This window comes from Arthrobacter globiformis, from assembly GCF_046536215.2.
Taxonomy (GTDB): Bacteria; Actinomycetota; Actinomycetes; order Actinomycetales; family Micrococcaceae; genus Arthrobacter; species Arthrobacter globiformis_E.
In genome coordinates this window covers 3,255,570-3,370,912 of record NZ_CM143421.1, presented here as the reverse complement: position 1 = coordinate 3,370,912, position 115,343 = coordinate 3,255,570, and the positions used below count along the sequence as shown (strand labels likewise).

92 protein-coding genes and 8 rRNA genes (2 of these 100 cut by a window edge) are annotated in these 115,343 nt (G+C 66.2%); 45 read left to right on the top strand and 55 right to left on the bottom strand.

Features of this window, described 5'->3' with window-relative positions; all coding sequences use genetic code 11:
• The 11 genes from R5O87_RS15160 to rpmB form a co-directional block, all read right to left on the bottom strand.
• Nucleotides 1-699, bottom strand: a 23S ribosomal RNA gene (locus R5O87_RS15160) (it extends 2,423 nt beyond the left edge of the window).
• A 524-nt stretch (nt 700-1,223) separates the two neighbouring features.
• Nucleotides 1,224-2,749: ribosomal RNA gene (locus R5O87_RS15155) — 16S ribosomal RNA — on the bottom strand.
• Between the two features lie 1,133 nt (nt 2,750-3,882).
• Nucleotides 3,883-3,999: ribosomal RNA gene (gene rrf / locus R5O87_RS15150) — 5S ribosomal RNA — on the bottom strand.
• A 160-nt stretch (nt 4,000-4,159) separates the two neighbouring features.
• Nucleotides 4,160-7,285 (bottom strand): 23S ribosomal RNA (locus R5O87_RS15145).
• Between the two features lie 524 nt (nt 7,286-7,809).
• Nucleotides 7,810-9,334: ribosomal RNA gene (locus tag R5O87_RS15140) — 16S ribosomal RNA — on the bottom strand.
• Between the two features lie 1,133 nt (nt 9,335-10,467).
• Nucleotides 10,468-10,584, bottom strand: a 5S ribosomal RNA gene (rrf, locus tag R5O87_RS15135).
• Between the two features lie 161 nt (nt 10,585-10,745).
• Nucleotides 10,746-13,871 (bottom strand): 23S ribosomal RNA (locus R5O87_RS15130).
• Between the two features lie 525 nt (nt 13,872-14,396).
• Nucleotides 14,397-15,921, bottom strand: a 16S ribosomal RNA gene (locus tag R5O87_RS15125).
• Together the 16S, 23S and 5S rRNA genes form the textbook arrangement of a ribosomal RNA operon.
• Before the next feature lie 659 nt (nt 15,922-16,580).
• Nucleotides 16,581-16,886 carry a 30S ribosomal protein S14 gene (gene rpsN / locus R5O87_RS15120; protein WP_003798555.1) on the bottom strand — a complete coding sequence of 102 codons (306 nt, stop codon included), beginning with the start codon at nt 16,884-16,886 and terminating at the stop codon, nt 16,581-16,583.
• Between the two features lie 4 nt (nt 16,887-16,890).
• Nucleotides 16,891-17,058, bottom strand: coding sequence for a 50S ribosomal protein L33 (gene rpmG / locus R5O87_RS15115; RefSeq protein WP_003798558.1), 168 nt, complete (start codon nt 17,056-17,058; stop codon nt 16,891-16,893).
• A complete protein-coding gene (rpmB, locus tag R5O87_RS15110; RefSeq protein WP_003798559.1) occupies nt 17,058-17,294 on the bottom strand; it encodes a 50S ribosomal protein L28 in 237 nt (78 codons plus the stop codon). The genes rpmG and rpmB overlap by 1 nt, the downstream gene beginning before the upstream one ends.
• A gap of 465 nt (nt 17,295-17,759) precedes the next feature.
• On the opposite strand from rpmB, the gene R5O87_RS15105 reads away from it, so the two are divergent.
• Genes R5O87_RS15105 through R5O87_RS15095 form a run of 3 tightly spaced genes read left to right on the top strand, consistent with a single transcriptional unit; the run spans nt 17,760 to nt 20,621 of the window.
• Complete coding sequence (locus R5O87_RS15105; protein ID WP_410558008.1) at nt 17,760-19,226, top strand: ferredoxin reductase family protein; 1,467 nt, start codon at nt 17,760-17,762, stop codon at nt 19,224-19,226.
• Nucleotides 19,223-19,774 (top strand): FMN-binding protein, encoded by a 552-nt coding sequence (locus R5O87_RS15100; protein ID WP_410558007.1) that lies wholly within the window; start codon nt 19,223-19,225, stop codon nt 19,772-19,774. The genes R5O87_RS15105 and R5O87_RS15100 overlap by 4 nt, the downstream gene beginning before the upstream one ends.
• Nucleotides 19,758-20,621 carry an FAD:protein FMN transferase gene (locus R5O87_RS15095; protein WP_410558006.1) on the top strand — a complete coding sequence of 288 codons (864 nt, stop codon included), beginning with the start codon at nt 19,758-19,760 and terminating at the stop codon, nt 20,619-20,621. The genes R5O87_RS15100 and R5O87_RS15095 overlap by 17 nt, the downstream gene beginning before the upstream one ends.
• On the opposite strand, the gene R5O87_RS15090 is transcribed toward R5O87_RS15095, so the two are convergent.
• Complete coding sequence (locus R5O87_RS15090) at nt 20,618-21,379, bottom strand: SGNH/GDSL hydrolase family protein (RefSeq protein ID WP_387104954.1); 762 nt, start codon at nt 21,377-21,379, stop codon at nt 20,618-20,620. The genes R5O87_RS15095 and R5O87_RS15090 overlap by 4 nt on opposite strands.
• Before the next feature lie 47 nt (nt 21,380-21,426).
• Entirely contained in the window at nt 21,427-21,912 is a 486-nt protein-coding gene (locus R5O87_RS15085) for a MarR family winged helix-turn-helix transcriptional regulator (RefSeq protein WP_003798564.1), read from the bottom strand.
• Nucleotides 21,913-22,009: 97 nt separating this feature from the next.
• Between R5O87_RS15085 and R5O87_RS15080 the strand changes: the two genes are divergently transcribed.
• A complete protein-coding gene (locus tag R5O87_RS15080; RefSeq protein WP_410558005.1) occupies nt 22,010-22,294 on the top strand; it encodes a YciI family protein in 285 nt (94 codons plus the stop codon).
• Here the strand turns inward: R5O87_RS15080 and R5O87_RS15075 are convergent.
• From R5O87_RS15075 to R5O87_RS15050, 6 genes are all read right to left on the bottom strand, one after another.
• Nucleotides 22,291-23,022: an SGNH/GDSL hydrolase family protein gene (locus tag R5O87_RS15075; RefSeq protein ID WP_462836442.1), complete on the bottom strand. Its 732-nt coding sequence runs from the start codon at nt 23,020-23,022 to the stop codon at nt 22,291-22,293. The genes R5O87_RS15080 and R5O87_RS15075 overlap by 4 nt on opposite strands.
• A 312-nt stretch (nt 23,023-23,334) precedes the next feature.
• Entirely contained in the window at nt 23,335-24,339 is a 1,005-nt protein-coding gene (locus R5O87_RS15070; RefSeq protein ID WP_410558012.1) for a siderophore-interacting protein, read from the bottom strand.
• Between the two features lie 77 nt (nt 24,340-24,416).
• The gene (locus tag R5O87_RS15065; protein ID WP_410558003.1) at nt 24,417-25,259 is read right to left on the bottom strand and encodes an ABC transporter ATP-binding protein; all 843 of its coding nucleotides are present in this window, start codon (nt 25,257-25,259) and stop codon (nt 24,417-24,419) included.
• Nucleotides 25,259-26,317 (bottom strand): FecCD family ABC transporter permease, encoded by a 1,059-nt coding sequence (locus R5O87_RS15060; RefSeq protein WP_410558011.1) that lies wholly within the window; start codon nt 26,315-26,317, stop codon nt 25,259-25,261. Before R5O87_RS15060 ends, R5O87_RS15065 begins: the two co-directional genes overlap by 1 nt.
• A gap of 83 nt (nt 26,318-26,400) precedes the next feature.
• Nucleotides 26,401-27,507, bottom strand: a complete 1,107-nt coding sequence (locus tag R5O87_RS15055) for a FecCD family ABC transporter permease (RefSeq protein ID WP_410558002.1) — start codon at nt 27,505-27,507, stop codon at nt 26,401-26,403.
• 9 nt (nt 27,508-27,516) lie between these two features.
• Nucleotides 27,517-28,641 (bottom strand): iron-siderophore ABC transporter substrate-binding protein, encoded by a 1,125-nt coding sequence (locus R5O87_RS15050; RefSeq protein ID WP_410558001.1) that lies wholly within the window; start codon nt 28,639-28,641, stop codon nt 27,517-27,519.
• 211 nt (nt 28,642-28,852) lie between these two features.
• Here R5O87_RS15050 and R5O87_RS15045 point away from each other — a divergent pair, with 211 nt between their 5' ends.
• Nucleotides 28,853-30,814, top strand: coding sequence for an MFS transporter (locus R5O87_RS15045; RefSeq protein ID WP_410558000.1), 1,962 nt, complete (start codon nt 28,853-28,855; stop codon nt 30,812-30,814).
• The gene (locus R5O87_RS15040) at nt 30,811-31,359 is read left to right on the top strand and encodes a TetR/AcrR family transcriptional regulator (protein WP_410557999.1); all 549 of its coding nucleotides are present in this window, start codon (nt 30,811-30,813) and stop codon (nt 31,357-31,359) included. The genes R5O87_RS15045 and R5O87_RS15040 overlap by 4 nt, the downstream gene beginning before the upstream one ends.
• Nucleotides 31,360-31,473: 114 nt before the next feature.
• Here the strand turns inward: R5O87_RS15040 and R5O87_RS15035 are convergent, their stop codons facing one another.
• The 4 genes from R5O87_RS15035 to R5O87_RS15020 form a co-directional block, all read right to left on the bottom strand.
• Nucleotides 31,474-32,244: a hypothetical protein gene (locus R5O87_RS15035; RefSeq protein WP_410557998.1), complete on the bottom strand. Its 771-nt coding sequence runs from the start codon at nt 32,242-32,244 to the stop codon at nt 31,474-31,476.
• 179 nt (nt 32,245-32,423) lie between these two features.
• A complete protein-coding gene (locus R5O87_RS15030) occupies nt 32,424-35,876 on the bottom strand; it encodes an ATP-binding protein (protein ID WP_410557997.1) in 3,453 nt (1,150 codons plus the stop codon).
• Nucleotides 35,873-36,865: a DUF4194 domain-containing protein gene (locus R5O87_RS15025; RefSeq protein WP_410557996.1), complete on the bottom strand. Its 993-nt coding sequence runs from the start codon at nt 36,863-36,865 to the stop codon at nt 35,873-35,875. Before R5O87_RS15025 ends, R5O87_RS15030 begins: the two co-directional genes overlap by 4 nt.
• Nucleotides 36,866-36,867: 2 nt before the next feature.
• Nucleotides 36,868-38,316 carry a DUF3375 family protein gene (locus tag R5O87_RS15020; protein WP_410557995.1) on the bottom strand — a complete coding sequence of 483 codons (1,449 nt, stop codon included), beginning with the start codon at nt 38,314-38,316 and terminating at the stop codon, nt 36,868-36,870.
• Between the two features lie 329 nt (nt 38,317-38,645).
• Here R5O87_RS15020 and R5O87_RS15015 point away from each other — a divergent pair, with 329 nt between their 5' ends.
• From R5O87_RS15015 to R5O87_RS15005, 3 genes are all read left to right on the top strand, one after another.
• Entirely contained in the window at nt 38,646-38,948 is a 303-nt protein-coding gene (locus R5O87_RS15015; protein ID WP_410557994.1) for a hypothetical protein, read from the top strand.
• 178 nt (nt 38,949-39,126) lie between these two features.
• A complete protein-coding gene (locus R5O87_RS15010) occupies nt 39,127-41,100 on the top strand; it encodes an acyl-CoA dehydrogenase family protein (RefSeq protein ID WP_410558010.1) in 1,974 nt (657 codons plus the stop codon).
• 241 nt (nt 41,101-41,341) lie between these two features.
• The gene (locus R5O87_RS15005) at nt 41,342-42,226 is read left to right on the top strand and encodes a YrzE family protein (protein ID WP_410557993.1); all 885 of its coding nucleotides are present in this window, start codon (nt 41,342-41,344) and stop codon (nt 42,224-42,226) included.
• A 15-nt stretch (nt 42,227-42,241) separates the two neighbouring features.
• Here the strand turns inward: R5O87_RS15005 and R5O87_RS15000 are convergent, their stop codons facing one another.
• Nucleotides 42,242-42,646 carry a YchJ family protein gene (locus R5O87_RS15000; protein ID WP_410557991.1) on the bottom strand — a complete coding sequence of 135 codons (405 nt, stop codon included), beginning with the start codon at nt 42,644-42,646 and terminating at the stop codon, nt 42,242-42,244.
• A 218-nt stretch (nt 42,647-42,864) separates the two neighbouring features.
• On the opposite strand from R5O87_RS15000, the gene R5O87_RS14995 reads away from it, so the two are divergent.
• From R5O87_RS14995 to R5O87_RS14980, 4 genes are all read left to right on the top strand, one after another.
• Nucleotides 42,865-43,662 (top strand): hypothetical protein, encoded by a 798-nt coding sequence (locus R5O87_RS14995; RefSeq protein ID WP_410557989.1) that lies wholly within the window; start codon nt 42,865-42,867, stop codon nt 43,660-43,662.
• Nucleotides 43,663-43,754: 92 nt separating this feature from the next.
• On the top strand, nt 43,755-44,759 hold the full coding sequence (locus tag R5O87_RS14990; protein WP_410557987.1) for an aldo/keto reductase family protein: 1,005 nt from the start codon (nt 43,755-43,757) through the stop codon (nt 44,757-44,759).
• An 8-nt stretch (nt 44,760-44,767) separates the two neighbouring features.
• Nucleotides 44,768-45,619 carry an SDR family oxidoreductase gene (locus tag R5O87_RS14985; protein WP_410557986.1) on the top strand — a complete coding sequence of 284 codons (852 nt, stop codon included), beginning with the start codon at nt 44,768-44,770 and terminating at the stop codon, nt 45,617-45,619.
• 116 nt (nt 45,620-45,735) lie between these two features.
• Nucleotides 45,736-46,860: a sulfite oxidase gene (locus tag R5O87_RS14980; protein WP_410557984.1), complete on the top strand. Its 1,125-nt coding sequence runs from the start codon at nt 45,736-45,738 to the stop codon at nt 46,858-46,860.
• Between the two features lie 14 nt (nt 46,861-46,874).
• Here R5O87_RS14980 and R5O87_RS14975 read toward each other — a convergent pair whose 3' ends face one another.
• The 4 genes from R5O87_RS14975 to R5O87_RS14960 all read right to left on the bottom strand — a co-directional run bounded on the left by R5O87_RS14975 (nt 46,875) and on the right by R5O87_RS14960 (nt 50,815).
• A complete protein-coding gene (locus R5O87_RS14975; protein WP_410557983.1) occupies nt 46,875-47,369 on the bottom strand; it encodes a ribose-5-phosphate isomerase in 495 nt (164 codons plus the stop codon).
• Nucleotides 47,366-49,117, bottom strand: coding sequence for a dihydroxyacetone kinase family protein (locus R5O87_RS14970; protein ID WP_410557982.1), 1,752 nt, complete (start codon nt 49,115-49,117; stop codon nt 47,366-47,368). The genes R5O87_RS14975 and R5O87_RS14970 overlap by 4 nt, the downstream gene beginning before the upstream one ends.
• Before the next feature lie 67 nt (nt 49,118-49,184).
• Nucleotides 49,185-49,958 (bottom strand): SDR family NAD(P)-dependent oxidoreductase, encoded by a 774-nt coding sequence (locus R5O87_RS14965; protein ID WP_410557981.1) that lies wholly within the window; start codon nt 49,956-49,958, stop codon nt 49,185-49,187.
• 32 nt (nt 49,959-49,990) lie between these two features.
• Complete coding sequence (locus tag R5O87_RS14960) at nt 49,991-50,815, bottom strand: sugar phosphate isomerase/epimerase family protein (protein ID WP_410557979.1); 825 nt, start codon at nt 50,813-50,815, stop codon at nt 49,991-49,993.
• A 190-nt stretch (nt 50,816-51,005) separates the two neighbouring features.
• Between R5O87_RS14960 and R5O87_RS14955 the strand changes: the two genes are divergently transcribed.
• From R5O87_RS14955 to R5O87_RS14935, 5 genes are all read left to right on the top strand, one after another.
• A complete protein-coding gene (locus tag R5O87_RS14955) occupies nt 51,006-52,343 on the top strand; it encodes an MFS transporter (protein ID WP_410557978.1) in 1,338 nt (445 codons plus the stop codon).
• Between the two features lie 65 nt (nt 52,344-52,408).
• A complete protein-coding gene (locus tag R5O87_RS14950; RefSeq protein WP_410557977.1) occupies nt 52,409-53,275 on the top strand; it encodes a transketolase in 867 nt (288 codons plus the stop codon).
• Entirely contained in the window at nt 53,272-54,282 is a 1,011-nt protein-coding gene (locus R5O87_RS14945; RefSeq protein WP_410557975.1) for a transketolase family protein, read from the top strand. The genes R5O87_RS14950 and R5O87_RS14945 overlap by 4 nt, the downstream gene beginning before the upstream one ends.
• A 134-nt stretch (nt 54,283-54,416) precedes the next feature.
• Entirely contained in the window at nt 54,417-55,070 is a 654-nt protein-coding gene (locus R5O87_RS14940) for a GntR family transcriptional regulator (RefSeq protein WP_410557974.1), read from the top strand.
• Between the two features lie 132 nt (nt 55,071-55,202).
• Nucleotides 55,203-55,586 (top strand): RNA-binding S4 domain-containing protein, encoded by a 384-nt coding sequence (locus R5O87_RS14935; protein WP_410557973.1) that lies wholly within the window; start codon nt 55,203-55,205, stop codon nt 55,584-55,586.
• Between the two features lie 26 nt (nt 55,587-55,612).
• On the opposite strand, the gene R5O87_RS14930 is transcribed toward R5O87_RS14935, so the two are convergent.
• From R5O87_RS14930 to R5O87_RS14920, 3 genes are read right to left on the bottom strand one after another with little or no spacing between them, the layout of a single operon-like run.
• Nucleotides 55,613-56,263: a dihydrofolate reductase family protein gene (locus tag R5O87_RS14930; protein WP_410557972.1), complete on the bottom strand. Its 651-nt coding sequence runs from the start codon at nt 56,261-56,263 to the stop codon at nt 55,613-55,615.
• Complete coding sequence (locus R5O87_RS14925; RefSeq protein WP_410557971.1) at nt 56,260-58,071, bottom strand: DUF4389 domain-containing protein; 1,812 nt, start codon at nt 58,069-58,071, stop codon at nt 56,260-56,262. Before R5O87_RS14925 ends, R5O87_RS14930 begins: the two co-directional genes overlap by 4 nt.
• Complete coding sequence (locus R5O87_RS14920; RefSeq protein ID WP_410557970.1) at nt 58,068-58,787, bottom strand: hypothetical protein; 720 nt, start codon at nt 58,785-58,787, stop codon at nt 58,068-58,070. The genes R5O87_RS14925 and R5O87_RS14920 overlap by 4 nt, the downstream gene beginning before the upstream one ends.
• A gap of 194 nt (nt 58,788-58,981) precedes the next feature.
• Here R5O87_RS14920 and R5O87_RS14915 point away from each other — a divergent pair, with 194 nt between their 5' ends.
• The 3 genes from R5O87_RS14915 to R5O87_RS14905 all read left to right on the top strand — a co-directional run bounded on the left by R5O87_RS14915 (nt 58,982) and on the right by R5O87_RS14905 (nt 62,288).
• A complete protein-coding gene (locus tag R5O87_RS14915; protein ID WP_410557969.1) occupies nt 58,982-60,526 on the top strand; it encodes an amidohydrolase in 1,545 nt (514 codons plus the stop codon).
• A gap of 107 nt (nt 60,527-60,633) precedes the next feature.
• On the top strand, nt 60,634-61,251 hold the full coding sequence (locus tag R5O87_RS14910; protein ID WP_377991438.1) for a uracil-DNA glycosylase family protein: 618 nt from the start codon (nt 60,634-60,636) through the stop codon (nt 61,249-61,251).
• A 26-nt stretch (nt 61,252-61,277) separates the two neighbouring features.
• Nucleotides 61,278-62,288 (top strand): hypothetical protein, encoded by a 1,011-nt coding sequence (locus R5O87_RS14905; protein WP_410557968.1) that lies wholly within the window; start codon nt 61,278-61,280, stop codon nt 62,286-62,288.
• On the opposite strand, the gene R5O87_RS14900 is transcribed toward R5O87_RS14905, so the two are convergent.
• The 7 genes from R5O87_RS14900 to R5O87_RS14870 form a co-directional block, all read right to left on the bottom strand.
• A complete protein-coding gene (locus R5O87_RS14900; RefSeq protein ID WP_410557967.1) occupies nt 62,248-63,576 on the bottom strand; it encodes a type II toxin-antitoxin system HipA family toxin in 1,329 nt (442 codons plus the stop codon). The two genes, R5O87_RS14905 and R5O87_RS14900, sit on opposite strands and share 41 nt — an antisense overlap.
• Nucleotides 63,573-63,845: a type II toxin-antitoxin system Y4mF family antitoxin gene (locus R5O87_RS14895; protein WP_410557966.1), complete on the bottom strand. Its 273-nt coding sequence runs from the start codon at nt 63,843-63,845 to the stop codon at nt 63,573-63,575. The genes R5O87_RS14900 and R5O87_RS14895 overlap by 4 nt, the downstream gene beginning before the upstream one ends.
• 142 nt (nt 63,846-63,987) lie before the next feature.
• A complete protein-coding gene (locus R5O87_RS14890; RefSeq protein ID WP_410557965.1) occupies nt 63,988-65,631 on the bottom strand; it encodes a metallophosphoesterase family protein in 1,644 nt (547 codons plus the stop codon).
• A complete protein-coding gene (locus tag R5O87_RS14885; protein WP_410557964.1) occupies nt 65,628-66,911 on the bottom strand; it encodes a lipopolysaccharide biosynthesis protein in 1,284 nt (427 codons plus the stop codon). Before R5O87_RS14885 ends, R5O87_RS14890 begins: the two co-directional genes overlap by 4 nt.
• On the bottom strand, nt 66,908-67,720 hold the full coding sequence (locus R5O87_RS14880; protein WP_410557963.1) for a glycosyltransferase family 2 protein: 813 nt from the start codon (nt 67,718-67,720) through the stop codon (nt 66,908-66,910). The genes R5O87_RS14885 and R5O87_RS14880 overlap by 4 nt, the downstream gene beginning before the upstream one ends.
• Before the next feature lie 10 nt (nt 67,721-67,730).
• A complete protein-coding gene (locus R5O87_RS14875; protein ID WP_410557962.1) occupies nt 67,731-68,822 on the bottom strand; it encodes a hypothetical protein in 1,092 nt (363 codons plus the stop codon).
• A 71-nt stretch (nt 68,823-68,893) separates the two neighbouring features.
• Nucleotides 68,894-71,053, bottom strand: a complete 2,160-nt coding sequence (locus R5O87_RS14870; RefSeq protein ID WP_410557961.1) for an Ig-like domain-containing protein — start codon at nt 71,051-71,053, stop codon at nt 68,894-68,896.
• Nucleotides 71,054-71,339: 286 nt separating this feature from the next.
• Between R5O87_RS14870 and R5O87_RS14865 the strand changes: the two genes are divergently transcribed.
• The 10 genes from R5O87_RS14865 (at nt 71,340) to R5O87_RS14820 (ending at nt 82,412) form a co-directional block, all read left to right on the top strand.
• The gene (locus R5O87_RS14865; protein WP_410557960.1) at nt 71,340-72,083 is read left to right on the top strand and encodes a FadR/GntR family transcriptional regulator; all 744 of its coding nucleotides are present in this window, start codon (nt 71,340-71,342) and stop codon (nt 72,081-72,083) included.
• Between the two features lie 110 nt (nt 72,084-72,193).
• Nucleotides 72,194-73,252 (top strand): asparaginase, encoded by a 1,059-nt coding sequence (locus R5O87_RS14860; RefSeq protein ID WP_410557958.1) that lies wholly within the window; start codon nt 72,194-72,196, stop codon nt 73,250-73,252.
• 12 nt (nt 73,253-73,264) lie between these two features.
• Nucleotides 73,265-74,695: an aspartate ammonia-lyase gene (locus R5O87_RS14855; RefSeq protein ID WP_410557957.1), complete on the top strand. Its 1,431-nt coding sequence runs from the start codon at nt 73,265-73,267 to the stop codon at nt 74,693-74,695.
• Nucleotides 74,696-74,788: 93 nt separating this feature from the next.
• Entirely contained in the window at nt 74,789-76,306 is a 1,518-nt protein-coding gene (locus R5O87_RS14850; protein ID WP_462836312.1) for an amino acid permease, read from the top strand.
• A gap of 239 nt (nt 76,307-76,545) precedes the next feature.
• A complete protein-coding gene (locus R5O87_RS14845) occupies nt 76,546-76,794 on the top strand; it encodes an SCO4226 family nickel-binding protein (protein ID WP_410555414.1) in 249 nt (82 codons plus the stop codon).
• A gap of 232 nt (nt 76,795-77,026) precedes the next feature.
• Nucleotides 77,027-78,409 carry an MBL fold metallo-hydrolase gene (locus R5O87_RS14840; RefSeq protein ID WP_410555413.1) on the top strand — a complete coding sequence of 461 codons (1,383 nt, stop codon included), beginning with the start codon at nt 77,027-77,029 and terminating at the stop codon, nt 78,407-78,409.
• Nucleotides 78,410-78,460: 51 nt separating this feature from the next.
• Entirely contained in the window at nt 78,461-78,973 is a 513-nt protein-coding gene (locus R5O87_RS14835; protein ID WP_410555412.1) for a universal stress protein, read from the top strand.
• 129 nt (nt 78,974-79,102) lie between these two features.
• Nucleotides 79,103-80,419, top strand: coding sequence for an ATP-binding protein (locus R5O87_RS14830; protein WP_410555411.1), 1,317 nt, complete (start codon nt 79,103-79,105; stop codon nt 80,417-80,419).
• A 121-nt stretch (nt 80,420-80,540) separates the two neighbouring features.
• A complete protein-coding gene (locus tag R5O87_RS14825) occupies nt 80,541-81,158 on the top strand; it encodes a transmembrane-type terpene cyclase (RefSeq protein ID WP_410555410.1) in 618 nt (205 codons plus the stop codon).
• A gap of 3 nt (nt 81,159-81,161) precedes the next feature.
• Entirely contained in the window at nt 81,162-82,412 is a 1,251-nt protein-coding gene (locus tag R5O87_RS14820; protein ID WP_410555408.1) for a low temperature requirement protein A, read from the top strand.
• An 8-nt stretch (nt 82,413-82,420) separates the two neighbouring features.
• Here R5O87_RS14820 and gluQRS read toward each other — a convergent pair whose 3' ends face one another.
• Nucleotides 82,421-83,302: a tRNA glutamyl-Q(34) synthetase GluQRS gene (gene gluQRS, locus R5O87_RS14815; RefSeq protein WP_410555407.1), complete on the bottom strand. Its 882-nt coding sequence runs from the start codon at nt 83,300-83,302 to the stop codon at nt 82,421-82,423.
• Nucleotides 83,303-83,675: 373 nt separating this feature from the next.
• Here gluQRS and R5O87_RS14810 point away from each other — a divergent pair, with 373 nt between their 5' ends.
• Both R5O87_RS14810 and R5O87_RS14805 read left to right on the top strand, forming a co-directional pair.
• Nucleotides 83,676-84,134 (top strand): Lrp/AsnC family transcriptional regulator, encoded by a 459-nt coding sequence (locus R5O87_RS14810; protein ID WP_410555424.1) that lies wholly within the window; start codon nt 83,676-83,678, stop codon nt 84,132-84,134.
• 186 nt (nt 84,135-84,320) lie between these two features.
• The gene (locus R5O87_RS14805) at nt 84,321-87,035 is read left to right on the top strand and encodes an FG-GAP repeat domain-containing protein (RefSeq protein ID WP_410555406.1); all 2,715 of its coding nucleotides are present in this window, start codon (nt 84,321-84,323) and stop codon (nt 87,033-87,035) included.
• Nucleotides 87,036-87,154: 119 nt separating this feature from the next.
• Here the strand turns inward: R5O87_RS14805 and R5O87_RS14800 are convergent, their stop codons facing one another.
• Nucleotides 87,155-87,610, bottom strand: coding sequence for an Lrp/AsnC family transcriptional regulator (locus tag R5O87_RS14800; protein ID WP_410555405.1), 456 nt, complete (start codon nt 87,608-87,610; stop codon nt 87,155-87,157).
• Nucleotides 87,611-87,714: 104 nt separating this feature from the next.
• Here R5O87_RS14800 and R5O87_RS14795 point away from each other — a divergent pair, with 104 nt between their 5' ends.
• On the top strand, nt 87,715-88,362 hold the full coding sequence (locus tag R5O87_RS14795; protein ID WP_410555404.1) for a LysE family translocator: 648 nt from the start codon (nt 87,715-87,717) through the stop codon (nt 88,360-88,362).
• Between the two features lie 27 nt (nt 88,363-88,389).
• On the opposite strand, the gene R5O87_RS14790 is transcribed toward R5O87_RS14795, so the two are convergent.
• From R5O87_RS14790 to R5O87_RS14770, 5 genes are all read right to left on the bottom strand, one after another.
• Entirely contained in the window at nt 88,390-88,749 is a 360-nt protein-coding gene (locus R5O87_RS14790; RefSeq protein ID WP_410555403.1) for a nuclear transport factor 2 family protein, read from the bottom strand.
• A 103-nt stretch (nt 88,750-88,852) separates the two neighbouring features.
• Nucleotides 88,853-89,815 (bottom strand): tetratricopeptide repeat protein, encoded by a 963-nt coding sequence (locus R5O87_RS14785; protein WP_410555402.1) that lies wholly within the window; start codon nt 89,813-89,815, stop codon nt 88,853-88,855.
• A gap of 26 nt (nt 89,816-89,841) precedes the next feature.
• The gene (locus R5O87_RS14780) at nt 89,842-90,345 is read right to left on the bottom strand and encodes a DUF456 domain-containing protein (protein WP_410555401.1); all 504 of its coding nucleotides are present in this window, start codon (nt 90,343-90,345) and stop codon (nt 89,842-89,844) included.
• 90 nt (nt 90,346-90,435) lie between these two features.
• Nucleotides 90,436-91,641, bottom strand: a complete 1,206-nt coding sequence (locus R5O87_RS14775) for an NAD(P)-dependent malic enzyme (RefSeq protein WP_410555400.1) — start codon at nt 91,639-91,641, stop codon at nt 90,436-90,438.
• A 288-nt stretch (nt 91,642-91,929) separates the two neighbouring features.
• The gene (locus tag R5O87_RS14770; protein ID WP_410555399.1) at nt 91,930-92,511 is read right to left on the bottom strand and encodes a TetR/AcrR family transcriptional regulator; all 582 of its coding nucleotides are present in this window, start codon (nt 92,509-92,511) and stop codon (nt 91,930-91,932) included.
• A 362-nt stretch (nt 92,512-92,873) separates the two neighbouring features.
• On the opposite strand from R5O87_RS14770, the gene R5O87_RS14765 reads away from it, so the two are divergent.
• Nucleotides 92,874-95,126: an FG-GAP-like repeat-containing protein gene (locus R5O87_RS14765; protein WP_410555398.1), complete on the top strand. Its 2,253-nt coding sequence runs from the start codon at nt 92,874-92,876 to the stop codon at nt 95,124-95,126.
• 35 nt (nt 95,127-95,161) lie between these two features.
• Here R5O87_RS14765 and R5O87_RS14760 read toward each other — a convergent pair whose 3' ends face one another.
• Entirely contained in the window at nt 95,162-96,463 is a 1,302-nt protein-coding gene (locus tag R5O87_RS14760) for an MFS transporter (RefSeq protein ID WP_410555397.1), read from the bottom strand.
• 158 nt (nt 96,464-96,621) lie between these two features.
• Between R5O87_RS14760 and rraA the strand changes: the two genes are divergently transcribed.
• From rraA to R5O87_RS14745, 3 genes are all read left to right on the top strand, one after another.
• The gene (gene rraA, locus R5O87_RS14755) at nt 96,622-97,110 is read left to right on the top strand and encodes a ribonuclease E activity regulator RraA (protein WP_410555396.1); all 489 of its coding nucleotides are present in this window, start codon (nt 96,622-96,624) and stop codon (nt 97,108-97,110) included.
• A gap of 176 nt (nt 97,111-97,286) precedes the next feature.
• The gene (locus R5O87_RS14750) at nt 97,287-98,939 is read left to right on the top strand and encodes an MDR family MFS transporter (protein ID WP_410555395.1); all 1,653 of its coding nucleotides are present in this window, start codon (nt 97,287-97,289) and stop codon (nt 98,937-98,939) included.
• A 328-nt stretch (nt 98,940-99,267) separates the two neighbouring features.
• Nucleotides 99,268-100,704, top strand: a complete 1,437-nt coding sequence (locus R5O87_RS14745; protein ID WP_410555394.1) for a sugar porter family MFS transporter — start codon at nt 99,268-99,270, stop codon at nt 100,702-100,704.
• A gap of 130 nt (nt 100,705-100,834) precedes the next feature.
• On the opposite strand, the gene R5O87_RS14740 is transcribed toward R5O87_RS14745, so the two are convergent.
• The 3 genes from R5O87_RS14740 to R5O87_RS14730 all read right to left on the bottom strand — a co-directional run bounded on the left by R5O87_RS14740 (nt 100,835) and on the right by R5O87_RS14730 (nt 103,066).
• Nucleotides 100,835-102,061: an MFS transporter gene (locus R5O87_RS14740; RefSeq protein WP_410555393.1), complete on the bottom strand. Its 1,227-nt coding sequence runs from the start codon at nt 102,059-102,061 to the stop codon at nt 100,835-100,837.
• A gap of 60 nt (nt 102,062-102,121) precedes the next feature.
• Complete coding sequence (locus R5O87_RS14735; protein WP_410555392.1) at nt 102,122-102,565, bottom strand: MarR family winged helix-turn-helix transcriptional regulator; 444 nt, start codon at nt 102,563-102,565, stop codon at nt 102,122-102,124.
• A 120-nt stretch (nt 102,566-102,685) separates the two neighbouring features.
• The gene (locus R5O87_RS14730; protein WP_410555391.1) at nt 102,686-103,066 is read right to left on the bottom strand and encodes a winged helix-turn-helix transcriptional regulator; all 381 of its coding nucleotides are present in this window, start codon (nt 103,064-103,066) and stop codon (nt 102,686-102,688) included.
• Nucleotides 103,067-103,164: 98 nt separating this feature from the next.
• Between R5O87_RS14730 and R5O87_RS14725 the strand changes: the two genes are divergently transcribed.
• Nucleotides 103,165-104,037, top strand: coding sequence for an SDR family oxidoreductase (locus tag R5O87_RS14725; RefSeq protein WP_410555390.1), 873 nt, complete (start codon nt 103,165-103,167; stop codon nt 104,035-104,037).
• Between the two features lie 45 nt (nt 104,038-104,082).
• On the opposite strand, the gene R5O87_RS14720 is transcribed toward R5O87_RS14725, so the two are convergent.
• From R5O87_RS14720 to R5O87_RS14705, 4 genes are all read right to left on the bottom strand, one after another.
• Nucleotides 104,083-104,286 (bottom strand): hypothetical protein, encoded by a 204-nt coding sequence (locus tag R5O87_RS14720; protein ID WP_410555389.1) that lies wholly within the window; start codon nt 104,284-104,286, stop codon nt 104,083-104,085.
• Between the two features lie 99 nt (nt 104,287-104,385).
• On the bottom strand, nt 104,386-105,549 hold the full coding sequence (locus R5O87_RS14715) for a mannitol-1-phosphate 5-dehydrogenase (protein ID WP_410555388.1): 1,164 nt from the start codon (nt 105,547-105,549) through the stop codon (nt 104,386-104,388).
• Nucleotides 105,549-107,576, bottom strand: coding sequence for a PTS mannitol transporter subunit IICBA (locus R5O87_RS14710; protein WP_410555387.1), 2,028 nt, complete (start codon nt 107,574-107,576; stop codon nt 105,549-105,551). Before R5O87_RS14710 ends, R5O87_RS14715 begins: the two co-directional genes overlap by 1 nt.
• A 53-nt stretch (nt 107,577-107,629) precedes the next feature.
• Entirely contained in the window at nt 107,630-108,358 is a 729-nt protein-coding gene (locus R5O87_RS14705) for a TetR/AcrR family transcriptional regulator (RefSeq protein WP_410555386.1), read from the bottom strand.
• 162 nt (nt 108,359-108,520) lie between these two features.
• Here R5O87_RS14705 and ptsP point away from each other — a divergent pair, with 162 nt between their 5' ends.
• On the top strand, nt 108,521-110,206 hold the full coding sequence (gene ptsP / locus R5O87_RS14700; protein ID WP_410555385.1) for a phosphoenolpyruvate--protein phosphotransferase: 1,686 nt from the start codon (nt 108,521-108,523) through the stop codon (nt 110,204-110,206).
• 81 nt (nt 110,207-110,287) lie between these two features.
• Here the strand turns inward: ptsP and R5O87_RS14695 are convergent, their stop codons facing one another.
• Complete coding sequence (locus R5O87_RS14695; protein ID WP_410555384.1) at nt 110,288-111,082, bottom strand: alpha/beta fold hydrolase; 795 nt, start codon at nt 111,080-111,082, stop codon at nt 110,288-110,290.
• 58 nt (nt 111,083-111,140) lie between these two features.
• On the opposite strand from R5O87_RS14695, the gene R5O87_RS14690 reads away from it, so the two are divergent.
• From R5O87_RS14690 to R5O87_RS14675, 4 genes are all read left to right on the top strand, one after another.
• The gene (locus R5O87_RS14690) at nt 111,141-111,572 is read left to right on the top strand and encodes a helix-turn-helix domain-containing protein (protein ID WP_410555383.1); all 432 of its coding nucleotides are present in this window, start codon (nt 111,141-111,143) and stop codon (nt 111,570-111,572) included.
• Nucleotides 111,573-111,715: 143 nt separating this feature from the next.
• The gene (locus R5O87_RS14685; protein ID WP_410555382.1) at nt 111,716-112,492 is read left to right on the top strand and encodes a FadR/GntR family transcriptional regulator; all 777 of its coding nucleotides are present in this window, start codon (nt 111,716-111,718) and stop codon (nt 112,490-112,492) included.
• A gap of 1 nt (nt 112,493) precedes the next feature.
• Nucleotides 112,494-113,213 (top strand): cache domain-containing protein, encoded by a 720-nt coding sequence (locus R5O87_RS14680; protein WP_410555381.1) that lies wholly within the window; start codon nt 112,494-112,496, stop codon nt 113,211-113,213.
• 91 nt (nt 113,214-113,304) lie between these two features.
• Nucleotides 113,305-113,640: a hypothetical protein gene (locus R5O87_RS14675; RefSeq protein WP_410555380.1), complete on the top strand. Its 336-nt coding sequence runs from the start codon at nt 113,305-113,307 to the stop codon at nt 113,638-113,640.
• A 7-nt stretch (nt 113,641-113,647) separates the two neighbouring features.
• Here the strand turns inward: R5O87_RS14675 and R5O87_RS14670 are convergent, their stop codons facing one another.
• Complete coding sequence (locus tag R5O87_RS14670; protein WP_410555379.1) at nt 113,648-114,865, bottom strand: PucR family transcriptional regulator; 1,218 nt, start codon at nt 114,863-114,865, stop codon at nt 113,648-113,650.
• A 233-nt stretch (nt 114,866-115,098) separates the two neighbouring features.
• On the opposite strand from R5O87_RS14670, the gene ald reads away from it, so the two are divergent.
• On the top strand, nt 115,099-115,343 hold the 5' portion of the coding sequence (gene ald / locus R5O87_RS14665; protein WP_410555378.1) for an alanine dehydrogenase. 874 nt of this gene lie beyond the right edge of the window; only the first 245 of its 1,119 coding nucleotides appear in the window; the start codon lies at nt 115,099-115,101; the stop codon falls past the right edge of the window.

Genomic DNA, 115,343 nt, shown 5'->3' with positions numbered 1-115,343 from the left:
AACCTCGCGACGTAACACTAACTCGCAGGCTCATTCTTCAAAAGGCACGCCGTCACAACTACAAGGCTGCTCCGACGGATTGTAAGCACACGGTTTCAGGTACTGTTTCACTCCCCTCCCGGGGTACTTTTCACCTTTCCCTCACGGTACTGGTCCGCTATCGGTCATTAGGGAGTATTTAGGCTTATCAGGTGGTCCTGACAGATTCACACGGGATTTCTCGGGCCCCGTGCTACTTGGGATACTCATCAAAGGCGGCGCACAGCATTACGGTTACGGGGCTCACACCCTCTACGGCCGGCCTTTCAAGACCGTTCACCTATACCAGCACTCACACCTCCCCGGTCCGGCAGAACCAGGACAACAAGTCCCACAACCCCGCCCATGCAACGCCCGCCGGCTATCACACATGGAAACGGTTTAGCCTGATCCGCGTTCGCTCGCCACTACTAACGGAATCACTGTTGTTTTCTCTTCCTGCGGGTACTGAGATGTTTCACTTCCCCGCGTTCCCTCCACGCACCCTATGTGTTCAGATGCGGGTCACCAGATCACTCGCGCGTCTGGCGGGGTTTCCCCATTCGGACACCCTGGGATCACAGTCCGGTTATCGACTCCCCCAGGCTTATCGCAGATTCCTACGTCCTTCTTCGGCTCCTAATGCCAAGGCATCCACCGTGTGCTCTTAAAACTTGACCACAAAAGATCAAAAACATTTTCTCGAGAGAACCACAGAAACCAACCACACCAACAACACCCCAAAGGGCACCACCAGCGCAGCCAGATCCAGGTTCAAATATCTTGGAAATTGCTTCTTATAAAAGATGCTCGCGTCCACTATGTAGTTCTCAAACAACAACCCCGTACCACACACCCCACACACCCCGCGCCAACAGCGCAGACAACCGTGTGATCGGTGCAGCCAGGAAACCAGAAACAAACGTCCCGGAAAAGAGTTACCCTCCCCGGTCCTGTTGCCTCAGGACCCAACAGTGTGCCAAACACTAAACCACGCAACCCCCGCCCCCGCCGTTCCAGGACAGACCCCCCAAAGGGAACCCGACCGTACTGAACCAGGACAAAAACCACGCAGCCGCTATCCGTTGATATTCCACCCATGAGCACCCGCCACAAAACATCCGTTTGTGCTGCGGGCCTTTACTCCTGACAACACCCACCCCCGGCACATACGTCCAGGAAACAGTGTTGTAGGTGCTCCTTAGAAAGGAGGTGATCCAGCCGCACCTTCCGGTACGGCTACCTTGTTACGACTTAGTCCCAATCGCCAGTCCCACCTTCGACGGCTCCCTCCCACAAGGGGTTAGGCCACCGGCTTCGGGTGTTACCAACTTTCGTGACTTGACGGGCGGTGTGTACAAGGCCCGGGAACGTATTCACCGCAGCGTTGCTGATCTGCGATTACTAGCGACTCCGACTTCATGGGGTCGAGTTGCAGACCCCAATCCGAACTGAGACCGGCTTTTTGGGATTAGCTCCACCTCACAGTATCGCAACCCTTTGTACCGGCCATTGTAGCATGCGTGAAGCCCAAGACATAAGGGGCATGATGATTTGACGTCGTCCCCACCTTCCTCCGAGTTGACCCCGGCAGTCTCCCATGAGTCCCCACCACTACGTGCTGGCAACATGGAACGAGGGTTGCGCTCGTTGCGGGACTTAACCCAACATCTCACGACACGAGCTGACGACAACCATGCACCACCTGTGAACCGGCCCCAAAAGGAGAAACCACATTTCTGCGGCGGTCCGGTCCATGTCAAGCCTTGGTAAGGTTCTTCGCGTTGCATCGAATTAATCCGCATGCTCCGCCGCTTGTGCGGGCCCCCGTCAATTCCTTTGAGTTTTAGCCTTGCGGCCGTACTCCCCAGGCGGGGCACTTAATGCGTTAGCTACGGCGCGGAAAACGTGGAATGTCCCCCACACCTAGTGCCCAACGTTTACGGCATGGACTACCAGGGTATCTAATCCTGTTCGCTCCCCATGCTTTCGCTCCTCAGCGTCAGTTAATGCCCAGAGACCTGCCTTCGCCATCGGTGTTCCTCCTGATATCTGCGCATTTCACCGCTACACCAGGAATTCCAGTCTCCCCTACATCACTCTAGTCTGCCCGTACCCACCGCAGATCCGGAGTTGAGCCCCGGACTTTCACGGCAGACGCGACAAACCGCCTACGAGCTCTTTACGCCCAATAATTCCGGATAACGCTTGCGCCCTACGTATTACCGCGGCTGCTGGCACGTAGTTAGCCGGCGCTTCTTCTGCAGGTACCGTCACTTTCGCTTCTTCCCTACTGAAAGAGGTTTACAACCCGAAGGCCGTCATCCCTCACGCGGCGTCGCTGCATCAGGCTTCCGCCCATTGTGCAATATTCCCCACTGCTGCCTCCCGTAGGAGTCTGGGCCGTGTCTCAGTCCCAGTGTGGCCGGTCACCCTCTCAGGCCGGCTACCCGTCGTCGCCTTGGTGAGCCATTACCTCACCAACAAGCTGATAGGCCGCGAGTCCATCCAAAACCACAAAAGCTTTCCACCCCCCACCATGCGATGAGGAGTCATATCCGGTATTAGACCCAGTTTCCCAGGCTTATCCCAGAGTCAAGGGCAGGTTACTCACGTGTTACTCACCCGTTCGCCACTAATCCCCGGCGCAAGCACCGGATCATCGTTCGACTTGCATGTGTTAAGCACGCCGCCAGCGTTCATCCTGAGCCAGGATCAAACTCTCCGTTGAAAACAAACAGACACAACCAGGCCCCACGGAAATAACGCGGAACCAGGCTGCACAAAATTTGAAACCAGCCAAAAACACCAGACCACACCACGGGGGTGACATGGCCCGGCAATTCAACCAATTCATAAAAAATCGGTATCAACAAACTTTGGCACACTATTGAGTTCTCAAACAACAGACACACCCGGCACCACCCAAACCAAACATTCAGGATCGCTCCGGAGCAACTTTTCAAAGTTACCCGGTTTCCCTTCCCGACGCAAATCCGTGTTTCAGGATTCTCATCGGCAGGAAAACCAGCCCCACCACGCTCAAGCGACCGAAAGAGTCGCTGGATTTTGGTCTTGATTTTGGGGGTTTGGCCGCCCGCGGTTACCAGCTCTTCGCTGTCTCCCTCGCGGCGACTTGGAAAACATTACACCCACCCCGCCCCTACCGCAACCCGGCCAAAAACGCGCAGAACGCGCGGCGTAGCCCTTGAATTGCCGGGGTTTTTGGGACGTACACGGCGGTCAACGGCGCCGCCCAGGGCCCGGATCAGTTTTATGGACCGCGTCACAGTCGGGCCGGCCCGCGCGGACCGGCCCCTGTCCGCCCCCACGCACCGGGAGTCCCCCGGTGCAACCGCACCTCCCGGCTGCCGGCCCGATGCCGGCGGCCGGCACCATGTCCCCGCAAAACCCAGCCTCCACAAACCACACCCACAAACCACAGGCGCGATACGTCCGGGAAGCTGCTGTGGTGAAGTTCCTCACCGAAACACCCGGGACCGGCGCGGGACCAAAACACCTGGGGTCACGGGCAGGAACAGCCGCCGCCACCCGGCCCGGCCTGGAGTGCGGCGCAGGACATGGGGGACGAAGGATCTGCAGAACGGGATCCGCGGTACCACCGGCCCAGCTGCCGGCACGGCCGGTTGCTGGCGCCACAGCCGCTTATTCGCGCCGCGGCCGGAAGTGGCGCCCCGGCGGGCAGTTACCTGCCCGAGCCGGAAACGTCCGGCGGGCACGGCCCTTAAACGGGCTCGGGCCCCGACGCGGATGTCGGGGCCCGAGGCCGGTGAAGGAGGGTTTAAATGCGGGAGAGCCCCGACCGTGTGGTTGGGGCTCTCGACCGTTTTTTCTCTAATGGTTGTCCGGCGGTGACCTACTCTCCCACACCCTCCCGGGTGCAGTACCATCGGCGCTGTGGGTCTTAGCTTCCGGGTTCGGAATGGGACCGGGCGTTTCCCCCACGCTATGACCGCCGTAACCCTTGCTCCCGGCACCGTGGGGCGATGGGCCCTGGTGTGGGAAATCTGTGGTGTTACAACTGTGGTGTTGTATTCAGTTATCTTGGTTCCCGTGAAACCCGTGGGCGGGTTTGTTGGTTGGGAACCACATAGTGGACGCAAGCATGCATTGATTCTTGTGTGGTGTAAGTTGTTGGCCTATTAGTACCGGTCAGCTTCACGAGTCGTTAGTCCTCGCTTCCACATCCGGCCTATCAACCCAGTGGTCTGGCTGGGGGCCTCTCACACACAAGGTGTATGGAAATCTCATCTCGAAGCGAGCTTCCCGCTTAGATGCTTTCAGCGGTTATCCCATCCGAACGTAGCTAATCAGCGGTGCACTTGGCAGTACAACTGACACACCAGAGGTTCGTCCGTCCCGGTCCTCTCGTACTAAGGACAGCCCTTCTCAAATTTCCTGCGCGCGCAGCGGATAGGGACCGAACTGTCTCACGACGTTCTAAACCCAGCTCGCGTACCGCTTTAATGGGCGAACAGCCCAACCCTTGGGACCTACTCCAGCCCCAGGATGCGACGAGCCGACATCGAGGTGCCAAACCATGCCGTCGATATGGACTCTTGGGCAAGATCAGCCTGTTATCCCCGAGGTACCTTTTATCCGTTGAGCGACGGCCATTCCACAATGTACCGCCGGATCACTAGTCCCGACTTTCGTCCCTGCTCGAGATGTCTCTCTCACAGTCAAGCTCCCTTGTGCACTTACACTCGACACCTGATTGCCAACCAGGCTGAGGGAACCTTTGGGCGCCTCCGTTACTTTTTAGGAGGCAACCGCCCCAGTTAAACTACCCATCAGGCACTGTCCCTGACCCGGATTACGGGCCGAAGTTAGATGTCCAAAGTGACCAGAGTGGTATTTCAACGATGACTCCACCCGAACTGGCGTCCGGGCTTCAACGTCTCCCACCTATCCTACACAAGCCACTCCGAACACCAATACCAAACTATAGTAAAGGTCTCGGGTCTTTCCGTCCTGCTGCGCGTAACGAGCATCTTTACTCGTACTGCAATTTCGCCGAGTTTATGGTTGAGACAGCGGGGAAGTCGTTACTCCATTCGTGCAGGTCGGAACTTACCCGACAAGGAATTTCGCTACCTTAGGATGGTTATAGTTACCACCGCCGTTTACTGGGGCTTGAAATTCTCAGCTTCGCCGTGAGGCTAACCGGTCCTGTTAACCTTCCAGCACCGGGCAGGAGTCAGTCCGTATACATCGTCTTGCGACTTCGCACGGACCTGTGTTTTTAGTAAACAGTCGCTTCCCCTGGTCTCTGCGGCCCCGATCCCCTCCCACCAGCAAGTGGTGTTCAAGGTTGGGGCCCCCCTTCTCCCGAAGTTACGGGGGCATTTTGCCGAGTTCCTTAACCATAATTCTCTCGATCGCCTTAGTATTCTCTACCTGATCACCTGTGTCGGTTTGGGGTACGGGCGGCTAAAACCTCGCGCCGATGCTTTTCTAGGCAGCATAGGATCACCGAATCCCCCCTTTACGGGAGTCCCGTCAGATCTCAGGCACATGAACAGCGGATTTGCCTACCGTTCGCCCTACATCCTTGGACCGGGACAACCATCGCCCGGCTCGGCTACCTTCCTGCGTCACACCTGTTAATACGCTTGCCTCCCAGGATCAGGTCCCGCGCTCCACCAAAACCCTTCACCCACAAGGGGCGTCGGGCAGGTTTCGGGCGGTTAGTATCCCCTGTTCAACATGGGCGGTTTTTCGCCGGTACGGGAATATCAACCCGTTGTCCATCGACTACGCCTGTCGGCCTCGCCTTAGGTCCCGACTTACCCAGGGCAGATTAGCTTGACCCTGGAACCCTTGATCATCCGGCGGACGGGTTTCTCACCCGTCTTTCGCTACTCATGCCTGCATTCTCACTCGTGTAGGCTCCACCGCTGGTTTACACCGCGACTTCACCGCCCACACGACGCTCCCCTACCCATCCACACTCCTGAACCACAAAGGCTTGGAAAATATGTGAATGCCACAACTTCGGCGGTGTACTTGAGCCCCGCTACATTGTCGGCGCGGAATCACTTGACCAGTGAGCTATTACGCACTCTTTTAAGGATGGCTGCTTCTAAGCCAACCTCCTGGTTGTCTTCGCAACTCCACATCCTTTCCCACTTAGCACACGCTTAGGGGCCTTAGTTGGTGGTCTGGGCTGTTTCCCTCTCGACTATGAAGCTTATCCCCCACAGTCTCACTGCTGCGCTCTCACTTACCGGCATTCGGAGTTTGGCTGACGTCAGTAACCTTGTAGGCCCATTAGCCATCCAGTAGCTCTACCTCCGGAAAGAAACACGCAACGCTGCACCTAAATGCATTTCGGGGAGAACCAGCTATCACGAAGTTTGATTGGCCTTTCACCCCTACCCACAGCTCATCCCCTCCATTTTCAACTGAAGTGGGTTCGGTCCTCCACGACGTCTTACCGTCGCTTCAACCTGGCCATGGGTAGATCACTTCGCTTCGGGTCTAGATCACGCCACTGCAACGCCCTGTTCAGACTCGCTTTCGCTACGGCTTCCCCACACGGGTTAACCTCGCGACGTAACACTAACTCGCAGGCTCATTCTTCAAAAGGCACGCCGTCACAACTACAAGGCTGCTCCGACGGATTGTAAGCACACGGTTTCAGGTACTGTTTCACTCCCCTCCCGGGGTACTTTTCACCTTTCCCTCACGGTACTGGTCCGCTATCGGTCATTAGGGAGTATTTAGGCTTATCAGGTGGTCCTGACAGATTCACACGGGATTTCTCGGGCCCCGTGCTACTTGGGATACTCATCAAAGGCGGCGCACAGCATTACGGTTACGGGGCTCACACCCTCTACGGCCGGCCTTTCAAGACCGTTCACCTATACCAGCACTCACACCTCCCCGGTCCGGCAGAACCAGGACAACAAGTCCCACAACCCCGCCCATGCAACGCCCGCCGGCTATCACACATGGAAACGGTTTAGCCTGATCCGCGTTCGCTCGCCACTACTAACGGAATCACTGTTGTTTTCTCTTCCTGCGGGTACTGAGATGTTTCACTTCCCCGCGTTCCCTCCACGCACCCTATGTGTTCAGATGCGGGTCACCAGATCACTCGCGCGTCTGGCGGGGTTTCCCCATTCGGACACCCTGGGATCACAGTCCGGTTATCGACTCCCCCAGGCTTATCGCAGATTCCTACGTCCTTCTTCGGCTCCTAATGCCAAGGCATCCACCGTGTGCTCTTAAAACTTGACCACAAAAGATCAAAAACATTTTCTCGAGAGAACCACAGAAACCAACCACACCAACAACACCCCAAAGGGCACCACCAGCGCAGCCAGATCCAGGTTCAAATATCTTGGAAATTGCTTCTTATAAAAGATGCTCGCGTCCACTATGTAGTTCTCAAACAACAACCCCGTACCACACACCCCACACACCCCGCGCCAACAGCGCAGACAACCGTGTGATCGGTGCAGCCAGGAAACCAGAAACAAACGTCCCGGAAAAGAGTTACCCTCCCCGGTCCTGTTGCCTCAGGACCCAACAGTGTGCCAAACACTAAACCACGCAACCCCCGCCCCCGCCGTTCCAGGACAGACCCCCCAAAGGGAACCCGACCGTACTGAACCAGGACAAAAACCACGCAGCCGCTATCCGTTGATATTCCACCCATGAGCACCCGCCACAAAACATCCGTTTGTGCTGCGGGCCTTTACTCCTGACAACACCCACCCCCGGCACATACGTCCAGGAAACAGTGTTGTAGGTGCTCCTTAGAAAGGAGGTGATCCAGCCGCACCTTCCGGTACGGCTACCTTGTTACGACTTAGTCCCAATCGCCAGTCCCACCTTCGACGGCTCCCTCCCACAAGGGGTTAGGCCACCGGCTTCGGGTGTTACCAACTTTCGTGACTTGACGGGCGGTGTGTACAAGGCCCGGGAACGTATTCACCGCAGCGTTGCTGATCTGCGATTACTAGCGACTCCGACTTCATGGGGTCGAGTTGCAGACCCCAATCCGAACTGAGACCGGCTTTTTGGGATTAGCTCCACCTCACAGTATCGCAACCCTTTGTACCGGCCATTGTAGCATGCGTGAAGCCCAAGACATAAGGGGCATGATGATTTGACGTCGTCCCCACCTTCCTCCGAGTTGACCCCGGCAGTCTCCCATGAGTCCCCACCACTACGTGCTGGCAACATGGAACGAGGGTTGCGCTCGTTGCGGGACTTAACCCAACATCTCACGACACGAGCTGACGACAACCATGCACCACCTGTGAACCGGCCCCGAAAGGAGAAACCACATTTCTGCGGCGGTCCGGTCCATGTCAAGCCTTGGTAAGGTTCTTCGCGTTGCATCGAATTAATCCGCATGCTCCGCCGCTTGTGCGGGCCCCCGTCAATTCCTTTGAGTTTTAGCCTTGCGGCCGTACTCCCCAGGCGGGGCACTTAATGCGTTAGCTACGGCGCGGAAAACGTGGAATGTCCCCCACACCTAGTGCCCAACGTTTACGGCATGGACTACCAGGGTATCTAATCCTGTTCGCTCCCCATGCTTTCGCTCCTCAGCGTCAGTTAATGCCCAGAGACCTGCCTTCGCCATCGGTGTTCCTCCTGATATCTGCGCATTTCACCGCTACACCAGGAATTCCAGTCTCCCCTACATCACTCTAGTCTGCCCGTACCCACCGCAGATCCGGAGTTGAGCCCCGGACTTTCACGGCAGACGCGACAAACCGCCTACGAGCTCTTTACGCCCAATAATTCCGGATAACGCTTGCGCCCTACGTATTACCGCGGCTGCTGGCACGTAGTTAGCCGGCGCTTCTTCTGCAGGTACCGTCACTTTCGCTTCTTCCCTACTGAAAGAGGTTTACAACCCGAAGGCCGTCATCCCTCACGCGGCGTCGCTGCATCAGGCTTCCGCCCATTGTGCAATATTCCCCACTGCTGCCTCCCGTAGGAGTCTGGGCCGTGTCTCAGTCCCAGTGTGGCCGGTCACCCTCTCAGGCCGGCTACCCGTCGTCGCCTTGGTGAGCCATTACCTCACCAACAAGCTGATAGGCCGCGAGTCCATCCAAAACCACAAAAGCTTTCCACCCCCACCATGCGATGAGGAGTCATATCCGGTATTAGACCCAGTTTCCCAGGCTTATCCCAGAGTCAAGGGCAGGTTACTCACGTGTTACTCACCCGTTCGCCACTAATCCCCGGCGCAAGCACCGGATCATCGTTCGACTTGCATGTGTTAAGCACGCCGCCAGCGTTCATCCTGAGCCAGGATCAAACTCTCCGTTGAAAACAAACAGACACAACCAGGCCCCACGGAAATAACGCGGAACCAGGCTGCACAAAATTTGAAACCAGCCAAAAACACCAGACCACACCACGGGGGTGACATGGCCCGGCAATTCAACCAATTCATAAAAAATCGGTATCAACAAACTTTGGCACACTATTGAGTTCTCAAACAACAGACACACCCGGCACCACCCAAACCAAACATTCAGGATCGCTCCGGAGCAACTTTTCAAAGTTACCCGGTTTCCCTTCCCGACGCAAATCCGTGTTTCAGGATTCTCATCGGCAGGAAAACCAGCCCCACCACGCTCAAGCGACCGAAAGAGTCGCTGGATTTTGGTCTTGATTTTGGGGGTTTGGCCGCCCGCGGTTACCAGCTCTTCGCTGTCTCCCTCGCGGCGACTTGGAAAACATTACACCCACCCCGCCCCTACCGCAACCCGGCCAAAAACGCGCAGAACGCGCGGCGTAGCCCTTGAATTGCCGGGGTTTTTGGGACGTACACGGCGGTCAACGGCGCCGCCCAGGGCCCGGATCAGTTTTATGGACCGCGTCACAGTCGGGCCGGCCCGCGCGGACCGGCCCCTGTCCGCCCCCACGCACCGGGAGTCCCCCGGTGCAACCGCACCTCCCGGCTGCCGGCCCGATGCCGGCGGCCGGCACCATGTCCCCGCAAAACCCAGCCTCCACAAACCACACCCACAAACCACAGGCGCGATACGTCCGGGAAGCTGCTGTGGTGAAGTTCCTCACCGAAACACCCGGGACCGGCGCGGGACCAAAACACCTGGGGTCACGGGCAGGAACAGCCGCCGCCACCCGGCCCGGCCTGGAGTGCGGCGCAGGACATGGGGGACGAAGGATCTGCAGAACGGGATCCGCGGTACCACCGGCCCAGCTGCCGGCACGGCCGGTTGCTGGCGCCACAGCCGCTTATTCGCGCCGCGGCCGGAAGTGGCGCCCCGGCGGGCAGTTACCTGCCCGAGCCGGAAACGTCCGGCGGGCACGGCCCTTAAACGGGCTCGGGCCCCGACGCGGATGTCGGGGCCCGAGGCCGGTGAAGGAGGGTTTAAATGCGGGAGAGCCCCGACCGTGTGGTTGGGGCTCTCGACCGTTTTTTCTCTAATGGTTGTCCGGCGGTGACCTACTCTCCCACACCCTCCCGGGTGCAGTACCATCGGCGCTGTGGGTCTTAGCTTCCGGGTTCGGAATGGGACCGGGCGTTTCCCCCACGCTATGACCGCCGTAACCCTTGCTCCCGGCACCGTGGGGCGATGGGCCCTGGTGTGGGAAATCTGTGGTGTTACAACTGTGGTGTTGTATTCAGTTATCTTGGTTCCCGTGAAACCCGTGGGCGGGTTTGTTGGTTGGGAACCACATAGTGGACGCAAGCATGCATTGATTCTTGTGTGGTGTAAGTTGTTGGCCTATTAGTACCGGTCAGCTTCACGAGTCGTTAGTCCTCGCTTCCACATCCGGCCTATCAACCCAGTGGTCTGGCTGGGGGCCTCTCACACACAAGGTGTATGGAAATCTCATCTCGAAGCGAGCTTCCCGCTTAGATGCTTTCAGCGGTTATCCCATCCGAACGTAGCTAATCAGCGGTGCACTTGGCAGTACAACTGACACACCAGAGGTTCGTCCGTCCCGGTCCTCTCGTACTAAGGACAGCCCTTCTCAAATTTCCTGCGCGCGCAGCGGATAGGGACCGAACTGTCTCACGACGTTCTAAACCCAGCTCGCGTACCGCTTTAATGGGCGAACAGCCCAACCCTTGGGACCTACTCCAGCCCCAGGATGCGACGAGCCGACATCGAGGTGCCAAACCATGCCGTCGATATGGACTCTTGGGCAAGATCAGCCTGTTATCCCCGAGGTACCTTTTATCCGTTGAGCGACGGCCATTCCACAATGTACCGCCGGATCACTAGTCCCGACTTTCGTCCCTGCTCGAGATGTCTCTCTCACAGTCAAGCTCCCTTGTGCACTTACACTCGACACCTGATTGCCAACCAGGCTGAGGGAACCTTTGGGCGCCTCCGTTACTTTTTAGGAGGCAACCGCCCCAGTTAAACTACCCATCAGGCACTGTCCCTGACCCGGATTACGGGCCGAAGTTAGATGTCCAAAGTGACCAGAGTGGTATTTCAACGATGACTCCACCCGAACTGGCGTCCGGGCTTCAACGTCTCCCACCTATCCTACACAAGCCACTCCGAACACCAATACCAAACTATAGTAAAGGTCTCGGGGTCTTTCCGTCCTGCTGCGCGTAACGAGCATCTTTACTCGTACTGCAATTTCGCCGAGTTTATGGTTGAGACAGCGGGGAAGTCGTTACTCCATTCGTGCAGGTCGGAACTTACCCGACAAGGAATTTCGCTACCTTAGGATGGTTATAGTTACCACCGCCGTTTACTGGGGCTTAAATTCTCAGCTTCGCCGTGAGGCTAACCGGTCCTCTTAACCTTCCAGCACCGGGCAGGAGTCAGTCCGTATACATCGTCTTGCGACTTCGCACGGACCTGTGTTTTTAGTAAACAGTCGCTTCCCCTGGTCTCTGCGGCCCCGATCCCCTCCCACCAGCAAGTGGTGTTCAAGGTTGGGGCCCCCCTTCTCCCGAAGTTACGGGGGCATTTTGCCGAGTTCCTTAACCATAATTCTCTCGATCGCCTTAGTATTCTCTACCTGATCACCTGTGTCGGTTTGGGGTACGGGCGGCTAAAACCTCGCGCCGATGCTTTTCTAGGCAGCATCAGGATCACCGAATCCCCCCTTTACGGGAGTCCCGTCAGATCTCAGGCACATGAACAGCGGATTTGCCTACCGTTCGCCCTACATCCTTGGACCGGGACAACCATCGCCCGGCTCGGCTACCTTCCTGCGTCACACCTGTTAATACGCTTGCCTCCCAGGATCAGGTCCCGCGCTCCACCAAAACCCTTCACCCACAAGGGGCGTCGGGCAGGTTTCGGGCGGTTAGTATCCCCTGTTCAACATGGGCGGTTTTTCGCCGGTACGGGAATATCAACCCGTTGTCCATCGACTACGCCTGTCGGCCTCGCCTTAGGTCCCGACTTACCCAGGGCAGATTAGCTTGACCCTGGAACCCTTGATCATCCGGCGGACGGGTTTCTCACCCGTCTTTCGCTACTCATGCCTGCATTCTCACTCGTGTAGGCTCCACCGCTGGTTTACACCGCGACTTCACCGCCCACACGACGCTCCCCTACCCATCCACACTCCTGAACCACAAAGGCTTGGAAAATATGTGAATGCCACAACTTCGGCGGTGTACTTGAGCCCCGCTACATTGTCGGCGCGGAATCACTTGACCAGTGAGCTATTACGCACTCTTTTAAGGATGGCTGCTTCTAAGCCAACCTCCTGGTTGTCTTCGCAACTCCACATCCTTTCCCACTTAGCACACGCTTAGGGGCCTTAGTTGGTGGTCTGGGCTGTTTCCCTCTCGACTATGAAGCTTATCCCCCACAGTCTCACTGCTGCGCTCTCACTTACCGGCATTCGGAGTTTGGCTGACGTCAGTAACCTTGTAGGGCCCATTAGCCATCCAGTAGCTCTACCTCCGGAAAGAAACACGCAACGCTGCACCTAAATGCATTTCGGGGAGAACCAGCTATCACGAAGTTTGATTGGCCTTTCACCCCTACCCACAGCTCATCCCCTCCATTTTCAACTGAAGTGGGTTCGGTCCTCCACGACGTCTTACCGTCGCTTCAACCTGGCCATGGGTAGATCACTTCGCTTCGGGTCTAGATCACGCCACTGCAACGCCCTGTTCAGACTCGCTTTCGCTACGGCTTCCCCACACGGGTTAACCTCGCGACGTAACACTAACTCGCAGGCTCATTCTTCAAAAGGCACGCCGTCACAACTACAAGGCTGCTCCGACGGATTGTAAGCACACGGTTTCAGGTACTGTTTCACTCCCCTCCCGGGTACTTTTCACCTTTCCCTCACGGTACTGGTCCGCTATCGGTCATTAGGGAGTATTTAGGCTTATCAGGTGGTCCTGACAGATTCACACGGGATTTCTCGGGCCCCGTGCTACTTGGGATACTCATCAAAGGCGGCGCACAGCATTACGGTTACGGGGCTCACACCCTCTACGGCCGGCCTTTCAAGACCGTTCACCTATACCAGCACTCACACCTCCCCGGTCCGGCAGAACCAGGACAACAAGTCCCACAACCCCGCCCATGCAACGCCCGCCGGCTATCACACATGGAAACGGTTTAGCCTGATCCGCGTTCGCTCGCCACTACTAACGGAATCACTGTTGTTTTCTCTTCCTGCGGGTACTGAGATGTTTCACTTCCCCGCGTTCCCTCCACGCACCCTATGTGTTCAGATGCGGGTCACCAGATCACTCGCGCGTCTGGCGGGGTTTCCCCATTCGGACACCCTGGGATCACAGTCCGGTTATCGACTCCCCCAGGCTTATCGCAGATTCCTACGTCCTTCTTCGGCTCCTAATGCCAAGGCATCCACCGTGTGCTCTTAAAAACTTGACCACAAAAGATCAAAAACATTTTCTCGAGAGAACCACAGAAACCAACCACACCAACAACACCCCAAAGGGCACCACCAGCGCAGCCAGATCCAGGTTCAAATATCTTGGAAATTGCTTCTTATAAAAGATGCTCGCGTCCACTATGTAGTTCTCAAACAACAACCCCGTACCACACACCCCACACACCCCGCGCCAACAGCGCAGACAACCGTGTGATCGGTGCAGCCAGGAAACCAGAAACAAACGTCCCGGAAAAGAGTTACCCTCCCCGGTCCTGTTGCCTCAGGACCCAACAGTGTGCCAAACACTAAACCACGCAACCCCCGCCCCCGCCGTTCCAGGACAGACCCCCCAAAGGGAACCCGACCGTACTGAACCAGGACAAAAACCACGCAGCCGCTATCCGTTGATATTCCACCCATGAGCACCCGCCACAAAACATCCGTTTGTGCTGCGGGCCTTTACTCCTGACAACACCCACCCCCGGCACATACGTCCAGGAAACAGTGTTGTAGGTGCTCCTTAGAAAGGAGGTGATCCAGCCGCACCTTCCGGTACGGCTACCTTGTTACGACTTAGTCCCAATCGCCAGTCCCACCTTCGACGGCTCCCTCCCACAAGGGGTTAGGCCACCGGCTTCGGGTGTTACCAACTTTCGTGACTTGACGGGCGGTGTGTACAAGGCCCGGGAACGTATTCACCGCAGCGTTGCTGATCTGCGATTACTAGCGACTCCGACTTCATGGGGTCGAGTTGCAGACCCCAATCCGAACTGAGACCGGCTTTTTGGGATTAGCTCCACCTCACAGTATCGCAACCCTTTGTACCGGCCATTGTAGCATGCGTGAAGCCCAAGACATAAGGGGCATGATGATTTGACGTCGTCCCCACCTTCCTCCGAGTTGACCCCGGCAGTCTCCCATGAGTCCCCACCACTACGTGCTGGCAACATGGAACGAGGGTTGCGCTCGTTGCGGGACTTAACCCAACATCTCACGACACGAGCTGACGACAACCATGCACCACCTGTGAACCGGCCCCAAAAGGAGAAACCACATTTCTGCGGCGGTCCGGTCCATGTCAAGCCTTGGTAAGGTTCTTCGCGTTGCATCGAATTAATCCGCATGCTCCGCCGCTTGTGCGGGCCCCCGTCAATTCCTTTGAGTTTTAGCCTTGCGGCCGTACTCCCCAGGCGGGGCACTTAATGCGTTAGCTACGGCGCGGAAAACGTGGAATGTCCCCCACACCTAGTGCCCAACGTTTACGGCATGGACTACCAGGGTATCTAATCCTGTTCGCTCCCCATGCTTTCGCTCCTCAGCGTCAGTTAATGCCCAGAGACCTGCCTTCGCCATCGGTGTTCCTCCTGATATCTGCGCATTTCACCGCTACACCAGGAATTCCAGTCTCCCCTACATCACTCTAGTCTGCCCGTACCCACCGCAGATCCGGAGTTGAGCCCCGGACTTTCACGGCAGACGCGACAAACCGCCTACGAGCTCTTTACGCCCAATAATTCCGGATAACGCTTGCGCCCTACGTATTACCGCGGCTGCTGGCACGTAGTTAGCCGGCGCTTCTTCTGCAGGTACCGTCACTTTCGCTTCTTCCCTACTGAAAGAGGTTTACAACCCGAAGGCCGTCATCCCTCACGCGGCGTCGCTGCATCAGGCTTCCGCCCATTGTGCAATATTCCCCACTGCTGCCTCCCGTAGGAGTCTGGGCCGTGTCTCAGTCCCAGTGTGGCCGGTCACCCTCTCAGGCCGGCTACCCGTCGTCGCCTTGGTGAGCCATTACCTCACCAACAAGCTGATAGGCCGCGAGTCCATCCAAAACCACAAAAGCTTTCCACCCCCACCATGCGATGAGGAGTCATATCCGGTATTAGACCCAGTTTCCCAGGCTTATCCCAGAGTCAAGGGCAGGTTACTCACGTGTTACTCACCCGTTCGCCACTAATCCCCGGCGCAAGCACCGGATCATCGTTCGACTTGCATGTGTTAAGCACGCCGCCAGCGTTCATCCTGAGCCAGGATCAAACTCTCCGTTGAAAACAAACAGACACAACCAGGCCCCACGGAAATAACGCGGAACCAGGCTGCACAAAATTTGAAACCAGCCAAAAACACCAGACCACACCACGGGGGTGACATGGCCCGGCAATTCAACCAATTCATAAAAAAATCGGTATCAACAAACTTGGCACACTATTGAGTTCTCAAACAACAGACACACCCGGCACCACCCAAACCAAACATTCAGGATCGCTCCGGAGCAACTTTTCAAACTTACCTGACCCGGCGAAGCTTTGCAAATCAGCGTTACCGCGGATTTCCGCTTGCAGGAAGGTCCCCAACCCGTCCACAGCACACCGCTAAGCGCACCATTTTCCAGGCCATTTGAAAGGGGGTCGGTCGCTATCTTTCCGCTTCAGCGGCGGCGACTCGAAGAACATTACACGGCCCCGAACCCAACCGCAAATCGGCCGGACACTGCACTAAAACCGCGATAATTCGCGGCGAACGAGGCGCGGGCACCGAAAAGGCGCCGTCCGCCGTCGTAATTCCGCTCTATGCGGTGCGTCACCCCGTCAACCGGGAGCCAACAAAGAAGCCGATGAAAGCAAGGCAGGCGTGTTTAACGCAAAGGAGGGCCGGCAACCAATGTGGTTGCCGGCCCTCCTCAAGCAGCTGGAATCAGCGGTGCTGGATTACCAGGAAGACTTGGTGATGCCCGGGAGCTCTCCGCGGTGAGCCATGTCGCGGAAGCGAACACGGGAGATACCGAACTTCTGGAAGGTACCGCGCGGACGGCCGTCGATGATGTCGCGGTTACGCAGACGGATCGGGGAGGCGTTGCGGGGCAGCTTCTGCAGGCCGAGGCGTGCAGCTTCGCGTGCTTCGTCAGTCGCGTTCGGGTCAACCAGGGTCTTCTTCAGCTCGAGGCGCTTTGCAGCGTAACGCTCAACGATGACCTTGCGCTGCTCGTTGCGAGCAATCTTGGACTTCTTAGCCATGTGTTTAGCGCTCCTCTCGGAATTCGACGTGCTGGCGGATCTTGGGGTCGTACTTCTTCAGGACCAAGCGGTCCGGATCGTTACGACGGTTCTTACGGGTTACGTAGGTGTAACCCGTGCCCGCGGTCGACTTGAGCTTGATGATCGGACGTACGTCCTTGTCCTTTGCCACTAGAGCTTCACTCCTCGTGCCAGGATGTCGGCGACGACAACGTCGATGCCGCGTACGTCGATGGTCTTGATGCCCTTTGCAGAGACCTGCAGAGTGACATTACGGCGCAGGGACGGAACCCAGTAGCGCTTCTTCTGGATGTTCGGGTCGAACCGGCGCTTGTTGCGGCGGTGCGAGTGCGAAATGCTGTGTCCAAAGCCCGGCTCGGCTCCGGTCACCTGGCAGTGTGCTGCCATGACGACTCTCCTCTAAAAAAATGAATGAAACGGCTGGCAGAGTTCTGCTTCACCGTGCGGCAGGCGGCGTCCGGATCCAGCCTCACGTGTCCGCGCGCGTCAACACCGGCGAACCGGGCTTACTGCGGCGGAATACGATGAGCCACGAACACCAGGCAATGGAAGCCACTGCGAAGTGCCGGGATACTGGGCGAATACAGGAATGCACGCAACTTGAGCCCCTAACTACCGGCCCGAAGAGACTGTGAATACTGCCTACAGCCACCGCAAACCGGAGCAATTGCACACGCTCCGCGCCACCTAGCGCCAATCAAGTCTACGAGACACGCGAATTAAAGACCAATCCGGTGGGAAACGGTGCTATAGAGCAGCCCAGTCAAACGTCGGCGGGGCTTTCTTTCAAGACATATCCGGGAAGAAGGCTCTTCACAGCAAAGTCAAAGGCTCGAGGCGGAATCTTGAGCCATGAACACACAGCTCTTGCCCTCCCCCGGGACCGGCACACCGACACGTCCGGACCACCGGCCTGCTCCGGTTCGGGAGACCGGCCGCTTCGCCGGCCAGCACCGGCGCAGGCTCCTCCGTGCCGATGCCCTGACAGTGGCGGCATGGTCCTCGCTGGCCGCCGCAGTTGCACTCTGGCTTGCCGACGGCGGCCTGGCGACGGCGGCCTCGCCGGCCGGCGTGGTCACAGCACTGGGCATTGTTGCCGGCCTTGCCGGCATGGACCTCGTGCTGCTCATGCTGGTGCTGGCGGCCAGGATCCCGTTCATCGACGGCGCGGTGGGGCACGACCGGGCCCTGGAGTTTCACCGGAAGCTGGGGAAGCCCTCGCTGTATCTGTTGCTGGCGCACGGCCTCCTCATCGCCGTGGGTTACGGCATGGCAGAGGGGCTCGACCCGGTCAGCGAAGCTGTGGCGCTGTGGGTGCTGGTGCCGGACATGTGGCTCGCGTTCATCTCCCTGGCCCTCTTCATCGCGGTTGTTGTCACGTCCCTAGTGGCGGTCCGGCGGCGGTTCCCGTACGAATTCTGGTACGCCGTGCACCTGCTCACCTATGCAGCCGTGCTCACGTCGCTGCCGCACCAGTTCAGCGTGGGCGGCCTCTTCGCCGTCGGCACCTGGCAGCGCTGGTACTGGCTAGCGATCTGCATCGTCACCGGGGCCGCCCTGCTGTACTACCGGATCCTCCAGCCTATGCGCGCGACTTTCAGGCATCAGCTCACAGTTGAGCGCGTCACCGCTGTGGCTCCCGGGGTGGTCAACATCGAAATGGGCGGCCTGCAGCTCGGTTTGCTGGCCGGCAACGGCGGCCGGTTCTTCATCTGGCGCTTCCTCGCCCCGGGCCTGTGGTGGCACCCGCATCCGTTCAGCCTGTCTGCGGAGCCGGTGCGGACCGGACCTGACGGGCACGGACGGCTCAGGATCACGGTTCGTGATCTCGGCCGTGGCTCGGCGCAACTGCTGAGGCTGCGCCGCGGAACGAAGGTAGCCGTCGAAGGGCCCTACGGACTCTTCAGCTCCGCCGCACGGAGCCAGGATCGCGTGGTCATGATCGGGGCCGGCATCGGCATTACTCCGCTGCGGGCCCTTCTGGAGACCACGCCTTTCGCCCCCGGCCAGGCGACGGTCCTGCTCCGCGGGCACAGCAACCAGGAGCTCTACCTGGGCGCGGAAATCCTCGAACTCTGTCGGCAACGCGGCGCCACCCTGTTCCACCTCACCGGCGGACGGGACCCCGGCTCACCTGACAGCTGGCTTCCGGCCGTCGAACACCGCGCCGGGTACGCGCTGGCGGACTACGTTCCGGAAATCGCCTCCGCCGACATCTATGTGTGCGGCCCCTCGCGGTGGGCGGGCAACGTCCTGGACGCCGCCCGCGCCGCCGGCGTCAACGAAGATCAGCTCCATCACGAAAGGTTCGACTGGTGAGAATCAGAGCAGCAGTTTCAGCCGCCTTGGCTTCGGCCGGCATCCTCCTGGTCGGCTGGCAATCAGGTGTCCATGTGGCCGATACCCGCAGCGCGGTCGCGGCCGCAGCTACGGGAAACCAGGCGTCGGGGACAGGAACGACGGACAGCAGCGGGGCCGGATCGTCAGGTTCCTCGGCATCCTCCGGAACGACAGACAGTTCCGGGACGGGCAGTTCGGACTCCACAGGCACCTCCGCCGCAGCGGGCGCCGCGGGTGCGGCGGCCAAGGCCGGCGGAACGTACGACGGCGAGGTGGTCCAAACCCGCTTCGGTACCGTGCAGGTCCAGATCACCGTGAAGTCCGGGCAGATCACCGATGTCACGGCCCTGAAGCTCACCGACGCCGAGGGCCGGTCCGTGCAGATCAGCAACTACGCCGCACCGATTCTTCGGGACGAGGTAATCCAGGCACAGTCCGCCAATGTGCAGACCGTGGGTGGTGCCACCGTGACCAGCGATGCCTATCTCACCTCCCTCCAGGCGGCCCTCGATGCAGCAAACCTCTGAGACGACACACCGTCTCCGGGCCCGGACCTTCACCTGCATGGGGACTGTCATCAGCCTGACCGTCCCCACGGACGCGCACAAACCACCCCAGGCTGCGGCGGATGAGCTGGAAGCGGCCACCGCCGTCGTCGAACGCCTTTTCACGGAACTGGACAGCATCTTCAGCCTCTACCGCCCCGATTCGGAGGCGAGCCGGCTGGCCCGCGGCGAACTCCCGCTGCCGGCGGCGTCGGCGGAAATGCGCGCGCGGTACGAGGAGACGGCCGAATGGAGGCTCCTCACCGAGGGTGCGTTCACGCCGGAACGTCCGGACGGGGCACTGGATCTCAGCGGAATCGTCAAGGGGCACGCCATCAGGGAAGCCGGCACGTCGCTGCTGGCGCTCGGCATGGCCAGCTGGTGCCTGAACGCCGGCGGTGACGTGCTGGTCAGCGGCTCCCCCAACCCCGGCACGGATGCGCCCTGGCGCGCGGGGATCGTTGACCCGGCGGACCGGAGGACCCTGCTGGCCGGATTTCCGCTGGGCGGCGGTTTGGTGGCTTCGCCTCCGCTGGGTTCGCCTCCGCTGGGTGGAAAGACGGCCGACGGCGGGACCCGGGTGGCGCTGGCCACCTCCGGTTCCGCTGAGCGGGGGGACCACATCTGGAGCGCCACCCCCGGCGCCGTGGAATTCCTCCAGGTTTCCGTCGCGGCGGCAGACGTGGTCACGGCCGATGTGCTGGCAACCGCGATCATGGCCGGCGGGGTCCAGATGTTGAACCGGGCCACCGCCATGTGGGACATCGAGGCGCTGGCCGTCCGGGCAAATGGCGATCTGCTGGCGACGCGCGGGTTCCGGCGGAGCTAGAGCCGGGTGAGTTGGGCGTACCTGGGCTGGAGGTTGTCACCGGAGGACTTGCCCGTGACCCGGCGGACCACCCACGGCGCGGCGAATTCCCGGACCCAGCGCGCGTTGGCCCGCAGCGCCTCCGCCTTGCTGAGCTCCGGGACGGGGGTCATGGGCGGAACCTCGATGGAGTGCTCGTGTTCGAGGACCGTCAGGACGCGCTTGGCCATGTTGGCGTGGCCGGCGGCGGACATGTGCATCCGGTCCTTCGCCCACATGCCCCAGTCGTAGTACTCGTTGAAGCGCCAGTAATCCACCAGCAGAGCACCGTGGTCCCCGGCGATTCCCCGCACGAGTTCGTTGTAGATGGCTGTACGCCCCCGCATGGTGCCGAAAACCTTCGAGCCCCGCGCGTCGAAGCCCGTAAACAGGACCACGGTGGCGCCGGTGGCAGCGAGCTTTCCGACGGCTTTTTCGTAGTCCACGAGCAGGTCGTCGATGTCGATTTTGGGCCGGAGAATGTCGTTGGCGCCGGCGTAGAGGGTCACCAGGGTGGGCCTGAGCGCAATGGCGGCGTCCACCTGCTCGGCGAGGATCTGCCGCAGCTTGCGGCCGCGGATGGCGAGGTTGGCGTAGCCAAAGCCGGGGTCAGCCAGGGCCAGCTGCTCCGCCACCCGGTCAGCCCAGCCGCGGACCCCGTTGGGCCGCGTGGGGTCGTCGTCGCCAACGCCCTCCGTGAAGGAATCTCCGAGGGCTACGTAGCGGGCCGTGAAATCCATGGGAGCAAGTCTGCCACCCGTTGCCGGGAGCAACCAAGAGCGCTCCGCTACTGCTGCCGCTCGCGGAGGATCCAGTGATTGCTGTCCAGGCGGGCCACAATCTTTTCACCGATGCGGGCAAGGTCCGCCACGTCACGCTCAGTCAGGGCGTCGAGGAACAGCGAGCGCACGGATTCCACGTGGCCGGGGGCCAGTTCCACGATGGTGGACATGCCCTCTTCGGTGAGGTGTGCGGTGGTGACGCGGGCGTCGCCGGGATGCGGCCGGCGTTCCACCCAGCCGCGGTTCTGGAGCTTCGTGACCACATGGGACAGCCGGGAGAGGGAGGCGCTGGTCCGGGCCGCCAGCTCGCTCATGGGCAGGAAGCGCCCCTCGGCCTCGGAGAGCATCGCAAGCACGTTGTAGTCGAACAGCGATACCTTGCCTGCGGCATGCAGCTGGGTATCGAGCGACGCGGGCAGCATGGTGTTGATGCTCAGCAGGGCAAGCCATGCCCGGCGTTCATTGGCGTTGAGCCAGCGCGGTTCGGTCATTACTCCATCCTAGGAGAACTGACGCTTGACGGTTCAAGGCCGGTTGCGGCGGCGGCGAGTCGCCGGGGGCCGAGGCGCTGGCGGTAGGCTGGCGGTCATGTACGTAGTTTCCCTGACCTACAAAGTTGCCCAAGAGATCGTGGACCAGCACCTGGACGCCCACGTTGACTGGCTGAAGGATGCCTTTGACGAGGGCGTCTTCATCGCCGCCGGCCGCAAGGTTCCGCGGACGGGCGGCGTGCTGCTCTCCAGGGCCGACCGCCCGACGCTCGATGAGTCCTTGGCCAAGGACCCGTTCAACGTGCACGGCGTTGCCGACTTCGATGTCATGGAATTCGCCGCCAACCGCACGGCGCCGGGGTTCGAGAACCTGCTGGACTAACCGCGCGGCTCCATCAGCTTTTTCAGGCCGCCTTTCCGCGGGACCTTCACCGGCTGCGGCCAGCGGGGGCTAAGGTTGTCGCCCAGTGTGACGCCGCGGAGCTTCCGGCCAAACAGCGGCAGCACCCAGTCATTCACCCAGCGCCGCTGCCTCCGTTCCCAGTCGCGCAATGTCATCCGGGCCGGCGGTTCCCATTCCTTGAGGCTGATCTTGTGCGGCACACCCAGGTGGTCCAGGACCTGGGCGGCGAGGTATTTGTGCCCGGCTTTGGACATGTGCAGCCGGTCTGTGTCCCACATCCTGCGGTCATGGAAAGCCTCGAAACACCAGTAGTCCACGAGCACGGCCCCGTACTTAACCGCGATCTCACGGACCCGGCGGTTGTACAGGGTGTTCCGCTTCTTGAGAGGTTCGAGCACCGCGGACACCTTGACGTCGAACCCGGTGAACAGCACCAGGGTGGCACCGGTGGCCGCCAGCCGGGCCACCAGCTCCTCGTATTGGGCCAGGAGCTGGTCCATGTCGGTGCCGAAGTCCAGGATGTCGTTGCCGCCGGCATAGAGGGTGATGAGCGTGGGCTCCATGGCCAGGGCCTGCTCCAGCTGCTCATCCACGATGTGGCGCAGCCGCTTGCTCCTGATGGCCAGGTTGGCGTAGTGCCAGCCGGGTTCCGCCTTGGCCAGCTTCTCCGCCACGCGGTCCGCCCAGCCGCGCACGCCGTTCGGCATCCGGGAACTCCGGTCGCCCACGCCTTCGGTGAAGGAATCCCCGAGGGCAACGAAAACCCGCCGCCTGCCCCGGTCCGGAAGCAATGGAGAGACACCCACCCGGACAAAGTACACACGCGGAGCAACACGCAGGGAAACCGAAGATGAACACCGACGCTCTCTCACTTCCTGCGGGAATTCACCAAACCCTCTCTCACCGTTCGCTTTCCGGTGAGAGGGCGTCGGGGAAAAACCAGCAACAAGTGAGCGAGCGTCCGTGCGTGCGCGGCAGGACGTGATAGAGCGTAGGGCAGGCCGGCCGGCTGGCAAGGGTCAGAGTTCGGCTTTGCCCTGACGCCAGTACCCCATGAACGCCACCTGCTTGCGGTCGATGCCGACGTCGCGGACCAGGTAGCGCCGCATGTCCTTGATGACCCCGGCTTCCCCGGCGATCCACGCGTAGAACGGCAGGGCGCCCGCGGGCTTGTCGGGGTTCTTCGTGGCGCTGACGGCGGCGGCATCTAGGCGGGCCGGGGTTTCCCACAGGATTTCCTGGTCCACGTTCACGTCGTCAGGCTCCGGCCCGGCAGCATCGGCGGACTTGATGCCCACCCAGCCCGGCACGGGAACCGCCGCCCGCACCGCTTCCTGCAGAAGGTCGCCGTGCGGCCGGGACCTGCCGATCGAGGCACCGCGCGCCAGCCACGTGATTTCGACGTCGGCCGCCGTCTCCAGGTCCAGGAAGTCGCCGGCCTCCGGAACTTCCAGGAAGGCATGCCCGGTCATGTAGTCGGGCAGGCTTTCGAGGATGGCGCTGATCGCGGGGACGGCAGTCTCGTCGCCTGCCAGGAGCACCCGCCCGGCCAGGCCCGGCCGCCATTCGATGCCGGAGTACGTTTCCGCGGTGACGCAGTGGGCGGCGCGGTTGTTCGGCCCGATCAGGGTGATGGCGTCTCCCGGCGTGGCCGTCAGCGCCCAGTTCGCCGCGGGACCGCCGTTGCCGTCGGCGTCGAAGTGCATCACGAAATCGACGTCGATCTCAGGGTAGACGGCGTCCAGCCGGGCCTGCCGGACGGTGTAGGTCCGCATGGAGCCGCGGGTGGCCGGATCCATGGCCAGCCACTCCTGGTACCAGCCGCTCTCCTCCATCCGGAACGTCGGCAGCGGAAGCCGGCCGCCGTCCGGCGCCAGGGACGGGATCATGAGTTTGATTCGCAGGTCCAGGCTGTCGCCGTGCACGCCGAAGTCGCGCAGCGAGTAGCCGCCGAACGTCACGCGCCGGAAGTTCGGGCTGAGCTCCTGCACGGCCGAGACGGTGACATCAAACGCCAGCGTCATCGGCTCGGTGGCGAGGCCGGGACGGTCCGCGGCAGAGGCGCGGGAGGAGGTGCGGGAGGAAGTGTTCTGTACTGCGCTCATGAGGCCATCTCCAGGGTCGTCGTCGGAAGGGTCGTGGTGGGAACTTTTGGGTCGGCGTGGTGCCTGCCGAGCGGAATGATCAGCGGCGTGCCGGACACCGGATCCGGCACCACCCGGGATTCCAGTCCGAAAACGTGACGGACCAGCTCTTCGGTTATCACGCTGGACGATGCGCCCTCGGCCACGATCTGCCCGGCCTTGAGGGCGATGACATGGTCCGCGTACCGGGCGGCGAGGTTGAGATCGTGCAGCACGATCGCCACCGTGGTGCCGCGCTGCCGGTTCAGGTCGGTGACCAGATCCAGCACCTCGACCTGGTGCGCCAGGTCCAGGTAGGTGGTGGGCTCGTCGAGCAGCAGGACGTCCGTCTCCTGGGCGAGTGCCATGGCGATCCACACCCGCTGGCGCTGCCCGCCGGAGAGTTCGTCGACGTTCCGCCCGGCAAGCTCCAGCGTCTCGGTGGCTTCCAGCGCACGCTGCACCGCGGCGTCGTCCTTCTCCGACCAGCTGCGGAAGAAGCCCTGGTGCGGGTACCGTCCGCGGCCCACCAGGTCACGGACGGTGATGCCGTCAGGCGCCGTCGGGTGCTGCGGCAGCAGGCCGAGGGTGCGGGCCAGCTCCCGCGCCGGGCGTGAGTGGATGTCCTTGCCGTCGAGGGTGACCGTGCCGCCGGCGGGTTTCAGGAGCCGGGACAGGCCGCGCAGCAGCGTGGATTTTCCGCAGGCGTTGGCACCCACGATCATGGTCACCCTGCCCTCGGGGATTTCCGCCGTGAGGTTTTCCACGATCCGGCGCTGGTCGTACTGCAGCGTGAGGTCCCGGGCTTGCAGAACAGCCATCAGGCATCCTTTCGGTTGGACGTGACCAGGAGCCACAGCAGGAACGGGGCCCCGAGGGCGCCGGTGACGACGCCGACCGGCAGGACGGTGCCGTCCAGCAGCAGCGGGGCGATATTGGCGGCGACGTAGTCGGCCGCCAGGACAATCAGGGCGCCCACCAGGGCCGACGCCGGGAGGCTGGCTTTGCCGGTGAAGCGGCGGGCGATGGGGCCGGCCAGGAAGGCGACGAACGCTACCGGCCCGGCAGCCGCCGTCGCCACCGCGGCCAGCGCGACGGCGGTGAGGACCAGGCCCAGCCGGGTGGCACCCACCCGGATGCCGAGTCCGGCGGCGGCGTCGTCCCCCAGTTCGAGGATGCGCAGCGGCCCGGCCAGCAGGGCGGCCACCGGAACGAGGATTATCAGCGTCAGGGCCAGGACGCCCGCACGGTCCCAGCTGGCGGAGTTGAGTGAGCCGTTGATCCAGATCAGCGCCTCCGCGGCGGTGCGGATATCGGCCCGGGTCATGAGGAAGCTGACCAAGGCGTGCAGCGCGGCGGCGATGCCGACGCCGGCCAGGATGAGGCGGCTGCCGGCGGCGTTCCCGCGGCTGGCGCCGGCCAGGGATCCGCTGCGGGAGATGCCGTAGATCACCGCGGCCACCGCCATCGCACCGCCGAGGGCAGCGCCGGACACCGCGGCACCGGAGGCGCCGAACACCACGATGGCCAGGACAGCTGCCGCGCTGGCACCGTAGCTGATGCCGATCACGTCCGGGCTGGCGAGCGGGTTGCGGAGCATGGTCTGGAACAGTGCGCCCGAAAGCCCGAAGGCGAGGCCGATCAGCGTGCCGATGACCGCCCGCGGCAGCTTGGCCTCCATCACGATGAAGCTGGCACCGGGGATCTTCTCGCCGCCGGTGAAGTGCGCGGCGAGGATCTTGAAGAAGTCGGGGATGGTGACGGTGTAGCTGCCCAGCAGGATGCTGGCGGCCAGGAGAACCACGACGCCGGCGGCCAGTACCGCTGTCCGGTTCAGCAGGCGCCGGTTCAGCAGGCGGTTCGAAGCGCGAACGGGCAGATAATGCCCTTTTTCCGGGGTTTTGAGGGCATTATCTGCACGTTCGCGCTCGTCTGTGGTGGCGGTGGTGGCGGGGTCCAGAGTCACAGGCCTGCCCCCTTGCCGCGGCGGACCAGCCAGACGAAGACCGGCCCGCCGACCAGGGCGGTCATGATGCCGGCCGGGACCTCGCCGGGAAGCAGGACGACACGGCCCACCACGTCGGACACCAGCAGCAGCGCGGGCGCGAGCACGGCGGAGAACGGCAGGATCCAGCGGTAGTCGGGGCCGGTCAGGAAGCGGACTGCGTGCGGGACAACGAGGCCCACAAACCCGATGGGGCCGGCGAGCGCCGTCGCCGACCCGCACAGCAGGACGATGCCCAGCGCGGTGACCGCCCGGGCCAGGCCAACGTTCTGGCCCAGGCCGCGGGCCACGTCGTCGCCGAGCGCCAGGCTGTTGAGGACCCGTCCGGCCAGGAGCACGACCAGTGCCCCCGCAGCGAGGAACGGCAGGCCGGGCAGCAACACGGACCAGTCGCGCCCCGCAATGCCGCCCACCTGCCAGAAACGGAAGCGGTCCAGGGTGTCCTGGCTGGAGACCAGGATGACGTTCATCAGGGAGAACAGCCCTGCGCTCAGGGCGGCGCCCGCCAGGGCGAGCTTGACCGGCGTCGCGCCGTCCCGGCCCATGGAGGCAATGAGGTAGACGACGACGGCGGCAGCCGCCGCGCCGATAAACGCGAACCAGATGTAGCCGGTCAGCGAGGAGATGCCGAAGACGTAGATTCCGGTGACCACGGCCAGGGCGGCGCCGGCGTTGACGCCGATGATGCCCGGGTCCGCCAGCGGGTTGCGCGCCACGCCCTGCATGGCGGCACCGGCCAGGCCCAGCGCAGCACCGGCGAGCAGGCCCAAAACGGTCCGCGGGATCCGGGCGTGCACCACGGCGTGGTCGCCGTTGGCCGGGTTGAACTGGGTCAGGGCCTGCCACACGGTTTCCAGGGACAGGCCCCGGGCGCCCACGGCAAGTGAGGCGCAGCAGACAACAGCGAGCACGACGACGGCGGCCAGCAGCCAGGCGGGGCGCGGCCCGGGAGCCGTCCCCTTCCGGGGAGCGCGAACTGGCAGGTAATGCCCCATAACGCCGGGTTTGGCGTCATTAGCTGCCAGTTCGCGCTGGGAGGAGGCCGTCGTCGTGCTTGGTGTCATGGCCGGTAATTACTTGGCGGCTGCGTCAGCGCCGGCTGCGAGCTGCGGCAGGAACTTGTCCAGGGCCCACGGCAGGCTCAGCGGGGACGACGCGGAGATCGCCAGTGTCAGGGAGTTGTCCGAGTCGGCAACCAGGGCGCCCTTCTTGACTGCCGGGATCTGGCTTAGCAGAGGATCCTTGACGATCTGGTCCTTGGTCTTGGCATCCGGAACCCAGGTCACGAAGACGTCGGAGTCCAGCTCGTTGGCCTTCTCGGCGGACCATGCGGTGAAGAACTCCTTCGAGCCCTTGGACTTCTCCTCCACAATGGCGGCCGGCTTCATGCCGATCTCGGTCAGGAAGCGCGGGCGGTTGTCGGCGGCGAGGTAGACGTTCACGCCGTCGCCCTTGGCCGGCTCCAGGTTGCCGTAGATGAAGCTCTTGCCCGTGATCTGCGGGTACTTGGCGGCCTCGGCCTTGATGGTGGCCTCGGTGTCGGTAACGAGCTTCTCCGCTTCGGCGGTCTTGCCGAGGGCCTTGCCGATCAGGGTGGTGGCTTCCTGCCACGGAGTGCCGTACGCGAGCTCAGGCTGGGCCACGACGGGGGCGATTTCGTTGAGCTTCTTGTAGTCGGCGGCTTCGAGGCCGGAGTAGGCGGCCAGGATGACGTCCGGGTTGAGCTTGGCGATCTCGGTGAAGTTGATGCCGTCGGCCTCGGAGAACTGGACCGGGGCCTTGTCGCTGCCGAAGGAGGCACCCAGCTTCTCGAGGGCTGCGTCCTTCCACGGGGTGGAGCCCTTGTCGTTGTTGCCCCACTCGTTCTTCGGGACGCCGACGGGAACCACTCCGAGCGCGAGGGCAATGTCGTCATTGACCCACGAGATGGTGACAACGCGCTTGGGCTGTTCCTTGATGGTGGTTTCGCCGAAGACGTTCTTGATGGTCACAGGGAACTGGGCGCTGGCGGAAGCAGAGGATCCGGTGTCTGCAGACGTAGCGGCCGGACCGGTGGAGCAGGCGGTCAGGGAAAGCGCGGCGGCGGCGAGGACGGCGGTGGCCTTGCCTGCGGTTTTGAGCAGCGAGCGGCGCGTGGTGCCGGCGGCAGCGGAACCGCGGGGAGCGGCCAGCGGGCCGCGGAAGAGGGGGGAAGTCACGGAACTCCTTAGGTGAATGAAGCGAACCTAAGTAAGGCTAGCCTATCCTTCTGCAGATTACGAAAGGTTTGCGTCACGTAATTCCACCGAGTGGCCAGACTAACGCCCCGGCCCCTTGCGAGCCAAGGGTGAACAATGGTTCACTCGAAGGAGTAAACGTGCGTTCACCCTGACGCCGCGCAACAACTCCCCCACAAAAGGCCTGCCGCACATGACAGCACCCCCTGCCCCGAAGCCGACCCGCAGCCCCTCCGCCATCACCACGGTCCTGGCGCTCAGCGGCACGCTTGTGGCGCTCATGCAGACTCTCGTGGTGCCGCTGCTGCCCGATTTTCCGCGGATCCTCTCGGTCACTCCCGACGACGCGTCCTGGCTGGTGACAGCCACGCTCCTCGCCAGCGCCGTCGCCACCCCGATCGTCTCCCGGAGTGCCGACATGTACGGCAAGCAGAAGATGATGGTCATTTGCCTGGCCATCATGGTGGCCGGTTCGGTCATGGCCGCGCTGGGCGGGACCTTCCTGTGGCTGATCATCGGGCGGGCGCTCCAGGGGTTCTCCGCGTCGCTGATCCCGGTGGGGATCAGCATCATGCGCGATGAGCTGCCCAAGGACAAGATGGGCTCCGCGGTGGCACTCATGAGCGCCACCCTGGGCATCGGCAGCGCCATGGGCCTTCCGCTCGCTGGCCTGCTGTATGAAAGCCTGGGCTGGACGTCCATCTTCTGGGTTTCCGCGGCTGCCGGCACGCTGCTGCTGCTCGCCGTCGTGCTTGTGGTTCCGGAGTCCAAGGTGCGCACTCCCGGCCGCTTCGACTATGCGGGCGCCCTGGTGCTCTCGGCCGCGCTGGGCTCGCTGCTCCTGGCCATTTCCAAGGGCGGCGCCTGGGGCTGGGGCTCGGAGCCCGTGCTCCTGCTGTTCCTCGCGGCGGCGCTGCTGCTGGCCGCTTGGATTCCCTACGAGCTCAGGGTGGGCCAGCCCATGGTGGATCTTCGCACCACGGCGCGGCGGCCTGTCCTGATGACCAACCTCGCGTCGCTGCTGATCGGGTTCGCGATGTTCGCCAACATGCTCCTCACCACCCAACAGCTTCAGCTCCCCGGCGCCACCGGCTATGGCTTTGAACTGAACGTGATCACGGCCGGCCTCTGCATGGTGCCGTCCGGGCTGGCCATGGTGGTGTTCGCCCCCGTGTCCGGCGGCATCATCCGGCGCTTCGGCGGCAGGTCCGCCCTGATGGCCGGCGCGGGCGTGATGATCGTCGGGTACGTGGGGCGGGTGTTCTTCTACGACTCCATCATCTGGGTGATCATTGGCTCCACGGTGGTCAGCGTGGGCACGGCCATTGCCTACGCCGCCATGCCAACGCTCATCATGGGAGCCGTCCCGATCACGGAAACCGCCTCCGCCAATGGCCTCAACAGCCTGGTCCGCTCCATCGGCACATCCACCTCCAGCGCCGCCGTTGCCGCCGTGCTCACCTCGGTCACCATCCCGCTCGGCGCCGCCCGGCTGCCGTCGTTCGATGCGTTCAGGGATGTGTTCTGGATGGCCGCCCTGGCGTCCGCCGCCTCTGTCCTCGCCGCAATCTTCATTCCCCGCGTCACCACGCACCGCCCCGCGGCGCCGGCGGCAGCGGAGCTCGTGGTGCAGGGGCGCGTCCTGGCACCCGACCACCGCCCGCTCACTCCCGCCGTCGTCACCGTCCTCCAGACGGAAGGCGAGCCGGTGGACTGGAGCCGGGTGGATACCGACGGCAACTATTCGGTGGCGCTGCCGGGTGCCGGGAAGTACCTCGTGGTGGCCAACGCGGCCGGCTGGGCGCCGATGGCGGAGGTCTTCGACTTCGACGGCCGCACACTGAAGCAGAACTTCCACCTGCACGAGCGGCTGGAAATCAGCGGCCGGGCGGCCGTCGGCGGCGCGCCCGTGGCCGGCGCCGTGGTGACGCTGCTGAACGCCACCGGCGAGCATGTGGGCACGGCCCGGACGGACGACGGCGGCGTGTACACACTTCCGCTGCCCGCCGCCGGACGCTACATAGTGACTATGCTTCATCCCGTGACTCATCAAGCCGTGGCGCGGAAGCTCGCCGTCGACAACCGGTCCATGACCGTGGACCTTACAGCCGAACACTTCGCGAAACGCAGTGGCGCGGACCCGGTGCGGGCATGAGCAGCCCCAGCCAGGAGTCCATCCTCACTGCCGCGGGACGGCTGTTCGGCGAACGCGGCTACCGCGCCGTGACGGTCCGCGACATCGCCGCGGAGGCCGGGGTTTCGGCCGCCCTGGTGATGAAACTGTTCATCTCCAAGGCCAAGCTGTTCGCCGCTGTACAGCCGGACGAGTCCCTGCTCACCGAACTGACCGTCCCGGCGTCCGAGCTCGGCGGCGCCCTCGTCTTCCGCGTGCTGATGCGCCGGGAGCGCGGCATGCAGGAACCGTGGGCGATCATTCCGATCAACGTCCACGACGCCCCCGATCCGGAGGCGGCACGGAACGAACTGCGTGAACGCTACGTCAGCAGCATCGCAAAGCTGATCGGGGATACGACGCCGGACCGCCGCTATGCCTCGACGGTCACCGCGCTGATGACCGGATTCGGCGAAACCGTGCGGACTTTGGGACTCTTCGACGGCTGGGACTTTGACGAGCTGGTGGCGTACTACGGCGGGATCGTCCAGGCCCAGATCGACGCCTGCACGGCCGCACACCCGTAAACGCAAATCCGCTGGTTAAGCTTGCCAGGTTTCTCCCCAACCGCCCCCTGGCCTCGCAAGCTCGGCCAGGGAAACCGGCGGTCGTGGGCCCAGCTCAACCGGCGAAGGCTGAGGTTACCTGTACGAGATGCTCAGCAGCAGGGCCTTCAGGGCCTGCCCCTCGGCGCCCGCCAGCCAGGACTTGGCCGCGGCGTCATTGGCGAAGGGCTTCTCGATGAACTTCACGTCCGCCAGGATGACGCCGTCCCCGGTGCGGATGATGCCGTCCAGCGCGGCGCCCTGCCCCGGCTTGGGAGCTCCTGCCGCCAGGTGCATGCGGTAGGTCGCGTTGCTGTCCATCCGGTCCACGTAGAACGCGTAGTGGGCAGCCGGAGCGGGCTGCGCCGCGAGTCCCGGAACCGGCGCGGACTCGAAGACGGTGCGGTCCACGGGGTGGGAGACGCCGTCGGCAATCTTTCCGGAGTACACGCTGGCCTGCTCGGTGCCGCTGGCGTCAATGACCGTCGCCGTGGCCGACTCCGACGGCGAGCCGCCGCCGGTGAAGAGCTCAACCTTCCAGTCGGCCGGGTATTTGAAGGAGACGTGCCCGTTAGGGAAGGTGTAGGTCTTCAGTTCGGCAGGAGCCGGAGCGGACGACGGCGTGGTCCCCGGTGAGGCCACACCGCCGGCGCCGCCCGCTGAAGAAGCCGAAGGGCTTGCGGAGACCGAAGGGCTGGCTGAAGCTGTTGCGGTCGCGGAGGCAGCCGGCGCGGAAGCGGCCGGGGAGGATGACGACGGAGCCGCCGAGACCATGGCCCCGCAGCCCGCCAGGGAAAGGGCGGCGGCAGCAGCAAGGGCAGAGACGACAGGGGCGCGGAACGCAGGACGCATGGTGGTGCCTTTCATAAATGACGCCGTCAGGCTCGCAGGGGCTGCTCTGCCCGCCGCTGGGAGTGTCCATGACCCTGTGGAGCATTTGGCGAAGACTGGTGGAGTCCCCACAGTGGCACGCCGAAACGGCACTCCACTAGGGCCGGGCCAATAAGTCCATCGATTTGTTATAAACAGGGCCAAAGCGTTACGGACTAACGCAGGACGATATCCACGGGATTGGCCTCCGACCGCCACTGCCCTTCCGACCCCGGTTTCGGGGTGATAACGGGGGCGGTGAGCACGCCGGAGCGGTTGGTCCGCCTGTCCCGCAGGATCTCGGTGACTGAGCCCAGGTGCCGGGACAGGTCGATGACGTTCTCGGGTGCCGCCAGGAGCAGCTGGAAGCCGAACTCGTGCAGCGCCTTGATGCCCGCACCGGCGAATTCCTCGGACGCCAGCACGAACGCCTCGTCCATCATCACCGTTCCGTACGTGGTGAAACCCTGCTCGGCGATGCCCAGCTGGTAGCTCAGCGCCGCGGCCATGATGAACGCGGTGAACCGCTGGCGTTCACCGCCGGACATGGAGCCGGTGTCGGCGTGCATGAAGACCTCGGTGCGCTTGCCGCCCTTCTTTCCGGGGGCATCCACCTCGCGGTGCTCCTTGCACTGGATGAACAGATGGCCGCGCACGTCCAGCACCTCGGCCCGCCAGCGCCGGTCCTCGGGAGTCTGCGACCCCAGCCTCTTCACCAGCGTCTCCAGGGACTTGTAGCGGGCGGTCAGTTCGGCGTCGTCGTTCTGGCCGGCGTGGGCGGTGTCCGCCTTGCCGTGCCGGGTGTGACGCGTCTTCAGCGCGTTCTGGATGGCGTCCTTGAACTGCTTCGCAGTGGCCGGGAGGGTTTGCTTGATATCGAGTTCCAGGTAGCTGCCCTCGTGGAAATTCACCTCGGACAGGATCCCGTTCAGCGGCAGGATCCTGCTGGTGATGGAACGGCGCTCCTCGTCCAGCAGGTGCAGCAGGGTGCTGAACGACTCGTGCGTGCGCTGGTTGAAGAACTGCCGGAATTCGGCTTCCTGGGCGGGCAGACCGTCGTTGATGATGGCGTGGTACCGGGCCTCGAACTCGCCGACGGCGCCGATGGACGTGCCGTGGTCGGCCGAAATGGCGGTGCCCCAGTCGCGGACGAAGCCTTCGAAGATCCGTGTGAGCCGCTCCGACGTGCCCTGGGCGCGGGACTCTGCGGCGTGCAGGTCGCCGAGCAGCTGGGTCCGCACCCGGCCGGCGAGGTTGTCCAGCTCGTGCATTTCCGTGACGTCGCCGAAGTCGGCGAAGTACGGCGCCAGCGCCGCGGTGGTGGAGTCCGACGGCGGGGCCTGGTTCAGGCGGGTACGTGCGGCTTCCAGCAGTGAATCGGAGGCGGTGAGCTGCTGGTCCAGCGCCTTGTACTCACTCTGCAGCACCGCGGCGGCCTCGGTGCTGGACTGGTGCTTCTGGCGCGCCGCCTCGATGTTGGCGCGCAGCGGTTCCAGGTCAGCCTGGGCGGCGAGGGCGTCCTTGAGCCGCTGTTCAATCCGGCCGAGCTCGTCGGCGGCGACCGCTGCCGAGACCTGTTCCCACGGCCGGTCATCCTCGGCCACCCGGCGCAGGGCCTCGAGCTGCCGTGACATGCCCTGGTGCGATTCCTCGCGGCTTTGGGCCAGCTGCGCCGCCTTGGCCAGTTCCTGGCGCAGGTCTTCCGCCTGCCCGGCCACGAGCTCCAGCTTGGAGGCGTTGTCGAACCCGAGCACGTAATCGTGCCGGCTGGTGAACCGGTCGTCCTTCTCCACGGTGTGCCGGTTGCGCTTGACCACGCCGCCAAGGCTCAGGCCCCTGTCCAGCGCCGCCAGTTCGTCGGGGTTTTCCACGCACGGATACGCGAAGTCGAGGGCGATCCGCTCACGGATCCACACCCCGGCTTCACCGTTCGTCCCGGTGGTAAGGATGTCCAGCTTGGTCAGCAGATCGCCGTCGGCCACGTCCTCTACAGCGAGTGCCGCTCCGGCGAGCGGCTTGGACACGTCCACCGCGCGCAGGGCGCCTCGGACCGTGTGGTCGTTGAGGTAGCGGGTGACGGCGGCGAAGTGCTCGCCGGGGACCAGGAGCGTGGTGGCCAGGTTGCGCAGGGCACGCTCCGCGGCGGGGCGCCACTGCTCCTGGCCTTCGGCGAGGTCGATCAGCTCGCCGCCGAACGGCATCTGCTCCTCGGGGATGCCGGTGGCGGCCGCAATGGCGGCCCGGTTTTCAATGCTCGACGGCGGCAGCAGGGACTTGCGCGTTTTCAGCGACACCAGCTCCTGCTCGGCCGCGGCCAGCTCGCGCTTCTTCGTGGCGTGGGCGTCGAAGGCCTCGAAGCGGAGCTCCTGCAGGGCCGCGGAGTCGTCCTTCAGCTCGGCCGAGCGGGTGGCCGCCTGTTCGTGGGCCTGCTCCCAGCCCTCTGCCGTCCAGTCCAGGTCCAGCCCGGCATCCGTCAGCGCCTGCCGGGCCGCCTCCTCCACCTGCTGGCGGAGTTTCAGGCCCACCCGGGCGTTCTCGAGGGACTGTTCGATCGAGGAGATGGCGTTGCCGCCCTGGTTGTTGTAGTCCGCCTCGAGCTGCCGGAGCTCCTTGGCCAGGCCGTCCCGCACGCCGCGTTCCGCCGCGAGCTCCTTGGCCTTCGCCTGGGCGAGCGCCTTGAAGCGGGCCAGCGTTTTCTCGTGCACGGACACCGCAAGCTGCTGCCGGTAGGCCTCGAACTCCTCGCCAGCGAGCTCGCGGAGCCGATTCGCGTCCAGCAGCGACTGGGCATATTCCCGGTTCAGCCCCGGAACGGGGGCGAGCTGGTCGCGCTGCTGCCGAACGTCCTCCAGCCGCTGCCGGATGGACATGAGGTTGCTGAATTCCTCGACGACGTCGTCCGCCGCGGCCAGCGTGGCCGGGGCGTCCAGCACCTGGTCGCGGAAGAACGTGTTTACGCTGCCGCCCAGGCCCTTTCCAGCCTGGATGACGCGGAGCAGGGGCAGCGCCTGGTCCGAGTTGATGCCGAGGAGCCGCCGGAACCGCTCCGCAAACGCCTTGTGCACGTCAAAGACCTGGGCGTCCGGGAAGATGTTCTCCAGCGCGGCCCGGGTGAAGCGCTTCTCGGCGATGTCCTCGATGGCGGGGAGGTCCAGCGGCCTGTTGTCGATCAGGTAGTACCGGCCAACGCTCGACTCGGTGCCGTTCTTGGGCAGGTCAAACAGCGCCGACACCGTCACCTTGGTGCCGGCCGCGTTGTCGAACGTCAGGGCGACGGCGGACCAGGTGGCACCGGGGCGCTGGAACGCACTGGCCGAGCCCTCCCCCACGGCCTTGTCCCCCACCTTGCCGCGCATGTACGTGAACGTGGTCCGCTTGTCCTCCACGGCGCCCGAGCGCTGGGCCGCGGCCTCGTTGGAGCGCGGCCGCGCGTCGAACACCCGCAGCATGGCGTCGAACAGCGTCGACTTGCCCACGCCCGAGTTGCCGGTCAGCAGCGTGCCGTTGCGGTCCACGTGCATCGTGTGCGCCCCATGGAACGTGCCCCAGTTGACCACCTGCACCAAAGCCAGGCGCATCTGGCCCGGGTTAACGACCTCGCCCAGCGGAAGCATGCTCGCAATACTCACTTGGCTGCCTCCTCGTCGGTTGCCGGCTTGCGGGACGTCGACGGCAATGCCGCCCCCGCCCCTTCGCCGGACGGCTCTGCTGCAAGCAGCAGAGCATCCGGCTCCGACAGGCCCGATGCCACTCCCGGGGCGGCATTGCCGTCGCCGTCGTAAGCTCGCGCGTCACCTTGGGCGTCGTCGTCGGCGTCTTCCGAAGCGTCCGCGGCGTCGACGTCGAGTTCTATAAGGGGTTCTGTACCTGACGGGTCGGCGGTGGCTGCTATTAGGGCCTCGATTTGGGCGGGGATGTCACCGATGTTGTCGAAGGGGAGGGCCAGGGGGAGGGCGTTGGAGATGGTGTAGACGTCGTCCAGGCCGGTGGTGAGCAGGAGCTGGCGGGCCAAGAGTTTGGTGATCGCGCGGTTCACCACGTCCGAGTCGCGCAGGGCGTCCTGCTGGCCCGCGGGCTGGTAGTGGGCCACGAGCTCGGCGATTTCTTCCTTCGTGATGGTGGGGTCGGTCTGCGCCGTGACGTGGCGGTCCAGCAGGAGCCGCAGGCGCAGCAGCACGATCGTTTCCACCCGGCTCAGGGCACGCTGCTGGCGCAGGATGCTGGAGCGGGCGCTGCCGCCAATCGCCTCGGGGTCAACGGGACGCAGCACCGCGATCTTGCGCTCGTGGTCCAGCTGCAGCGTGAGGAAAAGCTCGGAGAGCCGGCTGCGCAGGATGAGCTGGTTGTCCAGCAGCGTTGTCCAGAGTTTCTCGTCGCGGCCGCCGTCGACGTACGGCCCCTTCAGCAGCTTCACCAGGGCCTGGCGCACCTTCATGGGCAGCACGCCGGTGTCGCCCGGAAAGAGTGCGGCGCCGTCCACAAAGGTGTCGCGCGGGGTTACGCCGCCGCTGACTGAGCTTGTCGAAATCGCGGTTGTTTCGGCAGGCTCAACCAGCGGGGTTTCGGCGGGCTCGGCCGCCGGGGTCCCGGCGTCCGCCGTCGTAATCTCTTCAGTCATCGCTAATCCTTCTTGAGCGTTACCACCGGCAGGTACGCCTTGCGGGTGGTGCCGTCTATCTGTTCGAAGTCGAGGGCCTCCCACGCCAGCTGGTCAAAGCCGGCGCCGTTGTGGAGTGCGTGCGAGAGGAGCGCACGGATGGAGTTGATGTGCTGCTCCTCCGGCGGAAGCTGCTCCCACGCCTCGGCGAGGGTGGACGCCCCGGCTGCCGCGGCGCGGATCGATTCCGGCCTGGCCTTGGCGGTCCTGGGCGAGCGGACGCGGTCCGAATCGCTGAATGCGATGGGATCGGCGAGCTTGGGCGGGGCAGCGAACTCGTCCGGGTCGAAGAGCTTGACCATGGCGAGGGATTCGAACCCGGCATTGAACAGCACCGGACCGCGGACCAGGCCAGGCCGTTCACGCTCGTAGGGCATGGACCGGATGGCCTGCTCCGCTTCACGCAGCACCTTCCGGAGCCGCACCGACTGGCGGAAGTCGTCGCTCTGGACGTACGTGTTCAGGCTCTCACTGAGTTTTCCGTAGATGCGCTGGATCTGGCTGTGCTGCTGCCGGAGTTCCGCCACCAGGTTTTTCAGGGTTTCGCGGTCTTCCGGCGACAGGTCGTCCGCGAACTGGCGGCTGAGCACTTCGCCGATGGCGGACCGGAAACGGAGCTGCTGCTGCGGATCCTCGAGGAACGCCGTGAAGGAACGGAAGGTCCTGCCCTCCGGGCTCTGGCGCAGCCTCTTGTCCGCCTCAAGCACCTGTGCCATCGTGGCCCCCTTGGTGAGGGATTCCTCGATGATCTGGTTCCGGAGCTCGCCCACGAGCTCCTCGATCCGGTCACGCATCTTCTTGTAGTCCGCGGGCAGGCTGGCGGCGAGGTCGAGGATGTTTCCGGCCGCTTCCACCGCCTGGTCGTCGTCGAGGAGGCCGTCGAAGTCGCCGGAGCTGATGTCCTCGATCAGCTGCTGCCGTTCCTCGATCTCCTCCTCCAGCGCTTCCAGCCGGGCGCTCTGGTCCGGGTTGGTCTCGTTGGCGAGCTTTTCCACGTCGCCCAGGAGGGTGCCCAGCCGGGACCCGTTGAGCGTGGACCGTTCGCTGGAGAGGCTGTCCAGGAACGCCAGCACGCGGGCGGCGGGTTCGGTGACCTCGTACACGATCTGCCCGGACTGGTTCCGGCGCGTCAGGAACTGCTTGCGCGTCCACTCGTCGCCGAAGGACTTCCCGTTGGCATGGCCGCCCAGCGCCGGGTCCTGCCGGCGCAGCTGTTCAAGGAAGGAGTCGACGTCGGCGTGGAACTCCTCAAGCGGAAGCTGCGGCCGGGTGCGGGTGAAGGACGCCTGCAGGACCGCGATCACCCACGGGGCGGAGCGGGTGAGGGCCCACGCAGGCCCCTTGGTGAGGAGCTCAAGGTCCCTGAGCCTTGCGCTGATCGCGTCAGCGGAGGACGTAGCGGACCGGGGCACACACTCTCCTTCAGCAACTGGGGGATGGTCTGGGCACGGGAAAACCCAAAAACTGGCAACTACAAGGTTAACGCAGAGCCGCCGGCCGGTCCGCGCGGCGGCCCTCCGGGGGGGGTGGAGCAGGCAGCTGGCTGGACCGGGTTGCCCGTCAGGCAACGTTACGGGTGTGACAGATGAGGTTTTCGCAATCACTCCGTGACCTACGCAGGAGTATTGTCTCGATCCCGTATCAAGGCGGCCACAGCATGGCCGGGAGGCTGGAGGAAGCTTCACTCCTGGCCCTAGTCTCGAGCTACTGATCCATCCGCAGCAACGGCGCAGGGGGAAGCATGCAGTTCGACTTGAGTGCAGTGGAGACAGGCACGCTGGTGTTCATCGGTACGCTGGTGTTCGCCTTGGCGCTTGTCTTGTTCGTGGCGGCGGCGGCCTTCGCCGCGCTCGTCCTGGTGGGCGTGGGAAGGCTGGCCTGGCTGGTCGTTGCTGCCGTGCTGCTCCGGACCGTCCACGCCATCAACCACGCCTGGGACAGCCTGGTGCACCACGCCTCCGCAGTCGAGTTTCCCGCGGAATTTCAGGGGCAGCCGTCCCCTAGCACCGGAACCTACCCGCGGGTAGCATTGAGGGACAGCTGAAGGGTTCTCCACCCGCGGCGGACCCAGGGCTTTGAGCCGGTCATCCGGTTAGAGGAGATGCCCCGTGAGCTCCGCCACTGACAGCCAGGCGACTGAACGCCCGGCCCCTGACAGCACGTCACCACACACCACAGCTACCGGCACCACGGCTGCGGACGGCACTGGCGCCGTCCCGCCGGTGGACAGTCCAGCGTCCGAAACACCTATTGCTCCCGAGAAGATCGGTGCGGGCGCGTCCGCCGAGGACGCCCGCGCCATCGCCGAGGCAGCACGCGAAACCGAGTGGGCCAGGCCCAGCTTCGCCAAGGGCCTGTACCTCGGCAGCTTTGATCTGGGCCTCATCCATCCCTGGCCCGCCGCCAACCCCGATGACGTTGAGCGCGGCGAGGCCTTCATGGCCCGGCTGACGGAGTTCTGCCGCACCATGTCCGGGCGGACGATCGAACGCGACGCGAAAATTCCCGACGAATACCTGCGCGGCCTGGCCGGGCTGGGCGTGTTCGGCATGAAGATTCCCCAGGAGTACGGCGGCCTGGGCCTGTCCCTCGTGTACTACGGCAGGGCGCTGGCGCTGCTGGGATCCGTGCACCCGAGCCTGGGCGCCCTGCTTTCCGCCCACCAGTCCATCGGCGTGCCGGAGCCGGTGAAGGTGTTCGGCACCCCCGAGCAGAAGCGCAAGTACTTGCCGCGCTGCGCGGAGGGGGCGGTCACCGCATTCCTGCTGACCGAGCCCGACGTCGGCAGCGACCCCGCCCGGATGGGCAGCACCGCTGTTCCCACTGCCGACGGCGAATCGTACGTTCTGGACGGCGTCAAACTTTGGACCACCAATGGCGTGATCGCCGAGCTCGTGGTGGTGATGGCCGTGGTGCCGCAGCACACCGATGCGGACGGCGCCGTCCACAAGGGCGGGATTACGGCGTTCGTAGTGGAAATGGACTCCCCCGGAATCACGGTGGAGAACCGCAACGCCTTCATGGGCCTGCGCGGCATCGAGAACGGCGTGACCCGCTTCCACCGGGTCCAGGTGCCGGCCGCCAACCGGCTGGGCCGCGAAGGCCAGGGCCTGAAGATTGCGCTCACCACGCTGAACACCGGCAGGCTCTCGCTGCCCGCACTGTGCGTGGCGACGGGCCGCTGGAGCCTCAAGATCGCCCGCGAATGGTCCAATGCCCGCACCCAGTGGGGTCGCCCCGTAGGCAAGCACGAGGCTGTGGGCAAGAAGATCGCGTTCATCGCCGCCACGGCGTTCGCCCTTGACGCCGTGTTCGAGCTGTCCGCAGAGATGGCCGACGCCGGGCAGAAGGACGTCCGCATCGAGGCGGCGCTGGCCAAACTGTGGTCCACCGAGATCAGTTACCGGATCGCCGACGAACTCGTGCAGATCCGCGGCGGCCGCGGCTTCGAGACAGCCGAATCCCTCGAGGCCCGCGGCGAGCGGGCCGTCCCCGCCGAGCAGCAACTGCGCGACCTGCGGATCAACCGCATCTTCGAGGGATCGTCGGAAATCATGCGTTTGCTGATCGCCCGCGAGGCCGTGGATGCGCACCTCGCCGCGGCCGGGGACCTGGCCTCCGCGGAGGCGAGCCTTTCGGACAAGGCACGGGCCGCCGTCGGCGCTTCCGGCTTCTACGCAAAGTGGCTGCCCAAGCTGGTGGCGGGCGCCGGCATGGATCCGCGCTCCTACAGTGATTTCGGCCGGCTGGCCAAGCACCTCCGCTTCGTGGAGCGGTCCTCGCGCCGGCTTGCTCGCCAGACCTTCTACGGCATGGGCCGCTGGCAGGCCCGCCTCGAGCACAAGCAGGCGTTCCTGGGCCGGATCGTGGACATCGGGGCCGAGCTGTTCGCCATGGCGGCCAGCTGCTCCCGCGCCGAGATGTTGCTCCGGACCGCACCTGAACGGGGCGCCACCGCCTTTGAACTGGCCGATGCGTTCTGCGAGCAGGCCCGCGTCCGGGTGGACGAATACTTCGACCAGCTGTGGCGCAACACCGACGACGGCGACCGTGGCATCGCGCGCAAAGTGCTCGCCGGCGACTACACCTGGCTTGAGGCCGGCGTGCTGGACCAGTCCGAGGGGACCGGCCCGTGGATCGCCGATGCATCCGCCCGCGAGTCGACCAAGGAGAACCTGCACCGCGCCTACCGCTGACCTCTGAGCACCAACACGGCCTCTGACAAGGGAAGACGCGCCACACCAAGATACTAAGCATCCTTGCTAATGCCCATTGAACGGAGTTAGCTAGAAACTGAGGCCAGTGCCTTGGCCTCGGCATTGCGTTGCCCGGCTTAGGCCCCTGAGTCCGGGTCCGTTCAATGAAAGCGAGTCGCTGATGAGCAGCCCAACCGGCTCCGGGGACAGACGCCCCCGGCGCACTTCCTCTGAATCAGTCATGTCCGAAACCAACAGGCCGGATCCCGACAGGCCCAATCCGAACAGGCCAGAACACGGCACGGCCGACGCCCCGACCGAGGCCACTCCTGTCTACGATGCCACCCAGACCCGGCGGTCGGACCGCGCCGGCGTCACCGGTTCGGGCGTCACCGGCGCCGGCACCGGCTCCGCGACGGACACGCACACCCGGGCCCTCCACACGACGGACGCAGACGCGCCGTATGCCGAGCGCGACTACACACCCGGCGATGAACACGACGGCCGCCCGGACACGGCACGGCCCGACGACCCGGCCTTTGCCACCCGGGAAATGGCCGCGGCCCGTGAAAGGGAGGCGTTCGGCGGCATCAAGATCGGCTCGGCGTTCTTTGGCTGGCTGGCCGCCACGGGCATGGCTGTGCTGCTGACCGCCCTAGTCGCTGCGGCCGGGACTGCCGTGGGACTTGCCACGAACACCGACGTGAATGCCGCCGTGGGCCGCGCCGCCTCGAACCAGACAGTTGGGATCGCGGGCATCATCATCCTGCTGGTCATCCTCTTCGCCTCCTATTACAGCGGCGGCTACGTCGCCGGCAGGATGGCCCGGTTCAATGGCGCGAAGCAGGGGTTCATGGTCTGGATCTGGGCCCTGATCGCCGCTGTGCTCGTGGCTGTACTCGGCATGATCGCCGGCGAGCAATTCAACATCCTGGCGCAGCTGAACAGCTTCCCCCGGATTCCGGTCAACGAAGGCCAGGTCACCACCACGGGCATCATTGCCGCCGTCGTGGTCGCCCTGGTGGCGCTGGTCGGTGCAGTCCTGGGCGGCATGGCCGGCATGCACTTCCACCGCAAGGTGGACCGCGCCGGATTCACCCCTACGGCAGACTATGAAGAGCACTGAGCCAGGAACCTGCCGCTACCGGTAAAGCGCGACGGCGTCCACATAGAACCAGCGCCGGTCTTCCCTGAGGAAGCGGCTGGTTTCGTGATGGACGCCTCGCTCTCCGTCCTGACGGAAATGCGCCTTGAACTCCACGACGCCCTCAGTATCGAGCGGGCCGCCCCGCTCGACGGACACGATGTCCAGCCGCCGCCATTCCAGGCCCGGATCGAACTCCAGCTCCGCGGGCCGGGTGCTGGAATGCCATGTTTTGAGGAGGTAGCCGCCATCCAGCAGGACGAAGGCCGAGTAGCGGGAACGCATCAGCTGCTCGGCGGTGGCTGCCTCGGCCGTTCCGCTGTGGAACCGGCCGCAGCAGTCCGCATACTGCTCCCCGGACAGGCACGGGCAGTTACCGGAGAAGGGTTCTGGCTCGGTCATGGCATCCTTGGGAACTTGGCGGCGGCTTGCAGGATCAGCCTATCGGCGCAGTGATCAGGCCGGGTCCTATAACAGCTTTGAAACAACAGTTGCCGGCACTTGTCATGAGGGCATGTCGGCAGCAATTAGTCCGTATGGTGGTTAGGGGCTGTTTTCCGGCGTGACCACCGGCTCGATCACTGGGTGACGGACCGGGCGCCGAGGGTAAGGAGGGTGAAGTGGAAGATCCGACAACGATTGCACTGAACCTGACCTTTTTTGGCACTTTGGGTGTTGCCTTCCTGATGTTCATCGGCCTGTGCATCAGCGTCATGCTCACGCTGGTGATCGCGGGGCTGGGGCGCCTCGTGGCGCTGATCGTGATGGCGCTGTTCGGCCGCCTCCCCAAAAACGAGACCATCGAGATCGTGCGGCTCGCCGCTGACGGAACCCCGCTGCCCGCGGACGCCGAAGCGGTGCCGGCGAAAGCCAAGGCGAAAAAGGGCGCCAAGGCCCCCCGGCCGGTCCGCGAGCCCAGGGCACCGATCGACTGGAAGAAACTGCGGACCCGCGCCGGCCTCCAGGACGCGCTCCGCTCCGCCGTCGTACACCATCCCCTGGTGACGGCCGCCCGGCCGGTGCCGCCCGTCCTCGCGAAGGACTGGGCCGACGCCGTAGCTGCCGCCGACGCCCGCGCGGTGGCGCGTGCCCGGGCCGCCGCGCCGGAAGTCAAGGTCACCGTGCGGGATCTGCCGCCGCCGGACGTGGCCGCGGCCAGCGTGACCGAGGTTGCGCCGCTCGTCGAGTCTGCCCTGCGCGACGACGCCGTGCCCGCCGAGCCGTCCGGCACGGGCCCCGCAGGTACCTCTGGCAAGGGGGCTGCCAGCAAAGGCGAAATGGTGCGGTCCGCTTTGGCGTTGTCCGCCCAGCCGCCACGTCCTGCGCGCAAACCTGCCGTTGCCGGACATGTCACCGTCCTGGACACGGGTTCCATGACGTCGCTTGCGCAGCACCCGGACGCCCGCACCCGCGCCTGAGCGCACCGGTTCAGGCGCCCGGCGCCTGGGGCCGCGAGATAAGCCGCCGGCATCCCTTACCCTGAGCAACCATCTCCGCTAGCGTGAAGCTCATGGAATTCAGATACCTCGGAAACAGCGGCTTCAAGATTTCGGAAATCACGTTCGGCAACTGGCTCACGCATGGCTCCCAGGTGGAGAACGACGTCGCCACCCAGTGCGTGCGGGCGGCGCTGGACGCCGGCATCAGCACTTTCGACACCGCGGACGTCTACGCCAACACCGCGGCGGAAACCGTTCTTGGTGAAGCGCTCAAGGGCGAACGACGGCAATCCATTGAGATCTTCACGAAGGTGTTCGGCCCCACCGGCCCCAAGGGCAAGAACGACCTCGGCCTGTCCCGCAAGCACATCATGGAATCCATCGACGGGTCGCTCAGCCGGCTGCAGACGGACTACGTGGACCTGTACCAGGCGCACCGCTACGACTTTGAGACGCCGCTCGAGGAGACGATGCAGGCGTTCGCGGACATCGTCCGGCAGGGCAAGGCCCTGTACATCGGGGTCAGCGAGTGGACCGCCGAGCAGCTCCGCAACGGCCACGCCCTGGCCAGGGAACTGGGCTTCCAGCTGATCTCCAACCAGCCGCAGTACTCCATGCTGTGGCGGGTCATCGAGGAAGAGGTGGTCCCGGCGTCGGAGGAATTGGGCGTCTCCCAGATCGTCTGGTCCCCCATGGCGCAGGGTGTGCTGAGCGGCAAGTACCTGCCGGGCCAGCCGCTGCCGGAGGGCAGCCGCGCCACTGACGACAAGGGCGGCGCCAAGATGATCCAGCGCTGGATGCGGGATGACGTCCTGGCCGCAGTGCAGGAGCTGAAGCCGGTCGCCCAGGAGGCCGGCCTGACCATGCCGCAGCTGGCGGTGGCCTGGGTGCTGCAGAACCCGAACGTCGCCTCAGCCATCGTGGGCGCCTCCCGCCCTGAGCAGGTGGCCGACAGCGCCGCGGCCGCCGGCGTGCGCCTCGACCCGGACGTCCTGAAGAAGATCGACGCCGCCGTCGGCTCCCTCGCCGAGCGGGATCCGGCCCAGACAAAGTCCCCCGCAACCCGCGAGGCGTAGGAGCACCCATGACGGATCTTCCGGACATTGCGGTCACCGGTGCCACCGGGGTCCTGGGCGGCATGGTGGCCCGCCAGCTGTCTGACGCCGGGTTCTCCCAGCGCCTGCTGGTGCGCGACCCCCGGCGGGCTCCGGAGCTGAAGGACGCTGCGGCGGTGGCGGTCAGCTACGGCGACCCCGTGCTGTCCCGCCCGGCCCTGGAAGGGGTCAAGGTCCTGTTCATGGTGTCGGCGGCGGAGGCGGAGGACCGGCTGCAGCAGCATTACGCCTTCGTGGACGCCGCCGCGGAGGCGGGCGTGCAGCACATTGTGTACACGTCGTTCTTCGGGGCGGCGCCGGACTGCACCTTCACGCTGGGCCGCGACCACTATGCCACCGAGGAGCGGATCAGGGCGTCCGGCATGGGCTTCACCTTCCTGCGGGACAACTTCTACCTGGATTTCCTGCCCATGCTGGCCGGGGAGGACGGTGTCATCCGCGGTCCGGCGGGCGACGGCGTGATGGCCGCCGTCGCGCGGGAGGACATTGCCCGGTCCGCGGTGGCCGTGCTGCGCGACCCAGCCGTCCACGCCGGGGCAACCTACGACCTGACCGGACCGGAGGACATCTCGCTGGCCCATGCGGCCGAGGTGCTCACGCGCGCCACGGGCAGGACCGTCACGTACCACCGCGAAACCGTGGAGGAGGCGTTCGCCTCCCGCGCCTCCTACGGCGCGCCGGCGTGGCAGGTCGAGGCCTGGGTCAGCACGTACACGGCGATCGCCGCCGGCGATCTGGCGGGGGCGACACCGGACGTGCACGGCCTCACCGGACAGGACCCGATGTCGCTCGAGGAACTGGTGAAGCTGCCGCAGCTGTAATGGGCGGCAGCGGGGCGGTTGACGGCCATATGCGCGCGGCGTAAACCTGTGAGGAGGAGCACGCCCATCAGCAGCTGCGCCACAGAAACCGCAGCACCGAGCAGAATCGCCAGGCCATGTCCAAGCTGATCTACCGACGCCGACCGTCCGCCCGCCCCGCGCCCCACACCGGAGTCACAGCGCATTCCGGTGAACCCACCCAAGGTCCGCTCACCAGGGAAGAGCTGCAGCTCGCGGCGCGGAACCACTCGATGCCGCTCGAGGCACTGCGCGAGGACGTGACTCCGCCGGGGCTGCATTATGTGCTGACGCACTTCGACATTCCGCAGGTCAGCGGCGCCTGGCACCTGCGGATCGGCGGCGCCGTGGAGCGGGCCATGGAGCTGAGCCTCGCGGCGCTGAAGCGGGATCCGGCCATCAGCGTCCAGGTGACCATGGAATGCGCCGGCAACGGGCGGTCGCTGCTGAGGCCGCGGCCGCTCAGCCAGCCCTGGACGATGGAGGGTGTAGGGACGGCCGTGTGGACCGGCGTTCCGCTGGCATACCTGCTGGCCCAGGCCGGCGTCGAGCCCGAGGCGGTCGAAGTGGTGTTCACCGGCCTTGATGCCGGGATCCAGGGCGGCGTCCGGCAGCAGTACGCCCGGAGCCTGCCGATTTCGGAGGCCTCGAGGGCCGACGTCGTCCTTGCCTACAAAATGAACGGCAATGACCTGCCGCCGCAGCACGGCTACCCGCTGCGCCTCGTGGTCCCCGGCTGGTACGGCATGGCCAGCGTCAAATGGCTGCAGTCGATCAAGGTGGTCACGACGCCCTTCCAGGGCTTCCAGCAGTCGGTCGCCTACCGCTACCAGCACAACGCGGACGACGCCGGGACCCCGGTTTCGCGGATCAGGGTGCGGGCCCTGATGGTTCCACCGGGCATCCCTGACTTTTTCACCCGCCGCCGGTACCTGCCCCGCGGGCCCGTCATGCTCCAGGGCCGGGCGTGGTCCGGCGAGGGCGCCGTGACGAAGGTGGAGGTCGGCATCGACGGCAAGTGGGTACCGGCGCAGCTGGACAAGCCTGCCGGCGCCTTCGCCTGGCGCGGCTGGAGCCTGCCCTGGGTGGCGGACCCCGGCCACCACGAACTGGCCTGCCGGGCCAGCGACGCCACCGGCGCCGTGCAGCCGCTGGAGCAGCACTGGAACTACCAGGGCATGGGCAACAACACGGTGCAGCGGGTGCGCGTCATCGTCCAATAGCTGTCAGCGGCGCCTCAGCACCCTTCGTAGTCGCTGAGCACGTCCAGCTTCCCTGCCGACGCCGACTCCGGGTCGAAGGCGTAACCCACCCATTCCCGGGCCAGCCTGCGCGCCAGTTCCAAGCCGATCACGCGCTGTCCCATGGTGAGGACCTGGCAGTTGTTGGAGAGCACGGACCGCTCCACCGAGAAGGAGTCGTGGGCGGTGGCGGCCCGGACGCCCGCCACCTTGTTCGCGGCGATGGCCACGCCAATCCCCGTTCCGCAGAACAGGATGGCGCGGTCTGCCTGCCCGTCCCGGATCATTTCGCCGGCCGTAATGCCGACATGCGGGTATGGCTTGCTGAACACGTCCGGCACGTCACCGCGGTTGACCCCGATGTCGATCACATCGGCCACCCGGGGGTCAGCGCGGAGGTCCTCCAGGACGCGGTTCTTGTAGTCCACGCCGGCCTCGTCGGCGCCCACGATGATCCGGAGTGCGGGTACAGCTGCTGCTTCGGCGCTCATACTGCGGCCTCCTCTGCAACAGAAGAAGCTGCTTCACGGACCAGGTGTCCGCCCAGGACGGTGAAGATCATGGCCAGCGACGTGGCTCCCGGATCGGCGGTGCCGAGGCTCTTTTCCGCGAGCGGCCGGGCGCGGCCCTTGAGCGGGCGGAGCGTGGCGGTGGCTGCGGCGGCGGACGTTGCAGCCGCGGCGGCTTCCTGCCAGGCGTCCCCGGCCGCTGCACCTTCCTCCGTCCGGCGGGCCAGGGTTTCGGCGAACGGCAGGAGCGCATCCACCATGGTCTTGTCCCCCACTTCGGCCTTGCCCAGGTCGGTGATGCGTCCGGCGAATGCCGTCACGGCGGCCGAAAGCTCCGCCGATCCGGGAGCCTCGCTGTTTCCGAGTGACTCGCCGAGGGCGCGCAGGCCCGCTCCCCAAAGAACCCCCGATGTTCCTCCGGCCCGGTCCGCCCAGGCATCCCCGGCGGCGGCCAGGACGTCGCCCGCGCCGGCACCCTGGGCGAAGGCGTCAGCTGCGGCGGCCACGGCTGCGTCTACGCCCCTGACCATGCCGCGGCCGTGGTCTCCGTCGCCGGCGATGGCATCCATGTCGCCCAGCCGCGGCTCTTCCGTGTGCAGGAGGTCGCGTGCCGCTTCCAGGCCGGCGACGCACGCGGATGCGTACTCACGGGAGGAAGCGGTGGCTGTGAACTCAACTGCAGTGCTGTCGCCGTCGGACTCCTCGGCGGCGAGGTCGCTGCCGGCCTGCACCGCAGTGTTTCCGCGGCGGTATGCCGGGGTCTCCGCCGGCGCTGCCCAGAGCGGCTCCAGTTCATCGTCCAGCCAGGTGACGGTGAGGGACACCCCGGCCATGTCCAGGCTGGTGACCAGCTCGCCCACCTCCGGCAGCACCAGGGTGTAGCCGGCGTCGCGGAGCAGCGGGGCCACGGTCCCCCACAGGACGAACAGCTCCTCATGCTTGGTGGAGCCCAGGCCGTTGAGGATCACGGCGATGCGCTGGCCCGCCCCGTCCGGCGTTTCGGCCAGCACACGGGTCACCAGTTCGCGGCCCAGGTCCGCGGCCGGCGGAAGGTCCGTGTCGAAGAGGCCGGGCTCACCGTGGATCCCGAGTCCCAGCCCCATCTGCCCCTCGCCCAGCGAGAACAGCGGCGCGTCGGCGCCCGGGAAAGTGCAGCCGGCAAACGCGCTGCCGATGGTCCTGGTGACACTGTTGGCCTTGCGGCCCAGGCGGACAACTTCGGCCAGGTCCGCGCCAGCCTCAGCGGCGGCCCCCATGACCTTGAAGACCGTGAAGTCCCCGGCGATGCCGCGCCGCTTGGACGCTTCCGACGGCGGGGCGCTGGCGACGTCGTCCGTCACCAGGACGTTCTCGACGGCGATGCCCTCGGCGGCCAGCCGCTCGCTGGCCATGCCGAAGTTCATGACGTCACCGGCGTAGTTGCCGTACGTGAACACCACACCGGCGCCGCTGTCCGCCGCCTTGGCCACGGCATAGGCCTGCTGGGCGGACGGTGACGTGAAGATGTTTCCCACCACCGCGCCGTCGGCAAAGCCCGGACCGATGAGCCCGGCGAAGGCCGGGTAATGGCCCGAACCGCCGCCGGCGAGGACCGCCACCTTCGGTGCCGCAGGGCGGTGGCGGCGCACGGCGCCGCCGGGAACCTGGCGGACCAGTCCGGAGTGAAGATCGCAGAAGCCGGCAAGGGCTTCCTCGGCGAATTCCGCTGGATTGTTGAAGATTCTGGTCATGGTTGGCTCTCTCTGCGGCGGCGTGGGGCGGGGGTGCTGGGCGGGTTTGCGGCGCTCTTGAGGCGCTTTAGTGCATGTGGCTTCCGCCGTTGATGTCGATGGTGGTGCCGGTCAGGTAGGCGGATTCCTCGGAGGAGAGGAAGGTGATGACGGCGGCAACTTCCTCGGTGGTGGCGTTGCGGCCCAGCGGGATGCCGGCGTTGATGGCGTCTTCCTGCTCCTGGGTGCTGCCGACGCGGATGTTGGTGTCCACGGCGCCCGGGGTGATGGCGTTGATGGTCACTCCGGAGTCGCCGAGTTCACGGGCCAGGGCCTTGGTGAAGCCGAGGATGGCGGCCTTGGCTGCGGAGTAGGGGACCTTGCCGAAGACGCCGCCGCCGCGCTGGGCGGAGACGGAGGACATGTTGACGATCCGGCCCCAGCCGTTGTCGATCATGTCCGGCAGGAAGGCCTTGGTGACGAGGTAGGTGCCGGTGGAGTTCACGGCCATGACCTTGTTCCAGAGGTCGAGCGTGGTTTCGAGGAAGGGCACCGGCGAGGTGATGCCGGCGATGTTGGCCAGGGCGCCGACGGCGGGAAGGGCGCCGCTCTCGACCTCGGCCGACACTGCCTTGTACGCGGCGTTGACGGACTCCTCGTTGGCAACGTCGATCTCGTAGCCGAACGCCGGGACATTGAATTCGTTGCCGATCTCGGTGGCGACCTTCGCCGACTTCTCGCCGTCGAGGTCAAGGATCACCACGCCCCAGCCCTGGCTGGCGTAGCGGCGGGCGGTGGTGATGCCGATGCCACGGTCCGAGGTGGCTCCGGTGAGGACGGCGGTGCGCTGAATGGCGGTCATGATGGCTCCTAAGTGGGTTTTTGTGAGGTTGATCAGATGAGGTCGGTGATGAAGCTGGCTGCCTTGGCGGCGGCCGCCGGGCGTTCGTCGTGGGTGATGTCCCGGGTCTCCAGTTCCAGGCTGAAGTGCCCGGTGTAGCCCTGCTCGGCCAGCGCCCGCAGCCCGGCCGCGAAATCGGCCCGGCCGTTGCCGATGCTGAGGTTGATGTTCCCGGGCACGGCATCGCGCAGGTGCACGTGGGCTATCCGGCCTTCGTGGCGTGCCAGGTACTCCAGCGGGTCCTCGCCGGCGGCGACGATGTGGCTGAAGTCCATGACGATTCCGACGCCGGAGCCCGCCAGCCGCTGTGCCAGCAGTTCTGCGCGTTCCAGGTTCCAGCAGAACCGCAGGAAGTGCAGCGATTCGGTCCAGAGTTCGACGCCGAACCCGGCGGCGCGTTCCGCCGCCCGGATGAGCTGCGCGGCAACGGTGTCCAGGTCCTCCTCGAGGCTGCGGACCGGCTCATGGCTCAGCGCACCGCAGGGAAGGACCAGTGCTTTGGCCCCGGTCTTGGCGGTGAGGGTGAGCAGGGCATCAAGGTGCCTGTCCCGCTCAGCCTGCCGGCCGGCGTCGAGCACGGCATTAAGGTCCCCGATATCCCCGTTAACGGAGCGCACCCGCAGACCGGACGCGGCCACGTCGCCGGCCACGGCGGAGACGGCATCCGCGTCGAGTTCAAACGGAACGTGGTCGCAGACGCCCGGGAGTGCGCCAAGGTCGATTTCGGCGAAGCCAAGCCCTGCGATGGTTCGCAGGGCCGCTGGCAGGTCCTGGTGTCGGAAGCTGATTGATGAGCACCCGAGTCGGGAATGGAACATCGTCGTTGATCCTCTGGTCGTGCCCGGCAGGCTGTAGTGATGGACACCACACTAACCGGGTCGACTGTTAACAGTCAACTCCTGACGGTGACTGTTGACAGTCAGCCATGACGTGGGTCACACTGGACACATCTTGTTAACAGTCGACAGCGCTGGAGCTTCTTCAGCCGCTCTTCGAAAGGGAACCACCATGAGCAAAGATGCTCTGACCATGCGCGGTCCGGTCCACGGCACCAAGGACGCCAAGCGTGTTGCCATTGGCTCGGGCGTCGGCGCCGTGATCGAGACCTACGACTTCATCGGCTTCGGCACCGCTGCCGCACTGTACTTCGGAACCGCCTTTTTCCCGGGCAGCGATCCCGTCACCGGGACCCTGGCCTCGTTTGCCACCCTCGGCGTCGGCTTCGCAGCGCGTCCGCTGGGCGGCATCATCGGCGGCCACCTGGGCGACAAGGTTGGCCGCAAGCCCGTTCTGGTGGCCTCCCTCATCCTGATGGGCCTGGCCACCTTCGCTATCGGCCTGCTCCCCACCTACGCCGCAGTCGGACTGCTCGCCCCGGCGCTGCTCGTGTTCGTCCGCATCGTCCAGGGCCTGGCCTTCGGCGCGGAATGGGGCGGCGCAATCCTCATGAGCTACGAGCACGCACCCTGGAAGACGAAGGGCAAGTACACCGGCATTGTCCAGGCCGGCTTCCCGGTAGGCCTGCTGCTGGCCAACCTGACCTTCCTGTTCAGCGTCCAGCTGGGCGGCGAGCTCGCGTGGCGCATTCCGTTCCTGGCGAGCATCCTGCTGGTGGTTGTCGGCCTGATCATCCGCTCCAAGGTTCCCGAGTCCCCGGTCTTCGATGAGGTCAAGGACCACGGCGACATCGTCAAGTCCCCCATCGTGGAGGTCATCAAGACCGACTGGCGCAACATCGTGAAGGGCATCGGCCTGCGCATCGCCGAGACCGCCGGCTACGCAGTGTCCATCACCTACATGATTTCCTACATCAACAGCCAGCACCTCGCCGACAAGTCGCAAACTCTGATTGCCCTCTGCATCGCGTCCGCCATCGGCATCTTCGCCACCCAGGCCTGGGGAGCCCTGACCGACAAAATCGGCCGCCGCCCCCTGTACATCTGGTCCACCGCATTCGCCGTGCTGTTCGCCATTCCGATGTTCCTGCTGGTCAACACCGGCCTGTTCGTCTTCATCATCGCAACGATCGTCATCTCCTACGCGGTCTGCCAGAACTCCCTCGCCGGCGCCCAGGGCGCATGGTTCCCCGAGCTCTTCCAGGCCAAGACCCGTGCTTCCGGCGCCTCGCTGGCCTACCAGATCTCCGCCATGGTCTCCGGCTTCACCCCCTTCATCACCACCCTGCTGTTCGTCAGCTTCGGCTGGATCGGCCCGGCCCTGCTGTTCGGCGCCTACGCCCTGATCGGCCTCTGGGCAGCCATCTCCACCCGGGAAACCTGGGGCAAGCGCGAGCGCGAGCTGGCTGATGAGATCACCAAAAGCACCCCCCAGTCGGTGAACGCCTAATGACCGCCGTCAACGAAACCATCCCGCAGGAACTGCGCACCCAAGCACTCCCAGAGAAGGAACCAATGACCCAGGAAACTGCAGCCGAACGACTCGACCGGGTCAGCGCCGCCGCCTACCGGATCCGGCACCACGCCCTGAACATGGGCGAGGTCCAGGGCCAGGGCTACGTGGGCCAGGCGCTCGGCGCGGCGGACATGCTCGCCGTCGTCTACGCCGACCAGCTCCGGTTCCGCGCCGAGGACCCGCACTGGGAGGGACGCGACCGCTTCCTGCTCTCCACCGGCCACTACGCCATCGGCCACTACGCGGCCCTCGCCGAGGCCGGCATCGTCCCGGTCGAGGAACTCGAAACCTACGGTTCCGACGACTCCCGGCTCCCCATGTCCGGTATGTCCACCTACACCCCGGGAATGGAAATCTCCGGCGGTTCCCTGGGCCACGGACTGACCATCGCCGTCGGCATGGCCCTGGGCCTGCGCTACCAGGCCTCGGACGCCAGGATCTACAACTTCCTCTCCGACGGCGAACTGGACGAAGGCTCCACCTGGGAAGCCGCCATGGGCGCCCACCACCACCAGCTCGGCAACCTGACCGCCATGGTGGACATCAACGCCCTGCAGGCCGACGGCAAGACCGACACCGTCCTCCGCACCGAACCCATCACCGAAAAGTGGGAAGCCGCCGGCTGGTACACCCAGCGGGTGGACGGCAACGATGTCGCCGCGCTGCTCGCCGCGTTCGACAACGCCGCAGCGCAGGCCGCCACCAGCGGCCGCCCCTCCGTGATCCTCTGCGACACCAAGGTGGGCCGCGGCGTGCCGCTGCTGGAGGAACGGGAAAAGGCGCACTTCATGCGCATCGAAGAAGACGAATGGCAGACCTGCCGCGAGCAGCTGACCGCAGGATACGAAGGAAAGGCCGCCCGATGAGCACCACCGCTGTGAAGGCCACCGGCACCGCCCCCAGGCTCAAGACCTCGGCCATGATTGCGTCCTTCGCCGATCCGGGCCAGAAGACCGCCTCCGCCCCGTTCGGGCATGCACTGGTCAAGGCCGCGCAGGAGAACGACAGGATCGTCGGCCTCACCGCAGACCTGGGCAAGTACACGGACATGCACATCTTCGCCAAGGCCTTCCCGGAGCGCTTCTTCCAGATGGGCATGGCCGAGCAGCTCCTCTTCGGCGCGGCCGCCGGCCTTGCCGAAACCGGCCTGGTGCCGTTCGCCTCCACCTACTCCGTGTTCGCTGCCCGCCGCGCCTACGACTTCCTGTGCCTGGACGCGGCCGAGCCCAACCTGAACGTCAACATCGTGGGTGGCCTCCCCGGCCTCACCACCGGATACGGCCCCAGCCACCAGGCCACCGAGGACATGGCGATCTTCCGCGGCATGCCCAACCTGACCATCGTGGACCCGTGCGACTCGATCGACATTGAGCAGGCCGTCCCGCAGCTGGCCGCCAGCGAAGGACCCACCTACCTGCGCCTGCTCCGCGGCAACGTGCCCACGGTCCTGGACGAGTACGACTACACCTTCGAACTCGGCAAGGCCAAGGTCCTGCGCGGGGGCAACGACGTCGTCTTCGTCTCCAGCGGCCTGATGACCATGCGCGCCCTCCAGGCAGCCAAGGCGCTGGCGGAACACAACGTGGACGTCGCCGTCGTGCACACCCCCACCATCAAGCCGTTCGACGCCGAAACCGTCCTGGCCGAGATCAACACCGACCGCCTGGCGGTCACGCTGGAGAACCACAGCGTGGTGGGCGGCCTGTTCGAAACCGTTGCGTCCGCCGTCGTGACCGCCGGCCTGGGCAAGCGGGTGGTGCCGGTGGCGCTGCCCGACGAATTCCTCGACGCCGGCGCCCTGCCCACGCTGCACGAACGCTACGGCCTGTCCGTCCAGCGCATCGTGGCGAAGGTACTCGCCGAACTCGGCTAGACCGGGTTTCGGCCCCGAAAGAACGCCGCCACGGCAGGAGCGCAGGCACAATAGCTGGCCCAGCGCTCCTGCCGTGGCATCATTGTTAACACGGCAACTGTAAACAGTTGACCTCTGACCTTGGGGAGAATCCGATGGCCACAGCAGCCCTTCTGGGACTGGAAAAGAAAAGCCTCCGCGAGCAGGCGCTGGCCGCGTTACGCACCGCCATCACCAGCGGAGCGCTCGAACCCGGCCGCCACCTGGTGGAAACCGAGCTCTCCGAGATGCTGCAGATCAGCCGCGGCACGCTCCGCGAGGCCCTGCGGCAGCTCCAGCAGGAAGGCCTCGTGTCCGCGGGCGCCCGCGGCAGGCTCTCCGTCCGCCACCTGGATGCCAAGGAAATCCGCGACATCTACGCCGTCCGCGCCGCGCTGGAATCCCTCGCTGCCCGCACGCTCTGCGAACTTCCGGACCGCCAGCACGTCATCGGCTCGCTCCGCACCGCCATCCAGGCCATGGACGCGGCAACCCACGGCACCATGGAGGAGCGGGTCGAATCCGACCTCGACTTCCACCGCACCATGTGCCGCCTCACCGGCAACGAGACCCTGCTGCACTCGTGGGAATCGCTGGAAGGGTCCATTCGGATGTCCATCATGTTCGCCGGGCTCGACAAGGGCGTGCGGAACATGAGCGTGGACCGGCACAACGACATCGTCGCCGCCATCGAAACCGGCGACGCCACCCTGGCCCGCAACACCATCCTCGAGCACATGGACTCGGCCGCGGCCGTCCTCGTCGCGTAGGTTCCGCGCGACTCCGCGCCGAGGGGTGAGATCTCGACGCTTAGGCCCGCCGAAAACGATGAGACCTCACGTCTCGGCGCGCCAAGCCACCGGTCCGGGCCAGCAGCCGCCCGGCTATACTCGGCGGCAACCATGAGCAGCCTTCCCTCAGCCCCCAGCTCCGTCCGCGTCGACGCCTGGCTGTGGGCCATCCGCGCCTACAAAACACGGTCAGCCGCCACCGCCGCCTGCCGCGCCGGGCATGTCCGCATCAACGGGAACCCGGCCAAGGCCTCGCAGTCACTGGTGCCCGGCGACACCGTCCGCGTCCGCCAGCCCGGCTATGAACGCATCCTGGAAGTGCGCCGGCTCATCGCCAAGCGCGTGGGCGCGGAGGCAGCGTCGCACTGTTTCACGGACCACACGCCTCCCCGGCCGGTGGCCCCGGCGCTCGGGCTGCCGCAGCGGGACCGCGGGACCGGCCGTCCAACCAAGAAGGACCGCCGCGAAATGGAGCGCCTGCGCGGGCAGGGCTGACGGGGACCGGGCTGGCGTCGGCCGCCTCAGTCCTTGACCTGCTCCCGGCCTTCCCGCACCTCGAACTCCCCCACCTCCAGGTCGGCGGCACCGAAGGCGGCCGGCAGCAGGGTCAGGTGGACGGCCCCTGAGGACGTCGCCTTGCTCCCGGCCAGGGTGAAGGCCGACGGCGTGATGCCGGGTTCGAAGAGCCGCTTGCCCTGGCCCAGGACCACCGGGAAGATGATCAGCCGGTATTCGTCCACCAGGCCGGCGTCGTGCAGGGCACGGACCAGCCGGTAGCTGCCGTGGACCTGGAGCTCCCGGCCCGGGCCCGATTTGAGGTCGTCCACGGCCTCGAGGAAATTCGCCGGGAGGATGGTGGTGTTGTTCCAGGTGGCCTCGGTGAGCGTTGACGACACTACGTACTTGGGCAGGCTGTTGAGCGCCTTGGCCACGGCGTCGTCCGGGTCCGTGACCTGCTCCCAGTAGGGCTGGAACATCTGGTAGGTGGTGCGGCCCAGGAGGATGGCGTCGGCTTCGGCAAACCACCCATTCACGATTTTGCCCATGTCCTCGTCGAAGAGCGGGACCACCCAGCCGCCGAATTCGAAGCCGCCGCTCGTGTCCTCCTCCCTGCCGCCCGGGCCCTGCATGACGCCGTCGAGGCTCACGAAGGTGTGAACGGTGAGTTTCATGATGGCCCTCTAGGTGGAGTGGCTGGTGGGCTGAAGGCCGGGGCTTCGCCCGGATCGGCTGGGCCCATGTCCAGCCGGAACGGAGGGTACTCGTCCCGCATCAGCGCCACGTAGGCCAGGACGCGGTAGACCCAGCGGTTGAGGCCAATGAGCAGGTCGAACAGGGTCCGGAGGTACCTGCCGGTGAACAGCAGGATGACCCCGGCAATGAAGGCCAGGAGCGAGAGCAGGGAAACCGCACTGCCTGCCGAGTAGCGGCCGGCACCGGCGAAGTCGTCGTCCGACGCCGCCACCCAGGTACGCGAGGATCCCACGAGCACGCCCACAATCACGAGGTGCGGGATGGCGAGCAGCCAGGACTTCACCAGCACGAGGCCCCGCGACAGGTGGTCCGGATAGTCCACCTCGAAGTCGGCCGGATAGTCGGTGCGGGCCAGGGTGAAGGGCGGATAGCGGTCCGTGCCGATCGCCGTGAACGCGTAGAAGGACACCCGCCAGCTCCAGCGCAGCACGCCCACGTTGAAGTTGAACAGCGAGCGCGGATAACGGGCGGTGAACAGGATCGCGAACCACGCCACGATGCTGGTCACAATCAGCGCGAACCAGAGGAAGAACAGGACGATCAGGTGCGGGATGGCGAGGAACCATTTGACCAGCCACATCCACCGGGATAGCGCAGGGTCCACGTGGCCGGTCAGGCGGGCCGGGTACCTCGGGTTCTCAAATTGGTCGACGACGGCGGGCGGCGGCGGTGCGCCCGCCCCACCGCCGGGGGCGGGATAGCCAGGTGCCGGATAAGCAGCTGCCGGGTACGGGCCCGGCTGCGCGCTTGGAGGGCCTGCGGTGCCGGGAACACCTGCGCTGCCCGGCGGCACGGCCGCATAGCCGGGCGGGACGGCTGCACCTCCGGGTGGCACCGCCGCGCCGGGCGGTACGCCCGGCCTCTCCCCGGGTACGGAAGAGCTGGCGAACGGACCGGTGGCGCCGGCAGCGGCGGGAAGTCCCGCCGTCGGGGTTTCCGCTGACGGGGCCTGCCCTGCAAGCGGATGACCGGGCGGATAGTGGCCGGTTTGGTACTGGGGTTGATACTGGCCCGGCGGGTAGGAGGACGGTGGAACGTGCGGCGGCGGCCCATGCCGTCCCAGGCCCATGGCACCTGCGACGATCAGCGGGACACCGATGACCAGCAGCACGATCCCGGCGATGAGCAGCCACAGGAACAGCGGCAACAGCAGGTCTGAGCGGACGCCGGCCTGCAGATCCACGGACACCGGGGCGGTGGAATCGGCGTTCATGACCACCACGGTCCAGCTGCCGGGGAGGATGTTCCATTTGAGTTCCTGTGTACCGGTGCCCTCGGCGGAGGCGACCCAGAAGTTCTGGGCTCCGGGGCGGGCCGGGGTCCGGGTGCCGGGCACTTCGGTGTAGTCGACCCTGAACGGGCGCAGGTTCAGTTCCCGGATCTCCGAGCGCTTGACCCCGTCGAGGTAGCGCGCCGCGTCCTGCTGCGGTGCGACGCCGATGAAAATTCCCTTGCCCGGGCTGGCTGCCGACCCACGGAGCAGGATGCTGCCCGCCGTGTCCGACGGAATGACGTCCGGCAGCCTGCCGCTGACCATGACGTCCAGCCCGGCGGAGGTGATGGCGGAAGATGCCGCATCGAACCTGTGCGACTGGGTGGTGAAGTAGCCTTCGTCGCGCTGCTGGAAGTTGAGCCAGCCAACCCCGGCTGCGCCCGCCAGCAGCCCCAGTCCCAGGAGTGCGGCGAGTGTGCCGAGGACGAGCATCACCATGCGGCCAGGTTTCATGCCGGTTCCTTATCTCGGGCCCTGCGGCGGGCTGCCGCCCGCGGTTCGGCATCGCTGGGTTGGGCGGCGCCCGGTGCCACGGCAGCTGCGTGGACGTCGCCTGACTGCGCGGAGCGCGACCGCGCCGTGCGCGATTGAGCGGCACGTGGTTTCGCCGTGCTTAACTGCCCTGTACCTGGTTGCTTCGCGCTTGGTTGTGCGGGGCGTGGTTGTGCGGTACCTGATCGCGCGGCAGTGGGTTGCGCGGTGCGTGAGCGGGCGGCGGGTTGCTCGGGGCTGCGTTCCGGGGTTCTGCGTGCCGGGGCCTCAACGTGTTTATGGTCAGGATGCTTGTGGTCACCGTGCTGATGGTCACCGTGCTTATGGTCACCGCGTCCGTGGGTGAATGACGGGTGCTGGTGGATGCCCGGCCGGGGGTCCAGAATGCTCAGCCGGCAAGGCTTCTCGGACGTGCCTTCGCCGCTGAGCTGGGTGAGCTGGGCGGGATCATGCAGCGCGGTGATGGTTTCCGTGGCGGCACGGGCCATGGACAGGTCCAGAATGATTTCCTTGCCCGGCAGCAGAGTCCTGGCGCGCCGCGCTACAACGTAAAGCGCCCGGATGTTGGCCGGCGTCAGGGTCCCGCGGACCTCGATGCAGGCGCGCTCCATGTTCGCGTCAATGTGGACCACGACTTTAAGGCGGTGATGGCTGGCGGTGATGTCCACGGCGCTCACGTCCCCCTGGCGGGCAGCCGCTGCCCACGTTCACCCGGCCGGAACATATGACAGGACCGGATATTCAAGTTCATGCGTACAACGCCTCCCCGACTTCATCGTCGGAACCGTGTCACGTCCAGAATGCACCCTCCGGCCAGCGCTGGGAAGAGGCGTGGATTGGCGGCGGCCGAATAGCTGCCTAGCCTGTTCGTATGCCTTCCAGCCGCCACCATCAAAGCCAGGACCACCCAGCAGCCCAAAACCCGATCCCCGCGGACATGGTGCTGGCCGCCGTGCGGCTGCCCGGCCACACAGGCTTCTCCGACGTGCATATCCGCAACGGCCGCATCGACGCGATCACCCCAGCCGGGGACCGCCACGAAGATTTCATGGCAGCGGGTGCCCAGGTGCTGGATCTTGAGGGTCGTTTCGTCATTCCGGGACTGTGGGACGAGCACGTCCACATGACCCAGTGGGCGCTGGCCGCCAACCGGATCGACCTGTCCGGCGCCGCTTCGGCGGGGGCCGCCGTCGAACTTGTCCGGAAGCGGATTACGGCGGGCCCCGAACCGGACCCGGCCGTGACGGTGGTGGGCGCGGGGTTCCGGGACGCCGTGTGGGGCGACGTCCCCAGCGCGCAAATGCTTGACGACGCCACCCGGGGAGTGCCCACGGCCCTGATCAGCCACGACCTGCACTGCGTCTGGCTGAATTCAGCGGCCGCGCGGCGATATGGTGTTGAGCTCCCGGCAGACGGCCTGCTCCGCGAGGAGCCGGCGTTCGCCGTCACGCGCGAACTCGGAATGCTGCCCGACGCCGTCGTGGACGGTTGGGTGAATACGGCCGGCCGGGAAGCCGCGGCCCGCGGAGTTGTGGGCGTCGTGGATTTGGAGATGACGTGGAACCGCGACGTCTGGCTGCGCCGGATCGCCGGCGGGCTCAACGTTCTGCGAGTGGACGCGGGCGTGTATCCGGAGGACCTGGAGCGGGCGGCCGCTGCGGGGATGCGGACAGGGCAGGAGATCGACGGCGGGGCGGGACTTTTGCGGGTGGGTCCGCTGAAGGTGCTCATCGACGGCTCCCTCAACACGCGTACCGCCTTCTGCGTGGACCCGTATCCGCACGGCGGGCACGGCATCCTGACCGTGAGCGAGGCCGAACTGGTTGCCTTGCTCGGCAGGGCCCGGGAGACGGGCTTTGTACCGGCGGTCCACGCCATCGGCGACGGCGCCAACCAGGTTGCGCTGGATGCCTTCGCCGAAGTAGGGACCGGCGGCCGGATCGAGCACGCGCAGTTTGTGCGGCAGGAGGACTTCTCACGGTTCGGCGGGCTCGGCCTGACGGCCAGCGTCCAGCCCGCCCACGCGCTCGATGACCGCGACGCCGCCGACGCGAACTGGGCCGGCCGCACTGACCGGGCCTTCCCGCTGCGCTCACTGCTGGACGGGGGTGCGAGGCTGGCACTGGGTTCCGATGCACCGGTGGCTCCGCTGGATCCGTGGCTGGCGATGTCCGCGGCGACGGCGCGGGAGCGGAACGACGGCCGCGGCCCGTGGCACCCGGAGCAGGCCCTGACCCGGGAGGAAGCGCTGCTCGCGTCGACACGGGGCCGCGGCCGGATCCGGGCCGGGGACGTGGCGGATATTGCCGTGCTGGATGCGGATCCCCTCACCGCCCCCGATGCCGTGTTCGCCGGAATGCCTGTCGCTGCAACGCTCGTGGCAGGCCGGTTCACGTTCCGGGGCGCCGGGGTTTAGAAGTCCTGTTCGGTCGGCGCAAACTCCCCCACCCACCCTTACCGTCAAAAGCGTAGAGTGGCCTAAGACGCCTGATTCTTGGACGCCATGCAGCTAAGGGAGAAATCGTGACGATTGACTGGGACGAAAAGAAAGCCCTGCTACAGGAACCGAACATCGCAGCAGTGACCCAACTGTGCGATGAACTCATGGAGAAGAAGCCGGGATCGACCGTTCCTTATATCGACCCCGTCCATGACGAGGACGAATGCCGGATTGTCAGCCTCCAGGTCAGCCCGGGCAAGGGAACCGAGTCCGGCTTCGTATCCCATTTCAATGACGACGAGGCCGCCCGGCGCGCCACCCAGATCTACGAACTCGCCGAACTGGACCCGCGCTACGTCATGCCGTGGAACGCCTACCCCTGGGTGCGCGACCCGGACATGCCCTCGGCCCTCAGCGTCCAGGAAAAGACGGACGGCCTGCGCCCCTTCCGGCAGTTCATGAAGATCAACAGGCGCGTCTCGGCCATCATCGCCCACGGGACCGATGCCGCCACCTTCCTGACCCTCTTCGAGAAGACGTACCACTCCTCACTTAAGAACAACGGCATCAAAATCTATAAGGCCAGCGCGCTCGGCGGGCGGGCCTTTGCTGTTTCCGAGGCCAAGCAGGAAGAGCTCCTGACCAAGAGCGTGGACGTCTACAAGGACGCCATGCAGCGCGCGGGCATCCAGCACCTTTAGCTTCCGGATTCCGGCCCGGTAACCGCGTGCTCGACTGGCTGCTCGATTCCGACCCCTCGATCAGGTGGCAGGTCCTGCGCGACCTGACGGAGGCTCCGGCCGAAGACGTGCACGCCGAACGTGCCCGCGTGGCCACCGAGGGCTGGGGCGCGCGCCTGCTCGCCCTCCAGGGGAGCGACGGCCAGTGGGACGGCGGCACCTTCTTTCCGGTGCCGTATAACGGCTCGGAGCCGGGCCAGCCGTGGACCGCCACCACCTACAGCCTGCTGCTCCTGCGCGATCTGGGGCTCGACCCCGGCAGCGAAGAAGCCCGCGCCGCGGTCGTGAAAGTCCGGGAAAACAGCCGCTGGGAAGAAGGCGGCCAGCGGTTCTTCGACGGTGAGGTGGAGCCCTGCATCAACGGCAAGGCCGTGGCCCTCGGAGCCTACTTCGGCGAGGACGTCGACGGGATCGTCCAGCGGCTCCTCGGCGAGCAGCTGGACGACGGCGGCTGGAACTGCGAGGCGGAGCGGGGGTCCGTCCGCTCATCGTTCGCGACCACCATCAACGTGCTGGAAGGGCTGCTGGAACACGAACGGGCCACCGGCGGAACTCCGGAGTCCGTTGCCGCGCGGAAGCGTGGCGAGGAGTATCTGCTGGAACGTGGGCTGCTCCGGCGCAAGAGCACCGGAGAGCTGGTGGACCCGGACTGGCTGCGGTTCTCCTATCCGACCCGCTGGTTTTATGACGCGCTCCGCGGCCTCGACTACTTCCGCGACGCGTACTTCCAGGACACATCCATCCCGGACACCTCCCTCCCGGATGCGGGCGGACCGCCCGATACCCGCCTTGCCGAGGCCATCGGCCTGCTCCGCTCAAAACGGCAGCCCGACGGGACCTGGCTGCTCGAGAACACCCACCCCGGCCGCATCCACTTCGCCATGGAAGACGGGGACGGGCGCCCCAGCCGCTGGAACACGCTTCGCGCGCTGCGCGTACTCAACTGGTACGACGGTTTTAGCCCTCCAGCAGCCGCCGGCGGTGCTTCAACTCCTTGACCCACGCCCTGGTGACCATGTCCGGAAAAGGCGAGGCGCCGACGTCGTACTTTGGAGCGGTGTCCTTGGAAGCGGCCGCCTTTGGAGCGGTGTCCGGTGAAACGAAAGCCGTGGCCGCAAAGGCAGTCCCGGCCTCCAGGTCCGCGAGCAGCGGGCCCGCGGCCTTCAGCGCCAGGCCCACCGCCTGCACGGCGGTGCGCTCGGGCAGCCCGAGGCCTGTGGCCCAGGCCAGGAAGTGCTTGCGGGAGATGCCGCTGCGCTTTCCGCCGAGCGTGAGGGCCAGCGTCTTGTCCCCGTAGACCACTGTGGAGGGGATGTCGTAGACGGGCGCGATGGACCACTCCCCGTGCGGCTGCTGCACCATGGACACGTTCTTCGCGTGCAGGTCGCCGTTGCCGCTGAGCAGCGCGAAGGCGGCCTGGATGGCAAGGTTCCGCAGCGCCGGCAGCGGCGCCGCGCAATATTCGGCGAGCGCATGGCACACCGTTCCGAACCCCACGTTGTACTTGTCCGCCGGGTACAGCTTCAGGACCTGGGCACCGTCCTCGACGGCGAGCCGCTGCACCGCGTCCTCACCTGCACTGCCTGGCCCGCCTTCACTGCCTGGACTGCCTGGCCCGCCTTCCAGCGGCACGCGGTCGAACCGCTCCACCAGCAGGCCCGGCCGGCCGGCGACGTCGCGCATCAGCTGGACGTGGCTCAGCGGAATCCGCAGCTTCGCTGCGTAGCGGAACATAATGAACTCGTTCTCCACCACGTGCGGGAACTCGGGGGCGTTGAGCTTGAGGATGAAGCGGCGTCCGGCGCTGGCGACGGGCATGGAAATCATCCCGGCGGACAGCTTGTCCTGCACGCCGGCGAGCGCCACCGGATCGATCAGGCCGGAGTCCCCCAGCAGCTCGTCGAAGTCCACGGGCCTGCGCGGGTCCACCTCGACGGCGTGCTCCTCCGGGTCAAGCGGCTCGCCGTGGCCCACGATCTGCACATCGCCCACCGGGTTGCCGCCGGCGGCGATGAGCAGCGAGAGGTCGTCGTCCGCGCTGGTCTTGATGGACCGGCGCAGCGCATTCAGCCGCCGGCCCTCCGGGAGCAGCCCGGTGAAGTACGGCGGCGCCGCCCCTGCCCCGGAGAGCACCGGCTCCGCGGTGAGCGGCAGGGAACTCGCCACGGCGGGGCGGCCGCTCGCCAGGTAGGCGGGCAGGTAGCTGAACCTGGTGCCGCCGTCGTGCCGTTCCAGCCGGGCCGCGAGGACGCCGCGTTTGTAGATGTCCGCGATGCGGTGCCTCACGGCCGGCGCTCCGGTTCGGGTTCGTTTCCGGGGATGGCCGACGGCGGGTGCGTCACCAGGGTTTGGGCGGCGTCCCGGGCCCGGATTCCAAGATTTAGCTCCAGGCCAAGCGTCTCCAGCACGGCCAGAAGGGTGTCCAGCCGGAGGGTCGGTTTGCCCTGCTCCACGAAGCGGACCAGACGCTCTGAGACCCCGGCCATGTCCGCGAGGTCCTGCTGGCTCAGGCGGAGGGCGTCACGGCGGGCGCGGACAGCTGCCGCAAGCTCCACTGCAAAATCCTGGGCCACATCCGCTCCCGCGCCGGTACGATCGTGCCGTTTTCGTTTCCATCCACATCGTACTCCTTCATTCCAGAAATGAGCAGGATGCTATCGGAACGCTCGTACCGGTTTCCAAAGCGTCTGGTACGGCTCATGCACCGGCGGGACGCCAGTACCGCAGCCCGCCATCGGTCGTGCCGTCGCAGCCGACGTCGACCACTGCGTACGGGAACGCCCGACGGTCCGCCTGGTCAGGTCCGTGACCGCGGACGTCCGAACTCCAGGTGCCGGTGTTGACGTACCGGGTGGGGCACGAGCCGAGCGGCGACTCGGCGGCGCGGTGGGTGTGGCCCGATACGTACCAGGCCACCCCGGCGCCGTGCGCCTCGAGGGTCCGTGCGACCCGGCCCGCTGCGGCAGGAGTCCTCTCACCCGTGACTCGACGACCGGCGGCCGCGAGCACCATGCGGGTCGCGGCGACCGGGAGCGCCGACAACGTCCGGAACCTGGACAGGCGCGCCAGGTCCCGGACCGCCACCCATTCCAGCGCGAGCCGGAGTGACTCGGCCTGCAAGAGCTGTTCGTACGCGAGCGCGCGGACGCGGCGTTCCGCCCGCTCGGACGCCAGGCAGGCCCGGACAACGGCCCCGGCACGGCTCAGGCGCGATCTCGACGGATCGGCGTTCCAGGCGGCGAGTGGCGGCAGGTCCAGCCCGTCGGTCCCGGTGTCGGCCGCGCGGAGCACCTCCGGTATTCGATGCAGCGCGTGGTGCTGGTGCCCATGCTCGGCCACGAGCACACCGGGCACATGCAGGAACCACGGGTACACACGGACCCGCGCCGGCTCGGCGGGCGACAGCAGCTCCGACAGTCGGGCGGCAACGGCGGGGCGGGCCAGCTCAACGTCGTGGTTGCCGCACACGAAGTGCAGCTGCACGCCGCGCGCCGCGCACGCCTCCAGCGCACAGAACGCCTCCGGGTGGCGGGCGAGGATTGCGTCGAGCCGGGCCAGGCTCTCGTCCTCGGTGAATCCGACCAGCTCGAAGGTGTCACCGACAAAGGCGACATGCTGCTGCGGGCCGTCGTCTGCGAGCACCTCGTGGCGCAGGAAATCAGACAGCGCCTTGCCTGGGCACCGGGGGTCGTCGCCCGAGGGGCCCAGGTGGACGTCACTGAGGAGCCACCAGCGCGCCGCGTAGCCCGTGCCCGTACCGGCAGTCCCGGTATTCGCGGAAGGAAGGGGAGCAAGTACATCGTCCACAGGACGGCTGGGGCTCTGCAGCGCCATATTCAGCAGGGAAGCCTGCAGCGCGGGGGCTACCCGGTGCCTGGCAGGGCGCATCGAGCCTTGGCCTCGATGCGGCGCGAAGAGTCCCGGCCAATTGAGGTACCCGGCGATGTCCGGGTCGAGTGCCTGGGTGCGGGAGAACGTGTCGGCAATGCCGAGCTGACGGAACGCGAGCTCACCCTGCGGTGCGTCCGGCACGAACGCTGCAGCCCCGAAGAGCACGAGCACGAGCACTGCGGCGGCCCACATCATGCACCGGCGGCGCGACGGTCCGGCAGCATCACCCCGCAGCGCTACGAGGAATGCGACGTTCACAATGAGGACCCCCGCGCAGAACGAATAGGGCATCACGGCGAAGAACCCCAGCCCGCTGTTCACGGGCACGGCCACCGTGGAGGCGGCCCCCGCGGCAAGCGCCAGCGCCACGACACCCGCCAGCGTGCACCACAAGTCACGGGTCTCCCGGCGTCCCTCGGTGCGGCTGGCCGCACCGAGGATGCCGGTCATCGCGCGTCCTGCGTGGCGCGGCGGAGGACGGTGACCAGCCTGATGCCGGCCGCCGCGGCCCCGATGGTGAGCACTACCAGCCATGCGAGGGCCATGGCGCTGGCCCCCCGGTCAGCTGCCGACAGCGCGGCGGTGCAGAGGGCGACTCCGAGTGTCACTCCCACCACAATCGCCTCCGCGTAGCGGCCGCGGGCCCGGCATGCGGCGTTGTAGGCCTGCAGCACCGCGTAGGGCACCAGCCCGGCCGCCAACCACCGCAGAGCACCGGCCGACGAATCGGCGTACCGCTCCCCCAACAGACTGAGCAGCGGGTGGGCGAGGAGGACGAGGATGGCGGCAGCCACGCCTCCCAGGGCCAGCGACCACCGGAGACTCGCCCAGGTGGTGGACACCAGGCGGTCCGCGTCTCGGACACCCTCGGAGAACTGGACGATGCCCATCAGCACCGGAGCGGTGTAGGCGGCCCAGGCCATCATCCATGCGGGATACCAGTAGGCAGCGGCCTCCGGCGCCACCATGTGCGCGAGCAGGAGCGGCAACACCAGCCCGGGGGCGCGCTCGGTGAGAGTAAGGAGCTGGTGCGGAATGCCCAGCGCCAGCAGCGGACCGCCGCGGGCCCGCCGCAAGGACGGCCGCGGCCGGTAGCCGACCAGTCGTCGCAGCTGGACCGCGCCAACGACGCACGCCACGGTCGTCCCGAGCGTCCAGCAGGCCATCAGTACGTCGGCGGGCGCGCCGTGCGCGCGCCAGGCCACCAGCGCTGCAGCCCCGAGTGCGACGCCGCCGCCCAACGAGTACCTCAGGGTCGCACTGGCGCCCCGCCCTAACGCCACAAGCGCCTGGTCCAGCACGATGACTAGCGTGCCGGTGACGGCAGCCACGAGGAACGTGGCCCAGAAAAGAACAGATGCTGAGGCCGTGTCCGGCGCTATGGCCGACTGCAGCACGAGGTAGCCGAGGGCCAGCACGGTGCCGGCGACCCCAACGATGGCAAATGCCGCGTCCAGCACCCGCGCGGGCGGTTCCCCCCGCCCCACCGAGACGATTACGGCCGACCCGGCTCCCAGCACCGCGAGCTGCGTGCAGATCATCACCGCCGAGACCGCGGCCGTGGTGAGCCCGACCTCACGGTCGGACGTCGCGCGCGCGGCCACAATCCAGAATGCGAAACCCGCACCCGTCTGGGCGGCCTTGGCCGCGACGAGTCCGAGCGAGCTGCGCAGGGCGGAGTGCCGGACGGCCGGGGCGTCCGGGACTGCTATCCCCCGCTTGGCCTTCACGACGTAAGCCCCCTGGCCACGCCCACGTAGTTCCACCAGCAGAAGGCCGCGTAGTAGGGCACCCACCGTGGCTGACCCGAAGCCAGGCTCAAAGCGCTGCCCCGGAGTGCCGCGGCAGCAGGCAGCAGCGCCAGCCTCGCACCGCGCCAGCCGTGCTTGCGGATCATCCGTCCCAGTCCCGTTCCGTCCATGAGGAACTGGTCGAGCGCAAAGTCGAAGTCGTCTGCGGCGAAACGGTGTTCGACCAGGACCCGGCGTGACACCGCCGTTCGCAGCCCGGAATCCCGCATCCGCCAACGCAGCTCGATGTCCTCGCCCGACTTGAAGGAGTCGTCGAACCCCACTCCCAGCATCAGGTCCCTGTCGACGATGGTCGCCACGAGCCCGAACCAGTGGCGGCTACGGCCGGTGCGATGGTGATTCGCCAGCGCCTGCCCCCAGAAGCCGGGTCCGGCGACACTCTCGAGGCCGGCCTGGAGGGCGTCGTAGCCGCCCTCCACGAGCTCCGTGAGCAGGTCGGCGACCCCTGTGGGCCCGAACACGACGTCGGCGTCAACGAGCAGGACCCAACGGGTATTGCTGCTCCGCACACCGAGCGTCCGGGCCCATGGCAGGCCGCGTCCGTCGTCGCTGACTACGCGGGCACCGGCCTCGAGCGCGATGGGTACGGTGCGGTCGGTGGAGCATCCGTCCACCACGATGATCTCGGCGACACCGGACTGACGCAGGGCCTCCAGGCAACGCGGGAGCAGGTGCTCCGCGTTGCGGGCCGGAACGACCGCGGTGACCTCAGCAGGGCTGCGACCCACGGTATCCCCCTCAGGCCAGCTCGTCGAGGACCGACGGCAGCAGCTGCTCGAGATACCGGACGATGTCGTCCGACGCCTCGTCCGCCGAATATGCCGATGGCACCTGGAGCAGATGGCAGGGCCGTCCGTCCAGTGCCTTGCTCAGCACGAGTCCCTTCGCCGCGAAGTGCTCGCGCCACGGGACGACGGTCGTGGCCGCCAGGCCGGTCACGACCCGTTGCGAGAAGCCCGCCATCTCGATGTGGAAGTTGCCGAGCATGCGGTCGACCATCCACTCGCTCGTCCGCTCGACGAGCCGGGACCGGGCGCCCTCGAAGCGCTCGACGTAGACGGCGGCCGCGAGCGGGGCCGCCGTCGTCAGCTCCCGCCCCGGGAACGCCGTCCCGGGCTCGACCATGCGGTGCTCCGGCGACCATCGTCGGGAGAAGTCCGCGAGGCGCGGATAGCGGATGACGTAGGGGTGCACCACCGTGGTGAGGCGGCCGACGCTCCCCGAGAGCCGCGAGGGGATGAGGGGTTTCCGGACACCTTCGAACAGGTGCGGGTAGATGGCACGGTGGTGCGGCTTGATGAACATCGGCTTCGCGTAGCCCAGGAGCGTTGCGTCCTCGGCAAGAAAGGCCCAGTCGTCGCCCATGAACGACCACCCTTCGCGCCGCATCAGCTTGGCGACGGTGCTCGTCTTACCGGTCCCGCCGGCGGCCGGAAGCGCGATCGCGTGGCCCCGGTAAGCCATCGTTGCCGCGTGGATCATGGCGGCGCCCCGGCCCACCATGGCGGCGTCGAGAACAGGGACCACGGAGGTCAGCAGCTCACCCGGCCCATGAATGCGCCACTGCCCTCCGTCCCTCACCACCTGGACCCGGTCGTCCTGGAACCGCACGCTGGTGTCCGTGTACGCAAGCTCGTGCTCGACCAAACCCGCATCCGGCATCGGCTCCGGCCGGTCGTTGACGACGATGTCGGCCGGGCGCTCGGTGTCGCTGGCGAAACACGCCAACATGCTCTGGAGCTGGGCCGCCGCCGGGGCCTTTGCGTCGACGCGGATCGTGACGCGGCCGTGTATGTCGAAGTGCAGTGCCTTGCTGTGCGAGGTGCGCATGATCGTCCCCTGTCTCTGTGGTGTCGGTCTGATGGAGTTGCTGGTGTGGACGGCGTCGGCCGCGTGTCCGCCTACTGGCTCATCGTGAGCACCAGCTTGGGTGCGGCGGTGCTGCCGGCCTCCCTGGAGTTCAGGTCCAGGCCGTCTGCGCTGCTGGAATCCATACCCAGCGAGAGCTGTTGGCCGAGCTCGCCGGCCAGGCCGCCGACCGTCAGCGGAACGCTGTAGCTGGTGTTGACCGCCGTCGGGCCGAGCGTGCCGAGGGTGGTGGCGCCGAGCGCCGGACGGGTGCTGTAGGTGATTCCGCCCTCGGTCCAGCTGTCACTGGCGACCAGCTTGACGGCCTGCCTTCCGGTCGAGGCATTCCCGGCACTGCGCAGCTGAAGCGTCGCGCTTTGCAGCGTCCTGCCCGCATAGGCCGACAGGTCGAACTTCAGGTACGTGGTCTCTACCGGGCTGTTGTCCGCGACCAGCGTGGTGCCCGAACCGAAGTTCGTCCCCGTGGCCCCACTCGACACGTAGCTGTCAGCGGTGGCCGTTAGCGTGACGGTCTCCGACGTGCCGCCGCCCACGGCAGCAGTGGTGAAGGTCCATGTCCTGTCCGACGCCAACGCGTTACCGGCAACGTCCTTCACGCCGCTGGAGCCGCCCCTGATCGTCGCCGTGTATGTCCTGCCCGCCGCCAGGGAGGCATCCGGGTTCAACGTCGCAACCCTGTTCGTGCTGCTGTACGTCACAGCGGCCGGCACCGTCGTCGCCCCATCCCTCAACGTGAACGTGCCCGCCGTGACCGTCGACGCGTCCATCGCTTCCGAGAATGATCCCGTCACATTCGCCGTCACCGCTGCACCGGTCGCACCGGCAGCCGGAGCGGTACCTGTCACCGTCGGAGCCGTGGTATCAGCGCCGCCGCCGCTTGGGTCGTAATAGTGCCAGTACCGGCTCGTGGCGTTCACATCGGCGAGCAAGAGGAGCCCGCTGTTGGCCGTGCGCCGGGCCGCACTGTTGAGGTTCTGCTTCGTCGACGTCACATTGTGGACATACTGGTCCGCGTCCACGATACGGGCCGTCTTCGCGGTGCTGAAGCTGATGTTGCTCAGGGGCGCGGACTTCTCGTAAATCGCACCCCCCGAGCTGGTGCAGACACCGGCGTTCGTCGTGCCGCTCGGCTTCGGATAGGTGGCAAAGGTACGCAGCCTCTGCGTGCTCTCATCGATCATGACGACCACCCGGTTCGGGCACTCGGCCACAGTGGCAATCGTGTGCGCCGACCACGCCGTGCCATTGAATGCCAACAGCTGGATCAGCGGCTGGGACGCCGAGGTGAACGACGTCTTGATAGCGGCGAAAACCTGACCGCTCGAGGAGTCCAGCCATTTCAGGTTCATATGGTCATCACCGCTGCGCTGCCCCGACACCGCCGCGACAGGAGTGGTCCAGGTTGTGCTCGACGCTCCATCGACGTGGGAGCTCCAGTACATGCCGTCAGTGGCGTCGCCGACCTGCCGGCTCCACATCAGGCCCATCTTGCCGGGTCCGAACGCGATCAGGGCTGAATTGTCGTCCACAGACACATTGCCCAATGACGCAGGATGCGCGAAGGGCGTCCCCCACGTCGTGCCATCCGTGCCAGTGACGTTCAGAAAGATCCGGTTCCCCTGCTGCCAAGTGGCCCACACCCGACCCGTCGAATCCTTGTCGATGGACATGGTTTCAACTTTGTTGTTGTGGATCCTTGTGGAACTCAGCAGCGAGTAGGTCTTGGTGCTCGAGTTGTAGCTATAGCGCCGCATCATGGACGGGAAGTTCGCTTCAGCAGGCAGACCGTCATTAACGAACCGGTAGCTCGCCACGAACAGCGTCGTACCGTCCCACAACACATCATGGTGGGTGCTCGACTGCGTCTCCGTCGTCACGCCCGTATTGACCCACGAGCTGGTAGCGGAATTGAACCGGAAGATATGGAAATCCTGGCTTGCGGTGTCCCACAGGTTCCCCCACCAGAGCCCGTCGTTGAACCACAGCGCATTCGTCTGCCGCTTCGTGCCCGTCGGCGTCCCTGTCCCCGAATGCGAGAGACCCTCAACGCCAACATCACCCACAGCAGCCGACGCCGGGAGCGGCACCACCAGACCACCCGTCGCAAGCAGCAGCGCTGCCAGCAGTACATGGAGCCATGGATTCCGCGTTTTTCTGCGAGCCTGAACGCCGGTATGCATAGGGATGGTCACTAGCCTCACCACTTAATGAAGTTGTTTGCCTATGCCAATCCCGAGCAACCTTCCCGGCCGGATACGAGAAGTCGAAGCGCCTGCTGCTGCGATACTGGCAACTTGCGTGCACTCCCCCTCGGAACATATTCAACGGGACAACTTGTAAAAAGCTTGGGAGTGGCCGCCAGAACCCCCCGTTTTGTCGGCCTGGGCAGGCGAAATATTCTGCGCGAAATGGGCTAAGACCTGGGCGCGAATGCACTCCGGTTGACACCTGCCTGTGACCCGTGCCATATTCTTAATCGTGAACCTGTCAGACAGCCGGACAGCCGGACAGCTAGGAGGCCAGAAGAGCGATGGCCAACCCAGCGGCGCAAGCATCTTCCCGCTGGCACGCCTCAGCGCGGCCGAAGCTGTCTTCAACGCAATCCGCGGCGACATTCAAAGCGGCAATCTGGCTGTGGGCGCCAAGCTCAGTTCTGAAGCCGCCCTGGCCTCGCAGTACGGGGTGAGCCGCTCCGTGATCCGCGAGGCCCTGCGCTCCTGCACCGCCCTCGGCCTGACGGTGACCAAGACCGGCCGGGGCACGTTCGTCGTCGCCGACCACGTGGCCAACGACCTCGTCCTGGGCCAGTTCTCCGCCCGGGACCTCACCGAGGCCCGCCCGCATATTGAAGTCCCCGCCGCCGGCCTGGCCGCAGAGCGCCGCACCCCGGAGGACCTGGAAATCCTCCGCGGCATGATGGCGTCGATGGCCGCGGAAACCGATCCCGAATCCTGGGTCGCCCTCGATTCCAGCTTCCATGCAGCCATTGCCCGCGCCAGCGGCAACAAGGTGTTCGAAAGCGTGGTGGCTGACATCCGGGACGCCCTGGCCCACCAGTCCGAAACCCTCAACATGGTGGCCGACCGGCAGCACGCCTCCGACGTCGAACACCGCCTCATTCTCGACGCCATCGAAGCCGGCTCCGCAGCTGACGCCAGCGCGGCCATGGGCGAGCACCTGCGCGCCGTCGGCGAAGCCCTCGACTCCATCCTCAACAAGTAAGCCCCCGGCAGGCAGCGGACCCGGGTTTCCGGTCGCGCCGAACCGGCCAGCCGCACCCAACGCCGCCACGCCACAACCAACTCAAGTCAACACGCAACCCAGAGGACGCCATGCCTTCCCCCGCCATGCCGGCAAGCCATTACCCTTCCGCTCCGCCCGCCGCAGCGATCCTGCCGCGTCACGAGCCCCTCGCCTTCCAGACCCGTGACGGCCTGGTGGAAAGCGTCCACTACGGCTCCCTGATCGCCACCGCCCCCGGCGGCCACACCCTGCTCTCCGCCGGCGAACCCCAAACTGCGTTCTACCCCCGGTCCTCCCTCAAGCCGCTGCAGTCCGTGGCCATGGTCCGCGCCGGGCTGGACCTGCCCGCCGACCTGCTGGCCCTTACCGCCGCCAGCCACTCCGGCGCAGCCCGGCACCTCGACGGCGCCAGCCGCATCCTGGAACTCCACGGCCTCACGCCCGCCGCCCTCGAAAACAGCTCCGACCTGCCCTACGGCGTCCCCGAGCGCGAGGAATACCTGCGCGAGGGAGGCCGTCCCACGCAGCTGGCCCAGAACTGCTCCGGCAAGCACGCCGCCATGGCCGCCACCTGTGTCATCAACGGCTGGCCGGTGCAGGGCTACCTGGACCCGTCCCACCCGCTGCAGAAGCTCGTGGCCGAAACCGTCACCGACCTGACCGGCGAAGAACCCGCCGGAGTGAGCACCGACGGCTGCGGCACCCCGCTGTTCGCCCTCACGCTCGCCGGCATGGCCCGCGCCTTCGGCCGCCTCGCCTCGGCTGAACTGGCCGACGGTGCGTCCGCCCCCGAAAGCCCGGAAGCCGCCGTCGCGCATTCCATGCGCCGCCACCCGGAAATGGTGGCTGGCCAGGGCCGCGACGTCACGGACCTCATGCGGCTCCTGCCCGGCGCCCTCGCGAAGGACGGCTTCGAAGGCATCCAGCTGGTTGGGCTGCCGGACGGCCGCGCCGTCGCCGTCAAGATTTCCGACGGCGGTGACCGGGCCAGGATGCCCGTCACCGTCCGCGCGCTGGAAGCGCTCGACGTCGACACCTCCGCCTTGGCCGGCATCGCCACCGGTGCGGTCCTTGGCGGAGGCCGCCAAGTGGGCCTGCTGCAGGCCGCAGACTTTTCCATCCTGTCCCCGACCGACGACGTTCTTTAAGGACTGCACCACATGACCGAAACCCAAACCCTGCCGGACGCCCAAACGCTGGCCGTCCGTTCTGAGCACGATCTGCTCGGTGACCGCGACATCCCCGCCGGCGCCTACTGGGGAGTCCATACCCTCCGCGCCGTGGAAAACTTCCCCATCACCGGGCAGCCGCTTTCCAGCAACATGCACCTGGTCCGCGGCCTCGCCGCCGTGAAACTCGCGGCGGCCCGCACCAACCTGGAACTCGGGCTGCTGGACGCCGAACGCGCCGCCGCCATCGAACAGGCCTGCGCGGACGTGATGAACGGCGAGCTCAGCGAGCAGTTCGTCGTCGACGTGATCCAGGGCGGCGCCGGCACGTCGTCGAACATGAACGCCAACGAGGTCATCGCCAACCGCGCCCTGGAAATCCTGGGCCACCCCAAGGGCGACTACGCCCGGCTGCACCCCAACGACCACGTCAACCTCAGCCAGTCCACCAACGACGTCTACCCCACCGCGGTGAAGCTCGGCACCATCTTCGCCGCCCGCGAGCTGCTCTCCGCGCTGGCCGAACTCGAGGAAGCGTGCGCGGAGAAGGCACTGGAGTTCCGCACCGTCGTCAAAATGGGCCGCACCCAGCTCCAGGACGCCGTCCCCATGACCCTCGGCCAGGAATTCGGCACCTACGCCGTCACCATCGTCGAGGACCGGCAGCGGCTGGCCGAGGCGGACCTGCTCATCCACGAAATCAACCTCGGCGCCACCGCAATCGGCACCGGCCTGAACGCCCCCGCCGGCTACGCCGAGGCCGCCTGCCGGCACCTGGCCGAGATCACCGGACTGCCCCTGGTCACCGCCGTGGACCTCATCGAGGCCACCCAGGACGTGGGCGCCTTCGTCCACCTGTCCGGCGTGCTCAAGCGGGTGGCCGTCAAGCTCTCCAAGATCTGCAACGACCTCCGCCTGCTCTCCTCCGGACCGCGTGCCGGCCTCGGCGAGATCAACCTTCCCGCCGTCCAGTCCGGATCCTCCATCATGCCCGGCAAGATCAACCCCGTCATCCCGGAAGTGGTCAGCCAGGTCGCCTACGAAGTCATCGGCAACGACGTCACCATCACCATGGCCGCCGAAGCCGGACAGCTCCAGCTCAACGCCTTCGAACCGGTCATCGTGCACAGCCTGCACAAAAGCATCACCCACCTCGAAGCGGCCTGCCGCACCCTCACGGCCCGCTGCGTCCGCGGCATCACCGCCAACACCGAACGGCTGCGCCTCACCGTGGAACAGTCCATCGGCCTGGTCACCGCCCTCAACCCGCACCTCGGCTACGCCACCGCCACCGCGATCGCCCAGGAAGCCCTCGCCACCGGCCGCGGCGTCGCCGAACTGGTCCTGGAACACGGCCTCCTCACCGAAACCCAACTGCAGGAACTCCTCAGCCCCGAACGCCTGGCAAACCTCAGCAAGTAATCCCCAGCCGCCCCTAACCTCGCAAGCTCGGTTAGGGAACCCCGCGGTTGTGGGCCCAGATTCCTTCCCCCAACAGGAAATCAAAGGACTCCCATGAGTAATCAACCCATCACAGACCACACGGTTCCGGCCCAGGCACACGCCACCGAAAACCTTCTCCATGCCGAGGACAAGGGCTACCACAAGAGCCTGAAGCCGCGGCAGATCCAGATGATCGCGATCGGCGGCGCGATCGGCACCGGCCTGTTCCTCGGCGCCGGCGGCCGGCTCAACGCCGCCGGCCCGTCCCTGGTCATCGCGTACGCCGTCTGCGGCTTCTTCGCCTTCCTGATCCTGCGCGCCCTCGGCGAACTGGTGCTGCACCGGCCATCCTCGGGCTCGTTCGTCTCCTACGCCCGCGAATTCTTCGGCGAAAAGGCAGCCTTCGTCTCCGGCTGGTTCTACTGGATCAACTGGGCCACCACCACCATCGTGGACATCACCGCCGCCGCGCTCTACATGAACTTCTTCGGCAACTACGTCCCCTGGATGGCCGACGTACCACAGTGGGTCTGGGCACTAACCGCCCTCGTCGTCGTCCTGGGCCTGAACCTCGTGTCGGTCAAGGTCTTCGGCGAAATGGAATTCTGGTTCGCCATCATCAAGGTCGCAGCCCTCGTCGCGTTCCTCATCATCGGCACCTACTTCGTCATCTTCGGCACCCCCGTCCCCGGCCAGGAAACCGGATTCAGCCTCATCACCGACAACGGCGGCATCTTCCCCAACGGCCTGCTGCCCATGATCATCCTCATGCAGGGCGTCCTCTTCGCCTACGCCTCCATCGAACTCGTCGGCACCGCCGCCGGCGAAACCGAAAACCCCGAAAAGATCATGCCCAAGGCCATCAACTCCGTGGTCTTCCGGATCGCCGTGTTCTACGTCGGCTCCGTCATCCTGCTCGCCCTGCTCCTGCCCTTCACCTCCTACCAAAAGGGCGTCAGCCCCTTCGTGACCTTCTTCGGCTCCATCGGCATCCAGGGCGTGGACGTCATCATGAACCTCGTGGTCCTCACCGCCGCCCTGTCCTCCCTCAACGCCGGCCTCTACTCCACCGGCCGGATCCTGCGCTCCATGTCCGTGGCCGGCTCCGCCCCCAAATTCGCCCAGCGCATGAACAAGGCCGGCGTCCCCTACGGCGGCATCGCCATCACCGCCGGCGTCTCCCTGCTCGGCGTCCCACTGAACTACCTGGTCCCCTCACAGGCGTTCGAGATCGTCCTGAACATCGCCTCCGTGGGCATCATCGTCACCTGGGCCACCATCGTCCTCTGCCAGATCCAGCTCAAGCGCTGGGCAGACAAGGGCTGGCTCAAACGCCCCTCGTTCCGGATGTTCGGCGCACCCTACACCGGCTACCTGTCGCTGCTGTTCCTCGTCGGCGTGCTGGTCATGGTCTTCATCGACTCACCCCTGACCCTGGTGGTCACGCTCATCGCCATCGCACTCATGGTCGCCGGCTGGTACGCCTGCCGCAAACGGATCCACGAGATCGCCGAGGCCCGCGAAGGCTTCACCGGCATGTCCCCCGTCATCGCCAACCGCCCCGGCCCGGGCGGCGCAGACCGGATCTAACCAGCCGGATCTCCTCCCCCGCAACAACAGCGCCGGCTGAGCGCGAACGGACACTTGAGGCCCCAAGTCCGAGGGCCCCAGGTGTCCGTTCGCGGTTAAGCAGTTCGCGGTTCAGCAGTTCGCGGTTCAGCAGTGCCGCCTTTCCTGACTCCTATTGACGCCCCGTCGGTGCAGGTCTAGTCTCAAGCCGCACCTTCGCCTTCATCATCGATCCACGAGCAGCTCAAGGGAGAGTCATCATGCCGGAATTCATGGACGTCCACCGCAACATGAAGGGGATCACCAAGGAAGACCTGCTGGCGGCCCACAATGCCGACCTCGCCATCCAGGACGACGAAAAGGTCAACTTCAAGTCAGCCTGGGCGGACCCGGAGTCGGGGCTCGTCTACTGCCTCTCGGAAGCGCCGTCGGCCGAGGCCGTGCAGCGCATTCACGAGCGGGCGGGCCACCGCGCAGATGAGGTGCACCCCGTTCCGCTGAGCGTCTGAGCGCCGCCGCGGGCCGCGGCCGCGCGTTTCTGCACCACTTTCCCGCGCCCGCGGAGCCTGCGGCCGCGCCGATGCGGGTGCGCACACACGGGCGCCGGGTGAAAGTGGTGCAGAACTGCCCTTCTCCCGGCCAGGCAGACCCCTTCTGCCACTAATCGGCCTACCATGGAGGCATCCGGGGCGAGGCCCGCGATGAGCGGCGCCTCTCCGGTGCGTCGAAGGGGCCCGGCCAATGGACGTCGTTGTCATCGAAACCCCGCAGCTCGGGGACCGCAGCTACCTGGTCCATGACGGCCGCGTGGCGCTGGTGGTCGATGCCCAGCGGGACACGGACCGGATCGAGGCGGCCGCCAAGAAGGCCGGGGTGCAGATCACCCACGTGGCGGAAACCCACGTCCACAACGACTACCTCACCGGCGGCCTGATCCTCGCCCGCGAGCACGGTGCCAGGTACCTGGTGAACGCCGCGGACCAGGTGGCCTACGAGCGCGAGCCGGTTGAGGACGGCCAGACCCTGCAGATCGGGACGCTCACGCTCCGCGCCGTGGCCACTCCCGGGCACACCCACACGCACCTGTCCTACATCGTCACGGACGGACGGGCCCGGGCCGTGTTTTCCGGCGGCAGCCTGCTCTTCGGCTCCGTGGGCCGCACCGATCTCCTCGGCCCCGAAGACACCGCCGGGCTGACCAGGGACCAGTACGCATCCGTCCACCGCCTCGCCGACGAAGCCGGACCGGATGCCGCGCTCTACCCCACCCACGGGTTCGGCTCGTTCTGCTCGATCGGGCCAGCCACGCGCGCGGAGGCGTCAACCATTGCGGAGCAGCGGGAGACCAACCACGCACTGGCTGACCCGGACCCGGAGCACTTCGCGGCCGAACTCATGGCCAACCTCTCCGCCTACCCTTCCTATTACGCCCACATGGCCCCCATCAACATGACCGGCCCCGAACCGGCGGACCTGAGCCTGCCGGAGTCACCCGGCGCCGGTGAACTGGCGGAGCGGCTGGCGAGGGGCGAGTGGGTGGTTGACCTGCGCCACCGCGTGCTGTTCGCCAGCAACCACCTGCAGGGCACCGTCAGCTTCGAATACGGCTCGGGGCGTAGCTTCAGTTCCTACCTCGGCTGGGTCCTGCCCTGGGGTGAGAAGCTGACACTGGTCGGCAGCAGCGAGGACCTCCAAAACGCCATCCGGGACCTTTCCCGCATCGGCATCGACCGCCCCGACGCCGCGGTGGGAACAGAACCCGGCGAACTCTCCCCGGGAGCCCCGGTCGCCTCCTACCCCCGGGCGGGCTGGCCCGCCGTCGTCCATGAAAAGCCCGACGGCGATCCCGTACTGGACGTACGGCGCGCAGACGAGTTCGCGTCCTCCCACGTTGCGGGCGCCATCAACGTTCCGCTGCACGAGCTGCTGGACCGTTTGGGCGAACTGCCTCAGGGGTGCCTTTGGGTGCACTGCGCCACCGGTTACCGCGCCGGCGTCGCGGCGAGCCTGCTGCAGCGGGCGGGGCGGGATGTGGTGCAGATCGATGCCAGGTTCCGGGACGCCGCGGCCGCCGGGGTGGCCCTGCAGATGCAGCCGCTGCAGCGGCGGTGGCCGTATCCGTGACCGGGGCGTCCGGTTCAAGTTGCAAAGTCGAGGGTGCAAAGGAGAACAGCGATGGATGCTGAAGGCAAAGTGGTTGTGGGCGTGGACGGCTCGGACTCCTCGGTGGAGGCCCTCCGGCTGGCGGCCCGGCTGGCACCGAGCCTGGGCGCCCGCGTCCATGCCGTGGCGTGCTGGCATTTCCCGGAGATGTACGCCGGGTACATCCCCCCGGATTTCGAGGCGTTCGAAACCTCCGCCGCCAACAGCCTGGCCCAGTCCATCGAGAAGGCATTCGGGCCGGACGTCCCGGAGACCCTGACCAGTGAACTCGTGCGGGGACCGGCGCCGGCCAAGCTGGTGGAGGCGGCCGCCGGCGCGGCGATGCTGGTGGTGGGACGCAGGGGCCACGGCGGATTCATGGGCCTGCACCTCGGCTCGGTCAGCACCGCGTGCGTGGCGCATGCCGAATGCCCGGTCCTGGTGGTCCACACCAAGGATGACAACCACCGCAACCACCACTTTCGGAGGGGTGCCGCATCCAGGGACGCGGGCAGGGACGCCGCCAAAGACGCCGCGAACAGCTGACAGCCCGCGTAACGCAACGCACCTGCAACCCCGTGCCGGCGCGCCATCGCCTATGCTCGCCTCAGCAGCCCTAAAGCAAAACCAGGCAGCGCAGAACTGGCTCAACGTCGAACCACGGGAGAGAACCTCATGACCAACTGGCGGATCCGGGACTTCCACTCCGCGGACCTTGACGGCATCCTGCACCTTTGGGAATCGCTGAAGGCCACCAACGTCGAGCCGGTCTATGCCCTCTCCGAGGTGCTGGCCTCCTGCGAAAAGGACCACGCCGTGGTGGCGGTGCTTGGCGACCAGGTGGTGGGCGCCGCCGTCGGACGCGCCGCGCATGACCAGGGCTGGGTGGTGTTCCTGGCCACGCTGCCCGAATTCCGCGGCCGGGGCATCGGCACGTCCCTGCTGGCCGCCGTCGAAAACCGGATGGCGCCGCACGGGCTGAACAAACTGTCCGCCCTGATGCCCGAGCTGGAGACCCGGGTGGAGGCCTTCCTTAGCCGCGGCTTCGTGCTCAAGAAAAACCTGCGCTACTTCGAGCGGACCATCCCCGTGCAGCGGCAGGAACTCGAGCCGCTGGGCCTGCTCGGCGGCCGCATCCTGGCCCGGGACCTGTGGGAAAACGTGGCCGGCATGCGCCGCGAGAAGGAACTCCTGGAACGCCGGCTGGTCCTGCCGCTGGCCGAGGCCGACCTCGCAGACGAATTCGGCGTGGTCCCGCCGCGCGCCGTGGTCCTGTTCGGGCCGCCCGGCACCGGCAAAACCACCTTCGCCAAGGCCATCGCCTCCCGGCTGGAGTGGCCCTTCGTGGAGGTCTTTCCCTCCCGCCTCGCCGCCGACCCCATGGGCCTGGCCGGCGCGCTCCGGGAGACGTTCCTCGAAATCTCCGAACTCGAGCATGCCGTCGTGTTCATCGACGAGGTGGAGGAGATCGCCTCCCAGCGCGCCGGGGACCCGCCCTCCCCTTTGCAGGGCGTCACCAACGAGCTGCTCAAGATCATCCCGGCCTTCCGCGAACAGCCCGGTCGCCTGCTGGTCTGTGCCACCAACTTCATCCGCGCCCTGGACTCCGCGTTCCTGCGGCACGGCCGGTTCGACTACGTCATCCCCATCGGCCTGCCCGACCGGCAGGCCCGCGAAGCGATGTGGCAGCGCTTCATCCCCGCCGCCGTCGTGGACAACGTGGACGTGGAGCAACTGGTGGACCGCACCGAGGGCTTCTCCCCGGCGGACATCGAGTTCGCCGCCCGCAGCGCCTCACAGCGTGCGCTGGAAAAAGCGGTGTACGACGACGGCGGGCTGGCGTCCGGGGGCGGCGTTTCCGTCCGTGAGGCGGTCCGGAAAGGCCCCGCCACGCAGGACTACCTCGACGCCATCGCGGACACCCGCACCACCGTCAGCGACGAGGTCCACCAGGAGTTCCTCGAGGACATCGACGCCCTCGGCCGCGTTTAGCCCCAGCCGTGCCCTTAAAGCAACGTGGGGTCAGATATCGCCCAATCGGGGGCCCGCATTGGGCGATATCTGACCCCGCGTTGCAGTCATTGCCGAGACCATTGCCGAGTCGAGGAGAGCCGTGATCCTGTTTCTGACGATCGTCAGCGGCGTGGCGTGGACCGTCGTGTACGCCGAGGCGATCCGGCTGGGCTTCCGGCAGCGCACCTATGCCATCCCGGCGGCGGCCCTGGCACTCAACTTCGCCTGGGAGGCCATCTACGCCTTGCGGTCCGTGGCCACGGGAGTATCGGCGCAGGGCGTCTTCAATATCGTGTGGGGCCTGGCGGACGTCCTCATCGTCTACACCTTCCTCAGGTTCGGGCGGGCCGAGCTGCCGTCCTGGGTCACGCGGCCGCTCTTCCTGGCCTGGGCGGTGCTGCTGGGCGCCACGTCGTTCGCGGTGCAGCTGCTGTTCGTGGCTGAATTTGGCTGGGACGACGCCACCAAGTACGCCGCGTTCCTGCAGAACCTGCTGATGTCCGGCCTGTTCATCGCGATGTTCGTCTCGCGCGGAGGCGCCCGGGGCCAGTCACTCGTCATCGCCGTGGCCAAGTGGATCGGCACCCTTGCCCCCACGATCGTCTACGGCGGATACGGAAACTCGCCCCTGATCCTGGGGCTCGGAACGCTGTGCAGCGTGTTCGACCTTGCATACATTGCCCTGCTCTGGCGGGCGGGTAGACGCGCTACTGTTTGAAGCATGCCCTCAAATCCCCTCCGGCACGCCGTGGCGCGCATGGGCGGCCGTGATCCGCACCAGCCGCACCGGACGGCCACCCCTCTGGAGCTCTTCTTCGACCTGACCTTCGTGATCGCCTTCGGCGTGGCCGGCAGCCAGTTCGCGCACGAGATCGCGGAGGCACACTTCGCCGCCGGGCTGCTCGGTTTTTCCTTCGCGATGTTTGCCGTGATCTGGGCCTGGATCAACTTCACCTGGTTCGCCAGCGCCTACGACACCGACGACTGGGTGTTCCGCGTGGTCACCATGGTCCAGCTGGTGGGCGTCCTCATCCTGGCCATGGGGATCGAGCCCATGTTCCACTCCCTCGTGGAGGGGAAGCACGTGGACAACACCGTCATCGTGGGCGGCTACATCATCATGCGGCTGGCCCTGATCTCCCAGTGGCTGCGGGCCGCCCGGCAGGACCCGGCCCGGCGGAAGACCTGCCTGCGCTACGCCGGATACCTGGCCGTGGTCCAGCTGGGATGGATCGCGGTGCTGTTCATCCAAGCGGACGTGCCCACCACGTTCCTGATGATTGCGCCGCTGTATGTGCTGGAACTGGCCACCCCCTATGTGGCCGAGCGGAATGCCACCACCCCCTGGCACGCCCACCACATCGCCGAACGCTACGGCCTGCTGGCCATCATTGCGCTCGGCGAATGCCTGATCGGCGCCGTCGAGACACTCCGGGCCATCGTGGCCAACCACGGCTGGTCGGTCGATGCCGCCCTGGTGGGTTTCGGCGGCAGCGCACTGGCCTTCGGGATGTGGTGGATCTACTTCATCCTGCCCGCCGGCCGGGCCCTGCACCTGCAGCGGCACCGCTCCTACTTCTTCGGCTACGGCCACATCCCCGTCTTCGCCGCGATCGCCGCCACGGGTGCTGGCCTGCATGTCGCCGCGTACTTCATCGACCATGCCGCGCACATCAGCGCCGCCGTCGCCGTCGCCAGCATCGCTGTTCCCGTCGCGGTCTTCAAGGTTTCGCTCACGGCACTCTTCAGCGTCATGACGTGCGTCGACCGCACACTCATCGCCGTCACCACCGGGGTGGTGGCTGTGCTCGCCGGGGCCGTGGCTCTGGCGGCGGCGGGCACCTCTGTTCCCGTCTGCCTGCTCATCATCGTGGGCGCACTCGGGACCTCCATCGTCATCGATGAACGGCGGAGTACGGACCTGCTCCACTCGGCGCTGGAGAAGCTGGAGCAGCGGGCCAAAAGCGCCTGACACGGCAGCTACGCCCCGGGCCACACCCACGGGTCACGCGGCAGGCCGGCAGGCGAAAAGGCCGCAAGGGCGGCGTCCAGGGAAGCCGCGGGAAGGCCCAGTGACTCCAGGATCGTGCGCTGCACGGCCTCTGCGGAGAGTCCGACGTCGGCCAGGTCACCCAGGGTGACCGCACCGTCACGCTTGGCCAGCCGGGCGCCGTCAGCGTTGACCACCAGCGGGACGTGCGCATATTCCGGAACGGGCATATTCAGTAGGGAGGCGAGATATGCCTGCCGGGGCGTGGACGGCAGGAGATCGTCACCGCGGACCACCTGGTCTATGCCCTGTTCGGCATCGTCCACGACGACGGCCAGGTTGTAGGCGGTCACGCCGTCATTCCGGCGCAGGACGAAGTCATCCACCACTCCGGTGAACGTCCCGTGCAGGACGTCCTCGACCGTCCATTCGGCGAAGGAAGACCGCAGCCGGATCGCCGCCGGCCGGGTGGACCGCTTGAAGTCAAGCTCCGCCGCCGACAGCCCCCTGCACGTTCCGGGGTAAGCGCCCTGGGGCGCGTGCGGCGCGGATGGTGCCTCCTGGATCTCCCGGCGGGTGCAGAAGCATTCGTACGTCAGTCCGGCCGCGGCCAGCTGTCCGAGGGCCGCGGTGTACAGGGGCTCGCGGTCCGTCTGGCGCACCACCGCGCCGTCCCAGGTCACGCCGACGGCGGCCAGGTCCCGCAGCAGCGCGGCCTCGGCCCCGGTCCGTGCGCGGTCGAGGTCCTCGACGCGGAGCAGGAAACGCCGTCCGGTGGAACGGGCAAAAAGCCAGGCCAGGATCGCCGTCCGAAGGTTCCCCACATGCAGCTCCCCGGACGGGCTGGGGGCGAAGCGGCCAGCAGAAGTCATGCCCTCCACCCTATGCTCGAACAGCACAAGAGCCCCTCAGCTACCGCGCACTCCGGGCGTTGGCCGGGAATCGGTGGCTCAGGGGCTCTTGCCGTGCCTGCCCCGGACGGAACTCCGCCAAGGAAATCGAGGCACTTCCTGCAGAAAGACGAATGTGTGAACAAGTGTCAATCAGCGGCTGCCTCCTTGCGGGAAGCGTGGTCCAGGAGGCCGGGTGGTGTGCCGGGAGCCTGTAGCCTGCCGGCTTCGGGGGTAACCGTCGCCTGCGTTGCCACTATCTGAGCAGGAGACCTACAGTAGGCGCAACGGGCACGGCAGGGACTGGTCAATCTGACCGGTCCTGCACCCGGAAATACGACAGGAAGTGATCAGATTGCAGCAGCTCGACGCCACGGACCGGCGGATCCTTGCCGCCCTGGACGAGGATCCACGGCTGCCCATCATGGTCCTGGCCCAGCGGCTGGGCCTGGCGCGCGGAACTGTACAGTCGCGCCTGGAACGGATGACGGCGTCGGGCGCTCTCCGGCCCAACAGCAGCCGAGTGCTACCGTCGGCCCTGGGCCGCGGCGTTGCCGCCGCTGTCAGCGCCGAACTGGACCAGAGCCACCTCAACGAGGCCATCGCCGCGCTGCGCGAGATCCCCGAGGTGCTGGAATGCCATGCCCCGGCCGGCGACACGGACCTGCTGATCCGGGTGGTGGCCACGAGTCCTGATGACCTGTACCGGGTTTCCGAGGAGATCCGGCTGTGCCCTGGCATCGTGCGGACGTCCACCAGCATGTTCCTGCGCGAGGTGATTCCCTACCGCACCACGGGCCTTCTAGGGCACTGATTCCGGCCCTCCGGAGCGGCGCTCCGATATTGCGCAAATCATTGGGGAAAACTGCGGATATTCCGGCGGCTGTCCTGCGGTGGCAACTGTAACCTGATTCAGCATCTGCCGCGGCGCTGGGCAACGCAGCGGGTGCAGTGTTCACTCAGGGTCTCCGCCGGGGGGTCGGTCTCAATAAGGAACTCAATGCGCTCTTTTTCCCGTTCAATCGCGTCCGTCACCGGCCTGCTGGTGTTCGCCGCGGGCCTCGTCTCTCTTCCCGCCACCGCGATGGCAGCCACAGATCCTGCCGGCAACGGCACGTCACTGCCCGTCGACTCGAGTGACGAACGGGTGCACCACGGATACGAAACGGCGCCGGGCGTGCCGGCGGACGGGCCGCCCTCCGGGCTTGCCCTGCAGACCGAGGCCGGCGGAACGGCCGCAGCTGCGCTCAGCGTCAAGGTCGTCGTCGCCACACTGCTGGACAACAAGGCCGTGGTTCCCATGGCCCAGGCCGAAGCAGCCGTGACGGCATCCAGCAATTACTGGAAGGCGATGTCCGGCGGCCGGATCTCCATGACCGTGACCGAACGCGCCACGCTGGCGTCCAAGACGGCGAGGTCGACGGACTCCTACTACGACATGATCAACAAGATCACCACCGAGCTGAAGTGGACCTACGGCGCCAACAAGGGCCTGGTGATCTTCGTCCCCAGCGCCACGCTCTCCGGCGGTGCCCTCGGCGCCGGCTTCAGCAGCACCGGCAACAGCGGGCGGGTCCTGATGCCGCAGATCAGCGGCTTCACCAACAGCGTGATCGCCCACGAGTTCGGCCATGTCCTCGGATCCATGCACGCCGACGCCCTGCAGTGCAGCAGCGGCATTTCGGACGTGGGCACCACGAGCACCGGGCAGTTCGCCGACTCCTCCTGCTACATCCGCGAATACGGCGACAGCACCGACATCATGGGCCTGTCCAGCTACAACATGCCGGTGATCAGCTCGCCGTTCTGGGATTCCAAGGGCCTGGGCGCAGCCACCGACATCCGCGACCTCGGCGTGGCATCCGGTGTGAAGAGCTACACGCTGAAGCCCTGGGGTGACACCACGCTGCCCTACCGCGCGGTGAAGTTCACCGACCCGGTCAGCAGGGAGGTCTACTACCTGGAGCTCCGCCAGCCCGCCGGGTACGACGCCTACCTTGCCAGCGGTCCCGCCGGCAACCGGGGCGTGAAGGTGGTCCAGCGGGGCGGCGCCACCCCCTCGTCCTCGCTGGTGCTGATGCCCTCCACCGTTCCGTTCACCGGCTACTACGCCACCAACCACTCCTGGCAGGCCGGCAGCACGTTCATCACGCATGCCGGCACCCGCGTCACGGTCAATGCCGTCACCGCCACCTCGGCCACCGTCACCATCGACGCCGACCTCGCCCTGCACACCAGGATCCAGTTCTCGGCCGGCGACTTCAACGGCGACGGCAAGGCGGACATGATCTCCCGCGAGGCGGACGGTTCACTCCTGCTGCTCCCCGGCCTCGGCGGAAACAAGCTCGGAACCGCCGTGAAGATCGGAACGGGCTGGAACGGCTTCAACATGGTCTTCGGGAACGGCGACTTCGACGGCGACGGGAAGACGGACCTCATTGCCCGGACGTCCAACGGGGCGCTGTGGCTGTACCCGGGCAGCGGCACCGGCGGCTTCCAGGCCCGCAAGCAGATCGGCGTGGGCTGGGACGGCTTCAAGCGCATCATCGCCCCCGGTGACTTCAACGGCGACAGGCGGGCCGACCTGCTGGCCATGCGCGCCGACGGAACGCTGTGGCTGTACCCCGGCAACGGAACCGGCGGGTTCCTGGCGGCCAAACAGGTCGGCTCCGGCTGGCAGAGCTTCACCGCCATCACCGCAGCGGGAGGGCTCGGCACGGGCCCTGGCCTGCTCGCCCGCTCCAGCACCGGGACCGTGTACCTGTACCCGGGCAACGGGACCGGGGGCTTCCTTACGCGCAGCACGCTGGCCACCGGCTGGGCCAGCACGGACCTGATCGCCGGCCAGGACTTCACCTCCGACGGGCTCACGGACATCCTGTCCGCCAGCACCAGCGGTGCGATCACCGCGTACGCGGGCAACGGCGTCGGCGGTTTTGCGACCAAGCTGAAGATCGGCACCGGCTGGGCCGGGTTCAGCCAGGTCTGGGAAGCCGGCGATTATGACGGCGACGGCAAGCCCGACATCCTGGCCCGCACGGCCCAGGGCGTCCTGCGGCTCTACTCCGGCAACGGATCGGGCGGGTTCCGCACGTCCCGGCAGCTCGGCACGGGATGGCAGGTCTTCGACCAGGTGGTCTCCGCTGGCAACTTCAACGGCGCAGGCGGCCCCGACCTCCTGGCCCGGAAGCCTGACGGTTCGCTCTGGCTCTACCCCACCAACGGAACGGGTCTCTTCCAGGCACCGAAGAAGATCGGCACCGGCTGGCAGGCCTTCGCGCGGATCATCGCCCCCGGCGACTTCTCCGGGGACGGCAAGATGGACATCATTGCTCAGGAGCCGGACGGCAGGCTGTGGCTCTACCCCGGCAACGGGACGGGCGCCTTCCTGGCCCGGAAGCAGATCGGTTCCGGCTGGGCAAGCTTCACCCAGGTGGTTGCCGGCAACGACTTCAACGGCGACGGAAAGGCCGACCTGATGGCCCGCGCGTCGGACGGCACGCTCTGGCTCTACCCGGGCAGCGGCGCCTCCGGCTTCCTCGCCCGCACGCAGCTCGGCACGGGCTGGAACGCCTACACCACCATCGCGAGCGTGGGGCGCTTCGCCGGAACGGGCAACCCGAACGTCGTTTCCGTGTCGGCTGACGGAGCGCTCTGGCTCCACACCGGCACCGGGAACGGCGCCTTCCAGAACGTCGTGCTGAACCCCCGCTGAGCACGGGGAGACAGTCCAGCGCGAGCGGACACCTGAGGCCCCTGATCCATGCGGATCGGGGGCCTCAAGTGTTCGTTCGCGCCGTTTGTTTTAAGGACGTACGACGGCGGGCGGCCGGCTCAGACGGGCGGGCCGGCGTTCGACTTCAGGTTCTTCATCACCAGGGTTGAGGTCAGCCGTTCCACGCCCGGAAGGACTGTCAGCTCGCTGTCGTAAAAGCGCTGGTACGAGGGCAGGTCTTCCGCGATCACCTTGAGCAGGTAGTCCGGGGAACCGAACAGCCGCTGCGCCTCCACGATGTTCGGGTTCTCCGCCACCCGGTTCTCAAAGATCTCCATGGTGGGGCGGTCCACCTGCCGCAGGGTCACGAAGACAATCGCCTCAAAACCCAGCCCGACGGCGGCCGGGTCGATGTCCGCTTTATAGCCGCGGATCACGCCGGACTGCTCAAGGTCGCGGAGCCGCCGGTGGCACGGCGCCACGGTCAGGCCCACCTTCGCTGCCAGTGCCGTGGCAGTCATTCTGCCGTCTTCCTTCAGGTAGCGCAAAATACTTCTGTCGATATGATCGATCACGCAAAAATCTTACTCCCAGGGCCGCGATCCGCGCGAAATTTTGAGAGCACATCTGGCGCCATTTTGCCTAGGCTTTTCTTACCGCCAAACACGCAGGAGCCCGCATGAATCCCCAGTTTTTCCTCGCCTTTATCGTGGTCGCAGCCGCCCTCGCCTGCACCCCGGGAGTCGACTGGGCCTACTCCATCACAGCCGGGCTGGGCCGCCGCAGTTTCGTGCCCGCCGTCGCCGGGCTGTGCAGCGGCTACGTCCTGCACACTGTCCTCATGGTGGCCGGGCTCGCCGCCGTGCTGGCCAGCATGCCGGGCCTGCTGGGCTGGATCACGGTGGCCGGCGCCGTCTACCTGCTGTGGCTGGGAACCGTCACCATCAGGTCATGGCGCGGCGCGAGCTTCACCGCAGCGGCCGCCGCCGGTAATCCGGGGCAGAACCAGCTCCGGTCCTTCCTTCAGGGCATGGGGACCAGCGGCATCAACCCCAAGGGGCTGCTGTTCTTCCTGGCCCTGGTGCCGCAGTTCGTCAGCGCCGACGCCCCGCTGCCGGTGCCGGTGCAGTCCGGCCTGCTGGGCCTGACGTTCGTGCTGCTCGCGGCCCTCGTGTACACCTGCGTGGCCCTGCTGTCGCGGAAACTGCTGCAGTCCCGGCCGAACGCAGCCCGCAGGGTCACGCTGACCAGCGGCATCATCATGGTGCTCCTGGGTGCCGCGCTGCTCTCGGAGCAGCTGCTTCCGGCCCTCGGCAGATTCGCCTAGGGTATCCAAACGCCGGGCGGGCCTGGCTCAGACCTTTTGCTCCATGAACCACTCGGTGAAGCTGGACGCCCGCCCGCCGGAATCGAGCCGGACCACCCACAGGTTCTCGTAGCTCGGGCGGTCATCGAGGTACGTGGTGCGGCCCTGCACGAATGCGAGGTCGCCGTCGGACCCCAGCAGCGACCATTCAAACCGCCAGTCTCCGGGCTGGTCCGCCGAGCCGATCCAGCGCTCCACGATCTGTGCCCGCCCCCGCCACGGGTCGGGATCGTAGGGCCGCGTGGCGTACACGGCCTCCTTGGTGAAGAGCGCCCCGATGTCCTCGGGGGCATTGCTGGTCCACGCCGCGATGTACCTGTCCATCCACTGCCTGATTGCGTCAGTCATGGGTCCGTTGTAGCGCGGCGCCGCACCGCCCACAAGAGCGTGTACTAATCAGGAGCCGGCCGCCCGCATAGGCCCGGCGGCTGCCCGGCAGGCAGCCACTGCCTCAGTCGCCGCCGAACTGCTTCCATTTCTGTTCCCACGTCCGGCGCGCCTCGATGTCCTTGCGGATGACCTCAAAGGTTTCGAGCTCCGCCTGTTTGCCGCGCTGCCAGTCCCGGGGGTTGAGGGACTTCCGCCCGTTGTCCAGCAGGATCAGGGCGCGGTCGGTCAGGGCGTCGTTGCGCAGTGACATGCTGGTCTTCTGCCGCCGCAGGACTTCCTTGAGTGCCTGCTGGGCCTGGCTGTGGGCCCCGAGCCGGCGGAGCGAACGGGCGCGGATCAGGAGCAGCGCCGCGGAGAGGTCGTCGGCGTTCAGCAGGCCTTCCGTCCAAACCACCACCTCCTGGTCCCGGCCCAGCGCGGCGGCGAGCGCGCATCTCGCCAGCGCGGTGGGCAGCGACGGCGGCAGCCTGGCCAGTGTTTCAAAAGCCGCCTCGGTCTGCCCCGTTTCCCGGAGGGAATGCGACAGCGCAAGGAAAACCGACTCCTCGCTGAACAGCACCGGCACCACGATGCGTTCGGCAACCTCCACCCGGGTGACCACGCGCGTCAGGTAACTGGCGGCGAACTGGTTCGCCTCGTCGTCGTTCCTGATGGAAAGCCCGCGCTGCAGGAGTTCCGCGGCCCGCAGGTAGCCGCCCTGCCTGTAGGCGAGGAGACCGGCCATCACGCAGCACAGCCCGGCCCAACCGGGATAGGCGCGGCCGGCGGCAATGAGCGCGTTGGGGTCGGTGTTGGAGAAGATGGCGTCATACACAGTCCGGGCAGCCTTGCCGGGCAGCAGCTTGAGCCGCGGGACGCTGCCGTCCACGCTGATCCGGGAGTCGCCGCCGCCAAGCATTCCGTGGATGAGCCCGCCCATGCCCTCCGCTATTTCGCGCACCGGGGTGCGGACCCTGCCGCCGCCGAAGGGCGTGAGGTCGCGCGTGTCGCGGTAGATCGGTCCTGAAAACTCCCCCGCGCTCATTCCTCCATGCTAATGGCGGCCCGGAATTAAGCCGAAGCGGCGCCCACCCACACGCCCACCACCCAGGTGCTTGCGGCGAGGCAGGCCAGGCCGAACTCCGCGAGCATTCCCAGCCCGGTGGCCTTCAGGGCCGCCCAGCTGGAGCTCAGCGCCGCCCGGAAGTTCCGCGTTCGCTGGATTTCGCTGAGCAGCAGCCCGACGGCAAAGCCCACGAACAGGCCCACCACGGGAATGACGAACATGCCGGCAGTGCCCAGCACCACCCCGAGGGCGACGCTCCGGTTGGGGATCCGGTGCTCCTTCAGTTTGCGGCCGGCAAGGACGGCGCTGGCCGCCATGCCCGCCAGCACAAACACCATGCCCACGGCAAAAACTACCCAGCCGGTCACGCCTTCCCCGCCCCAAATGGCCCACGCCAGCAGGCTCAGGCCGACCAGGAAGCTGCCGGGCAGGACGGGGATGATGGTGCCGGCAACGCCAACCAGGATGGCCAGGCCGCAGAGGACGGTCACGAGGGTCTGGGCGTTCATGCCCCCAGTCTAGGGTCCGGACTTTGCCGGGAACGACGACGGCGGCGCCTCCCCAGCACGGGAGGCACCGCCGTCGGGCATTAGTTAGCCCTAGTTGGCTTCCGCTTCGACTGCCGCGGCAACCGCGGCCGTCACGGCCGGCGCAACGCGCGGGTCCAGCGGGCTGGGCACGATGTAGGACGCGGACAGCTTGTCGTCGGCCAGTTCGGCAATGGCGCGGGCCGCGGCCACCTTCATCGCCGGGGTGATGCGGCGCGCACCGGCGTCCAGGGCGCCGCGGAAGATCCCGGGGAACGCCAGGACGTTGTTGATCTGGTTGGGGAAGTCGCTGCGGCCGGTGGCCACCACGGCGGCGTACTTGGACGCGACCTCGGGCAGGACTTCCGGGTCCGGGTTGGACAGCGCGAACACGATGGAGCTGTGGTTCATCAGCTTCAGGTGCTCCTCGTCCAGCTTGGAGGAGGACACGCCCACGAAGACGTCGGCGCCCAGCAGGGCCTCCCCGGGGCCGCCGGAGATGCCGCGCGGGTTGCTGCGCTGAGCCATCTGGGCCTTCTTGCTGGCGGGGTCGGCGGTGATGTCGGCGCGCTCGGAGTTGATGACGCCGCGCGAATCCAGCAGCACCACGTCCTCGATGCCCGCGGTGAGGAGGATTTCCGCGATGGCGATGCCTGCGGCGCCGGCGCCGGAGATCACCACGCGGAGTTCTGCAAGGCCGCGGCCGGTGACCTTGGCGGCGCCGGTCAGTGCGGCGAGGACCACGACGGCGGTGCCGTGCTGGTCATCGTGCATGACGGGGCAGTCCAGGGCCTCGATGAGCTTTTCTTCCAGCTCGAAGCAGCGCGGGGCGGCGATGTCCTCGAGGTTGACGGCGCCGAAGCTGGGGCGCAGCCGGACGAGGGTCTCAACGATCTCGTCCACGTCGGTGGTGTTGAGGACCAGCGGGATGGAGTCCAGCTCACCGAAGGCCTTGAAGAGGGCGGACTTGCCCTCCATGACGGGCAGCGAGGCGCTGGCGCCGATGTTTCCCAGGCCAAGGACGGCGGTGCCGTCGCTGACGACGGCCACGAGGCGCTGGGCCCAGGTGTGGCTCTTGGCGAGCTCCGGGTCAGCGTGGATGGCGCGGCTGACCTGGGCAACGCCGGGCGTGTAGGCGATGGAGAGGTCGCGCTTGTTGCTGAGCGGAACGGTGCTGGCGATGGACAGCTTGCCGCCCTCGTGGGCAGCGAAGATTTCCTGTTCAGTCAGCTCTGCGGCTGCGCTGGTGTCGTTCGGAGCGATGGTTTCAGTGGACACGTCGTTGTCTCCTGTGGCTAGCCGTGGGCGCACGGCACAGTATGGCTCGAGCATCGGGGCTCAAGATGGTCAGGTACGCGCTTTGCTGGCGGCCCAAGGGTGCGGGTTCCGCCGGAAAGCCTGGGGAGGTGCGGGGTACTGGCCACTCCGGTAGTGCCATGTTAGACAGGACAAAGGCCCACTCAATGCCATTTGGGGCCCTCTGGGCCGAATTGGGCGCCTTTAAACCTGATTTGTGGCTCATTTCACCGTTTTTCGCGGCTTTTGTGACCTGCCGGTCTAGACCGGTTACGCGGTATTCCGCGCCAGCCGGGGTGCCGGCATCAGCAGCGTGCAGGCCTTCTTGAGATCTTCCTCCGCCTCGAACAGCGAGAGCCTGCGGCACCGCACCGCCTGGACTAGACCGGCGACCGTCAACAGCACCACCCTTGCCACGGCTGCGTCCCCGCAGACGGAGGTGACGGCGCGTTCCGCGAGGGAGTCGATCTCCCGCAGCAGTCCGGTGGTGTCCCGGTCCTTGAGGTAGACGCCCTGGCTGAGGCACTGTTCCACCGCGGGCTGCATGACACGCATGTGAAAAATTTCCATCGCCACACCCGAAAGCGCGTGGATGCGGACGGCGCCCGGACCGGTCCCCGTCTTGAACTCGCCGAGCTGGTGCCGGTAGAGGGCAAGCATCAGGTGGGTGGCGGAGGGAAAGTAACGGTACAGGGTTCCGAGGGGGACGTTGGCCTGGGCGGCAACCTCGGACAGCGTCACGGACTTGAGGCCCTTGCGGGCGAAGCCGGCAGCAACCTCCAGGATCCGGTTATAGCGGCGCTGCTGCCGGGGAAGGGTAGGTGGGGCGGCCATGGGCGGAAGATCAGGCATAGAGTCAAGCATCATCAGTCCGGAGGTTGAGATTCCTGGTGCAGTCAGGAAGAGCCCCATTCCCGGTCCTGCCGCGAGTCGCACTCAACTATACGGCACCCATCCTTTGGGTTCCCTGGGAGCCGGCCGTGCCGCCGGCGGGGGCTTACAGGCGTTAGGTCGCTTGGAGCTGTCCGTGCCATAACGCCCCGCCGAGCCTGCAAGGCCGACAATGTCAGCGGCGCGGAGTAGTCTCATCTCACTGGTCTTGTCCGGCCGCTTCAGGCCGGTTTCATCGCCGGTCTTTGTTCTGGTCTTTTGGGGGAAATTTGGGGTCTTTTTCTGCTGTCATGCCGTCAGTCCGTGCGCGCGGTTGCGCTGGCTTGGACGGGAGTCCGCGTGCGAAGCTCCGCCGCCGCCTGGGGTTCCTGGTCGCCTTTGCGCTGGTGGCGCTCCTGCTGGTGCCTGCGTCGCCTGCCGCCGCTGCCGATGAACCCGCGTTGCTGTCCTTCGAGCGGACGTCGCCCGCTGTGCTGGAGGCCGGCGGGACGGTCAGTTTCAACTTCACGACGTCGGTGCCCGTGAAGCGCGTGATGGTCGCACTTACAGACAGGGCGGGAAGCCGAACCGCCAACTGGTTCGTCAACGAGGGCAGCCTCTCCGGGACGGCCTCCGTGGTGGCCGCTGCCGACGCCTGGCCCAGCGGGCCGGTCCAGGTCAGTTACGTCGCCCTTGACCTCGTTACCGGGGCAGACCAGTGGTACTACCGGGATAGCAGGACCGTGCCGGATATGGCCGTCCCGCCGGAACTGGGGCCGCTTTCAGTGCGCGACTTCGAGACATCCAATCCAGGTCTCGTCTTCCAGGAGCCCCGCCTGACGTCCCTGGCTCCGGCATCCAGCGCACCTTTCACGCCGGGACGTGCCGCAAGCGTGAACTTTGAGCTCACGCAAGGCGCCAAAGAGGTTCTGCTGGTCTACACGAACACTGTCGACACCTCCCAGCAGGTGCTCACGTGGGAAGGAACGGGTTCCCCCGGCCCGCTCAGCGCCGCGGCCACGGCCCCCGTTACCCAGGACTGGACGTCAGGACGGTATGAGATCGACTACGCCCGCGTCATCTACCTGGGCGGGCGAGGGGTCACACATTATTACCGTTCTGGCAGCATCACGAGGACTCCCAACATTCCGACGTCAGACGAAGCCACAGCACGGGTTTCCGATGCCGACTTCAGCGTCGACAATCCGGCGAAGGTTCTTGAGACCATGCACAACACCACACTGCCGCGGATCGCTGGCGGCGCCCCGGTAAAGGCAACACAGTGGTCAGTCGATTATGGACAGTGGGATGCAACCACGGCCGTGACTCATAGCTTCCAGTGGCTTCAGAACGGCATAGCCATTCCGGGAGCGACTTCCAACCTCTACCACGTCGGCAGCCTGCCGGTCGGCACCAAGATCTCGGTGCGCGCTACGGTCCGTGCGCCCGGCTACCTGCCCGCCACCGTGACAACAGCCGCGGTGGCGGTTGCCCCGGCGCCGCCTACTCCGCGTCCTGTGCAGACGTACCCGCCGGAAATTGTCGGCGACTCCTCCATTGGCGGCACGATACGGGCGGTACCCAGCACTTCCAGCGTCTTTCCATCCGGAGGCACGCCCACCTACACCTACGCCTGGAAGCGCAACGGCGCCGCCATCCCCGGCGCCACCCGCGGCAGCTACGTCCTCGTACCTGCGGACAAGGGCAAGACCATCACCGTTGACCTGACTGTGGCGTACGACGCCGTCAGCAAAACCAAGGTGACAGGCAAGCTCCGCTATGTAATCGCCAACAAGCCCAAAGCCCGCGGGTTCAACGCAGACGGCACCACGGACTTCTTCGCCCGGGACGCCGCAGGCAACCTGTACCTCTACCCCACCAACGGAAAGGGAAACTGGCTGCCGCGCCAAAAGATCGGCACCGGCTGGAACGGGTTCGACAGACTTCTGGCCACCGGCGACTTCAATGGCGACCTCAACAATGACGTCATGGCCCGTGATCGCTCGGGGCGCCTGTTCCTGTACCCCGGCAACGGAAAAGGCGGCTGGCTTGCGAGGTCCCAGGTCGGCGTCGGCTGGGGCGGATTCAAGGACATCATCGCACCCGGCGACTTCACCGGGGACGGCTCCAACGACATCATCGCCCGCGACACCGCCAACCGGATCTGGCTGTACCCGGGCAACGGCCGCGGCGGGTGGCTGGCCAAGTCCGTCATCGATACCGGCTGGGGCGAGATCAATCCGATCGCGGTGTCTGCCAAGCTCTCGGGATCCAACGTGGTTGATGTCATTGGCCGCGACACGGCCGGCTTCCTCCGTCTCTTTCCGGGCAACGGCAGGGGGCAGTTCGCCCTCGACGCCCCGAGCCATCACTACCAGATTGGGCAGGGCTGGGGCGGTGTGCGCCGTTTTGACGCCGCCGGCGATTTCAACGGCGACGGCGACGAGGACATCTGGGGAATCAACGGTGCAGGGGCCCTCACTATGTACTATGGCAACGGACATTACGTTTCCACGCACGGCATGGACAACAGCTCAGGATTCAAGGGTAAAGCCGTCGTCGGCACTGGCTGGGGCGGCTTCACGGCCGTATTTTAAGCTGCCAGCAGGAATGGTGCCCAGCCGGTTATTGGCTAGTCGACGCCCTTGATCTTCACCACGAACACGGCGCCCAGCAGCCCGATGACGGCGGCGGCCACGTAGAGGGACACGTAGCCGCCCCAGAGGGTGACAAACGGCCACGCCAGCGCGGGGGCGATGACCTGCGGCAGGGAATTGGCGATGTTGATGACACCCAGGTCCTTGCCCCTGTCGGCAGCGTTCGGGAGCACCTGCGTGATGAGGGCGAAGTCCACTGCGAGGTAGGCCCCGAACCCGATGCCCAGGACACTTGCGCCCACGATGCCGCCCGCCCAGGTAGGGGCGAAGGCCAGGATCAGCGACGCCAGCGCGATGATCGCGGACGATGCGATCACCAGCGGCTTGCGCTTGCCCATCCTGTCACTGAGCCTGCCGCCAATCACGCTGGTGATGATCACGAACACGGCGTACAGACCGGTCAGCACCAGAACGCCGAAGGCGGGTTCGAGGCCCGTGGTCTCCTTCAGGTGCACTGCGTCGGCCAGGAAGAACAGCAGGTAGAGGGTGACCATGTGGTTGCCGATGTTGACCAGCAGCCGGGTGATCCAGGCCCAGGCGAAGTCGGGGTGCCCCAGCGGCCTGATGAACCCGAGCAGAAAGCCGGCCCAGTTCATCGGCTGTGCTGCCCTCGCGGGGAGGGGGTCGTCGTCGCTCTTGACGAGGTACATTACGACGCCGGCCACGAGGGCCGCCGCGCAGACGATGTAGCCCAGCACGAAGTTTCCGCTGACGACGGCGGCAATCACGGCGCCGACCAGGATGCCGGCCGTCTGCCCCATGGCCGCCAGGCCGCCGACCGTGGCGCGCTGCGGGACGGGCACGCGATCGGGAACGGCTGCCGTGATGGCGGCGTAGGCGCCGTTGCAGCCGGCCTGGACCAGGCACCAGAGCAGCGTCATCACCGCCACGTTCGGCGCTCCCGCCAGCCCCACCAGCGCGGCGGCACCGAGGACGGCGCCTGCCAGAACCCATGGCACGCGCCGGCCGAACCGGGATGCAGTGCGGTCGCTGAAGGCGCCAAAGAGCGGATTGGCCACCAGCGACACCGCGGCGCCGGCACCGGTGACCAGCGCGAGGATGGCTTCCTTCTGCCCGGGGTCGAAATGTGCCGCCTGCTGTCCGAGGAGCACCTGGATGGGCCCGAAAAATGCCGCGTTGATCCCGAGGTTGACCAGTACCACGCCCGTGATCCAGAGGGACCGGACCCGGGTGGTCGGTTCGGTGAGCGCGGCGGACTGCCGGGCGCCCACCAGGGCTGGATCGGGCACCGCACCGGGCATGTCGGACAGGCTCATATCGGTCTCCCCCTGGAACATCGTGATGATGGAATCAGACTATCGTGGGAGCCAACAGCAACGCGGGGTCACTTAGCGCCCAATCCGGGCGCCACATTGGGCGCTAAGTGACCCCGCGTTGCTTTAGACCGAGGCCAGAGACTGCCCTAGGAGAACCAATGACCGCTTCGCCTGCCAATGCCGCCGTCAACACCGCCGACCTCTATGACGAGCGCGGCGAGGAACTCAACTCCATCTCCCTGCAGTTCCAGTCGCTGGGCGGCCACACGCATTTCAGCGGCCCCGTCCGGACCATTCGGTGCCTGGAGGACAACGCGCTGGTCAAGTCCGTCCTGGCCACACCCGGGAACGGCGCCGTACTGGTCGTCGACGGCGCCGGCTCATTGCGGACCGCCCTGATGGGGGACCTGATCGCGGCGAGCGCCGTGGCAAACGGCTGGGCCGGCGTCGTCATCAACGGCGCTATCCGGGACCGTGAGGCGATCGCGGAACTGCCCATCGGCGTCAAAGCCCTCGGCAGCAACCCGCGCAAGAGCGCCAAGGCCGGGGCGGGAGAGACCGACGTGGACGTGCTGATCGACGGCGTGACCATCCGCACGGGCGCCACGATCTGGTGCGATCCGGACGGCATCCTCATCGAGCGCTAGGACGCGCCGCGAGAAGTGAGATCTCGGCGCTTAGACGCCGTCTAAGCGCCGAGATCCCACCCCTCGATGCAGCCCGAAGAAAATTCCGTTGCTCCGGGGAACAAAGCAGCAAGTAACATAGTTACTGAAAGCAACTATCAAATGCGATCCCCCTTTCTCTTGACCCTGGAGCAGCCATGTCCAAAACCACCGCAGGACCCGCGCCCGGAGAGGCCCTGACGCAGCGGCAGACCATCACCGTCATGGTGGGGCTGATGCTCGGCATGTTCCTGTCCTCGCTGGACCAGACCATCGTGTCCACGTCCATCTACACCATCGCCAACGATCTCGACGGGCTCTCCCTGCAGGCCTGGGCCACCACCGCGTACCTCATCACGTCCACTGTCACCACGCCGCTGTACGGCAAGCTCAGCGACATCTTCGGCCGCCGTCCGCTCTACCTCGCGGCGATCGTCATCTTCCTGGCGGGCTCGGCGTACGCCGGTTCGGTGCACTCGATGACCGAACTGGCCATCGCCCGCGGCATCCAGGGCATGGGCGCCGGCGGCCTGCTGGCACTGGCGCTGACCATCATCGGCGACATCGTCCCGCTCAAGGACCGGGCCAAGTTCCAGGGCTACTTCATGTCCGTGTTCGGCATCTCCTCGGTCCTTGGCCCGGTGGTGGGCGGCGCCTTCGCCGGTTCGGAGAGCATCCTCGGCTTCGACGGCTGGCGCTGGGTCTTCTTCATCAACCTGCCCATCGGCCTGGCCGCCCTGGCCGTGGTGTTCCTCTACCTCCACCTGCCCGCCAAGCACGTCAAACAGCGGATCGACTACTGGGGCGCCGCAGCCATTACCCTGGCCATCGTGCCGCTGCTGCTCGTCGCCGAACAGGGCCGCAGCTGGGGCTGGACCTCGGCCAACTCCTTCATCTGCTACGGCCTGGGCGTCCTCGGCATCGTCGCCTTCCTGCTGGCCGAACGCCGCGCCGGCGACTACGCGCTCATCCCGCTGCGCCTCTTCCGCAACGTCACCTTCGGGCTGTCCTCGCTGCTGAACTTCATCATCGGCATCGGCATGTTCGGCGCCATCGCCATGCTGCCCATGTACCTGCAGCTGGTCAAGGGCCTCACGCCCACCGAAGCCGGCCTGATGATGATCACCTTTACCATCGGCATCCTGACCGGTTCCATCACCGCCGGCCGGACCATCTCGTCGTCGGGCACCTTCCGGATCTTCCCGATCCTGGGCACCGCCATCCTGACCGCCGCCGCCGTCGTCATGGGGCTGTCCCTCGGCGCCGACACCGAGCTCTGGGTCCCCGGCGTGATCGCGGTCTTCTTCGGCCTGGGCCTGGGCTTCTGCATGCAGCCGCTCACCCTCGCGATGCAGGTCTCCGTGCCCTCGAAGGACATGGGCGTGGGCACCTCCACCGCCGCATTCTTCCGCTCCATGGGCGGCGCGGTGGGCACGGCCGTGTTCATCTCCATGCTGTTCAGCCTGGCCGCGGACAAGATCGCCAACGGCATGAAGGACGCCATGCAGAACGCCGACTACATCAAGGTCCTCAAGGACCCCGCCGTCGCCGCCGACCCCGCCAATGCCAAGCTGTATGACTTCTTCAAGAACGGCGCCAGCAACGACTCCCTTAACGACACCAGCTGGCTGCACTCGGCGAACCCGGTGCTCACCCGGCCCATCACGGAAGGCTTTGCCCAGTCGATCGACGCCGTCATGCTCACCGCCGCGATCCTCACCGGCATCGCCTTCCTCATCAGCTTTGCGCTGCCGAAGAAGAAACTGACGGACCCGAAGTCCGTCATGAAGGAGCCGGCGGCCGCCCACTAGGCACCGCTTACCCGCATCTGCGTCACGGCAGGCACCTTTTCGGGGTGCCTGCCGTTTCGTTTCCCCGGAATCCCGGGCCTTCTGCGTCCTCAGAGGGCCAAAAGCTGCGCTGCGTGACGCGGTGTCCGGCCAACTCTGCGGCCGTAAACGGCACCCAAACGGACGACGACGGCGGGACCGCCCGCCGTCGTCGTCCTCCGTCCCGGAGTGGATCAGCAGGCGGTGACGTGGCACACTGTTAGGCGCGTGTGCGCCGGCCGACAGGGCCGGTTTCCGCAGCCGACGACGTTTGCACCGCATCCACCCACCCCCAAACCAAGGGAGAACCATGTCCACCGACAAGCAGACAACCGCCAAGATCCCCAAGCGGGTGATCTGGCTGGCGCTTGCCGGCGCCGTGGGCGGCTTCCTGTTCGGCTTCGACTCCTCCGTGGTCAACGGCGCCGTGGATGCCATGAAGGACGAATTCGCGCTCAGCGAGGCCGTCACCGGATTCGCCGTGGCCGTGGCGCTGCTGGGCTGTGCCGCCGGCGCGTACCTGGCCGGCAAGGTGGCGGACCGCTACGGCCGCATCCCTGCGATGAAGCTGGGGGCGCTGCTGTTCCTCATCAGCGCCATCGGCACCGGCTTCTGCTTCAGCGTCTGGGACCTCATCTTCTGGCGCCTGGTGGGCGGTCTCGGCATCGGCCTGGCCTCGGTGATCGCACCGGCGTACATCTCCGAGATCTCGCCCCGCCACGTCCGCGGCCGGCTCGCGTCCCTGCAGCAGCTGGCCATCACCACGGGCATCTTCGCCGCCCTGCTGTCCGACGCCCTGTTCGCCACGTCCGCCGGCGGTGCGCACCAGGCCTTCTGGCTGGGCATCGAGGCGTGGCGCTGGATGTTCCTGGCCGCCGCCGTTCCGGCCGTGTTCTACGGCGTCATCGCGTTCACGCTGCCCGAGTCCCCGCGATTCCTGGTGGTCCAGGGCAAGGAGGACCTGGCCCGGAAGGTCTTCGACTCCATCGCCCCGGATGAGGACACCGACCGCCACCTGCGTGAAATCCGCGAGGCGATCGAGGAGGACCAGCTCGCCGGCCGGAAGGGCTCCCTCCGCGGCAAGGCATTCGGGCTGCAGGCAGTGGTCTGGATCGGCATCACGCTGTCCGTGCTGCAGCAGTTCGTGGGCATCAACGTGATCTTCTACTACTCCACCACGCTCTGGAAGGCGGTGGGCTTCCAGGAGAAGGATTCGCTGACCATCTCGGTGGCCACGTCCATCACCAACATCCTGGTCACGCTCGTGGCCATCGCCCTCGTGGACAGGATCGGCCGCCGCCCCATCCTGCTGGCAGGGTCCGTCGGCATGGCCGTTTCGCTCGGAGCCATGGCCCTGGCGTTCGCCTCGGCCACGGGCACCGGCTCCGACATCACGTTGCCCGGCGCCTGGGGCCCCGTTGCCCTGGTGGCCGCGAACGTGTTCGTCATCAGCTTCGGTGCATCCTGGGGACCGCTGGTGTGGGTGCTGCTGGGCGAGATCTTCCCGGCCCGGATCCGTGCCCGTGCACTGGGCCTGGCCGCCGCCGCGCAGTGGATCGCCAACTTTGCCATCACGCTGAGCTTCCCCGTGATGGCCGCAGGCTCGCTGCCGCTGACGTACGCCATGTACGCACTCTTCGCGGCAGCCTCGTTCTTCTTCGTCATGTACAAGGTGCCGGAGACGAACGGCATGTCGCTGGAACAGGCTGAGACCCTGTTTGTTCCGAAGGGGTCCGTCAAGGTCTGACCGGCTCTTGGCTCCTCCGGCATGAAACGGAAGACGCCCATGTTCCCTGCGGACTGTGTCCGGGGAACCTGGGCGTCTTTTGTTCTGTTTCTTGCTAGACCACGTGCGGCACTCAGACCACGTGCGGCACTCAGACCACGTGCGGTTCGTGGGCGGCGAGGTAGCGGCGGCCGCCGGCCACCACGGCCATGGCGACGATCATGGCCACCGCGCCGGCGAAGAACGGCATCTGCGGGCCGAAATGCTCCCCGAGCTGCGCGGCAGCGAACGGCGCGAGGGCGCCGCCCATCCAGCGGACGAAGTTGTACCCCGCCGAGGCCACCGGGCGCGGCGAGTCCGAGACGCCCATGGCCAGCTCGGTGTAGATGGTGTTGTTGATGCCCAGCAGCGCCCCGGAGGCCACCACCAGCGCAACAACGGCGGGCACTGAATGGCCCGCGGCCAGCCCGAGGCCCGCCAGGTCCAGCATCAGCAAACCAAGCGTCCCGAGGAGGACCCTTGTGGCGCCGAAGCGGTTCTGCAGCGCCGGGGCCACGAAGACGGAAAAGACAGCGACGGCGACTCCCCAGCCAAAGAACACCCCGCCGATGCCGTACGCGTCCATGCCCAGGATGAAGGGGGTAAAGGCGAGCACAGTGAAAAAGCCGTAGTTGTAGAACAGGCCGCTGGCCGCCGTCGTACGCAAACCCTTGTTGCCCAGGGCCCGCAGCGGATCGGCCAGACTGACCTTGCGTGCGGGCAGCGGGGTCTTCGGAAGCAGCGCGGTGAGCGCGATGAACGCCGCCGCCATCAGCGCGGCCGTGCCGAAGAACGGGGCACGCCATTGCCAGCCGCCGAGGAGGGCGCCAAGGAGCGGGCCGAGCGAAATGCCAAGCCCAAGGGCGGCCTCATAGAGAATGATCGCCGTGCCGGCGCCGCCGCTGGCCACGCCCACAATGACGGCGAGCGCGGTGGCCACGAAGAGGGCATTGCCGAGCCCCCAGCCGGCCCGGAATCCCACCAGTTCGCTGACGCTGCCGGACAGCCCGGAGAGGGAGGAGAACACCACGATCACGGCCAGTCCGGCCAGCAGCGTGCGCTTGCCGCCGATCCGCGAGGAGATGAAGCCGGTGACGAGCATGGCCACCGCGGTGATCAGGAAGTAGCTGGTGAAGAGCAGTGAGACCTGGCTGGGGCTGGCGTCCAGGTTCTTGGCGATGGCCGGCAGGATGGGGTCCACCAGGCCGATGCCCATGAACGCGAACACGGCCGCCAGCGCTGTGGCCCAGACCGCCTTGGGCTGTTTGAGGAACGAGGCCTTCTCGGCCTCGAGGGTGGATTGTGGTGCCGGCAGTGTGTCTGCGAGCTGGCCGTCCATGGAGGGAACTCCTAAGTGTCGCTGTGTTCGGTTCTGAGCCGCTGGATCAGTTGGTGATTATCAGTCGTGGAACGTGCTGTTGATCTTTTCGATGACCGGAAGGGCGGCCGCCAGGGCACGCCGGTCGTCGTCGGTGAGGGATTCGAGGATGCCCGCCATCACGGCGTTCCGGCGCTGGTTGGCGGATTCGACGGCGTCACGGCCCTGGGCGGTCAGCACAACACGCACCGCCCGGGAGTCGTCAGGGTCCGCCTCCCGGCGGACCAGCCCTGCCCGCTCGAGCTTGATGATCTGCTCCGTGGCGCTCGGCACCCTGACCCCCAGGTTCCTGGCGATCTCGCCCACCCGGACGCCGTCGTCGAGCAGCATCTTGAGCGTGCTCAACTGGGCGGCACTGAGTTCACCATCCGCATCGAGGCGGCGGACCAGGTACACGCTGTGCCGCAGCGCCTCGCGGAAGTCCTGCGCCAGCTCCTGGAGTTCCGGGGCATTCTTCGCATTCATACTTAGGTATCCTAATAGTTAGGTTACCTAAATGCAATAGCATGCGTCATCGAAGCCCCTCACCCTCGGGCTATTGGCTGGCGAGACCGCTGCATAAATCCGGGGGACTATTACCGGGGCCTAGCTCGCCGGGCGGTTCACGATCGCCTCGGCGTGCTCAGCCACCCACGCGACCAGGGGCAGCAGCAGCGCGGCCAGCTCCTCCCCGCGGCCAGTCAGGCTGTAATCCACGCGGGGAGGAATGATCGGCTGCGCGTCCCGGCGGACGAACCCGTCGGCTTCGAGGGTCTTCAGCGTCTGGGCGAGCATCTTCTCGCTGATGCCCTCGGCACGGCGGCGGAGTTCGCTCCAGCGCTGGGGCCCCTCGGAGAGTGCCACGAGGATCAGCACGCCCCACTTGCTGGTGACGTGGTCCAGCACGGTCCGGCTGGGGCAGCCCGCAGGAAAGATCCCGTCGGCGAAGGGAAAAGCGGGGACCTGCGCAACGGTACTTACTTTCATGACAGTACCTTACCTGAAAGTGCGTACTCTCTTTTGGGAAGCATTCGGGAATGGGCGCGGTTGGCACCACTGACAGTCACCTCAGAAAGGACCAAATCATGACCATCGTCATCACCGGAGCCACCGGCCAGCTGGGCCGCCTCGTCGTCGAAGCACTGCTTGACAGCGGCCTCCCCGCGGAGCAGATCGTGGCCGCAGGCCGGACCGTGGACAGGATTGCCGACCTCGGCGAGCGCGGCGTCCAGGTCCGCAACATCGACTACAGCCAGCCGGAGTCGCTGCGGCAGGCGTTTGCCGGAGCGGACAAGGTTCTGCTGGTTTCAGGCAGCGAGGTGGGCCAGCGCGTCGAGCAGCACCGGAACGCGATCAACGCGGCCAGGGACGCCGGCGTCGGCCTGATCGGCTATACGAGCATCGCCAACGCGGACACCACCGAAATGCAGCTGGCCGCCGAGCACCTGGCCACCGAAGAGATCCTCCGGGACTCCGGCGTCCCCTTCGTCCTGCTCCGCAACGGCTGGTACCTGGAGAACTACACCGGCCAGCTTCCCGTTCAGGTCCAGCATGGCGCCGTGTTCGGCAGTGCCGGCGACGGCCGCGTCAGCGCCGCAGCCCGGGCCGACTACGCGGCGGCGGCAGCGGCCGTGCTGCTCCGGGACGACCAGGCCGGCAAGGTTTACGAGCTGGGCGGAGACGACGCCTTCACCCTCAGCGAGCTGGCCGGCGAAGTCAGCGCAGTGTCCGGCAAGCCGGTGACCTACACGGATCTGCCCGCGGAGAAGTACACCCAGGTCCTCGTGGAGGCCGGACTGCCGGAGCCCTACGCAGCCATCCTGGCCGATAGCGACCTCGGCATCGCCCGCGGCGACCTCCTGGTCACCAGTGGAGACCTCAGTGCCCTGCTCGGACGCCCCACCACGCCGCTGCGTGAGGCTGTCCAGGCAGCCGCGCTGAGCCTCCAGGCCAACTAGCCACAACTCCCTCTCACCTCCTGCAGGTTTTTGGGCAACCCTTCCTCACGTCCTGCAAGTTTTCACCACACGCCCGATCACATCCTGCAGGTTTTTGGGCAACCCTTCCTCACTTGGCGGCAACAGGATTCCCCAGCCCCGGTCCCAGGTGAGGAAGCGCCGCAGGAAAAGCCGCAGGATCTGATAGAGCGTCGGGAGAAAAGCGGCAGGATCTGATAGAGCGTCTGAATACAGGTCGGTTAAAGGCACGACGCCGGAACTCTCCTTGAGTTCCGGCGTCGTGCCTTTTCGCCGTGTTCAGCTTCGCCGTGCGCAGCTCCGCCGCGCAGAGGCCGCGGCGGCTGAAGGCTACGCCGGGGCGGTGACGTCCTCCGCCTTGCGCTCCTCGACGAGGCCGCAGACCGCGGCGAAGAGCGGGTGGTCCTGCGCCAGCCCGGTGATGCGCTCCGTGGCGGCGGCCGGCTCGGACGAGGCCAGGATCTGGCCCAGCTCCACGGCCTCGGCGTCGGCGGGGTCGTTGAACCGCAGGGCGGCCGCGATCGCACCGAGCAGCGCCTCGGGGACAATCCCGCGTTCGGCCAGTTCCGCAGCAGGGCCGATGAACCGCTCGTGCCGGCTGAGCTTGCGCAGCGGCGCACGCCCAACCCGGTTCACGGTGTCCGGCAAGTGCGGGTTGGTGAAGCGGACCAGGATCTTCTGGACGTAGGCCTCCTGCTCGTCGTAGCTGAAGCCGTGCTTGGACACGAGCAGCTGCTTGGTCTCGTCGAGCACGGCGCGCACGTCTGCGGCAACGTCCTCGTCGGCCATGGCGTCGGAGATCTTCTCCAGCCCGGCTTCGAAGCCGAAGTAGGCCGCGGAGGCATGCCCCGTGTTCACCGTGAACAGCTTGCGCTCGATGTAGGGGCCAAGCTCGTCCACGAAGGTGGCGCCCGGAATCACCGGCGCAGCCCCGGCGAACGGGGTGCGGTCGATGACCCACTCGTAGAACGTCTCCACCGTCACGTCCAGGCCCTGGCCCGGCTCCTGGTTGGGCACGATCCGGTCCACGGCCGTGTTGGCGAACACGGCCGCGTCCGCCAGTGATCCGGCGGCCTCGTCCCAGGACTCGACGATCGACTCGCGCAGGATGTTCGTCGCGTTGATGGCGTTCTCGCAGGCCATCACCTGCAGCGGCGCCAGCCCCGCGGCCCGGGCGGCGATTCCCTTGGCGATCGCGGGGGCCACGAACTTCAGGATGTGCGGACCCACCGCAGTGGTGACAATGTCCGCCGTCGCGATTTCCTCGATCAGCTGCCCCTCCTGGGTGCCGGAGTTCACCGCCCGGAAGTTGTCCACCGTGCGCACCGCGGGGTTCTCCCCCACCTCGTGCACGCTGTAGCTCTCCGCCGCGGCGAGCTGGGAAATCAGGGCGTCCGCAACGTCGGCGAACACCACCTCATACCCGGCGTCGTGCAGCAGCAGCCCGACGAACCCCCGACCGATGTTGCCGGCCCCAAAATGTACAGCCTTCACTACGCGTTGACCTTTCCGAACAGTTCCAGGACTTCGTCCACGGACGTGGCCGCCTCAAGCTGCGCCACCTGCGCCTTGTTCGTGAACACCTTGGCGATCGAGGACAGGATGTGCAGGTGCTCGTTGTTCACACCGGCCACGCCCACCACGAACTTGACCTGCTTGCCGTTCCAGTCGATGCCCTCGGGGTACCGGACCACCGAGACGGCCGACTTCCGGATGTGGTCCTTGGCGGCGTTGGTGCCGTGCGGGATCGCCAGGAAGCTGCCCATGTAGGTGGAGACGGATTCCTCACGCTCGTGCATCGCGCGGATGTAGTCCTCGTCCACCGCCCCGCGCGCCAGCAGCAGCTGGCCCGCCTCGTCGATCGCGGCATCCCGGGTGGAGGCTGAGCCGGTCAGGACCACGCTCTCGGGCACCAGGATGTCCGACGGCGCTGCTACAGTTTCGGGCGCCGCGGCAGCTTCAGCCGTGGTCCCGGCCGCTGTGGCAGCCGGGGCTGCGACCGTGGCCGCCCCGGCGGCGGGAGCCGCCGTTCCTTCAGCGTTGCTGCGTTCAACCATCTCCACGATCTCGTCATAGCGCGGGCTGTTCATGAAGTTGTCCACGGAGACGTGGACGGCGCTGGACGTGGCCGGTTTGGCACGCTCGGTCAGGTCCTGGTGCGTGACCACAACGTCGTAGGTGTCGTTGAGGTTGGCGATGGACGCGTTGGTGACGTTGACCTCCGGGAACCCGGCCGCCTTGATCTTGTTGCGCAGCACCGAGGCGCCCATGGCGCTGGAGCCCATGCCGGCGTCGCACGCGAACACGATGTTCTTGATGGGGCCGGTCAGGACGCCCACTCCGCCTCCGGAGCCGGCCCCGGTGAGGGTGGAGGCGACAGAGCTCTTCTTACCCTTCATTTCCTCCATGCGGCTGGTGGCCGCGCTGAGGTCGTCCTCGTCACTGTGCTTGGTGGTGCGCAGGATCAGCGAGGAGACCAGGAAGGACACCGTTGCGGCCAGGATGACGGAAAGGATCACACCGAAGTAGCTGTCGCGCGAGGTCTGGGCGATCACCGCGAAGATCGATCCTGGTGCCGCCGGAGCGACAAGGCCGGAATTGGTGATGGCCAGCGTTGCGATGCCGGTCATGCCGCCAGCGATAGTGCCGAGGATGAGCAGCGGGCGCATCAGGACGTACGGGAAGTAGATCTCGTGGATGCCGCCGAGGAACTGGATGATCAGGGCACCGGGGGCGGAGGCTTTGGCTGCCCCGCGTCCGAAGAAGATGTAGGCGAGGAGGAGACCCGCACCCGGGCCGGGGTTTGCCTCCAGCAGGAAGAGGATGGACTTGCCCTGGTCCAGGGACTGCTGGATGCCCAGCGGGGTCAGCACGCCGTGGTTGATGGCGTTGTTCAGGAAGAGGACCTTGGCGGGTTCGATGAAGATGGAGGTCAGCGGCAGCAGGCCGTTGTGCACCAGGAACTGGACGAAGTTGCCGGCGGCCGTGCTGAACGCCTGGACCAGCGGTGAGATGCCGTAGAAGCCGAGCAGGGCCAGCAGGCCGCCCCAGATGCCGGCGGAGAAGTTGTTCACCAGCATCTCGAAGCCGGGGCGGATCTTGCCGTGCCAGATCGCGTCCAGGTGCTTCATGGTCCAGCCGCCCAGCGGGCCCATGATCATGGCGCCGATGAACATCGGGATGCCCGCGCCCACGATCACGCCCATGGTGCCGATGGCGCCAACGACGCCACCGCGGACGTCATAGACCATCTTGCCGCCGGTGTAGCCGATCAGCAGTGGCAGCAGGTAGGTGATCATCGGGCCGACGAGGCCCACGTTCGGTGCCCCCGCAGCGTTGGTGCCGAAGCCGCCGAGGGCGGGGACAGGGATCCAGCCCTTCTCGATGAAGAGGGCCGTGATGAGGCCCCAGGCGATGAAGGCACCGATGTTGGGCATGATCATGCCGGACAGGAACGTCCCGAACCTCTGGACGTGCACCCGCGCACTGGTTTTGGGTTTTGCAACTGTCTCTGTTGCCATGTGATTTCCTAACGTGGTCCCTGCGGCACCGCAGGATGGTCCGATAGTTTCGTCTAGCCGGTGGAACTGGTGGAGATCCGGTGGAGCCATTCGAGAAAAAGCTTGAGTTCCGAGCTGGTGAGCTGGTCCGAGTGGGATGCCTGCAGCGCCGCGTTCAGCGCAATGGCAGCCACCACCACCGACGACTTCCCGGAATCCTCCGGTCCGGCATCCCGCCCCTGGTCCCTGGACACCGCAACGATCATGGCGTCCCGGGTCATCGTGGACAGCTCCAGGTTCCGCTCCGCGGCCGGTTCTGCGATCAGCATGAGCGTCACGCCCACGTTGGCGGCCAGGATGCTCCTGGCGGCTTCGCGTGGCTGGACGTTCAGCTGGCCGGCCGCAGCGGCCTTGTTCAGCATTTCCTCCAGGAGACCCTCCGCATCGGCAACGATGGCCGGGCGGCTCTCGGGGCGGATGTTACCGAACATGACCAGATAAAGTTCGGGCTGCTTGAGCCCGAACTGCACGTGGTTGTCCCACATCCGCCGAATGTCCACCAGCGGCTGTCCGGACGGGGCGAAGTCCCTCTCGCCCGCCACATACTCCTCGAAGCCCGCGGCGACAACTGCGTCAAACAGGCCCTCCTTGTCACCGAAGTGGTGATAGAGGGTGGGCGCCGTGACGCCCGCCAGCTGCGTGATCTGGCGGGTGGAAACAGCAGCCCCCGCGGAGTTGGCCAGCAATTCGGCTGCCGCACGCAACAGCCTCATTTTGGGCGGAAGCTGGCCATCGAAACTCATAACCGCTACCCTAGCACCTATAGCAACGCTATATGAACTGAATCACATACAATTTTTTTCAGGCACCGCAACGCACATCGGACGTAGCCGTTCCGAGCATCCGGGCTCCCGCCCGGGCAGACACCGGCGGGCCTGGCTACCGGCAGAGAACGAGGACCTTCAGTGCAGAACTTCCCAGGAGTAGGCGTCAGCCCCGGCCGCATCATCGGCACCATCCGCCAGATGCCCAAGCCCATCAGCGAACCTCCGGCCGGCGAGCAGCTGGCTGCCGGCACCACACCCGAAGACGCAACGGCAGCACTGAAGGCTGCAGCGGGTGCCGTCCATGATGAGCTGAGGGCCCGCGCGGACCACGCCACCGGTGATGGCAAGGCCGTCCTGGAAGCCACGGCCCTGATGGCCAAGGACACCATGCTGATCAAGGGCGCCGCGAAGCTGATCGCCCGCGGCACCTCGCCGCAGCGGGCCATCTGGGAATCCGGCTCGTCGGTTTCGGAGATGCTGCACAACCTCGGCGGCTACATGGCCGAACGCGCCACCGACGTCCTGGATGTCCGCGCCCGCATCGTGGCCGAACTCCGCGGCGTCCCCGCCCCGGGCATCCCGTCGTCGAACGAACCGTTCATCCTGGTGGCCGAGGACCTGGCCCCTGCCGACACCGCCACCCTCGATCCCAACAAGGTCCTCGCACTGGTGACCGCCGGCGGCGGTCCGCAGTCCCACACCGCGATCATCGCCCGCTCACTGGGCCTGCCCGCCGTCGTGGCCGCCGTGGGCGTTGACGAACTCCCGGACGGCACCGAGGTGTATGTCGACGGCGCGGCCGGTTCCATCACGGCCAACCCGGACGACTCACTGCGCGCCGCCGCCGAGACCTGGGCGGCCACGGCGTCCCTCCTGGCCGAATTCAGCGGGACGGGTTCGACGGCGGACGGCCACCTGGTGCCCCTGCTCGCCAACGTGGGCGGCGCCAAGGACGCCCAGGCGGCGGCCAGGCTCGGCGCCCAGGGCGTGGGCCTGTTCCGCACCGAGTTCTGCTTCCTGGAACGTGACACCGAGCCCACCGTCGAGGAACAGGCCGCCGCGTACAAGGGCGTCTTCGACGCCTTCCCGGGCAAGAAGGTGGTGCTCCGTACCCTGGACGCCGGCGCCGACAAGCCGCTCCCCTTCCTCACCGACTCCACCGAACCCAACCCGGCCCTGGGCGTGCGCGGCTACCGCACCGACTTCACCACCCCGGGCGTCCTGGACCGGCAGCTGGAGGCGATCGCGAAGGCCGAACAGGAGTCGGAAGCCGACGTTTGGGTCATGGCTCCGATGATTTCGACGGCGGAGGAGGCGGCCCGGTTCGCCACCATGTGTGCCGAGGCCGGCATCAAGACGCCCGGTGTGATGGTGGAGGTTCCGTCCGCCGCCCTCACCGCCGACACCATCCTGCGTGAAGTGGGCTTCGCCAGCCTGGGCACCAACGACCTCACCCAGTACGCCATGGCCGCCGACCGGCAGCTGGGTCCGCTCGCCGGGCTGAATACGCCGTGGCAGCCCGCCGTGCTGCGCCTCGTCGGCCTGACTGTCGAGGGCTCCAGGGCAGAGGGGCACAACAAGCCAGTGGGCGTCTGCGGCGAGGCCGCAGCGGACCCGGCCCTCGCCGTCGTGCTGACCGGCCTGGGCGTCACCACGCTGTCCATGACCGCCCGGTCGCTGGCGGCGGTGGCGGCGGTACTGAAGACCGTCACCCTGGCGGAGGCGCAGGAGCTGGCCAAGCTGGCCCTGTCTGCGCCGAGCGCAGTGGAAGCCCGGGCTTGGGTCCGGGAGAAGCTGCCCGTCCTGGAAGAGCTCGGACTGTAGTCCGGCCCGCCTGAACGCAGGCAACACCAAACGCCGGCAGGCGTCCGGAGCTTCGGGCGCCTGCTGCCTGCGTTTGAGGTTTCAGGCGGTAGATCCGCCTGCCGCCGCGGAGCCTTCGGCAGCGGTTCCGGCCCAACTCAGGATGATCCGGGCAACATCTTCTGCAGCGGTCTCCTGAACCACGTGCCCGCGTCCGTGCACCTCGGCGAACGCACCCTCCGGCGCCTGCGCGGCGAGGAGTTCGCACCACGGCCGACGGGCAATCGGATCCGTTCCGCCGCGGATTACGAGCACCGGCTGCGCCACGCCCCGGATCCGCGCGTCGAGCGGGTACCCCATCATTTCGGGCAGCTCGGTCAGATACCACCGCATGCCCGTCCGGAAATAGTCGGTAAAGACCACGGCATTGGCGGTGGGCGGTTCGCTGAACAGCGCGTCCCGCGTCAGTGCCAGCGCGTGCCAGGCGGCACTCCTGCGCGCGGGATCAACCACAGGACCCATGAGCACTGCCCGGGCCACCAGCTCGGGGGCCTGCAGTGCCAGCTCCACTGCAAACTGCGCTCCCATGGAGTGGCCCACCACAATGCAGGACTCCACGCCGCGGTCCGCCAGGACCGCCGCAACGAAGGCCGCATATTCGCCGACGGTCACCCGGCGCCCGGGCCGGGGCGTACCGCCGAAACCCGGCAGGTCGAAGGAGTGGACGGCAGCGCTCTTGGCAAGTTCTACATGCAGCCGCGCAAGGTAGCGGTGGGAGACGCCGATGCCGTGGAGCAGCACGTAGGCCGGCCGGCCCGCGCCCGGCGTCGCGTTCGACGAATACAGGCGCCCGGTCAGGCCGTTCGCCGTCACTGCTGCTCCACCGGCAAGTCTCATCCGCCGAGCATATCCAACCCGCTCCAACCCACGGCCCCGCAGCGGCTAGGCTTCTGCCATGGCTCTGATTGCTCCCCGGGTGGCGCCCGCCCTTCCTGCCGACGACGCGCTGGCGCTGCAGCGCGCGCTCGACGGCGCCACTGACATCACCGTGTTCGTGGACGGCACCGTCCACCGCCTCCCGCCCCAGGCGAGGGACGCCGTCGTCGACCTGCTGGCAAGGTTCAGCCGCGGCGAAGCGGTGACCGTCAGCAGCGTGGAGGAAATGCTCACCACCTCGCAGGCGGCCGAACTGGCCGGCATCTCCCACACCTACCTGCGGAACATGACGGACCGGGGCGAGATCCCGGTGGAATACCGCGGCACGCACCGCCGCATCCGGCTGGCCGCCATCATGGGCTGGCTTGAGGGGCAGAAAAAGAAGCAGGCGGCAGCTGACGCGGCCGGAACTTCCGACGGCGGGACTTCCGACGGCGAAACCGGCAAGTAGCGCCGTGCTGGCAGTGGCGCAAAACGTTAAACGTGCAAAGATTGAGGTAATCGGATAAGAGCCGGCGACCGACGCCTCGGAGATCGGCGCCGGTGAAGTCAAAGCTAATAACATCAAAGCCACGGACGGCGGGAGGCCTGGGCATGGAAAGTGCGGTAATTTCCACCTCCGCGCTTGACCTGCTGCTGCTCCTGCGCGGAAGCGAACCGGAGGGGCTGGGCCGGGCGGACCAGGTCTCATACCAGATCGAAACAGCCATCCTGATGGGCATTCTCACCGAAGGCGACAGGCTGCCCACCGAATCCGTGCTTGCCGGCGAGCTCGGCATCTCCCCGATCACCCTTCGGCAGTCCCTCGCAGCCCTGCGGACCAAGGGCCTGATCGAAACCAGCCGGGGGCGCAGCGGCGGCAGTGTCATCCGCCGGCAGATCGAATTCACAGACTCGCAGCTGCAGGACAAGCTACGGGAAACCAGCACCGAGGCGCTCCGGGACCTGGGCGACCTGGGGGCCGCCATCGCGTCAATGTCCGCCCGGCTTGCCGCCGGCCGTGCCGATCCCAAAAATGTTGAGCACCTTGAAGATCTGGCCAGGCGCCACCGGGACTCCTCCGATGAGCGGGCACGCCGGCGCATGGACAGCCGGTTCCACGTTGCCGTCAGCATTGCCGCCCAGTCCAGCAGGCTGACCTCGGCCGCCCTCCAGCTGGAAGCCGAGCTGATGACCCTGTGGTGGGGCCGCTCCGGCCAGGCCGGCAACAACAGCAAGTCCGTGGAAGAACACGCCGCAATCGTCGATGCCATCAGGGCGCGGGACGCTGACGCGGCGGCCAGCGCGGCAGAGCGCCACAGCCGCAACGAAACCGAACACTTGATAGAGCAGCATCTCAGGTTGACGATGCGGCCCAACGAAGGTGCGTGACGTGGAGACCGTAGAAGAAGCCCTTGAGCGGACGGCCACCGCGCTCTCCTCCAGCATCAGCCGCGTTTTCGTCGACCTGGAAAAGATCGCGGGCACCGTCACGGCCGCGGCGGCAGCGGCATCGGGCGTGCCCCGCCGCAGCGAATTCCTGTACCTGAAGCAGGAACTCGCCAACTTCATCAAGCAGCACTCGGACATCATCGTCGGAGCCGGCATCGCCTACGCCCCGGGAAGCCTCCGGGAAGCAACCCACTGGCTGGAATGGTGGCGGACGCAGCGGACCGGCGAACCCCGCTTCGTCACCCACGACCTCAACCCGGACTCGCTGAACTACTACGACTACACAACCCGCGACTGGTTCACCATCCCCTCGGCCAGCGGGCAGCCCGTGGCAGTCGGCCCCTACGTTGACTTCGGCGGCATCAACGTCAACATCATCACGCTCTGCGTTCCCGCGCCCACAGCCCAGGGCATTCAGATCCTGGGCTGCGACCTGACCCTGGCCAACCTGGAGGGAATCTTCCTCCGCGCCCTTCAGCTCCGCGAGCCGGTGGTGGTTCTGCTGGGGCCCAACGGCCGCGTCATCGCATCGAACAACGCACGGATCGCCACAGGAACCCTGTTCCTGGAAGAGGACATGGCACGGGCCGACATCTCGGTGGACGTTTCGCCCGCCAACCCAACCCGCCTGCCCTGGAAGCTGATCACCCTCCGCGACTAATCCCCCCGCCGACATGACGCGCTGATAAGGATCAAGCAACGATCCAGCGGAACCAGGGCCTCCGGCCGGCGCGCAGGGTTACTCTTTATTCGTGGTGAGATTCAGGGGGTTGCACATCGTGGCGGGCATCGTCGCAATGTGTGTGGCCGCTGCCCTGGGAAGCATCATGGGCCTGAACAATACGGCGGTTTTTACCTCCAGCTGCGTGGTCTTCGTGGCCGTATCCCTGTGGGTCCAGAGCCGCGTGGCCAAGCTCCGCGCCCCCCTCCAGGGGCTCCCGCAGCACCTTCCCGAGGGCGTTCCGCTGGAACGGACGGCGGAGCCGGCTGCCGGGCTTCCTGCTGAACCGGCGGCCGCGCGGGTGCCTGAACGAGCCGCCGAGCGTGCGGCCGAGGAGCTGCCCAGCGGCGAAGGCACCGCCGCCTAGGCGGCTGCTAGATTCTTGGCCTTGAGGCCCAGCGCCGCGCCTTCAGGGCAGCGTGCAGCTCCAGCCGCACCATCCCCTTGAGCGGATCGACGCCCAGCAGCTGCCGGATGCGTCCCAGCCGGTTGTAGATACTGCTGCGGTGCAGGTGCAGTTTTTCGGCGACGTCCTGGACGGACCCGTCATTGTCGTACAGGAGTTCCAGCACAGGCAGCAGCTCCCCGTTCCGGTCATGGTCCTCAAGGGCCCGGAAATTCACCGAACTGGCATCGCTCCAGACCCCCGCCCCGCCGCCGGCCGATGCCAGGAGCTGGTAGACGCCCGTGGCGCGGCAGTCCACCAGCTCGCCGAGCCGCGGATCCACGGCGGCCGCCAGGGCCGCAACCTTGGACTGCCGGTACGCCTCGGCCAGGTCTTTGATGCGGCCGAAACCTTCACTGGTTCCCAGGATGATCCGCTCCACGGACCTGCCCGAACGCTTGGCGAGCTCCAGCTGGTAGTGCACCAGAACCTGGGCCTGGCTGGCGCGCCCCGTGGACTCCCGGAAGAGAACCACCGAATGGGTCTCAGCACCCGCGCTGAACAGGACAGCGTCCACGCCGATGGTGGCCTGCAGTGCCGCGGCGCGGTGGATGAGTGTCGAGGCGATGGGATCCGGACCGGCCATCCAGCCATCCGCATCGAGGACCGTCACCAGCTGCCAGGGCCCGCGGTCCTGCACTTCCTTCCACCCCGCCACGGCAGCAACGGCGTTGGCTTCCCCGGCACAGGCGGCGAGGAATTCGCGTTCGCGGCTGCGCCGGAACTCGGACTCGGCGGTGTTGGAGTCCAGCAGCAGCCCGGAGAGGACATCCAGATCGTCCCGGACGCCGGGCAATTCGGCGAGGATCGCCGTCGCACTTTGATCCTCAACGTCCAGCTGCACCCACAGGTAACCCACCCGGAACCCGCGGACCAGCAGCGGGACACAGACGCGCCCCAGCATCCCCAGTTCCTCGTTGGCGGGCACCACAACGGGCCGCACCGCGGTGGCGATGCCGTGCGAGAGCTGCCAGTTCTTGACGTCCAGCGGTACCCGCTTGCTCAGCAGGAAGTTCACCCGCACCCGGTCCGCATGGGACTGGTTGGAGCTGTAGGCAAGCAAAAGGCCATCGAGGTCCTCCAGGGAAAGCCCGCGGCCCAGTTTGAGGGCCACCCGTTCCACGAGTTGTTCCACGTCCTGCTGCATGCTGACAGACTACGTCCCCCGGCGGGTCTTCCGCGAACGGACATCAGGCGACACCTGACGCTCCGGCGGTCGACATTAGTCGAGCTGCCGCGTTGAAAAACCCCGGAAACACGCGGTTTTGCTCCGGCGGAGGCAGCCGGTTCCTGTAGTGCGCCTCACAGCCGGATCTATTCTGGAATCACAACTTCCCCCACACATTCCGGCCTTGCAGCCATCGAATCTGGAGCCCAAAAATGATCATCGGTGTCCCCAAAGAGATCAAGAACAACGAATTCCGCGTCGCCATCACGGCCGCCGGCGTTCACGAATTCCGCACCCACGGCCACACGGTCCTGGTGGAGCGCGGCGCGGGCCTGGGTTCCGGCATCACCGACGAGGAATACGCCATCGCGGGCGCCGAGATCGTCGCCGACGCGGACGAGGTCTGGTCCCGCGCGGACATGGTGATGAAGGTCAAGGAACCCATCAAGGCCGAGTA

What these genes read in the sequence shown, in the direction of transcription:
- rpsN (WP_003798555.1), bottom strand. Translation starts at nt 16,886, where the DNA reads ATGGCTAAGAAGTCCAAGATTGCTCGCAACGAGCAGCGCAAGGTCATC.
- rpmB (WP_003798559.1), bottom strand. Translation starts at nt 17,294, where the DNA reads ATGGCAGCACACTGCCAGGTGACCGGAGCCGAGCCGGGCTTTGGACAC.
- R5O87_RS15105 (WP_410558008.1), top strand. Translation starts at nt 17,760, where the DNA reads ATGAACACACAGCTCTTGCCCTCCCCCGGGACCGGCACACCGACACGT.
- R5O87_RS15095 (WP_410558006.1), top strand. Translation starts at nt 19,758, where the DNA reads ATGCAGCAAACCTCTGAGACGACACACCGTCTCCGGGCCCGGACCTTC.
- R5O87_RS15090 (WP_387104954.1), bottom strand. Translation starts at nt 21,379, where the DNA reads ATGGATTTCACGGCCCGCTACGTAGCCCTCGGAGATTCCTTCACGGAG.
- R5O87_RS15085 (WP_003798564.1), bottom strand. Translation starts at nt 21,912, where the DNA reads ATGACCGAACCGCGCTGGCTCAACGCCAATGAACGCCGGGCATGGCTT.
- R5O87_RS15080 (WP_410558005.1), top strand. Translation starts at nt 22,010, where the DNA reads ATGTACGTAGTTTCCCTGACCTACAAAGTTGCCCAAGAGATCGTGGAC.
- R5O87_RS15075 (WP_462836442.1), bottom strand. Translation starts at nt 23,022, where the DNA reads ATGCCGAACGGCGTGCGCGGCTGGGCGGACCGCGTGGCGGAGAAGCTG.
- R5O87_RS15070 (WP_410558012.1), bottom strand. Translation starts at nt 24,339, where the DNA reads ATGACGCTGGCGTTTGATGTCACCGTCTCGGCCGTGCAGGAGCTCAGC.
- R5O87_RS15065 (WP_410558003.1), bottom strand. Translation starts at nt 25,259, where the DNA reads ATGGCTGTTCTGCAAGCCCGGGACCTCACGCTGCAGTACGACCAGCGC.
- R5O87_RS15055 (WP_410558002.1), bottom strand. Translation starts at nt 27,507, where the DNA reads ATGACACCAAGCACGACGACGGCCTCCTCCCAGCGCGAACTGGCAGCT.
- R5O87_RS15045 (WP_410558000.1), top strand. Translation starts at nt 28,853, where the DNA reads ATGACAGCACCCCCTGCCCCGAAGCCGACCCGCAGCCCCTCCGCCATC.
- R5O87_RS15040 (WP_410557999.1), top strand. Translation starts at nt 30,811, where the DNA reads ATGAGCAGCCCCAGCCAGGAGTCCATCCTCACTGCCGCGGGACGGCTG.
- R5O87_RS15035 (WP_410557998.1), bottom strand. Translation starts at nt 32,244, where the DNA reads ATGAAAGGCACCACCATGCGTCCTGCGTTCCGCGCCCCTGTCGTCTCT.
- R5O87_RS15025 (WP_410557996.1), bottom strand. Translation starts at nt 36,865, where the DNA reads ATGACTGAAGAGATTACGACGGCGGACGCCGGGACCCCGGCGGCCGAG.
- R5O87_RS15015 (WP_410557994.1), top strand. Translation starts at nt 38,646, where the DNA reads ATGCAGTTCGACTTGAGTGCAGTGGAGACAGGCACGCTGGTGTTCATC.
- R5O87_RS15005 (WP_410557993.1), top strand. Translation starts at nt 41,342, where the DNA reads ATGTCCGAAACCAACAGGCCGGATCCCGACAGGCCCAATCCGAACAGG.
- R5O87_RS15000 (WP_410557991.1), bottom strand. Translation starts at nt 42,646, where the DNA reads ATGACCGAGCCAGAACCCTTCTCCGGTAACTGCCCGTGCCTGTCCGGG.
- R5O87_RS14990 (WP_410557987.1), top strand. Translation starts at nt 43,755, where the DNA reads ATGGAATTCAGATACCTCGGAAACAGCGGCTTCAAGATTTCGGAAATC.
- R5O87_RS14985 (WP_410557986.1), top strand. Translation starts at nt 44,768, where the DNA reads ATGACGGATCTTCCGGACATTGCGGTCACCGGTGCCACCGGGGTCCTG.
- R5O87_RS14980 (WP_410557984.1), top strand. Translation starts at nt 45,736, where the DNA reads ATGTCCAAGCTGATCTACCGACGCCGACCGTCCGCCCGCCCCGCGCCC.
- R5O87_RS14975 (WP_410557983.1), bottom strand. Translation starts at nt 47,369, where the DNA reads ATGAGCGCCGAAGCAGCAGCTGTACCCGCACTCCGGATCATCGTGGGC.
- R5O87_RS14970 (WP_410557982.1), bottom strand. Translation starts at nt 49,117, where the DNA reads ATGACCAGAATCTTCAACAATCCAGCGGAATTCGCCGAGGAAGCCCTT.
- R5O87_RS14965 (WP_410557981.1), bottom strand. Translation starts at nt 49,958, where the DNA reads ATGACCGCCATTCAGCGCACCGCCGTCCTCACCGGAGCCACCTCGGAC.
- R5O87_RS14960 (WP_410557979.1), bottom strand. Translation starts at nt 50,815, where the DNA reads ATGTTCCATTCCCGACTCGGGTGCTCATCAATCAGCTTCCGACACCAG.
- R5O87_RS14955 (WP_410557978.1), top strand. Translation starts at nt 51,006, where the DNA reads ATGAGCAAAGATGCTCTGACCATGCGCGGTCCGGTCCACGGCACCAAG.
- R5O87_RS14950 (WP_410557977.1), top strand. Translation starts at nt 52,409, where the DNA reads ATGACCCAGGAAACTGCAGCCGAACGACTCGACCGGGTCAGCGCCGCC.
- R5O87_RS14945 (WP_410557975.1), top strand. Translation starts at nt 53,272, where the DNA reads ATGAGCACCACCGCTGTGAAGGCCACCGGCACCGCCCCCAGGCTCAAG.
- R5O87_RS14940 (WP_410557974.1), top strand. Translation starts at nt 54,417, where the DNA reads ATGGCCACAGCAGCCCTTCTGGGACTGGAAAAGAAAAGCCTCCGCGAG.
- R5O87_RS14935 (WP_410557973.1), top strand. Translation starts at nt 55,203, where the DNA reads ATGAGCAGCCTTCCCTCAGCCCCCAGCTCCGTCCGCGTCGACGCCTGG.
- R5O87_RS14930 (WP_410557972.1), bottom strand. Translation starts at nt 56,263, where the DNA reads ATGAAACTCACCGTTCACACCTTCGTGAGCCTCGACGGCGTCATGCAG.
- R5O87_RS14925 (WP_410557971.1), bottom strand. Translation starts at nt 58,071, where the DNA reads ATGAAACCTGGCCGCATGGTGATGCTCGTCCTCGGCACACTCGCCGCA.
- R5O87_RS14915 (WP_410557969.1), top strand. Translation starts at nt 58,982, where the DNA reads ATGCCTTCCAGCCGCCACCATCAAAGCCAGGACCACCCAGCAGCCCAA.
- R5O87_RS14890 (WP_410557965.1), bottom strand. Translation starts at nt 65,631, where the DNA reads ATGACCGGCATCCTCGGTGCGGCCAGCCGCACCGAGGGACGCCGGGAG.
- R5O87_RS14875 (WP_410557962.1), bottom strand. Translation starts at nt 68,822, where the DNA reads ATGCGCACCTCGCACAGCAAGGCACTGCACTTCGACATACACGGCCGC.
- R5O87_RS14860 (WP_410557958.1), top strand. Translation starts at nt 72,194, where the DNA reads ATGCCTTCCCCCGCCATGCCGGCAAGCCATTACCCTTCCGCTCCGCCC.
- R5O87_RS14855 (WP_410557957.1), top strand. Translation starts at nt 73,265, where the DNA reads ATGACCGAAACCCAAACCCTGCCGGACGCCCAAACGCTGGCCGTCCGT.
- R5O87_RS14850 (WP_462836312.1), top strand. Translation starts at nt 74,789, where the DNA reads ATGAGTAATCAACCCATCACAGACCACACGGTTCCGGCCCAGGCACAC.
- R5O87_RS14845 (WP_410555414.1), top strand. Translation starts at nt 76,546, where the DNA reads ATGCCGGAATTCATGGACGTCCACCGCAACATGAAGGGGATCACCAAG.
- R5O87_RS14840 (WP_410555413.1), top strand. Translation starts at nt 77,027, where the DNA reads ATGGACGTCGTTGTCATCGAAACCCCGCAGCTCGGGGACCGCAGCTAC.
- R5O87_RS14835 (WP_410555412.1), top strand. Translation starts at nt 78,461, where the DNA reads ATGGATGCTGAAGGCAAAGTGGTTGTGGGCGTGGACGGCTCGGACTCC.
- R5O87_RS14830 (WP_410555411.1), top strand. Translation starts at nt 79,103, where the DNA reads ATGACCAACTGGCGGATCCGGGACTTCCACTCCGCGGACCTTGACGGC.
- R5O87_RS14820 (WP_410555408.1), top strand. Translation starts at nt 81,162, where the DNA reads ATGCCCTCAAATCCCCTCCGGCACGCCGTGGCGCGCATGGGCGGCCGT.
- gluQRS (WP_410555407.1), bottom strand. Translation starts at nt 83,302, where the DNA reads ATGACTTCTGCTGGCCGCTTCGCCCCCAGCCCGTCCGGGGAGCTGCAT.
- R5O87_RS14805 (WP_410555406.1), top strand. Translation starts at nt 84,321, where the DNA reads ATGCGCTCTTTTTCCCGTTCAATCGCGTCCGTCACCGGCCTGCTGGTG.
- R5O87_RS14795 (WP_410555404.1), top strand. Translation starts at nt 87,715, where the DNA reads ATGAATCCCCAGTTTTTCCTCGCCTTTATCGTGGTCGCAGCCGCCCTC.
- R5O87_RS14790 (WP_410555403.1), bottom strand. Translation starts at nt 88,749, where the DNA reads ATGACTGACGCAATCAGGCAGTGGATGGACAGGTACATCGCGGCGTGG.
- R5O87_RS14785 (WP_410555402.1), bottom strand. Translation starts at nt 89,815, where the DNA reads ATGAGCGCGGGGGAGTTTTCAGGACCGATCTACCGCGACACGCGCGAC.
- R5O87_RS14780 (WP_410555401.1), bottom strand. Translation starts at nt 90,345, where the DNA reads ATGAACGCCCAGACCCTCGTGACCGTCCTCTGCGGCCTGGCCATCCTG.
- R5O87_RS14770 (WP_410555399.1), bottom strand. Translation starts at nt 92,511, where the DNA reads ATGCCTGATCTTCCGCCCATGGCCGCCCCACCTACCCTTCCCCGGCAG.
- R5O87_RS14760 (WP_410555397.1), bottom strand. Translation starts at nt 96,463, where the DNA reads ATGAGCCTGTCCGACATGCCCGGTGCGGTGCCCGATCCAGCCCTGGTG.
- rraA (WP_410555396.1), top strand. Translation starts at nt 96,622, where the DNA reads ATGACCGCTTCGCCTGCCAATGCCGCCGTCAACACCGCCGACCTCTAT.
- R5O87_RS14750 (WP_410555395.1), top strand. Translation starts at nt 97,287, where the DNA reads ATGTCCAAAACCACCGCAGGACCCGCGCCCGGAGAGGCCCTGACGCAG.
- R5O87_RS14745 (WP_410555394.1), top strand. Translation starts at nt 99,268, where the DNA reads ATGTCCACCGACAAGCAGACAACCGCCAAGATCCCCAAGCGGGTGATC.
- R5O87_RS14740 (WP_410555393.1), bottom strand. Translation starts at nt 102,061, where the DNA reads ATGGACGGCCAGCTCGCAGACACACTGCCGGCACCACAATCCACCCTC.
- R5O87_RS14735 (WP_410555392.1), bottom strand. Translation starts at nt 102,565, where the DNA reads ATGAATGCGAAGAATGCCCCGGAACTCCAGGAGCTGGCGCAGGACTTC.
- R5O87_RS14730 (WP_410555391.1), bottom strand. Translation starts at nt 103,066, where the DNA reads ATGAAAGTAAGTACCGTTGCGCAGGTCCCCGCTTTTCCCTTCGCCGAC.
- R5O87_RS14725 (WP_410555390.1), top strand. Translation starts at nt 103,165, where the DNA reads ATGACCATCGTCATCACCGGAGCCACCGGCCAGCTGGGCCGCCTCGTC.
- R5O87_RS14710 (WP_410555387.1), bottom strand. Translation starts at nt 107,576, where the DNA reads ATGGCAACAGAGACAGTTGCAAAACCCAAAACCAGTGCGCGGGTGCAC.
- R5O87_RS14705 (WP_410555386.1), bottom strand. Translation starts at nt 108,358, where the DNA reads ATGAGTTTCGATGGCCAGCTTCCGCCCAAAATGAGGCTGTTGCGTGCG.
- R5O87_RS14695 (WP_410555384.1), bottom strand. Translation starts at nt 111,082, where the DNA reads ATGAGACTTGCCGGTGGAGCAGCAGTGACGGCGAACGGCCTGACCGGG.
- R5O87_RS14690 (WP_410555383.1), top strand. Translation starts at nt 111,141, where the DNA reads ATGGCTCTGATTGCTCCCCGGGTGGCGCCCGCCCTTCCTGCCGACGAC.
- R5O87_RS14685 (WP_410555382.1), top strand. Translation starts at nt 111,716, where the DNA reads ATGGAAAGTGCGGTAATTTCCACCTCCGCGCTTGACCTGCTGCTGCTC.
- R5O87_RS14670 (WP_410555379.1), bottom strand. Translation starts at nt 114,865, where the DNA reads ATGCAGCAGGACGTGGAACAACTCGTGGAACGGGTGGCCCTCAAACTG.